At 62.1% G+C, this 115,343-nt stretch carries 90 protein-coding genes and 2 tRNA genes (2 of these 92 cut by a window edge); 49 read left to right on the top strand and 43 right to left on the bottom strand.

Translation table 11 applies throughout. From position 1 onward, the window contains the following. The 4 genes from D1Y84_RS01705 to D1Y84_RS01690 form a co-directional block, all read left to right on the top strand. Window positions 1-744: the 3' portion of a VWA domain-containing protein gene (locus D1Y84_RS01705; protein ID WP_158615261.1), read on the top strand. The gene continues 264 nt to the left of window position 1, outside the view; the window shows 744 of its 1,008 coding nt (coding positions 265-1,008); its start codon lies beyond the left edge, outside the window; the stop codon is at window positions 742-744. Between the two features lie 103 nt (window positions 745-847). Beyond that, on the top strand, window positions 848-1,156 hold the full coding sequence (locus D1Y84_RS01700) for an RNA chaperone Hfq (RefSeq protein WP_233580959.1): 309 nt from the start codon (window positions 848-850) through the stop codon (window positions 1,154-1,156). Next, complete coding sequence (locus D1Y84_RS01695; protein WP_233580957.1) at window positions 1,153-2,055, top strand: inositol monophosphatase family protein; 903 nt, start codon at window positions 1,153-1,155, stop codon at window positions 2,053-2,055. The genes D1Y84_RS01700 and D1Y84_RS01695 overlap by 4 nt, the downstream gene beginning before the upstream one ends. 52 nt (window positions 2,056-2,107) lie before the next feature. Next, window positions 2,108-2,368 carry a ferredoxin family protein gene (locus tag D1Y84_RS01690; protein ID WP_124846963.1) on the top strand — a complete coding sequence of 87 codons (261 nt, stop codon included), beginning with the start codon at window positions 2,108-2,110 and terminating at the stop codon, window positions 2,366-2,368. Between the two features lie 665 nt (window positions 2,369-3,033). On the opposite strand, the gene D1Y84_RS01685 is transcribed toward D1Y84_RS01690, so the two are convergent. Then, on the bottom strand, window positions 3,034-4,464 hold the full coding sequence (locus D1Y84_RS01685) for a glutamine synthetase family protein (RefSeq protein WP_124846962.1): 1,431 nt from the start codon (window positions 4,462-4,464) through the stop codon (window positions 3,034-3,036). 274 nt (window positions 4,465-4,738) lie between these two features. Here D1Y84_RS01685 and D1Y84_RS01680 point away from each other — a divergent pair, with 274 nt between their 5' ends. The 4 genes from D1Y84_RS01680 to recO all read left to right on the top strand — a co-directional run bounded on the left by D1Y84_RS01680 (window position 4,739) and on the right by recO (window position 8,529). Then, entirely contained in the window at window positions 4,739-5,119 is a 381-nt protein-coding gene (locus tag D1Y84_RS01680; RefSeq protein WP_124846961.1) for an RNA-binding S4 domain-containing protein, read from the top strand. A gap of 318 nt (window positions 5,120-5,437) precedes the next feature. Beyond that, window positions 5,438-6,286 carry a glycosyltransferase family 2 protein gene (locus D1Y84_RS01675; protein ID WP_124846960.1) on the top strand — a complete coding sequence of 283 codons (849 nt, stop codon included), beginning with the start codon at window positions 5,438-5,440 and terminating at the stop codon, window positions 6,284-6,286. Between the two features lie 692 nt (window positions 6,287-6,978). Next, window positions 6,979-7,548, top strand: a complete 570-nt coding sequence (locus D1Y84_RS01670) for a hypothetical protein (RefSeq protein WP_124846959.1) — start codon at window positions 6,979-6,981, stop codon at window positions 7,546-7,548. A gap of 195 nt (window positions 7,549-7,743) precedes the next feature. Beyond that, entirely contained in the window at window positions 7,744-8,529 is a 786-nt protein-coding gene (gene recO, locus D1Y84_RS01665; RefSeq protein WP_370245686.1) for a DNA repair protein RecO, read from the top strand. A 99-nt stretch (window positions 8,530-8,628) separates the two neighbouring features. Here recO and D1Y84_RS01660 read toward each other — a convergent pair whose 3' ends face one another. Then, window positions 8,629-9,741, bottom strand: a complete 1,113-nt coding sequence (locus tag D1Y84_RS01660; RefSeq protein WP_124846958.1) for a hypothetical protein — start codon at window positions 9,739-9,741, stop codon at window positions 8,629-8,631. 33 nt (window positions 9,742-9,774) lie between these two features. Next, window positions 9,775-12,522, bottom strand: coding sequence for a TonB-dependent receptor (locus tag D1Y84_RS01655; RefSeq protein WP_124846957.1), 2,748 nt, complete (start codon window positions 12,520-12,522; stop codon window positions 9,775-9,777). Window positions 12,523-12,744: 222 nt separating this feature from the next. On the opposite strand from D1Y84_RS01655, the gene D1Y84_RS01650 reads away from it, so the two are divergent. The 3 genes from D1Y84_RS01650 to D1Y84_RS01640 are packed head-to-tail and all read left to right on the top strand — an operon-like array spanning window position 12,745 to window position 16,983. Further along, the gene (locus tag D1Y84_RS01650; protein ID WP_233580955.1) at window positions 12,745-13,785 is read left to right on the top strand and encodes a glycine--tRNA ligase subunit alpha; all 1,041 of its coding nucleotides are present in this window, start codon (window positions 12,745-12,747) and stop codon (window positions 13,783-13,785) included. A 4-nt stretch (window positions 13,786-13,789) separates the two neighbouring features. Continuing rightward, a complete protein-coding gene (gene glyS, locus D1Y84_RS01645; RefSeq protein ID WP_124846956.1) occupies window positions 13,790-15,946 on the top strand; it encodes a glycine--tRNA ligase subunit beta in 2,157 nt (718 codons plus the stop codon). After that, window positions 15,943-16,983: an alpha/beta fold hydrolase gene (locus D1Y84_RS01640; RefSeq protein WP_124846955.1), complete on the top strand. Its 1,041-nt coding sequence runs from the start codon at window positions 15,943-15,945 to the stop codon at window positions 16,981-16,983. Before glyS ends, D1Y84_RS01640 begins: the two co-directional genes overlap by 4 nt. A gap of 22 nt (window positions 16,984-17,005) precedes the next feature. On the opposite strand, the gene D1Y84_RS01635 is transcribed toward D1Y84_RS01640, so the two are convergent. Next, a complete protein-coding gene (locus D1Y84_RS01635; RefSeq protein ID WP_233580953.1) occupies window positions 17,006-17,701 on the bottom strand; it encodes a class IV adenylate cyclase in 696 nt (231 codons plus the stop codon). On the opposite strand from D1Y84_RS01635, the gene D1Y84_RS01630 reads away from it, so the two are divergent. Further along, the gene (locus D1Y84_RS01630) at window positions 17,700-18,785 is read left to right on the top strand and encodes an L-threonylcarbamoyladenylate synthase (RefSeq protein WP_124846954.1); all 1,086 of its coding nucleotides are present in this window, start codon (window positions 17,700-17,702) and stop codon (window positions 18,783-18,785) included. The two genes, D1Y84_RS01635 and D1Y84_RS01630, sit on opposite strands and share 2 nt — an antisense overlap. Window positions 18,786-18,876: 91 nt before the next feature. Here D1Y84_RS01630 and D1Y84_RS01625 read toward each other — a convergent pair whose 3' ends face one another. The 11 genes from D1Y84_RS01625 to ileS all read right to left on the bottom strand — a co-directional run bounded on the left by D1Y84_RS01625 (window position 18,877) and on the right by ileS (window position 34,106). Beyond that, entirely contained in the window at window positions 18,877-19,368 is a 492-nt protein-coding gene (locus D1Y84_RS01625; protein WP_158615260.1) for an RNA chaperone Hfq, read from the bottom strand. A 208-nt stretch (window positions 19,369-19,576) separates the two neighbouring features. Continuing rightward, window positions 19,577-20,695, bottom strand: a complete 1,119-nt coding sequence (locus tag D1Y84_RS01620; protein WP_124846952.1) for a DNA polymerase III subunit delta' — start codon at window positions 20,693-20,695, stop codon at window positions 19,577-19,579. A gap of 59 nt (window positions 20,696-20,754) precedes the next feature. After that, a complete protein-coding gene (locus D1Y84_RS01615; protein WP_124846951.1) occupies window positions 20,755-21,753 on the bottom strand; it encodes a transglutaminase family protein in 999 nt (332 codons plus the stop codon). 33 nt (window positions 21,754-21,786) lie between these two features. Beyond that, on the bottom strand, window positions 21,787-22,746 hold the full coding sequence (locus tag D1Y84_RS01610) for an alpha-E domain-containing protein (protein ID WP_124846950.1): 960 nt from the start codon (window positions 22,744-22,746) through the stop codon (window positions 21,787-21,789). A 51-nt stretch (window positions 22,747-22,797) separates the two neighbouring features. Then, on the bottom strand, window positions 22,798-24,204 hold the full coding sequence (locus tag D1Y84_RS01605; RefSeq protein WP_370245798.1) for a circularly permuted type 2 ATP-grasp protein: 1,407 nt from the start codon (window positions 24,202-24,204) through the stop codon (window positions 22,798-22,800). 68 nt (window positions 24,205-24,272) lie between these two features. Further along, window positions 24,273-25,109, bottom strand: coding sequence for a transglutaminase family protein (locus D1Y84_RS01600; protein WP_124846948.1), 837 nt, complete (start codon window positions 25,107-25,109; stop codon window positions 24,273-24,275). A 523-nt stretch (window positions 25,110-25,632) separates the two neighbouring features. After that, window positions 25,633-26,082 carry a hypothetical protein gene (locus D1Y84_RS01595; protein WP_124846947.1) on the bottom strand — a complete coding sequence of 150 codons (450 nt, stop codon included), beginning with the start codon at window positions 26,080-26,082 and terminating at the stop codon, window positions 25,633-25,635. A 32-nt stretch (window positions 26,083-26,114) separates the two neighbouring features. Further along, window positions 26,115-27,461, bottom strand: a complete 1,347-nt coding sequence (locus tag D1Y84_RS01590) for a tetratricopeptide repeat protein (RefSeq protein WP_124846946.1) — start codon at window positions 27,459-27,461, stop codon at window positions 26,115-26,117. Then, window positions 27,462-30,548, bottom strand: coding sequence for an excinuclease ABC subunit UvrA (uvrA, locus tag D1Y84_RS01585; protein ID WP_233580951.1), 3,087 nt, complete (start codon window positions 30,546-30,548; stop codon window positions 27,462-27,464). It abuts the gene before it with no gap. Between the two features lie 118 nt (window positions 30,549-30,666). Next, window positions 30,667-31,230: a signal peptidase II gene (lspA, locus tag D1Y84_RS01580; RefSeq protein WP_124846945.1), complete on the bottom strand. Its 564-nt coding sequence runs from the start codon at window positions 31,228-31,230 to the stop codon at window positions 30,667-30,669. Beyond that, complete coding sequence (ileS, locus tag D1Y84_RS01575; protein ID WP_124846944.1) at window positions 31,227-34,106, bottom strand: isoleucine--tRNA ligase; 2,880 nt, start codon at window positions 34,104-34,106, stop codon at window positions 31,227-31,229. Before ileS ends, lspA begins: the two co-directional genes overlap by 4 nt. Before the next feature lie 224 nt (window positions 34,107-34,330). Here ileS and D1Y84_RS01570 point away from each other — a divergent pair, with 224 nt between their 5' ends. After that, window positions 34,331-35,314 (top strand): energy transducer TonB, encoded by a 984-nt coding sequence (locus D1Y84_RS01570; RefSeq protein WP_124846943.1) that lies wholly within the window; start codon window positions 34,331-34,333, stop codon window positions 35,312-35,314. A 71-nt stretch (window positions 35,315-35,385) separates the two neighbouring features. Here the strand turns inward: D1Y84_RS01570 and D1Y84_RS01565 are convergent, their stop codons facing one another. Continuing rightward, window positions 35,386-37,689 carry a xanthine dehydrogenase family protein molybdopterin-binding subunit gene (locus D1Y84_RS01565; RefSeq protein ID WP_124846942.1) on the bottom strand — a complete coding sequence of 768 codons (2,304 nt, stop codon included), beginning with the start codon at window positions 37,687-37,689 and terminating at the stop codon, window positions 35,386-35,388. 112 nt (window positions 37,690-37,801) lie between these two features. On the opposite strand from D1Y84_RS01565, the gene rpsO reads away from it, so the two are divergent. From rpsO to D1Y84_RS01545, 4 genes are all read left to right on the top strand, one after another. Beyond that, window positions 37,802-38,068 carry a 30S ribosomal protein S15 gene (rpsO, locus tag D1Y84_RS01560; RefSeq protein WP_124846941.1) on the top strand — a complete coding sequence of 89 codons (267 nt, stop codon included), beginning with the start codon at window positions 37,802-37,804 and terminating at the stop codon, window positions 38,066-38,068. A 272-nt stretch (window positions 38,069-38,340) separates the two neighbouring features. Then, window positions 38,341-40,794 carry a polyribonucleotide nucleotidyltransferase gene (gene pnp, locus D1Y84_RS01555; protein WP_124846940.1) on the top strand — a complete coding sequence of 818 codons (2,454 nt, stop codon included), beginning with the start codon at window positions 38,341-38,343 and terminating at the stop codon, window positions 40,792-40,794. Window positions 40,795-41,038: 244 nt separating this feature from the next. After that, entirely contained in the window at window positions 41,039-42,457 is a 1,419-nt protein-coding gene (locus D1Y84_RS01550) for a TonB-dependent receptor (RefSeq protein ID WP_124846939.1), read from the top strand. Window positions 42,458-42,804: 347 nt separating this feature from the next. Further along, window positions 42,805-44,478 (top strand): alpha-N-arabinofuranosidase, encoded by a 1,674-nt coding sequence (locus D1Y84_RS01545; protein WP_124846938.1) that lies wholly within the window; start codon window positions 42,805-42,807, stop codon window positions 44,476-44,478. Window positions 44,479-44,568: 90 nt separating this feature from the next. Here D1Y84_RS01545 and D1Y84_RS01540 read toward each other — a convergent pair whose 3' ends face one another. Further along, entirely contained in the window at window positions 44,569-45,678 is a 1,110-nt protein-coding gene (locus tag D1Y84_RS01540) for an aldose epimerase family protein (RefSeq protein ID WP_124846937.1), read from the bottom strand. 241 nt (window positions 45,679-45,919) lie between these two features. Between D1Y84_RS01540 and D1Y84_RS01535 the strand changes: the two genes are divergently transcribed. The 8 genes from D1Y84_RS01535 to D1Y84_RS01500 all read left to right on the top strand — a co-directional run bounded on the left by D1Y84_RS01535 (window position 45,920) and on the right by D1Y84_RS01500 (window position 58,198). Continuing rightward, window positions 45,920-46,969: a LacI family DNA-binding transcriptional regulator gene (locus tag D1Y84_RS01535; RefSeq protein WP_124846936.1), complete on the top strand. Its 1,050-nt coding sequence runs from the start codon at window positions 45,920-45,922 to the stop codon at window positions 46,967-46,969. A 343-nt stretch (window positions 46,970-47,312) separates the two neighbouring features. Next, window positions 47,313-50,135: a hybrid sensor histidine kinase/response regulator gene (locus D1Y84_RS01530; protein WP_158615259.1), complete on the top strand. Its 2,823-nt coding sequence runs from the start codon at window positions 47,313-47,315 to the stop codon at window positions 50,133-50,135. Further along, window positions 50,119-50,589 (top strand): chemotaxis protein CheW, encoded by a 471-nt coding sequence (locus D1Y84_RS01525; protein ID WP_124846934.1) that lies wholly within the window; start codon window positions 50,119-50,121, stop codon window positions 50,587-50,589. The genes D1Y84_RS01530 and D1Y84_RS01525 overlap by 17 nt, the downstream gene beginning before the upstream one ends. 12 nt (window positions 50,590-50,601) lie before the next feature. Then, window positions 50,602-52,437 (top strand): methyl-accepting chemotaxis protein, encoded by a 1,836-nt coding sequence (locus D1Y84_RS01520; protein ID WP_124846933.1) that lies wholly within the window; start codon window positions 50,602-50,604, stop codon window positions 52,435-52,437. 93 nt (window positions 52,438-52,530) lie between these two features. Further along, entirely contained in the window at window positions 52,531-53,664 is a 1,134-nt protein-coding gene (locus tag D1Y84_RS01515; protein ID WP_199726339.1) for a chemotaxis response regulator protein-glutamate methylesterase, read from the top strand. Continuing rightward, window positions 53,661-54,512, top strand: a complete 852-nt coding sequence (locus tag D1Y84_RS01510; protein WP_124846932.1) for a protein-glutamate O-methyltransferase CheR — start codon at window positions 53,661-53,663, stop codon at window positions 54,510-54,512. Before D1Y84_RS01515 ends, D1Y84_RS01510 begins: the two co-directional genes overlap by 4 nt. A gap of 198 nt (window positions 54,513-54,710) precedes the next feature. After that, window positions 54,711-56,798 carry a S9 family peptidase gene (locus D1Y84_RS01505; RefSeq protein WP_124846931.1) on the top strand — a complete coding sequence of 696 codons (2,088 nt, stop codon included), beginning with the start codon at window positions 54,711-54,713 and terminating at the stop codon, window positions 56,796-56,798. Between the two features lie 197 nt (window positions 56,799-56,995). Next, the gene (locus D1Y84_RS01500) at window positions 56,996-58,198 is read left to right on the top strand and encodes a triacylglycerol lipase (RefSeq protein ID WP_124846930.1); all 1,203 of its coding nucleotides are present in this window, start codon (window positions 56,996-56,998) and stop codon (window positions 58,196-58,198) included. Window positions 58,199-58,214: 16 nt separating this feature from the next. Here D1Y84_RS01500 and D1Y84_RS01495 read toward each other — a convergent pair whose 3' ends face one another. Both D1Y84_RS01495 and D1Y84_RS18070 read right to left on the bottom strand, forming a co-directional pair. After that, window positions 58,215-59,099, bottom strand: a complete 885-nt coding sequence (locus D1Y84_RS01495; protein ID WP_233580949.1) for a ThuA domain-containing protein — start codon at window positions 59,097-59,099, stop codon at window positions 58,215-58,217. Window positions 59,100-59,179: 80 nt separating this feature from the next. Continuing rightward, entirely contained in the window at window positions 59,180-59,980 is an 801-nt protein-coding gene (locus tag D1Y84_RS18070) for a biopolymer transporter Tol (RefSeq protein WP_199726338.1), read from the bottom strand. A 385-nt stretch (window positions 59,981-60,365) separates the two neighbouring features. Here D1Y84_RS18070 and D1Y84_RS01485 point away from each other — a divergent pair, with 385 nt between their 5' ends. Next, window positions 60,366-60,839, top strand: a complete 474-nt coding sequence (locus D1Y84_RS01485; RefSeq protein WP_124846929.1) for a hypothetical protein — start codon at window positions 60,366-60,368, stop codon at window positions 60,837-60,839. A 145-nt stretch (window positions 60,840-60,984) separates the two neighbouring features. Here the strand turns inward: D1Y84_RS01485 and D1Y84_RS01480 are convergent, their stop codons facing one another. From D1Y84_RS01480 to D1Y84_RS01460, 5 genes are all read right to left on the bottom strand, one after another. Next, window positions 60,985-62,190, bottom strand: a complete 1,206-nt coding sequence (locus D1Y84_RS01480; RefSeq protein WP_124846928.1) for a hypothetical protein — start codon at window positions 62,188-62,190, stop codon at window positions 60,985-60,987. Next, window positions 62,187-63,359: a hypothetical protein gene (locus D1Y84_RS01475; RefSeq protein ID WP_124846927.1), complete on the bottom strand. Its 1,173-nt coding sequence runs from the start codon at window positions 63,357-63,359 to the stop codon at window positions 62,187-62,189. The genes D1Y84_RS01480 and D1Y84_RS01475 overlap by 4 nt, the downstream gene beginning before the upstream one ends. 180 nt (window positions 63,360-63,539) lie before the next feature. Continuing rightward, a complete protein-coding gene (locus D1Y84_RS01470; protein ID WP_124846926.1) occupies window positions 63,540-67,076 on the bottom strand; it encodes a TonB-dependent receptor in 3,537 nt (1,178 codons plus the stop codon). 343 nt (window positions 67,077-67,419) lie between these two features. Next, window positions 67,420-68,430 carry a LacI family DNA-binding transcriptional regulator gene (locus D1Y84_RS01465; protein WP_124846925.1) on the bottom strand — a complete coding sequence of 337 codons (1,011 nt, stop codon included), beginning with the start codon at window positions 68,428-68,430 and terminating at the stop codon, window positions 67,420-67,422. A 293-nt stretch (window positions 68,431-68,723) separates the two neighbouring features. Continuing rightward, window positions 68,724-70,322, bottom strand: coding sequence for a DUF5597 domain-containing protein (locus tag D1Y84_RS01460; RefSeq protein WP_233580947.1), 1,599 nt, complete (start codon window positions 70,320-70,322; stop codon window positions 68,724-68,726). Window positions 70,323-70,708: 386 nt separating this feature from the next. On the opposite strand from D1Y84_RS01460, the gene D1Y84_RS01455 reads away from it, so the two are divergent. The 3 genes from D1Y84_RS01455 (at window position 70,709) to D1Y84_RS01445 (ending at window position 74,930) form a co-directional block, all read left to right on the top strand. Continuing rightward, the gene (locus D1Y84_RS01455; protein ID WP_124846923.1) at window positions 70,709-73,768 is read left to right on the top strand and encodes a sensor histidine kinase; all 3,060 of its coding nucleotides are present in this window, start codon (window positions 70,709-70,711) and stop codon (window positions 73,766-73,768) included. Beyond that, complete coding sequence (locus D1Y84_RS01450; RefSeq protein ID WP_124846922.1) at window positions 73,765-74,400, top strand: response regulator transcription factor; 636 nt, start codon at window positions 73,765-73,767, stop codon at window positions 74,398-74,400. Before D1Y84_RS01455 ends, D1Y84_RS01450 begins: the two co-directional genes overlap by 4 nt. A 173-nt stretch (window positions 74,401-74,573) precedes the next feature. Next, the gene (locus tag D1Y84_RS01445) at window positions 74,574-74,930 is read left to right on the top strand and encodes a hypothetical protein (protein ID WP_233580945.1); all 357 of its coding nucleotides are present in this window, start codon (window positions 74,574-74,576) and stop codon (window positions 74,928-74,930) included. An 80-nt stretch (window positions 74,931-75,010) separates the two neighbouring features. Here D1Y84_RS01445 and D1Y84_RS01440 read toward each other — a convergent pair whose 3' ends face one another. Then, window positions 75,011-75,571 (bottom strand): TlpA disulfide reductase family protein, encoded by a 561-nt coding sequence (locus D1Y84_RS01440; protein ID WP_158615257.1) that lies wholly within the window; start codon window positions 75,569-75,571, stop codon window positions 75,011-75,013. A gap of 49 nt (window positions 75,572-75,620) precedes the next feature. Then, window positions 75,621-76,673 (bottom strand): hypothetical protein, encoded by a 1,053-nt coding sequence (locus D1Y84_RS17810; protein WP_158615256.1) that lies wholly within the window; start codon window positions 76,671-76,673, stop codon window positions 75,621-75,623. Between the two features lie 324 nt (window positions 76,674-76,997). Between D1Y84_RS17810 and D1Y84_RS01435 the strand changes: the two genes are divergently transcribed. Beyond that, window positions 76,998-78,449, top strand: a complete 1,452-nt coding sequence (locus tag D1Y84_RS01435; protein WP_199726337.1) for an alpha-L-fucosidase — start codon at window positions 76,998-77,000, stop codon at window positions 78,447-78,449. Between the two features lie 577 nt (window positions 78,450-79,026). On the opposite strand, the gene D1Y84_RS01430 is transcribed toward D1Y84_RS01435, so the two are convergent. From D1Y84_RS01430 to D1Y84_RS01420, 3 genes are all read right to left on the bottom strand, one after another. Then, window positions 79,027-79,103, bottom strand: a tRNA-Arg gene (locus tag D1Y84_RS01430). A 130-nt stretch (window positions 79,104-79,233) separates the two neighbouring features. Further along, on the bottom strand, window positions 79,234-79,515 hold the full coding sequence (locus D1Y84_RS01425; protein WP_124846919.1) for a hypothetical protein: 282 nt from the start codon (window positions 79,513-79,515) through the stop codon (window positions 79,234-79,236). A 20-nt stretch (window positions 79,516-79,535) separates the two neighbouring features. Further along, the gene (locus D1Y84_RS01420; protein WP_124846918.1) at window positions 79,536-80,036 is read right to left on the bottom strand and encodes a TlpA disulfide reductase family protein; all 501 of its coding nucleotides are present in this window, start codon (window positions 80,034-80,036) and stop codon (window positions 79,536-79,538) included. Window positions 80,037-80,166: 130 nt separating this feature from the next. Between D1Y84_RS01420 and D1Y84_RS01415 the strand changes: the two genes are divergently transcribed. Genes D1Y84_RS01415 through truB form a run of 6 tightly spaced genes read left to right on the top strand, consistent with a single transcriptional unit; the run spans window position 80,167 to window position 83,720 of the window. After that, entirely contained in the window at window positions 80,167-81,279 is a 1,113-nt protein-coding gene (locus D1Y84_RS01415) for a glycosyltransferase family 2 protein (protein ID WP_233580943.1), read from the top strand. A 46-nt stretch (window positions 81,280-81,325) separates the two neighbouring features. Then, a complete protein-coding gene (locus tag D1Y84_RS01410; protein ID WP_124846917.1) occupies window positions 81,326-81,739 on the top strand; it encodes a 6-carboxytetrahydropterin synthase in 414 nt (137 codons plus the stop codon). Between the two features lie 7 nt (window positions 81,740-81,746). Beyond that, entirely contained in the window at window positions 81,747-82,190 is a 444-nt protein-coding gene (locus D1Y84_RS01405) for a 6-carboxytetrahydropterin synthase (RefSeq protein ID WP_124846916.1), read from the top strand. Further along, the gene (locus tag D1Y84_RS18800; RefSeq protein ID WP_370245685.1) at window positions 82,187-82,387 is read left to right on the top strand and encodes a hypothetical protein; all 201 of its coding nucleotides are present in this window, start codon (window positions 82,187-82,189) and stop codon (window positions 82,385-82,387) included. Before D1Y84_RS01405 ends, D1Y84_RS18800 begins: the two co-directional genes overlap by 4 nt. Further along, window positions 82,375-82,833, top strand: a complete 459-nt coding sequence (folE, locus tag D1Y84_RS01400) for a GTP cyclohydrolase I FolE (RefSeq protein ID WP_370245684.1) — start codon at window positions 82,375-82,377, stop codon at window positions 82,831-82,833. The genes D1Y84_RS18800 and folE overlap by 13 nt, the downstream gene beginning before the upstream one ends. Continuing rightward, the gene (truB, locus tag D1Y84_RS01395; protein WP_124846915.1) at window positions 82,830-83,720 is read left to right on the top strand and encodes a tRNA pseudouridine(55) synthase TruB; all 891 of its coding nucleotides are present in this window, start codon (window positions 82,830-82,832) and stop codon (window positions 83,718-83,720) included. The genes folE and truB overlap by 4 nt, the downstream gene beginning before the upstream one ends. 4 nt (window positions 83,721-83,724) lie before the next feature. Here truB and D1Y84_RS01390 read toward each other — a convergent pair whose 3' ends face one another. Then, a complete protein-coding gene (locus tag D1Y84_RS01390; RefSeq protein ID WP_124846914.1) occupies window positions 83,725-84,390 on the bottom strand; it encodes an arylesterase in 666 nt (221 codons plus the stop codon). A 125-nt stretch (window positions 84,391-84,515) separates the two neighbouring features. Here D1Y84_RS01390 and D1Y84_RS01385 point away from each other — a divergent pair, with 125 nt between their 5' ends. From D1Y84_RS01385 to D1Y84_RS01365, 5 genes are all read left to right on the top strand, one after another. Then, window positions 84,516-85,289 carry an ABC transporter ATP-binding protein gene (locus D1Y84_RS01385; protein WP_124846913.1) on the top strand — a complete coding sequence of 258 codons (774 nt, stop codon included), beginning with the start codon at window positions 84,516-84,518 and terminating at the stop codon, window positions 85,287-85,289. Then, window positions 85,290-87,944, top strand: coding sequence for an ABC transporter permease (locus D1Y84_RS01380; RefSeq protein ID WP_124846912.1), 2,655 nt, complete (start codon window positions 85,290-85,292; stop codon window positions 87,942-87,944). It abuts the gene before it with no gap. Between the two features lie 447 nt (window positions 87,945-88,391). After that, a complete protein-coding gene (locus D1Y84_RS01375) occupies window positions 88,392-89,597 on the top strand; it encodes a DUF1624 domain-containing protein (protein ID WP_124846911.1) in 1,206 nt (401 codons plus the stop codon). A 228-nt stretch (window positions 89,598-89,825) separates the two neighbouring features. Next, window positions 89,826-90,089, top strand: coding sequence for a DUF1330 domain-containing protein (locus D1Y84_RS18795; protein WP_124846910.1), 264 nt, complete (start codon window positions 89,826-89,828; stop codon window positions 90,087-90,089). Between the two features lie 295 nt (window positions 90,090-90,384). After that, window positions 90,385-91,158, top strand: a complete 774-nt coding sequence (locus tag D1Y84_RS01365) for an IclR family transcriptional regulator (RefSeq protein ID WP_370245797.1) — start codon at window positions 90,385-90,387, stop codon at window positions 91,156-91,158. On the opposite strand, the gene fucP is transcribed toward D1Y84_RS01365, so the two are convergent. Genes fucP through D1Y84_RS01345 form a run of 4 tightly spaced genes read right to left on the bottom strand, consistent with a single transcriptional unit; the run spans window position 91,155 to window position 95,531 of the window. Continuing rightward, window positions 91,155-92,465: an L-fucose:H+ symporter permease gene (fucP, locus tag D1Y84_RS01360; protein WP_233581536.1), complete on the bottom strand. Its 1,311-nt coding sequence runs from the start codon at window positions 92,463-92,465 to the stop codon at window positions 91,155-91,157. The two genes, D1Y84_RS01365 and fucP, sit on opposite strands and share 4 nt — an antisense overlap. Before the next feature lie 5 nt (window positions 92,466-92,470). Next, window positions 92,471-93,361 carry an amidohydrolase gene (locus tag D1Y84_RS01355; protein WP_233581535.1) on the bottom strand — a complete coding sequence of 297 codons (891 nt, stop codon included), beginning with the start codon at window positions 93,359-93,361 and terminating at the stop codon, window positions 92,471-92,473. A 36-nt stretch (window positions 93,362-93,397) separates the two neighbouring features. Beyond that, the gene (locus tag D1Y84_RS01350; RefSeq protein WP_124846907.1) at window positions 93,398-94,228 is read right to left on the bottom strand and encodes a fumarylacetoacetate hydrolase family protein; all 831 of its coding nucleotides are present in this window, start codon (window positions 94,226-94,228) and stop codon (window positions 93,398-93,400) included. Beyond that, the gene (locus tag D1Y84_RS01345) at window positions 94,203-95,531 is read right to left on the bottom strand and encodes an enolase C-terminal domain-like protein (RefSeq protein ID WP_124846906.1); all 1,329 of its coding nucleotides are present in this window, start codon (window positions 95,529-95,531) and stop codon (window positions 94,203-94,205) included. Before D1Y84_RS01345 ends, D1Y84_RS01350 begins: the two co-directional genes overlap by 26 nt. 67 nt (window positions 95,532-95,598) lie before the next feature. Between D1Y84_RS01345 and D1Y84_RS01340 the strand changes: the two genes are divergently transcribed. The 5 genes from D1Y84_RS01340 (at window position 95,599) to D1Y84_RS01325 (ending at window position 104,484) form a co-directional block, all read left to right on the top strand. After that, complete coding sequence (locus tag D1Y84_RS01340) at window positions 95,599-96,492, top strand: SDR family NAD(P)-dependent oxidoreductase (RefSeq protein ID WP_370245683.1); 894 nt, start codon at window positions 95,599-95,601, stop codon at window positions 96,490-96,492. A gap of 19 nt (window positions 96,493-96,511) precedes the next feature. Further along, window positions 96,512-97,156, top strand: coding sequence for an SDR family NAD(P)-dependent oxidoreductase (locus D1Y84_RS01335; protein WP_255424331.1), 645 nt, complete (start codon window positions 96,512-96,514; stop codon window positions 97,154-97,156). Window positions 97,157-97,164: 8 nt separating this feature from the next. Next, window positions 97,165-97,293: an SDR family oxidoreductase gene (locus D1Y84_RS18600; protein ID WP_255424330.1), complete on the top strand. Its 129-nt coding sequence runs from the start codon at window positions 97,165-97,167 to the stop codon at window positions 97,291-97,293. 1,214 nt (window positions 97,294-98,507) lie between these two features. Then, window positions 98,508-101,795, top strand: coding sequence for a TonB-dependent receptor (locus tag D1Y84_RS01330; RefSeq protein WP_158615255.1), 3,288 nt, complete (start codon window positions 98,508-98,510; stop codon window positions 101,793-101,795). 277 nt (window positions 101,796-102,072) lie between these two features. After that, window positions 102,073-104,484, top strand: a complete 2,412-nt coding sequence (locus tag D1Y84_RS01325; protein WP_124846904.1) for a DUF5703 domain-containing protein — start codon at window positions 102,073-102,075, stop codon at window positions 104,482-104,484. 97 nt (window positions 104,485-104,581) lie between these two features. Here the strand turns inward: D1Y84_RS01325 and D1Y84_RS01320 are convergent, their stop codons facing one another. After that, the gene (locus tag D1Y84_RS01320; RefSeq protein WP_124846903.1) at window positions 104,582-104,890 is read right to left on the bottom strand and encodes a glyoxalase/bleomycin resistance/extradiol dioxygenase family protein; all 309 of its coding nucleotides are present in this window, start codon (window positions 104,888-104,890) and stop codon (window positions 104,582-104,584) included. A 228-nt stretch (window positions 104,891-105,118) separates the two neighbouring features. Here D1Y84_RS01320 and D1Y84_RS01315 point away from each other — a divergent pair, with 228 nt between their 5' ends. Then, window positions 105,119-107,128: a glycosyltransferase family 39 protein gene (locus D1Y84_RS01315; RefSeq protein WP_233580939.1), complete on the top strand. Its 2,010-nt coding sequence runs from the start codon at window positions 105,119-105,121 to the stop codon at window positions 107,126-107,128. 126 nt (window positions 107,129-107,254) lie between these two features. On the opposite strand, the gene D1Y84_RS01310 is transcribed toward D1Y84_RS01315, so the two are convergent. Next, window positions 107,255-107,327, bottom strand: a tRNA-Gln gene (locus D1Y84_RS01310). Between the two features lie 201 nt (window positions 107,328-107,528). Here D1Y84_RS01310 and mdh point away from each other — a divergent pair. Next, a complete protein-coding gene (gene mdh / locus D1Y84_RS01305; RefSeq protein WP_124846901.1) occupies window positions 107,529-108,455 on the top strand; it encodes a malate dehydrogenase in 927 nt (308 codons plus the stop codon). 70 nt (window positions 108,456-108,525) lie between these two features. Here the strand turns inward: mdh and D1Y84_RS01300 are convergent, their stop codons facing one another. Further along, window positions 108,526-109,050 (bottom strand): peptidylprolyl isomerase, encoded by a 525-nt coding sequence (locus D1Y84_RS01300; RefSeq protein WP_124846900.1) that lies wholly within the window; start codon window positions 109,048-109,050, stop codon window positions 108,526-108,528. A gap of 96 nt (window positions 109,051-109,146) precedes the next feature. Next, entirely contained in the window at window positions 109,147-109,926 is a 780-nt protein-coding gene (locus D1Y84_RS01295) for a peptidylprolyl isomerase (RefSeq protein ID WP_124846899.1), read from the bottom strand. Window positions 109,927-109,975: 49 nt separating this feature from the next. Between D1Y84_RS01295 and D1Y84_RS01290 the strand changes: the two genes are divergently transcribed. Further along, window positions 109,976-110,611: a TMEM175 family protein gene (locus D1Y84_RS01290; protein ID WP_124846898.1), complete on the top strand. Its 636-nt coding sequence runs from the start codon at window positions 109,976-109,978 to the stop codon at window positions 110,609-110,611. A 60-nt stretch (window positions 110,612-110,671) separates the two neighbouring features. Here D1Y84_RS01290 and sdhB read toward each other — a convergent pair whose 3' ends face one another. The 5 genes from sdhB to D1Y84_RS01265 all read right to left on the bottom strand — a co-directional run. Then, window positions 110,672-111,475, bottom strand: coding sequence for a succinate dehydrogenase iron-sulfur subunit (gene sdhB / locus D1Y84_RS01285; protein WP_124846897.1), 804 nt, complete (start codon window positions 111,473-111,475; stop codon window positions 110,672-110,674). 52 nt (window positions 111,476-111,527) lie between these two features. Beyond that, window positions 111,528-111,809, bottom strand: coding sequence for a hypothetical protein (locus D1Y84_RS01280; protein WP_124846896.1), 282 nt, complete (start codon window positions 111,807-111,809; stop codon window positions 111,528-111,530). Window positions 111,810-111,828: 19 nt separating this feature from the next. After that, a complete protein-coding gene (gene sdhA / locus D1Y84_RS01275; protein WP_124846895.1) occupies window positions 111,829-113,610 on the bottom strand; it encodes a succinate dehydrogenase flavoprotein subunit in 1,782 nt (593 codons plus the stop codon). Window positions 113,611-113,619: 9 nt separating this feature from the next. Continuing rightward, window positions 113,620-114,420 carry a succinate dehydrogenase gene (locus D1Y84_RS01270; RefSeq protein WP_124846894.1) on the bottom strand — a complete coding sequence of 267 codons (801 nt, stop codon included), beginning with the start codon at window positions 114,418-114,420 and terminating at the stop codon, window positions 113,620-113,622. Window positions 114,421-114,616: 196 nt separating this feature from the next. Continuing rightward, window positions 114,617-115,343 carry the 3' portion of a glycosyl hydrolase gene (locus D1Y84_RS01265; protein ID WP_124846893.1) on the bottom strand. 677 nt of this gene lie beyond the right edge of the window, so the window shows 727 of its 1,404 coding nt (coding positions 678-1,404); the start codon falls outside the window, past its right edge — the gene reads right to left on this strand; its stop codon occupies window positions 114,617-114,619.

The following is a 115,343-nucleotide window of genomic DNA, read 5'->3' as shown; positions in this document are numbered from 1 at the left end:
ATCGACACCAGCGGGTCGACCCGCAAGGATCTGGGCGCTGAACAGCAGGCCGCGCATGATTTTGCCCAGGCGCTGGTAGCCCCGCCGAACGCCGCCCAGGCGTTGCCCCAGCCCGGTATGAGCGGCGGTGCTGCTGCCCCGGGAAAAGACCAGTTGGCGCTGTTCGAGTTCAACTCCGACGTGCGTGAGGTGGTGCCTTTCACCAGCAGCGTGCGCGCGATCGATGGAGGCATCGGCCGGCTTTCGCATGGACCCGCAACCGCTTTCTACTCGGCCGTGCTGCTTGCGTCGGAAGCGCTCGCAAACCGTCCCGGGCGCAAGGTGCTGATCCTGGTCTCCGACGGCAGCAACACGGTCTCGGGTACCACCTACGACGAGGCGCTCGCCGCGGCCCAGCGCTCCGACACCATCCTGTACAGCCTGATCGACGTGCCGATCGCTGCGGACGCCGGGCGCGACACCGCCGGCGAGCACGCCATGATTACCCTGAGCCAGGAGACTGGAGGCCGCTACTTCTACGTGGACCAGGGCGGCCTGGCGGCAGCGCTGCGCAAGGTCAGCGACGATCTGCGGACGCAGTACCTGCTCGCCTACTACCCGCAGCGCGGTGCGAAGCCTGCGGACCCGCTGGCCGGGCCGAGCGGCTTTCACACGCTGCATGTGAACCTGCAGGGCATTGCCCCAGCCTCGGGAGCGACGGCGCATTATCGGAGCGGCTACTATCGCGCCGCGGCCGATCGTTAAGCAGCCAAAAGCAGCCGCTGCCCTCTACAATGTCGCTATGACTGGGAATGGCAAGCCGCATGGCTCCGCTCGGAACGCGCCCGCTCTGCGACGATCGAAATCCATGCCCCCTGGCGACAGCGGGCAGGAGGCCCTGTACCTGCGCTTCCTGAGCGAGAAACAGGTGCCCGTCAACGTCAAGCTCCGCGATGGCGAGGTCGTCACCGGCTGGATCGAGTACTTCGACGAACGCATGATCCGGTTGACGCGCGAGGCGCAGCCAAACCTCTTTATCTACAAAGAGCAGATCCGCACCATCAGCGAGCATCCCCGCCGCGAAGAAGCGCGCCAGCGTGCCTTTGCGCGCAAGGCTTCGGCGGGCACGGCGGCAGGCACAGCAGCATCAGCAACAGAAGGAGAAACAACCAGGTGAGTGCTTTGCCGCAAGGCGTTGCGTGGAGTTGGATCGGGCAGGCAGCCCCGATTGCCCAGGAAGCCGGTGCCCTGTTGCGCGAGTTCTACGCGCGTGGTGTGGCCACCGAGTACAAGACCGATGTGGACCTGGTGACCGAGGCCGACCGCGCCAGCGAGAAGCTGCTGCTCGAGCGCCTCACGGCCGCTTTCCCGGAGCACGGCATCTTCGGCGAAGAGGGCACGCGGACCCGGCTCGACGCCGAGTATCGCTGGTACGTGGATCCCCTGGATGGCACTACCAACTTCGCGCATGGTTTTCCGGCCTTTTGCGTCTCGCTCGGCCTGGAGCACCGGCCCCCCGGGCTGCCGGAAGGACAGGACGGGACGCTGGTTGCCGGGGTGATCTACGATCCGCTGCGCGATGAGCTCTTTGTGGCGGAGCAGGGCAAGGGCGCGTATCTGAACGGGCGGTCCATGTATGGCTCCAAGGTGCCGTACCTGGGCGAGGCATTGCTGGCCACCGGTTTCCCGAGCCGCTCGCGCCATGCCAATCCGAACGCGCACTTCTATCACGAGCTCACCATGCGCACGCACGGGCTGCGCCGGGCGGGTTCGGCGGCCCTGGACCTGGCCTATGTCGCGGCAGGCCGCATCGATGCCTACTGGGAGTTCAACCTGAACCCGTGGGACACGGCGGCCGGGACGCTGCTCGTGCTGGAAGCCGGGGGAACGGTGACGCAGTTCGACGGCAAACCCTTCCTGCTGGATAGCCGCGAGGTGCTCGCCACCAACGGCAGGCTCCTGCCCGAGGTGCTCACGGTATTCGCCGACATGTTCGCAGGACGCAACCTGGCGCCGCTTCTAAGCCCCGCTGAGTTTGCCGCACAACGCAAGAGCCGTGTTGAGAGTGCTGAATAAGGGCTGTCGCCTGCTACAATTTTCGCTATACACCGTATCGGAGACGCTTTAGATGGCCTACGTAATCGCTGAACCCTGCATCGGCACCAAAGATTCCGCCTGCGTTGACGCTTGCCCGGTCGACTGCATTCACCCCAAGAAAGACGAAGGCGATCATGGCGCAGTCGATCAGCTGTTCATTGATCCTGTCGAGTGCATCGACTGTGGCGCCTGCGTACCCGTCTGCCCTGTTTCCGCCATCTTTGCCGGCGACGACCTGCCGGAAAAGTGGGCCCACTTCGCAGAAAAGAACTCGACGCATTTCGGTCGCTAGACCGCTGCACGCACCAAAAGGCCGCGCACCAGGTGCGCGGCCTTTTTACGTCTGAATGGACCGGAAGCGCGCTAGCGGCGGCCGTGATGAGGCGAGGTCGCGTGGAGCAGCGCCGCGGCAAAGCGGGTCCAGGCCGAGGCTGCTGACGGCTCAAGGTGCGTGGAGCGGTGCGCCGTGGCTGCAGTACCCGGACGGAGCCATTCTGAACCGATGGTGAGGTCCGGAAAGGCATCGGCCTGCGCCGGATGATGCGCACATCCACAGCCTTGGCAGGCAACTGCCTGCTGGACGCAGCGCGCTTCGCAGCAGCAGTCACAAGCGGTTTCCAGTTGCTCCGCCGCTACCATCTGGTGGCAGCCCGGGCAGGGAACGGGCGAGGCATCAAGGGTTCCCGCGGGGGAGAACGTCTGCTGGCGAGTGTCCCGGTGCGGCGTCGCGTTGCGAAGGAAGTCCATAACGTCAAGTTAGTCTTGACCTTCCTCCGCGCGGGTAAGTGCGTAACATAACGACTAACTAAAGTAAGCGGCAGCTTATATCTTCCGGGCTCCTACCACTTAGGTTGCAGGGTGCGCCGGAAGCCCGCGAGGGGGTTGATGAAGCGCAAAAAGGAGCGCGCCGATAACGCGGCGCGCTCCTTTCCTGGTGCCTGTTTGGGCAGCAGCAGTCTAGAACTCGCTCCAAAGGAACTGGTTGTAGACCTCGTGGTGAAACTGCACCTCGCCATTCTTTACAAAGGTGCCGAGCAACCGGGGACAGCGATCGGCGGAACCCTGCTTCAGGTCGGCGAAGCGCTGCTTGACGTCCGCCCCCAGCAGTTCCGTGGTCCACTCCGCTGCGCGGAAGTCGTCGATGGCGGTGTAGATGTTGTCGGGCAGGTAGCGCTCTGCCTGGCGCAGATTGTCGATGTCCGCCTTCTTGCCATGCAGCCCGGACTTGAAGATCGAGAACAGGACCAGGTACGGGTTTGCATCCGGGCCGACCGAGCGGACCTCGACGCGCGCGCTCTTTTCGTTGCCAATCGGCACACGCACCATGGAACCGCGATCCGTGGCAGAAGCCTTGATCTGGTTGGGCGCCTCGAAGTGGGGGTCGAGACGGCGATAGGCGTTGACGCTGGAGTTAAGCAGCAGGCAGATGTCGTTCCCGTGGGTCAGGATGCGATCGATGAAGTCCCAGCCCGCGGCGGACAGCTTCTCCACGCCCTGTGCATCCCAGAAGATGTTCTTGCCGCCCTTGGTGATGGAGACGTTGGTGTGCATGCCGCTGCCATTGACGCCTACTACCGGCTTGGGCAGGAACGAGGCCGTCATGCCCATCTGCTGGGCGATCTGGCGGCAGATCAGCTTGTAGAGCTGGATCTGGTCGGCAGCGGTGACCACCTCGGTGTAGCTGTAGTTGATCTCGAACTGCGAAGGCGCGACTTCCGGGTGGTCCTTTTCGTTCTCGAAGCCCATGGCGCGCTGTACTTCGGCGGCGCGGTCAATGAACTCGCGCAGCGGGTCGCCCGGCAGCGAGTGGTAGTAGCCGCCGTGGTTTACATACTCAAAGCGGCAGTTCTTGTGGAAGTTGCGCTCTGCGTCCTGGCCCTGGAAAAGGAAGCCCTCGATCTCATTAGCCGCGTTGAGGGTCATGCCCTCCTTCTCGAACAGGCCCTGTGCGTAGCCCTTGAGCACGCCACGCAGATCGCCGGCATAGGGCTTGCCTTCCTTGTCAATCACTTCGCCGAATACCAGCACCTTGCCCGCGCCAAAGACATCGGCCGGTGCCCAGTAGAACGCGGCCCAGTCGATTCCCAGGCGCAGATCGCTCTCGCGCTGTGCGGTGAAACCGCGAATCGACGAGCCGTCGAAGGTGAGGTTGTCATAGCTGCTGACCAGGAAGCGCTTGTCGTAATCGAGCATGTGCAGACGGCCTTCGAGGTCGCTGAATAGTACGGTCACTGCCTTGATTCCATCCTCTCCCCGGAGATACGAGAGGCGTTTATCGCGAATGGCATCGGGCGAGACTCGGTTGCGGCGATCTTCCTTTGCCTCAAGGTTCAGCTTTTCGAGTTCAGAGTAGGGAAGGGATAGAAAGTTGCGCAGATCGTTCAACATGGAGCTCCTGTGGACATGATTCCATCGCTCGGGCAGACCACCGAGAGCTCGCGCTCGGTGCAGTCGGAAGCTCCAAACTGCTCACACCGGAACGGATGGATGTTCTGCAAACAAGGGTACAGAGGACTCTTTCCGTTGCCTATTGTGATTAAGAAACGTTATCGGGCGCATAAGGGGCGCTGATGCTGAGCGGTGCCTGCTGCGGAAAGAGCCTTGTCGGGGATGGCACACTCTGCCGGGTCGCCCTGCCCGCGCCCATGTACGAGAATGAGGTATGGACTCTGTGCGGATCGATAAATGGCTTCTGGCGGCCCGGTTTTTCAAAAGCCGCGCACTGGCAACACACGCCTGCGAACTGGGCAGGATCGAGGCCAATGGGCAGCGAAGCAAAGCGTCCCGGGATGTGCGCGTGGGCGACACACTGGAGATCCGCAACGAGGGCGGCACGTTCCAGGTCGAGGTGCTGGGCCTCAGCGACGTGCGCGGCTCTGCTGCCGTGGCCCAGGCGCTGTACCGCGAGACAGCAGCCAGCATGGCAGCGCGTGAAAAAGTAGAGGCCGAGCGCAAGGCCATGCATGCGCTTGGCCTTGCGCCCGAAGGCAGACCCTCCAAGCGGGATCGTCAGCAACTCGACCGGGTGCGGGGACGCGGCTGAAGAGTCCAGCTCACAAGGCGCTGGCGAGCCTGTAACAGGGCGTGTTTGCCGCCCATTCCTTGACCAGGTGAAAGGCCCGGGGGGCCGGCGTGTGTGCGGTGGTGCGCCACACTGGTTTCACCACCAGATTGTGACCCCGGCGGCTGCCCCGCATGTTAGTTTTCGAGGTGCGAAGCAGGCTTGCCGGCTAAGCAGGGCAACACAAGCCATCCCGGAGCGGTGATCAAGGATGTGCCAAGCGAGCATGGTCCAGCAGGTTCCACTCTGGGGCGGTGAGCTGCGCAGCCTGAGACTTTGAATGGCAGAGGGCAATGCTGGATGAAACTTTCACTCGTGGTGGCCACTCTTGGACGGACCCTCGAGCTGCATGACTTGCTGGCGGGATTTGCCGCGCAGCCGTTTCACGACTTCGATGTAGTGATCGTGGACCAGAATGGGGATAGCCGCCTGGACGGCATCGTTGCCGAGTTCGAGCACCGGTTCCCGATCCTGCACCTGCGTTCCGACGTGAAGAATGTATCCCATGCCCGCAATGTCGGGCTGGCAGCGGCCACGGGCGAGATTGTCGGGTTTCCGGACGATGACTGTCAGTTTCAACGCAACACCATGATGCTCGCCATGCGCCACTTCGAGCAGGATCCCCAGCTTGCGCTGCTGGCCGGGAACTACATCAATCCCCAGGGCAAGCGGGTCAACGGCCGTTGGACCGCCCGGTCCTGCGAAGTGAACGACAAGACCGTGTGGACCACGGTGCAGGCCTCGTCTCTGTGGGTGCGTACGCATGCCGCGCGTGAGGTGGGCGGTTTCGACACCGCCATCGGGCCCGGGACTCCGTGGGGCTCGGGCGAAGAGCCTGACTTCGTGATTCGCGTGCTGCGCCGCGGCTATCGCGGCTACTACGATGTGACGCTCGGGGTACTGCACCCGGACAAGAGCCTGAACCCGGTGGCCGGCGAGCGCGCCTTCAAGTATGGCGCCGGCATGGGGCGCGTGCTGCGCAAGCACGGCATCGCCCTGCGGATCACACTGCCGTACTTCTACCGCCCCATCGGGGGCGTGCTCTGGAGCCTGCTGCGTGTCCGGATGAACTTCGCCAGCTACTACTGGGGCACCTTCCGCGGACGCGTCTTTGGCTACATGGCCACACCCGCACGCTCGTCACCCTAGAAGAGACGCCACCCGCATAAGGATGAGCATGACAGCTGGCGGCCGCCCGTGCTCGCCTGGCAGCAGTACGCAGGCGGCTGCTTTTCCGCGTGTTCCAGAGTTCACCGACGAGGCCAAAACGAGGGTGGCGACGCCGCGCCACGCGTGCATTTTGCGGAGTAGTCCTGATTACCTTGGAGTGGTGATCCGGTGCTTTCCGCCCGACCTACACCTTCGGGGTAGGTCAGATCCGGCCGTGCCCCGCCCTGCTTGAAGTTGCGCTCGGTTGTGAAAGCGAAGCCAGGATGCGTCTCCCCTGAAGGGTGCAGAAAACTCACGCAAAGTGTGTAGATATTTCTTAGCTACAGCGAAGTTACAGCGCAAAACTAAGTAGAAGTTACGCTTGTAATGAGTTCGGCCTATCGACAAACCTAGCCGAAGTCTCTTATCTAGAAGCTGACACGAGGGCTTCTTCGAGAGCTTGCTGGATGTTCGGAGATCCATCCTTGTATCTGACGTTAGAGCAGAATGTCCAGGAGATATCGATGTCTAACCAGCTGTATACAACTTTCGGGGCAGATGTAAGAGCTCGTTCCACTTTCGCTCCTCTGCACTCGGCTAAGAATGGGCCGCTGGGTGTTTCCCGACTCGCGCGACTAAGAACTCCTGAAGCCCATGCGGCTGCTTCCGCGGACAATGTGCAGCTTTCCGGCTTGAAGAAGCTTGCAAGCGCCGCGTCCTACCTGTCGTTCCATTCCAAGTCCGAGATGTCGGCCTGCTTTGAGGCTATTCAAATTTTGCACGACTGTTCGCAGGACGTGCTGGAGGAAAACATGAAAGCAGGCGGAGACCTGGTTGGATCTGAAGACGCAATCTGGCAGCGCGCGGAAGCGCGGTGGGAGCCGCTTGACCCCAAACTCACAACACTGACCAGCCGCCAGGCGCACCACGCTGCGGCCCACGAGCGTTCTGCCGCGGTCGTGGTGGCGAGGCCGTTGTCGCACGGCATCCGTGCAACGGGCCTGTCCATGAGCGATGGCGGTTCCATCGATTGCGCGGAGTGCAAGCACCACACGATGACCCGCGTGGTTCGGCACTCGTTTATGGCGCGGTACGTGTATGCGACATTGGGCTACTACCCCTGGGAGTGCGGCTTCTGCCTGCACAAGGTCAACCTGCGGCAGCGCTCCAGCGCTGAAGCCTCGGCCGCCAAAAGCAAGAGCATGGGCGTCGAGCGAGAGCGTCACTCCATTACGGCCATGAGCTATCCATTGCCGCGATAAGCGCTCGCGGGCAGGCAAGTAGCTGTAGTTGTCGGGCCGACCCTTTGGGGTCGGCCCTTGCTGTTGGAGTCGCGAAGGTTTTGCGGGCGTCGCTTTGCGGTGCTGAACATCCTCTGTTGCGCGCGCGTAGCGGCCCGGCGAGCGACACGCAGTGATCCGGTATTCTCAGGGGGAGCGTCGCCTGGGCGATCGCTGGTGCAGGGAGGGCCACTGGTTTCACCCTGGAGAGGAGCTCTCACGGAGCACAGCTACGAAGCCGTTGTTTTACGCACCTGGCCGATCCGTGAGGCTGACCTGATCGTCTCTTTTTTCACCAGGGAAGCCGGCAAGGTGAAGGGCGTTGCAAAGTCAGCAGCCAAGTCGCGGCGCCGATTCGGCGGCGCACTTGAGCCAATGACCCACGTGCGCGCGCACTACACCACGCGTCCCCGGCAGGAACTGGTTCGTCTGGATTCGTTCGAGATCCTGCACTCGCCCCTGCGGGAGCCTGCGGATTATGGACGGGCCGCGGCCCTGGCCTTTTTCACCGAGGTCCTGGATGAAATGCTGCCCGACCACGACCCGCAGGATGCCACATTCCGTTTGCTGCTGCATGTGCTCGAGCAGACGAGGGTGGACCGCATCTGGATGCCGGTCACGTACTTTGCGCTCTGGATGGTGCGCCTGATGGGCTGGATGCCGGACCTGCGGCAGTGCACGGTATGCGGCAGGCCGTTTGAGGCGCAGGGGCCGGCATACTGGCACCCTGATGGCGATGGATTGCTGTGCGCGGAGCACCGCAAGCTAGGGTCGATGACCATGTCGCCTGCCTCGCGCCTGCTGGCCGAGCAGTTGTTTCACGCGCCTGCGGAGCGTTTTGCTGCGGCCCCGTGGCCACGCAGCCGGGCCGCCGACCTTCGACGGTTTGCGATGCAGTCGCTGGAGCGGCATGGCGAGCAGCGTTTGCAGAGCGTGGGGGCGCTGGCGCGCCTGGGCGGCTGAAGGGTATCGCCCGGACCGCATAGCGCGCTGCGCTTGCCGGACAGGGCATGCTCGGAAGCAAGTCCGGATTGTTCTGTCGCGCGCTCTGCAGGGTGTGCGCTAGGGCTGTGTGCTGTTGGTGGCAGCCGCAGTTTTGCCCCTGGCCCAGTCGGGCGAGTCCAGCGTCCATGTTTCCGTGGTTGCACCGGTTGGGCCTACCCGTGCCTGCACGAAACCGGAAGCAAGTTTTCCCTTGCGCCCGGCCGTGATGTCGAAGTGGGCCTCGCTGCCGCTGGTAAGGGCTGGTGTGAACTGGATCGACACCGTGTGTTCCGGCCTGGCATGGATGGGTCCGAGCCGCACCCGGTCGGTGGCCCAGCCCTGCGGCGTTGCTGCTGCTTCGATTGTGATGGCCGTGGCTTTGGCCGCGTCAGAAAGCGTCAGCACGGTGCTGCTTGCCGAGGCGTGGTCGAGATGCGCGGAGTAGGTAGTGCCCGCAGCCGAGTTCAGCTTCCAGTCTGCCCCGTCGGCCATCACGGCTGGTTGGTCGTCGGTCCACGTGTTGCTCACCGGCGCCAGCGAGAGGATGTGTACATCCTGGGAGACAGCGCCGTGGTAGGGCACGAAGTAGGGTGGCTGCGCATACTCCTTCCACACGTCGGCTGTGCTGGTGATCCCGCCGACCCGGAGGGCGGTGCCCTCGCCGGCGAGCGCGCCCTGTTCGCGGTAGAGCAGTACTGGCGTTGGACCCTCGAAAGGCGTCAGCCCCTTGCCCTGCTCGCTCATGTCGGTCCCCTGCACAAACTGCCACTGCACGGGCACCCCTTTTTCCGTGTTGAAGCGCAGCAGGTACTGAGCGCCCTTGGCTGGCGCGTCCGGATGATCAAGCTGCATCGGCACGGCAAATGCGTCGTCACCCTTTCGCTTTGCTTCGGCGAGCAGCGCCGGGGTATTGACGTAGTGGATGCGCCGGCCGCTCGCGCGCTCGGTCAGCGTGACATCGTAGGCAGGTTCCTTGGCGCGATCGTCCACGTCGAGAACGATCATGCTGTAAGGCAGCTCTGCGCCGACGAACTGCACCACCTGGAGCGGCCAGTAGCGGTAGTACAGGCCGGCAGGCGGAAGCAGGGGCGGTACTGTCGGCGGGACAACGGGTGCTGTTTGCGCGGCCAGCGACAGGGCTGCGGCAATGGCCATGCAGGGAAGAGCGAAGATCAGTCTCAAACTCGGCATACGAAGCCCTCGTTTAAAGCGGAGCCATGGTGGTTAGAAGGCGAAGCGTGCGCCGAGCTCGATGCGGCGTGCTGCCTCGGCGGAGAGGGATTGCGAGAAGGTGGGGGACGAAATGATTGTGCTGACTCCGGTGACATTTGTGTGATTGAGCAGGTTGGCGCTGCGTGCATTGAGCGCAAGGGTGCGAGGTGATTCTGTCTTTTTGCGGCTGAGCTTGAAGGTGCGCGCGATGTTGAGGTCGAGGTGCACGGTGGCCGGCATGGTGCCGAGATTGCGCGGGACGTTGCCGTTGATGGTGTCAGTGCTTAAAAGACCGAACTTGGTCGGGTATACACCGGTTCCCGCCGCGGTGGCGTAGGTCGGGCGGTCGTTGAACTGGCCGTCGCCGTTGGCGTCGGTACCTGTGGTGACGTTGTAGGGCGGCCCGGACGACGCGTTGAACTGCGTGGAGAGCTGGACCTTGTACGGCAGGTTGAGGTTGCCGAAGGCGAAGAACTGGTGCCGTTGCTCCCAGTCGGCGCGGGACTTCTCGCCGGCATCGCTGTACGAGGACTGAGGAAAGACCGTGCCATTGCCGACGTCGGTGTCAAAGTGCATGTTGAGGTAGCCGGCGAAGAAGCCGAAGCGTTTGTATGAGTGCTGGTCAAGACCAAGGAACAGGATCTTGCCGGTGAGATGACCCGAGGCTTGGTACTGGAGGATGTTCAGGTTGGGCGCAATGGGTCGGGGGGCCAGCAGGGCTGCGGTGGGGTCTGGCGCGACGCCATACTCATCTGCTACGAGAGGGGCATTGATGTTGCGGGCGCGGTTGGCCTGCGCGCCGGAAACGTAGAAGAAGCTGCTCTGCGCGTGCCAGTGGTGCGGGAAGTCGTGCTCTGCGCCTACCTGTGTCTGGACGATAGGATCCTGCGGGAAGTGTGGGGGAAATTGCCAGATGGTGCCGACCTGGATGGATCCAGCGACCGGCGTCAACGGCGAGGTAAACGAGGGCGAGTACACGAGCGCATCGCTTTGACGGACGCCATTGAGACGGTAGACATCGGTGGCGGCGCTCTGTGCGCGCACATTGTCGAAGATGCCGAAGCGCGCGTTCAGCACGGTGTGCGACTTCTTGTCCGGCGACCAGGCAAGCCCGATGCGGGGCGCGGCATTGGCGTAGCTGCCAGGCGAGGTCTGCAACTGGTAGCGCACGCCGGCCGACATGGTGAGGCGGGGCTGCAGCTTGAAGGTGTCCTGCGCGTACACGGCAACGCGCCACTGGGTGAATGCCACCAGCGGCGTGCCAGAACCCTGCTCGTAGGTAGTGGGCGTACCGCCGGCCGTGCCTGCCAGCGCAGCCTGGTACTGCGCCAGCGGGGTGAGGTTTGCGGCGGAACCGTTGCCGATGCCGCCGCCGAAGGTGAAGCTCCCGTTGAAGTTCGCCGGGTCGTCCTCATGCACAAAGATGCCCAGTGACTGCACCCCGATCTTGAGGGAGTGCTTGCCGCGCGTGAGCATCGCGTCGTCGTCAACCTCGAAGTCGCGCTCGCGGTCGTTGAGATTGCCTGCGGCCGAGCCGCCGCCGGTGAAGTAGCCGGAGACCTGGACGGCGGGTGCGCTGGAGTTGGGGCTCTGCGCCGTGTCTTTCCAGGTGAAGCCGATGTGGGTTTCGTGCAGCAGGCTGGGGCTCACGGTCTGCGTGTTGGTGAAGCGCAGGTCGTACTCGGCCACGTGGCTGCCGTATCCGGCTTCAAGCAAGGTGAGGCCGCCCACGCCCTGGTTGCCCAGATCGTTCACGTTCGCCGAGAAGGAGAGTGTTGCGACGTTCTTCGGGGTGACCTGCCAGTCGCCGCGCGTTGAGGCGATCCACAGCCTTTCCGGGGCGGCCACTGTCTGGTGCATGGAGGCCTGGTCGAGGTTGCTGTCGAGCGTCACGGCGTTGACCACGTTGAACTCGTCAATGTCGCGCTTCTCGAGCGCCAACGTGAAGTCGCTGCGATTCCGCAGGATAGGCCCGTTGAGCTCGAAGCCGTAGCGCCGCTTGCCGGCCGGGGTGGCGATGGTGGAGAAGGGGTCGGTCGCGTTGAAGCTGCCATCGCTGTCGGTCAGGAACAGCGCGCCGTGGAAGGTGTCGGCGCCGGGCTTGGTGAAGATCTCGATGCGGCCGCCCTCGTACGGGGGCTGCTCGTACTCGGACGAGAACATGTCGGGGTTGACGCGGATGGACGCGATGGAGGACTTGGGCGGAAGTGAGCTGCCGTTCTGGAAGCCGTCCACCGTGACGGTGGCGCCGCCGGGTACGCCGCCGCTCGTGGCGGCCAGCACCTGCAGCTGCCGGGCGAAGTCGTCCGGATCGTCAGCAAGTTCCTGCACATCCTTGCTGGTGAGCGTGTGCGTGCCAACACCGTGATCCGCATCGATGGTGGTGGCGTCTTCGCCCACGGTGACCGTGGTCTCGACCCGGCCCAGCATCATGGCCACATCGAAGTGCGCAGAGGTACCCGGCTTGCGGTCGGTGGCATCCACCGTGCTCTGTGCAAAACCCTGCGCCTGGATCGCCAGAGTCGCCTTCTCCGCGGGCACGCATGGCAGCAGAAAGTGGCCCGCAGTGTCCGTGGTGACCACCTCGCCGTCGGCCGCTTCTACCTGTGCGTTTGCCACGGCGGAGCCTTTTGGATCGAGCACCGTTCCTTCAAGGCGCACGCCGCCCGTGCAGCTTTGCGCATAAGCCGCCCCTGGTGTCAGCAGGCCTGCCAACGTTGCCAGGGTGAGTCTTCGATGCCTTGTGTTGCTCCGTCCCATACCGTTCCTCGTTCTGCCTGCGGTTACCTGTCTATGCTGCTCGACGGGGCACTGCAGCCCCTAGTGCCTGTTGTCATCGAAGCGCCATGACAATCGTCATGGGCGGCGCAGCAGCGAGGATACGACGAGACGGGTGGTTCCAAGGAGGCAATCGGCGTCACACGCATCACTCCGGTAAACTTCACAGTGTGGCGGACGCTATCTGCCTGGAAAGACACCCGAGTGGCCTCTTCTGCAATCCAGTCCCCGGCGGCGCTCTATCCGCTTACCTTTCAGGAACTTCTTTTTCGCCTCCAGAGCTTCTGGGCTGAGCGCGGCTGCGTACTGCAGCAGCCCTTTGACATGGAGATGGGCGCGGGCACGATGTCGCCCGAGACCTTTCTCAGGGTGCTTGGACCGAAGCCGGTGCGCATTGCCTATGCGCAGCCCTCGCGGCGCCCGGCCGACGGCCGATACGGCGAGAACCCCAACCGCCTGTACAAGCACACACAGTTCCAGGTGATCCTGAAGCCGCCACCGGCCGACGTGCAGGAGCTGTACCTGCGCTCGCTGGAGGCCATCGGCATCGACTTGGCGGAACACGATCTGAAGTTCGAGGAAGACAACTGGGAGTGGCCGGTGGGCGGCGCCTGGGGCGTGGGCTGGCAGGTGATGCTGGACGGCCTGGAGGTGACGCAGTTCACCTACTTCCAGCAGTGCGGCGGCATGGACCTGGACCCGATCTCGGGCGAGATCACCTACGGGCTGGAGCGCATTGCGGCGTTTCTGCAAGGGGTGGACTCGATCTACGACATCGTGTGGGCGCGCGACCCGGAAACCGGTGCGGTGGTGACGTATGGCGACATGCGCCTCGAAGAGGAGCTGCAGCTTTCCGTGTACTCCTTCGAGGCGGCCGAGGTGGACAAGCTGTGGGAGCACCTGCGGCTGTACGAGGCGGAGTGCTCGGCGTTGCTGGGGAGCTTTCAGGACGCGTCGAAGCTTGCGGGCGCGCACGCGAAGCAGCATGAGCGCCTGCTGAATGAAGAAACAGCGAAGCCGGCGCAGGAGCTGGATCTGCGGCGCTTCCCGGTGCTGGGCGCCTACGAGCTCTGTTTGAAGTGCTCGCACCTGTTCAACCTCCTGGATGCGCGCGGCGCGATCTCGGTGACCGAGCGGGTCGCCGTGATGGCCAGGATTCGCGCGCTGGTGGTGGGTGTGGCGCGTGCCTATGCCGCACAGGGCGCAGCTACCATGCAGGGCGCGGCCCGGGAAACGAGAAGCTAGGGACATGGCTGATTTTTTGCTTGAAGTTGGTTTGGAAGAAGTGCCGGCGCGGATGCTGGCGGCAGCGCAGGCTGAGCTCGGTACACGCGTCTCGACGCTGCTGGAGCGGGAACGCCTGCTCGCTGCCGGGGCAGTGGTCACCACCTACTCCACGCCGCGACGGCTGGCGGTGCTGGTGCAAGGAGTGGCGGCGCAACAGGCGGACACCGAGGAGCGACTGACGGGACCGGCCTGGGCGATCGCGTTCAAGGGTGGCGTGCCGACGCCGGCAGCCCAGGCGTTTGCGAAGAAGGCCGGCGTTGGGGTCGAGCAGCTTGTGCCGCTGGCCACGCCCAAGGGCGAGTACTGCAGCGCCACGGTGGCGCGGCCCGGGCGCGCGGCGGCGCAGATCCTGCTGGAGCAGCTGCCAAAGGAGCTGGCGGCGCTGAACTGGCCCAAGCCCATGTACTGGCGGCCGGGCAAGCCGGAGCGCTTTGTGCGCCCGGTGAAGTGGCTGGTAGCGCTGCTGGATGAGTCGATCGTGCCGGTGGAGTTTGCCGGTGTCACGGCCGCGAATGTGTCGCGCGGGCACCGTGTGCTGCATGGCGCAGCGCCGGTTGTGCTCGGAAGCCCGACCGGCTACCGCGAGGCGTTGCTGGCGGCCCGGGTGATGGTGGACGTGGAAGCGCGGCGGCACACGATCCGCAAGGCGCTGGATCGCGTATGCCGCACGGTGCCAAACGCACGCTGGCGCGAAGACGTTGCGCTGGTCGACACGGTGTGTCACCTGACGGAGTGGCCTTCGGTGGTGCTTGGCAGCTTTGAGCCACGCTACCTGGCGTTGCCCGAGGAAGTGCTGGTGACCGTGATGCGCGATCACCAGAAATACTTCGCCGTGGAGGATGCAGGGCACACGCTGCTGCCGCACTTTCTCACGGTGCTGAACACCGAAACCGACGAACGTGGTGAGAGCACCATCCGCACCGGCAACGAGCGCGTGCTGCGGGCCCGCTTCAACGACGCGCAGTTCTTCTGGGACTTCGACCAGAAGATACCCATGGTGGAACGCGTCGCCCTGCTGGAGAAGGTGACGTTTCACAAGGACCTCGGCAACTACGCGCAGAAAACCGGGCGGACCGCGGCGATCGCCGATCGGCTTGCCACGCTGGCGGCGCGCCGAGGGGTCGCGGTGGACCAGGCTGCGCTGGCGCTGGCGGTGCGGCTCAGCAAGGTCGACCTCACCACCGAGCTGGTCAAGGAGTTCACCGAGCTGCAGGGCATCGTGGGCGGGCTGTACCTGCGGCACGCGGATGGCTCGAGCACGGGCCGCCTGGCCGCGGAAGCCATTTACTGGCAGTACCTGCCTGCGTCCATGAGCGACCCAGCGCCACCCACTGCGGAAGCGCAGTTGCTGGGGCTTGCGGATCGTGTGGGCACGATCGTGGACATGTTCGCGCTGGGCCTCGCGCCGAGCGGCTCGCGCGACCCATATGCGCTGCGGCGCGCGGCCAACGCGGTGATCAAGATCCTGGCTCACTCGGGCCTGCCGCTCGGGCTTGGCGAGATCCTCCAGGCCGCGCAGACGGATGCGCAGGGCGTGACTGCTGTGCATGGCTTCCTTGTGGAGCGCCTGAGTTACTACCTGCGCGAGACCATCCAGCTACCGGCGGACGTGGTGAGTGCCGTGCTTGCCGCGGAGAGTGAGAGCGTGGCCGACGCGCAGGCGCGCGCCGAGGCGCTGGCGCAGGTGCGCGGCACCGAGGATCTCGCTGCCATCGCGGCGGCATGGAAGCGGTCCAAAAACATCCTTCGGCAGGCCGCGGAGAAGCAGCTTGCCCTGGCGGATGAAGTCACCCGGGAGCACCTGCTGGAAGCGGCCGAGCAGGACCTGTGGCAGGCAGTGGAGACGCTGCTGCCCATAGCGGAGCGCTTTCGCGCGGAGCGCAATTACGGCGGAGCGCTGGAAGCCATCGCGACCCTGCGTGTGCCGGTGGATCGCTTTTTTGAAGAGTGCATGGTGCTGGTGGAGGACGCGGCGCTTCGCGGCAACCGCCTGCGCCTGCTGGATCGCATCGTGCACGAACTGGGCCGCATTGCCGACTTCTCCGAGTTGAGCCCGGCAGCGGAGTCAGCTACTGCGGCAGTTGCAAGTTCGGGCGCGGCGGGCGGAGCCACCGCATGAGGCAGCGGTGCGGCGTGCTCTGGGCGGCGCTGCTGCTTGCAGGCAGCGCCGCGCACGCGCAGCAGATGCCGCCGGTGCAGTACGCCGAGCTGGGCGCGTGCATGCTCGAGAGTGGCGCAACGATCGAAAGCTGCCGCCTTGGCTACCGCACCTTTGGAACTCTGGATGCGGCGCGCGATAATGCCGTGCTGTTTCCCATGTGGTTTACGGGGCGCAGCGGCGACGTGGGCGCGCTGGTTGCGCCGGGCCCGGGGCATTTCGTCGACACCAGCAAGTTCTTTGTGATCGTGGTGGATCCATTTGGCAACGGGGTGTCGTCCTCGCCTTCCAACAGTAAGGCGCAGCATGGCACGGCGTTTCCTGTGTTCACCATACGCGACATGGTGCGTGCGCAACAGCGTCTCGTGCGAGACACGCTGCACCTCGCGCATCTGCGGGCCGTGGTGGGCGAGTCGATGGGCGGCATGCAGTGCTTTGAGTGGGCGGTGGATGCGCCTGCCATGATGGATCGCGCCGTTTCCATCGTTGGCTCGCCGCAGCTTACGTCGTACGACCTGCTGGTGTGGTCCGCGGAGAAGGAAGCACTTGAGAGCGATCGCGCGTACATGAGCGGCCGTTACAAGGCTAACCCGGCGCTGCCGCTTGTTTCGTACCTGCACCAGATGAACCTGTCGTCGCCGGAGTTTCGCGTGGACCATACGACGCGCGAGCAGTTCCCGGAATACCTGCGGCACACGGGAACAGAGATGCACACCGGCACCGATGCGAATGACTACCTGCGGCAGTTACAGGCCGTGCTCTCGCAGGACATCGCGCATGGAGGCGATATCTTCGGCGTGGCCCGACTGGTGCAGGCGAAAATGCTGATCATCAATGCGCAGCAGGACCACATGGTGAATCCGATCCCGGCGCTCAGCTTTGCGAAGCTCATCCATGCGCAGACGGTAGTGCTGCAGTCGGACTGCGGTCACATGGCGCCAGGCTGCGAGATCAACACGATCTCGCCGGTGATCGATCAGTTCCTGGCGCAGAAATAAGCGCGCATAGAAGCGGCGGTGGCTAGCCCGCGCTGGTCCCGCACTCGGCAAACGTAAGCTGTGCGGCGGCGCTGCCTGTTTCTTCCTTCCATGCTTCAAACAGGCGGCCATAGCTCAGCGTCAGAAGGTCATGCGGTGCGAGTCTCAGGGCTGAACATTGCCGGTCGATCCACGATTCGGAGCCTTCGAGTTCGGCAAAAAGGCCGATCGGGGTTTCGTCGATCACGCAGTGGCCTGTCCCGTCGGTCCACTCCGTGCGGTACTTTTCGTATTCAAACGTAGCCACGTAGCCAAGCCGCTCGAACACTGTGGCCAGCGCCATGCCATCCTCAATCACGGTTTCTGTTTCGAGGCGGTGCTTGAGACGTTCGGCGGGGTCGAAGTCGGGCGGCAGGCACTTGTGCGTCAGCACCCAGCGGTCGCCGTAGCGGCGGATGCGCAGGATGGAGCGCGTGCCCCGCAGCGAGTGATCGGGCGTGTCAAACAGCAGGTTGTGTTCAAAGGTGCGCGGCGTTTGTTGCTGAAAACCGAGCGCCGTGAGGCGTTGCTGCAGAGTGTTCACGTCCGCGACCCGGAACTTGACCTCGATCTCGACCGGGCTCTTGTGCTCACCCTGCGGTGCGTCGGGCTGGTTGCTTTGCCGCGTATGCTCCATGCACCAAGTATACGAAGAGCGCACGCGGACCCGGCGTGGCTGGGCGCGGCATAATGGGGGCATGGCTTTGTTGACGGCGCGGCTTTTTGCGGACCCGGCCGACCCCTGGGGGTCGGCCAGCAGCCGTGCTGCGATTGCGGAGGCGGCCGCCCTGTTGCGTGCCGGCGCCACTGTGGCCTTTGCAACCGAGACCGTGTACGGGCTGGGTGCGAACGCGTGGGATGTGGCCGCCTTGGAAAAGATCTTCGCTGCCAAGCAGCGGCCCACGTGGGACCCGTTGATCGTGCATGTGGCGGATATGGAGATGCTCTACAGCGTCGTGGCGGAGGTGCCGGAGCCCGCACGGCTGTGGATCGAGCGGTTCTGGCCTGGACCCCTGACGCTGCTGCTGCCGCGAAGCGCCGCGGTGCCGGACCTGGTCACCGCAGGGCGCGCTCGTGTGGGTGTTCGCATGCCGCGACACCCCGTGGCGCAGGCACTGTTGCGTGCTGCCGGCTGCCCCGTTGCGGCGCCCAGTGCCAACCTGTTCGGGCATACCAGTCCAACGTCGGCTGCGCACGTGCTTGCTGACCTGGATGGCCGGATCGATGCGGTGCTGGATGGCGGTGCTTCCGAGCATGGTTTGGAATCGACGGTTGTGGACGCCTGTGAGGACCCCTGCCTCGTGTACCGCCCGGGGGCCGTCACGCTGGAGCAGCTCGCGGCCGTGTGGCCGAGGGTGCGCATGCACCAGGCTGTTCCGGGGACAGAGCTTGTAAAGCCACAAGCGTTGCCGTCGCCCGGCGTAGGGCTGCGGCACTACGCACCGCGTGCGCGGGTGGTGCTGGTGGACTATGACGCCGAGCAATCGGCGCAGGCGTGGGAGATTGTGCGGGAGGTGCGCGCGCTCATGCCGGGCCGCGTCGGGCTGATGCTTCCCGAGGGCCTGCTCACAGCGGAGCAGCAAGCGCAGCTGCCATCGGCGTTGGTGCGATTTCCGTGGGGCAGATGGCAGGAACTACCGGAGCTTGCGCAGAGTCTTTTCGCGGGGCTGCGATGGCTCGATGACGCCGGGGTCGATCACATTGTGTGTGCTTTGCCAGCGGCAGAAGGCCTCGGATCGGCTTTGTGCGACCGGCTGCGCAAGGCTGCCATGCCCAAGGCATAGAGCATTTCCACGATGGTTCCCATTCGTCCGGGCATGGCTTTGCAGTGGCTTCGGAGGCGCAGGAAGGCGTAGGTTGCCGCCTTCCTGCTGGCTAGGAGTCTTCGCCGGCTTTGTACAGGTACTTGATGGTCCGTTTAAAAATCAGGGTACGAGTGTGGTTACGGATCTTGATGGAGTGCTGATCGAACCACTCCACCACGCCCTGGATCTGTTCTCCGTCCTCGAGCACAAACACCATCCTGGTCTGCGCCTGGATCTGTTTCTGGAAGTACAGTGCCTCGGCGTGACTGGCGGCGGCTGCCGAGGGACGCGCCGGGCTGGCCGATGCGGCGTGGCGAACAAGAGGCGACGGCCCGCGGAGCCGGCGTGGCGGCACCACAAGCATGGTGTTTTCCGGCAGGCGCGGACGCACCAGCTTGCGTGGGCCGGCATCGATCGGCTGGAGCTCCGCGGCTGGCGGGGGAGCCGCAACGGGGCTCAACGGTGCAGCCGACAGCGGACCGCCTCCTGTGGAAGAACGGACAAATACTGGGCGCTTCGCTGCTGCCGCAGACACATCGAAAAGCTTTGGCGCTTGCGCCATCGGCATACGTCCTTTCGCGGAGGCCTCGTCCGGGATGCGGAGGATGGCTGTTGCTCATCCGCGTTCAGGTCAGAGATCAGTTGGGAAAACTTGCCTCATCCTAGCTGAGGTTCTTGCGTGCAGGCAAAGTCAAAGCCTCTGCTCACGCGGGGGATCGATTACGCGAGTAACAGTCTCGCCGTGCCGCGCACGGCGGCTGCAGCTCCTATCAGGAAGGAGTTGACTGCGCCAGCGCGCCTGCCATCGCGTCGAGCGACAGGGAGCGCAGCAGGTTGCGGCGCATGCCAGTCTCCACTTCATCCACGCTGCGCACCGCCCGTTCGAGCCACGGGAAGGTGATCGCTTCGGCAAGCGTGGTGAGCTCGCGGGCGATATCAAGATTGCGCAACAAGGCACTTTGCCCGGCATGGATGAGCATGAGGTCACGCAGGAGGCTGCGCAACGCGCGCAGGAGCGCACTGGTTTTCTGCTGGCCTTCGGCGCCCGCGCGAAAGGCTTCCGTCATCCGGAACAGCGCGCTGTAATCTGTCTCCCGCAAGGCGCCACGAACAACCAGCAATGCGGCAGTGCGGCTTTCCTCGTACGCCGGCAGGTTGAACGCGAGTGCCGCTCCGGGAGCGCCCTCGCTGAGCCGGGCTACCAGGGCACGCTGCGCGGGCTTCCACTCCGGCCTGCGCGCGGCCAGAAGCGCCTCCACGGTTTCCGCGGGAAGCGCCCCCAGCGTGAACGCGGCGGTGCGCGAGCGGATCGTCGGTAACAGCTCCATGGGGTTGTCGGAGAGCAGCATGATCGTGGCGTGAGCCGGCGGTTCTTCGAGCACCTTGAGCAGCGAGTTGGCGGCCTCCTTCATGAATGAGGAGCTGGTGAAGATGAAGAAGGAGCGGCGCGCCTCGGCGGGGATCCGATAGATCTCGCGGATGACCGTGCGCACCTGGCCAAGCTTGATGAGCAGTTGCGGCGGGTCAGGCGGCACAACGATCACGTCCGGGTGGGTCTGCACCAGGATGCGGGTTTCTTTCTTGTCCGCATCGCGCAGCTCCTCACGTGCAGCCACGGCTTCTTCCACGCGGTCGCGCAGGGGCGCAGCCGCCGCGATCCGCACGCAGTTGGTGCAGGTCCCGCAGAAGTCAGGAAGGCCATTCGGGTCTGCTTCGACGGCGGGCGGCGTGAGGCAGTTCGCAGCCTGCGCCACCATCAGGGCCAGTGTGTACTTGCCCACGCCACGCGGGCCGCCGAGCAGGATTGCGTGGGGCAGACGTCCGGCCGCGAGGCTTTCGCGCAGCAGGCGCACCGTTGGCTCGTTGCCCAGGTAATCGTGAAAGCTCATAGAACAAGGGTAGACCGGCCGTGGCCCAGGCGGCGCAGAGACGCCCGGGCTGAAGCGATTTACTGCTGTTGCTGCTGCATCTGCTGAATTTCAAGCAGTGGCGATGCCTGTGGCGGCGGCTCCTGTGCCTTCTCGACCATGATGGACCAGTCGTGAGGGATGGGCATTTCGCGATCGAGGGCAGGCGGTTCGTCGAACGCGTCTACCTGCACGGCGACGTAGAGTTCGCTGGCAGTGCGCCCGCGATACACGCCATGCGTGGGGGGAACGTCTGCGTAGTCCCGGCCGAGCGCCGTGCGAATGTGCCGCTCGTGCGCGAGGAGGTTGTTGGTCGGGTCGAATCCCACCCAGCCAAGATGCGGCAGGAACGCCTCAACCCAGGCGTGCGTGGCGTCGGGCAGCGAGCGGTCATGTCCCGGAGCGATGTCGGACGCATTCTGGTGCAGGTAGCCGCTGACGTAGCGGCAGGGGATGCCGAGTGTGCGTACCAGCGCGATCATGGTATGTGCGAAGTCCTGGCACACACCCTCGCGCGAGTTGATGGCTTCATCGATGGGCGAGTCCACGCGTGTGGAGCGGGGTACGTAGTTGAAGTACTCGTACAGGCGCGTGTTGATGTCCCGCACCACCATCAAGGGATCATCGCGGCGACACACGTCGAGCGTCCTGGCGAGCTTTTGCAGTGCGTCGGTGGGTGCTGCAAACTCGCTCGGCAGCAGCATCTCCCAGTAGTCGCCGACGCTGACCAGCGTGTCGAGCTCCTGCCACGCATCGGGTGCGAGGAAGTGCGGCACCAGCGCGAGCTGCTGCTGCTCCACCAGCGACTCGGCAATGATGACGAGCTGGGAGTGCTCGCCGGGGATGTTGAAGTGCTGCACCTGGTTGCCGAGGTGATCGCGATAGGAAAAGACGCGGCAGCGCGGACTGACGGACAACGAAAAGGTAAGACAGCGCTGGTTGGAGTCAGAGCGCGGGTGCATGCGCGTCTCCATGACGCTCTCGCTGACCGGGCTCTGGTAGATAAACTTCGTCAGGTGGCGAACGGAATAGAACTTCAACGGCGGCTCCTGAGCACGAGGTGGGTAGGGCGCTTACATGGCAAGGGCGGTCTGCACGGAGTAGTGAATATAGTCGCGGTAGATGAGCGAGTGAATGCGCCGGCTCTCGTGCAGCACCATGGCGAGGTACTCGCCAACGCCACCCTGCAACACGTCGGATATCTCGACGAAGCTGAGTGCTGACTGCAGGCGCCCGGCCACGCGCAACAATTCCTGCGGAGACAGACGACCACTTTCCTGTTGCAGGGCGAGCAGTGCATCGCGCAACCGATCAATCGAGTAACGCACGGAGTGGGGAAAGTCCTTGTTCAACAGCAGGAACTCGAGGATCTGCGATTCTGTGAGGTCAGCCGTGTAGACGTTGCAGTACGCCTCGAACGCCGTACAGGAGCGAAGGAGGCCGATCCACTCGAGAAAGTGATGGCTGCCTACAGGCTCGGACTGCCCAAGCCCGGAGACTCCCATCTCGTAGACGGTGAGCAGCGAAGCGATGGATGAGGCGCGCTCGATGGAGCGGCCCACCTGGATAAAATGCCAGCCTTCTCCGTGGCTCATGGTGGTGTCGGTCACACCCTGAAAAAGATGAAGGCCGTCGAGTACCACGGCGAGGAACTCATCCGGGGGCGTGGCGCGCGCGGACTGCGGATTCTCCGTGACGAGGTGGTACATGCGGTTCAGCTGCAGCCACTGTTCGGATGAGATCTCTTCGCGGACCTGGCGGGCATTTTCGCGCGCGGCCGCGATGCACGATTTGATCGACGCGTCGTGAGCGTCGTCATGCGTGAGCTTCTGCACCAGGGCGTGTGAGTCGCCGTTCCAGTCCTCGTCGGAGGAACCGAGCGCAAGCAGCAGGCGGCGCCAGCGCACGTCCTCGCTGGTGCTGGATGGATCGAGCGTCATGGCGAAGTTTACGTCGAGCATGCGCACGGTGTGCTCGGCGCGCTCCAGGTAGCGGCTCATCCAGTACAGGCTGTCGGCTACGCGGGATAGCATGGGAAACCTCCAGGCAGGGGCATGGTGGAGAAGCTGGAAGCGGAGAGGTGTCTAGTCATCGAGTACCCAGGTGTCTTTGCTGCCGCCGCCCTGCGAGGAGTTGACGACGAGTGAGCCCTTGCGCAGCGCCACGCGCGTGAGGCCGCCGGGCACCACTGTAACCTTGTCGCCGTAGAGGATGTACGGGCGCAGGTCGACGTGACGCGGCTCGATGGACGTGCCGGTATTGTCGGCGTTGATCAGGCATGGCGCTCGGGAGAACTCAAGTGTAGGCTGCGCGATGTAGTTGCGGGGATTGGCCTCGATGCGGCGCGCAAAATCTTCGCGGTCTGCGCGGGAGGCGTGCGGCCCGATCAGCATGCCGTAGCCGCCGGACTCGCCCACGGCCTTGACCACGAGCTTGTCGAGATTGGCCAGCGCATACTGTCGCTGTTTCTTGTCCGTCATCAGAAACGTCTCCACATTGTCGAGGATCGGCTCCTCGCCCATGTAGTAGCGGATGATGGCGGGCACGTAGGCGTACAGCGCCTTGTCGTCGGCCAGACCGGTGCCGAAGGCATTGGCGAGCGTGACGTTGCCGGCGCGATACGCGTTGAACAGCCCGGCCACGCCGAGGATCGAATCGCCACGGAAGGCGAGCGGATCGATGAAGTCGTCATCGACGCGGCGGTAGATCACGTCGACACGGCGAAGCCCGGCGGTGGTGCGCATGTACACGACGTTGTTATGCGTGACCAGATCGCGGCCTTCAACGAGCTCGATGCCCATCTGCCGCGCGAGATAGGTGTGCTCAAAGTAGGCGGAGTTGTACACGCCGGGGGTGAGCAGCACGATGGTCGGTTCGGGCCGGCCTTCGGGCGCGAGCGAGCGCAACGATGCGAGCAGGGCCTGCGGGTAGTGCTCGATCGGTCGCACGCCGTACTCGCGGAAGATCTTGGGAAAGGTGCGCTTCATGACGCGGCGGCTCGAGAGCATGTACGACACGCCGCTCGGTACGCGCAGGTTGTCTTCAAGCACAACGAAACGGCCGTCGTTGAGGCGGATGAGGTCAGTGCCGGTGACGGCGATATAGACGTTGCGCGGAACCTGCAGGCCGCGCATCTCGCGGCGGAAGTGCGGGCACGAGTAGACGATCTCGCGGGGCACCGCGCCACTCTGCAGGATCTTGCCTTCGTTGTAGACGTCACCAAGAAAGAGGTTCAGCGCGGTGATGCGCTGGATCAGGCCGCGCTCGATCGTGTCCCACTCGGCGCCCGTGATGATGCGGGGCAGCATGTCATAGGGAAAGATGCGCTCGGTACCTTCCTTCTTGCCATAGACCGTGAAGGTGATGCCCTGGGTAAGAAAGGAAAGGTCAGCAGAGTGCTTGCGCCGCAGGAGTTCCTCCTGCGGCAGCGAACGAAAGGTATCAAGAAGCAGCTTGTACTGCTCACGGATGTCTCCGGACGGTAGAAACATCTCGTCGTAGGCGCCGTCGAGGAAATACTCGCGCAGGAACTCATCTGCGAATCGCGGCGCGGTGGTATTCATGCGCCCGCTCCGGTCTCCCGGCCCGGCTCATCGAGCCAGTCTGAGACAACAGTGAAGTGACGGAGGTTGGCGGTGCCGAACGAGGTGGTGAGGGCAACGTCGGACGCATCGCGGCCCGTTGCCATGAGCACGCGGCCCAGGCGCGGACGATTGTGCCGGGCATCGCAGGTGTACCAGCGGTCGCCGAGATACACCTCGAACCACGCGCTGAAGTCCATGGGCGACGCGCTCGGGGGTACGCCGAAGTCGCCGAGGTAGCCGGTGGCATAACGCGCCGGAATATTGAGGGCGCGACAAAGCGTGATGGCAAGGTGCTGGAAGTCGCGACAGACGCCGGTGCGTTCGGTGTAGACGTCGAGCGCGGTCTTGGTGGAGCGGGCAAAACCATAGCCGAACTGCACGATGCGGTGCACATAAGCAACCACCGCCTGCACACGTGACCAGCCGGGCTTCATGCCGCCGAACAGGTCCAGTGCGACAGCGGAGAGCCGATCCACTTCGCAGTAGCGGCTGTTGAGCAGAAACTGCAGAACTTCGTTCGGCAACTCCTGTACCGGCACTTCCGGAGCGTCGACCTGGGATAGGTCGGAGTCATCGGAGCAGGTAATTTCAGTGGTGTTGAACAGTCGCAGCGAGCCAGCGGGCGCGTACAGACGCGAGCAGCGATTGCCGAAGCTGTCGATGTACTCCTTGACTTCAATACCGGGATCGGTGCGCAGCGTGTCTGGAAGCAAGAGGCGGCTATCGCAGGATGGGTGAACATGCAGCATGGCGACGAGGGCGACGGGGAAAGGGAGTTCAAAGCGGATATCAAAGCCAAGGCGAAGGTGCACTCTACTAAGCCCTCCTGCAGGGGTGTCTGGTTCTGCCACGGCTGGCGCAGGGGTGACTGATTGGGTCCGGCGCGTTTGCTTACGACTGTAACAGCTAGGTGAATCGGGGCAAGAAGCAAAGTGTGTGATGCACGGAGCGGGCATGGCGTAGCTCGACGCTGCGGCTGCCTGGCCATTGCTGGGGAGCATGGGTGCGGTTTCAGGATGCGGTGCGGGGCTTAACCATTCTGCAGGAAACAGGCCGGGAGCAGCCTGAACGCTGCCTCACGGGAGCGCTCAGGCTGCGCTTAGCAGCGCAGGCGCAGTACACGTCGGGAGAGACAGGGCAGTCTTTCCGGTTTGACTTTGCACTGCCGGGATGCACCAACGGACTGCCACGGCCATGAGGAGCGGGCGCAGGCCGCGGTTACTCCGCAGCCCCCATCTGGCAAGGCAGCAAGGCAGCCCGCGCCTGATGGTGCGGCCTCGTACCAGCCGCGTTGCTGCGTGCCCGAAAGTACGCGGGAGCGCAGCTTGCTTCGGCTTAGTGCGCGAACACCGCTCCAAGCACCTTGGCTTCGGACGCATTGATTTTAACCAGTGCCGATGCGAGCGCGGGCCTGTCCTCAAGCGACGAAGCGAGCATGGCGGCTTTGAGGCGGAACGCGCTTTCCCTCAGCAGGATTTCAGCGTCCTTGAGCTTCTTCGCGTCGCCGGCCAATGCCGTATCGAGCATGCCGGTGTAGGCCTCGACCGAACGCAGGGCCAGCGCGCTCGCTTCGCTGTCGCCCTCGGCCAGTTCGCTATCGGCGAGCTCTGTGCCGTTGCGTACCAGTTGGGCATAGAGGAAGCACTGGTCGCGGAGGCTGGCGTGTTCGGCTTTTTCCGCCAGGGCTCGCAGGGTGCTTGAGTCAACCCTGGGTTCGTTGGCAGCGAGGGCAACAGCGGCGCTGGTGAGCGGTAAAAGCAGGACGACAGGCAGGCACTTGCGCATAGGAGACGCTCCCCGGCCACACTGCGTATCAGCTACTTCGCCAGGGCTATGAGGCGGTGTTTTGCCTGCCACGTTTCATCCGGAAAGCCCGAGCCAGCGACCGAGAGGAACTGTCGATACAGCTCCACCGCACGTTTGGTTGCGTGCAGACTATCGCACGCAGTGGCCGCCAGGAAATAGGTAGCAGGCGTCTCGCTCATTACTTTTGAGCGCATAGCAAGTGCGTCCAGGACCAGCTGGGGCTGGCCCGCCTGGCTGGCTGCAAACGCCAGGCCCGACCAGGCGTTGCCGTCCGAGGGATTAAGTCGCGTCGCCTCCTGGAGCACCGGAATAGCCTCCGCGAAGTGCTTGCCGCGGACCAGGGCATCGCCATGCGCCGCCAGCAGCGTGGCGTCATGCGGATGAGTCGCAAGTAGCTGCTGGTACAGGGTATCGGCCTTGTCTAGGTCGCCGGTCTGCGTGTACAGATCCGCAAGCATCGTCGAAATGGCGCTGTCGTCCGGGTGGCCGGCGTGCAGGGTTTCCAGCACCGCGATGCTGTCCTCCGGTTTTCCCTCGGCGCTGAGCACCTCGGCTAGTTCGCTGTTCAACGCGGGGCTTTGTGGATTGGACGCAAGTGCTTTCCTGAGCACCGGCTCCGCCTCGGGGTAGCGCTTTGCGGCAATCAGCAGGTGCGCCAGGCCCGCGGCTGCCTCGGCCTGCGCGGGGCTGCCGGCGGGCGTCGCTGCCAGCACCTTGCCGTAGGCGTCGGCGGCTGCATCGGTGTCCCCGGCGGCCGCTGCCAGTTCTGCCGCCAGCAGCGTGTCCGGCGGCGTTTCGGGAGATTGCTGCAATGCCGCGATCAGCGCGCGTCGCGCGGCTGCAGGGTCAGACGGCTCCAGCAGGCGGGCCAGCGTGCGGTTGCCCTGCGCCTGCGCGGCCGGGTCGGGTGGCGCGGGTGTCAGCAAGGCCGCCGCCTGGAGCGCGGTGACGGCGTCGGTACGCCTGCCCTGGTTAGCCAACAGAAGCCCCAAGGCAGCCTGTGCTTCAAATTGCTTCGGGTCGGCAGCGATGGCCTTGCGGTAGCCTGCTTCCGCCGCAGCCGTGTCGCCTGCGGCGTCCTCGGCGTAGCCCAGGTCAAAGAGTGCGCGCGCGTCGCCGGGGTGCGCAGAGAGGTACGGAAGCAGCACGGCGCGTGCGCCCGCGTAGTCTCTGGCGTCAAGCTTCTCTTCGGCAATGTTCAATGGGCCAGGCTGGGGGCCTGCCTTGGCTGTGGATGTACTGGCGGGGGCGTCCGGCGGCGCGGCCGTGCCCGGGGGCAGAGGTGTGTTCTGTGCGTGCACGATGGCGGCGCAGGGTGCCAGGGCAAGGGTGAGCAGCAGGGCAGTGTGCAGGCGCATCTAGAGCGTCTCCATGGCGGCGTCCGCTTCCAGTGGGCTCTCAGCGGCGTGCCGGGCTCCCACCCGCCGCGGCTGCAGGGCTGCTTCCAGCCAGTGGCCCGTGTGCGAAAGTTCACTGGCTGCGATCTGTTCCGGCGTGCCCACGGCGACGACCTGGCCGCCCTTGGAGCCGCCCTCGGGGCCCATGTCGATGACCCAGTCGGCGGACTTGATCACATCTAAATTGTGCTCGATGACCACCAGCGAGCCGCCGCCGTCGATCAGCTTGCGGAAGGCGAGCAGCAGCTTGCCCACATCGTCGAAGTGCAGCCCGGTTGTGGGTTCGTCGAGGATGTAGAGCACGCGGCTGCCGCCGGTTTTTGCGCGGCTCTGGGGCGAGGTGCGCGCCGCCGCCAGGTGTGACGCCAGCTTGACCCTTTGTGCTTCGCCACCGCTCAACGTGGTTGCAGATTGGCCCAGTCGGACGTAGCCGAGCCCGACCTCGTCCAGCACGGCAAGCTTGTCGACGATCTTGGGGTTGCCCGCGAGAAACCGCAGCGCTTCCTTAACCGTCATGCCCAGCACTTCATGGATGTTCTTGCCCTTGTAGCGGATCTCGAGCACGGCGGATTTGTAACGCGTGCCGTTGCACTCTTCGCAGGGTAGCTCCACGTCGGCAAGGAACTGCATCTCGACCGTGACGGTGCCGTCGCCATCGCACGCGTCGCAGCGGCCACCGGGCACGTTGAACGAGAAGTGCCCCGCGGCATAGCTACGGCGCTCGGCCTCAGGCTGCGAGGCAAAGAGCTCCCGGATCGCGTCGAAGGCCTTGATGTACGTGACCGGGTTTGAGCGCGGGGTGCGGCCAATCGGGTTCTGATCGACCAGCACGATGTTGTTGAGACGATCGGCGTTGCGGAGTTCGCGGAACAGGCGCGATGGATCGCCGCCCTCGGTCTGGCCGAGCTCGTGGGCAACGGCCTTGTACAGCACTTCGTGCACCAGCGTGGATTTGCCCGAGCCGCTGACGCCGGTGATGCAGCACAGCACGTTGAGCGGTATGGAGATGTCCACACCCTTGATGTTGTTGGCGCGCGCGCCGCGCAGGTGCAGCCAGTCCTTGCTGGTCTCTGCCGGGACGGGGCGCCGCTTCTGCGGAACCGGAATGGTCAGCATGCCGTTCAGGTACTTGCCCGTGAGGGAATCAGGGTGGTCGGCGACCTCTTGAACCGTGCCTGCGGCAAGCAGGCGGCCGCCGAACTCGCCAGCGCCGGGGCCCATATCGAGCAGGTAGTCCGCGGCTTCGATGACGTCCGGGTCGTGCTCGACAACGAGGATGGTGTTGCCAAGATCGCGCAGCGCCTTGAGGATGCGGATGAGCTTTTCGGTGTCACGGCTGTGCAGGCCAATCGAAGGCTCATCGAGCACGTAGAGCGCGCCCACAAGCTGCGAGCCAAGCGAGGTTGCGAGCTGGATCCGCTGCGCTTCGCCGCCGGACAAGGTCGATGCCAGGCGATCAAGGGTCAGGTAGTCGAGCCCCACGGCGTCAAGAAAACGTAACCGCTGCTGTATCTCCTTGAGGATCGAGCCGGCAATCTCCTGCTGCATGGGCGTGAGTTCCACCGCATCGAAAAATGCGTGAGCAGCAGTGATCGTGAGAGCCGCGGCTTCGCAGATATTCTTTGCCCCGGCGCCTGCACTCTCCTCGGCGTTTCTGCCTAGGCGTACGGCCCGGGCTTCCGCACGCAGGCGCTGACCTTTGCACTCCGGGCACGAGGCGTAGCCGCGGTATTTCGACAACATGACGCGCACGTGGAGCTTGTACTTCTTGGTCTCCATCTGCTCAAAGAAGCGGTGCACCCCGAGGAACGCGCCCTGTCCTTCCAGGACGAACTGCTGCTGGTCCGGCGTCAGGTCGTACCAGGGAACATTGGTGGGGATGCCGTGCTGCTTGGCGACGCGTCGCAACTCTGTCTGGTACGGCACGTACTTGGGCCGCGTCCAGGGGTCGACCAGACCCTCGTCGATGGACTTGTGCTTGTCCGGCAGGATCAGGTCCAGGTCGAAGTCGATGGTGTTGCCAAAGCCCTGGCAGCGTGGGCATGCGCCGAAAGGGTTGTTGAAGGAGAACAGGCGGGGCTCGGGTTCGGAGTAGATGCGGTGGCAGTTCTTGCACTCGAACGCGCCGGAGAAGCGCAGCCGCTCGGGTGGAACCGATGCTTCATCCTGTCCGGCGCGGCGCACGACCTCGTACAGGATCTCGCCCGACTCGCGGTAGCCGATTTCCGCGGCGTCCACGATGCGGTTGCGGGAGTCTGCGGTGATGGCGATGCGGTCGACCAGGGCATACAGCGGCAGCGACCAGTTAATCTCGAGCAGTGACTCGGGGCTCGAGAATTCGAAGATGGTGCTGTTCTGGTAGAGGCGATTGAAACCGCGATTGCGCAAATCCATGAGGCGCTCGCGCATTGCGGGGGAAAGCTCGCCGGGCTTGACGGCAGCATCCTCGGCGGCCTTTTTGGATGCTGCTTTCTTGAGCCCTGCCTGCGAGCGGGAGCGCTTCTCGAGCATGGGTGAGACCGGCTCGGCTGCAGGCGCGGGGGCCTGCGAGGCCAGCACCGGGAACAGCGCATGCAAACGTGTGCCTTCGCCCAGCGCGAGCACCGCGGCGGCGATCTCGTCGACCGAATCGCGCTTGACGATGCCGTCACAGACCAGGCAGTGCACCACGCCGCAGCGTGCGTACAGCAGTCGCATGTAGTCGAAGATCTCGGTTGCGGTCGCTACCGTTGAGCGCGGATTGCGCGTGGTGTTTTTCTGCTTGATCGCAATTGCCGGCGCCAGGCCATCGATGAGATCGGCGTCAGGCTTTTCGATCCGCTCGAGAAATTGCCGCGCGTAGGCCGAGAGGGATTCCACGTAGCGGCGCTGGCCTTCGGCGTAGATCGTGTCGAAGGCCAGGGAGCTTTTGCCGGAGCCGGAAACACCGGTCACCACGGTGAGCTTGCCGTGCGGAATATTGCAATCGACGTTCTTCAGGTTGTGGACCCGGACGCCGCGCAAAGTGATCTGGTCGTTCGAGATGTGTTCAGTCGGGATGCGCGCCACCTGGCCCCTCAAGATGCATGGCCGCGTCGATGGTGCAATTCGGACGAGGCGGCCAAACCCTGATTATAAAGGGGCGGTAATGGCCTTTGAGGGGCGAGCGGGCCGGCATGGCCCGCTGTCAGGAGGGATCGCTTTGCGCGGGTGAATCAGGAGCGGCCTGCTTGGTGAACAAAGCACCCAGAAACAACAGGATCCCGCCGACTACGATGGCCGAGTCCGCGATGTTGAAGTCGGGCCAGTGATAGCGCACGATTGTGACCTCGAGGAAGTCCGTGACCATCTTGTACTGCAACCGGTCCCAGGCATTGCCGATCGCGCCGCCCAGCACCAGGGCCAGTCCCAGTGCGGTCCAGGTAAAGCGCCGCCCGGCGCGGAGAAGCAGCACCGTGACGATCGTGGCGGCCACTATGGAAAATGCGGTCAGCGCCCACCGGGTGGGGTCGGCAGGCGCATCGTTGAACAGGGAAAAAGCCGCGCCTTCGTTGAGCACATGCGACAGGCGGAAGACGCCGGGGATGACCGAGATGCCGCCGCCTTCGTAGATGTGCTTCTGTACCCAGAGCTTGGTGATGCGATCAAGCGCGATTACCAGGAGGGCGACGAGGAAGAACAGGATGCGCCAGTCCCGCTGTCTGGGGGGCCGACGGGTGCGCCGCTCGTAGCGAATGGGAAATGCGCTCATGCCCGCACTCCGGTCTCGCGCGAGTAGCCCATGGCGGCGAGTGCGTCTGCGCAACGACCGCATACGTCCGCCCAGGGGCCATAGTCGCCGGTGTCGGTGCGGTAGTTCCAGCAGCGGCCGCACTTGGTTCCATCGGCCAGCAGCGTTTCTACGGAGGTGGTTGTTCCCGGGATCACGGTGACCTGCGACACGTTGAACAGCTCCTTGAGTGAGGTGGCATACCGGGCCAGCACAGGCTGCTCGGCCTCTGGCACGGTGATGCGCAGGTGCGCTTCCAGGCCTTTGCCGATGCGCTTGTTTTTGCGGGCCTCTTCCAGGCTGCGCATCGCGTCTTCGCGGATGCGGAAGATGGTCGCCCAGGCTTCGGGCTCGGCGAGGGTTGTGCCGGGCACCGCAAACTGCGCCAGGTGCACGCTAGACTCCCGGCCCGGGACCGGGGGCAGATAGCCCCACACTTCCTCTGCCGTGAAGCTCAGCACAGGCGCCACCAGGCGGACCAGCGTCTCGGCGATATGCCAGAGCGCGGTCTGCGCGGAGCGGCGTTCGAGGCTTGCGGGGGCCAGGGTATACATGCGGTCCTTGAGCACGTCGAGGTACAGGGAGCTCAGGTCGACGATGCAGAATTCATTGATGGCATGGTAGACCCGGTGGAACTCCATGGAGTCGTACCAGGCCCCAACTTTTTCCGCCAGTTCGCGGGTGCGGGCGAGCATGTAGCTGTCCAGCGGCAGCAGCTCCGCCGGGTCAACGGCATGCTGCGAAGGATCAAAGCCCTGCAGGTTGCCGAGCAGAAAGCGGAAGGTGTTGCGCAGCTTCCGGTAGGTGTCGGCGACACGCTGCATCAGGTTTTCGCTGGCGGCCACGTCCTCGCGGAAGTCCACCGAGGCGACCCACAGGCGCACGATCTCAGCGCCCATGCGATTGGCCACGTCGACCGGGTCGACCCCGTTTCCGAGCGACTTGGACATGGCGCGGCCCTGCTCATCCAGCGTCCAGCCGCTAGTGGCTACCTTGCGGTAGGGCGACTCGCCTGATGCGCTGGTGCCGACGGCGGTCAGCAGCGAGGTGTGAAACCAGCCGCGGTACTGATCGCCGCCTTCAAAATAGAGGTCGGCGGGGACACCGAGAGCGGGGTCCTCGGCGAGCACCGCGCTCCAGCTCGAGCCGGAGTCGAACCACACGTCCAGGATGTCCTGTTCCTTGGTCCACTGGTCTACGGCGCCACACCGCGGGCAGGTGCGCCCCGGGCCCAGCAGCTGTTCGACCGAGTGCGTGTGCCATGCCCCGGCGCCGTGCTCGCGGACCAGCCCGACGACGTGCTGGTTGACGCGGGAGTCGCGCAGCGGCTCGTGGCAGGCGCCGCACAGGAACACCGCGATCGGCACACCCCACACGCGCTGGCGCGAGATGCACCAGTCGGGGCGCGTGGCGATCATGTTGGCGATGCGCTCTTCGCCCCACTTGGGGTCCCAGGTGATGGCCTGGTGGATCTGCTGCAGTGCGCGCTCGCGGAACGTGGCATCGCCCGCGTCGTCCTCCTCGTCGTCGAAGGAGCGGGCGTTGCTCGAGTAGGGCATCGGTGTTTCCATGCCGATAAACCACTGCTCGGTGGCGCGGAAGATCACGGGCTTGTGACACCGCCAGCAGTGCGGGTAGGAGTGATAGACGTCGGCGCTGCCCAGCAGCGCACCGCATGCGCGCAGCTTTTCGATGATCAGCGGGTTGGCCTGGAAGACCGTTTTGCCTTCCCAGCCTTCGCCTGCCTCGCCGCCGTTGCGCAGGCGCCCGGCGTTGTCCACGTTGCAGGCCGCGGAAAGGCCGTAGCGCACGCCGGTGTAGAAGTCGTCGGCGCCATGAGCCGGGGCCGTGTGGACGGCGCCGGTGCCCTGGTCGACCGTGACGTAGTCGGCGTTGACGCCCAGGATTTCGCGCTCAAGAAATGGATGCTGGAAGATGGCGCGGTCGAGCTTGGCGCCGGGAAAGCGGGCGAGTTCGGTTACCTCGCCGAGTGCGCAGGCTTCGCGAACGCTGGCGGCGAGCTGCGCCGCGACCACGTAGACGTCGCCTGCCGCGGTTTCGAGCGCGACGTACTCGATCTCCGGGTGGAAGGCGATCGCAAGCGATGCCGGAAGGGTCCAGGGCGTGGTGGTCCAGATGATGGCCCAGACGGATTTGCCGGCGAATGCGGGCGACACCGTTGCAGCGTCGCTGCGCAGTGCGTACCGCACGTACACGCTCGGCGAGGTGTGCATCTCGTATTCGATCTCGGCGTCGGCCAGCGCGGTGCGATCGTTCAGACACCAGTAGACGGGCTTAAGCCCCTTGTAGACGAAACCCTTTTCGAAGAACCGGTAAAAGGTCGCGAGCGTCTGCGCCTCGTAGGGCCGGGACATGGTCAGGTAAGGCTTGTCCCAGGAGCCGAACACCCCGAGGCGCTCGAACTGGGAGCGCTGCAGGTCCACGTACTTCTGCGCGTAGGTGCGGCAGGCCTCGAGGAAGTCCTCAGCCGGCATCTCGAGCTTTTTGCGGCCGAGCTGCTCGTCGACCTTGATTTCAATGGGCAGACCGTGGCAGTCCCAACCCGGCACGTACGGCGCGTCGAAGCCGGCCATGGTTTTTGACTTCACCACAAAATCTTTCAGGCACTTGTTGAGCGCATGGCCCAGGTGGATGGGGCCATTGGCATAGGGTGGCCCATCGTGCAGCACGTACTTCTTCGCCCCCTGGCGCGCTTCGCGAATCCGCTGGTAGAGACCGTTTTCTGCCCATTCCGCCAGCCGCGCGGGCTCATTCTGGGGGAGGTTGGCTTTCATCGGGAATGCAGTCTCGGGCAGGGTGAGCGTCTTCTTCAGCTCAGGCGCTTGTGCTTCAGTCATTTGGTTCCGGGCTTCCTTTGTGTGCAACACGGCGGTGCGGGCTGTACAACTGTGCGGGTTTCGTGAAAGTAGATTGTATCGCCCGGTAACTTCAGCCGTTCTGGCGCGTCAAGATGGCAGGCCTGTGGAGACACCGGCAGGTCTGCGAGTGATAATGAAAGCGTGGCAGGTGTTGACGCCACCGGCCCGCAAGGCGACCCTCTCGAGTGCGAGACAACGAAACGATGAGCCCAGAACTGTTGACCCCCACTGAAGAAGCCGAAACCCGCACGGGGCGGCTCGATCACACGGAGCTGATGCCTGCCGGCACCGAGGGCAGCGTGTGGGAGTCGCTCGTCTCGAACCTGAGGGACGTGTTCCGCCCGGAGAAGCTGCCGCCGCTGGTACTTACCTCGACGCCGGTCGAGGTCAAGGACCCATTCGCCGAGAAGCGCTCGCCGCTCTCGAGTGGCCTGGCGATCCTGATCTACGCATTGCTGCTGTTGATCCTGTTTTTCCTGCCCAAGAAACACGTGGTGCAGGTCAAGGAAGCCACTGTTATCCCGATGGACATCTCGGCGTTTCTGCCGAAGACGCCCGTGCCGACGCGCCCCGCAGGCGGTGGCGGCGGTGGAGGCGCGCACGAGATTACGCCGCCCACCAAGGGCAAGCTGCCTGACTTCTCCAAAACGCAGATCACGCCCCCGCAGATCCTCAAGATTGATCATCCCAAGCTGCCGGTACCGGCCACTGTGGTCATGCCGCAGATGAAGATGCCGGACACCAACCTGCCCAACGTGGGCCTGCCGCAGGCTTCGGCCGTAACGCTGTCGGCCGGCAGCGGGTCTGGCTCGGGCATCGGACAGGGGTCGGGCGGCGGCCTCGGCATCGGTCATGGCAATGGCATTGGGCCCGGCTCGGATGGTGGCACCGGCGGTGGTGCGTACCACGTTGGCGGCGGCATCTCGTCGCCCAAGGTGATCTACGCGGTCGATCCGGAGTTCTCGGATGAGGCTCGTCGCCAGAAGTACCAGGGCGTGGTGACGCTGACGCTGATCGTGGATGCGCAGGGAAGCCCGCAGCGTGTACGCGTCGCCCGCGCGCTGGGCATGGGGCTAGACGAGAAGGCAATTGAAGCAGTGCGCCAGTACAAGTTCCGTCCTGCAATGAAGGACGGGAAGCCTGTGCCAGTCGAGATCAACATCGAGGTCAACTTCCAGTTGTTCTAGCGCTGGGCCAACACTGAAAGCGCCTGCCTGGCCAAACCCGGCAGGCGCGTTTCTATGTTTGTTGTCGAGGATCACAGCCCTGCTGCCAGCAGCTTGTCCACCGTGAGTGGCAGTTCGCGGAGCCGCAGCCCGGTTGCGTGGTACACGGCGTTGGCAAGCGCCGCGGGAGCCCCAGTAATGCCGATTTCGCCGATGCCACGAACGCCAAGCGGGTTCAGGCGAAAGTCCGGGTGCTCGATGAAGTCGACGGTGAAGTCTGGGATATCGCGGCAGGTTGGCAGGTGGTACTCGGCCAGGTTGTCGTTCAACGGGGCGCCTGTGGCCGGGTCGTAGATCGTTTTCTCGAGCAGTGCCATGCCGAGCCCGAAGAGGATGCCACCCTGGATCTGCGAGCGGGAGGTAGCAGGGTTGAGGACGCGGCCGCAGTCCATTACCGACACCCATCGAGTCACCCGGAGCTGCATGGTGGCTGGCTCCCAGGTGACCTCGGCAAAGTGCGCCCCAAAGGAATGGAAGGTGTAATCCGTTTTGGCGCGCGGACCGCTTTGTGCACGCGACCGGCAGTGAAGCTGCCTACCCGGCAAACGAGCCAGAACATCCGTGGCTGATTCCCGCGCGGCCGAGCCGGACCCAAGCGAAAGCACGCCATCCCGGAGCTGCACCTGCCCGCCAGGGCTGCCGAAAAGCGGCGAGGCGAGATCGCGGGCTGCGGCAGCGATGATGGCGCGTCGGAGTTGTTGCGCTGCCGCGTCAACGGCAGGGCTGACGGTGGCGACGGTCATGGACGCGCCTGCCACCGGGGCTTCCGGGTAGCTTGAGTCGCCGAGCAGGAATCGGACCCGGTCGGCGGGCCAGCCGAGGGCATCAGCGGCCACCTGTTGCATGACCGTGGCAGTGCCGCAGCCGATCTCGTGTGTGGCAGCGCGGAACACGGCCCATCCGTCGGCGGTGACCGTGGCTTCCACTGTGGCGGGTGAGCGCCGGGCCGGGTAGGCAGCCGAAGCCACGCCCCAGCCCACCAGCTTGCCGTCGCGGCGCATGGACCGAGGAGCAGGGGAGCGCTGTTTCCACCCGAACAGTGCTGCTCCCCGCTCGAGGCACTCCCCCAGGTGACGGCTTGAGAATGGCCGCTCCTCCGAGTGATCGGTCAGTGTGTCGTTCCGGAGCCGGATGAGCACGGGGTCCAGGTTGAGCGTCTCGGCCAGTTCATCCACTGCTGTTTCGAGCGCAAACATCCCGGACGACTCACCCGGCGCCCGCATGAAACACGGAGTAGCCCGGTGGATCGGGGCAACGGTGTGACCGATGCGGGCGAACGGCGTTCTATATAGGTTGCGTGTGGTCATCCCGCAGGGTTCCACGAAGTGCCCGACGGGCGAGGTGTCGCAGAGGGTGTGGTGTTCCGTGCCGCACAGGGAGCCGTCGGCCGAGGCGGAGAGGACCACGTCCTGGATCGTCTCGGGCCGGTGCCCGGTGGAGGTAAACATCTGCGCACGCGTCAGCAGGAGCTTAACCGGCCGACCCAGCACCCGGGCTGCGTGGGCGGCAAGCGCGCTGTGTTGCCAGAGGAACCCCTTGGAGCCGAAGGCGCCGCCCACAAAGGGAGACACCACGTGCACCTTTTCCGGGGCGACACTGAGCATGTGCGCAATGATCCGCTGGCTGCCCTGGACCCACCGCGTGGATTCGTGCAGGGTAAGCGCGTCGCCAGCCCAGGACGCGACGGTGGCGGATGGCTCCAGCGGGTTGTGGTGGACCACCGGGGTGCGGTACTGCCGGGCTACCTGGGCGTAGGGGGCGACGGGCGGAGTGCCGCGGCTGCTGGTGAGCTTCTCTTCCGAGTTGGTTGCGAACTGTTGCGGCTGGTAGGCGCCGGGAAGTGCGGGCTCGAGGGTGAGCGTGGCCTGGAGGGGCTGGTAGTCCACCTGGACCAGCGCGGCTGCCGCCTGTGCTTCCAGCAGTGTTCGGGCAACCACCAGCGCGACGTGTTGTCCGTAGTAGTGCACCTCGGCATCCGCAAATGGGGCCCGGCGCTCGGCGGGAAAGTTGGCCGTGAAGGCTTCGGGCGGGGGCTGAATGGCTGACCATTGCTGGCCGTCCCTGGCGCTGAAACTGGCCGGGCTGGTGAGTGTAGCGCCTGTGAACACAGCTGCGACGCCGGGAGCTGATCGCGCCAGCCCTGCATGGATGGCCTGGATATGTGCGTGGGCGGTGGTGGCCTGGACCAGCACGGCATGGAGCATGCCCGGCAGGGCGACATCCCCTGCGTACCGGGCTGCCCCGGTCACCTTGTCCCGCCCGTCGACGCGCTGGTGGTGTTTGCCACGGATAGCGGGGAAATCATTTGCTGGTGAAGTGAGGGACCGGACTGGCATGCCTGGTTCGATGCGGAAGCACACAGGCGGGGTCTGGACCCAGCATGGTATCCTCTCCTCATACACTTTGGAAGTGGATCAACTTAAAGAGCCATAGGAGTAACGCACAACCGTGCTGGCACCCGCAAAGAAAACAGACATCATCTCGCGCTTTCGTACCCACGAAGGTGACACCGGCAGCCCTGAAGTGCAGATCGCGATTTTGAGCGAGCGCATCGGCGAGCTCACGCAACACTTCAACACGCACGCCAAGGATCATGCTTCGCGTCGCGGCCTGCTCATGCTCGTCTCCAAGCGCCGTCGCCTGCTGGATTACCTCAAGGGTACCGACACCGACCGCTATCGGGACGTGATCGGCAAGCTTGGAATCCGCAAGTAACCCGTAATCAAAGCAGACACATTGCACGATACGCAGACGCGACAAGAAAGCTGGAGTCCGTTTCAACGGCTCGCGGCAGGACGGTTCCCACTGGGAGCCGCGTCCTGCCCACTGCTTCTTGTCGCTACGCTCCCGCACTTTCCCGTTGCGGTTCGAGCCCAGGCGCCACCACCAGTCAGCAGCTTCCGCTTCGCGGGCGTTCTCTCCGAATGCACAAGGTGCAGACCTGGCAGGCACTTCCGTCCCCGCACCCACTCTGAAATGAGGAATTCATGAAACAGGAAGTCATCGTAGAGCTTGCTGGCGGCAAGCGACTTCATTTTGAAACAGGCCGCATGGCCAAGCAGGCGCCTGGCGCCGCACTCGTCACACAAGGCGACTCCGTTGTACTGGCGACTGCCGTAGCTTCGCCCGAGCCCAAGGAAGGCATCGACTTCTTCCCCCTGACCGTGGATTATCGCGAGTATGCCTATGCCGGCGGCCGCATCCCGGGCGGGTTCATCAAGCGCGAAGGCCGTCCCTCCGAGAAGGAGATCCTGACCTCGCGCCAGATCGATCGTCCCATCCGTCCCCTGTTCCCGGAGACCTTCCGCAACGAGACCCAGGTCATCGCCCTGGTGTTCTCGGCAGACAAGGAAAATGATCCTGACATCATCGGTATCAACGCTGCTTCGGCCGCGCTGGCACTGTCGGACATTCCGTTCAACGGTCCCGTTGGTGCGGTCCGCGTGGGCTACCTGGGTGGCGAGTACCTGATCAACCCCACCTATGCTGAGCGCAAGGAAAGCTCCATCAACATCACCGTGGTCGGCACCGCCGATGGCATCGTGATGATCGAGTCCGGCGCCGATGGCGTCTCCGAGGACATCGTCCTGGGCGCGATCGACTTCGCGCATACCGAGATCAAGAAGATCGTCGAGAAGATCAACGAGCTGGTTTCGCTCGCAGGCAAGCCCAAGCGCCAGGTTTCGGCCGTGGAGCATGACGAGACGTACTTCGAAACGCTCAAGAGCAAGGTCTCGGATCGTCTGAAGGACGCGCTCGACACGCACAAGCACGCCAAGATCGAAAGCTATTCGCTGGTGAAGCAGATCAAGGACGAGCTTTCGGCCGAGATCAAGACGCTGCCGGAGAACGAGCAGGGCGCGGCCAAGAAGAAGCTGTCGAAGTACTACGAATTGCTGCGCGAGGAGATCTTCCGCCAGCAGGTGACGAAGGACCGGATCCGTCCCGATCGTCGCGCATTCGACCAGATTCGCGAAATCTCGATCGAGACCTCGGTGCTTCCGCGCACCCATGGTTCGGCCCTGTTTACGCGTGGCGAAACGCAGGCGCTTGTCACCTGCACGCTGGGCACGGGCGATGACGCACAGCGTCTCGAGACGTTTGAAGGCGAGCAGAAGAAGAAGTTCATGCTGCACTACAACTTCCCGCCGTTCTCGGTTGGGGAGACAGGCCGCATGACCGGTACAGGCCGTCGCGAGATTGGCCACGGCGCGCTTGCCGAGCGGGCGATCTCTGCCGTGCTGCCGAACGAAGCGGACAGTCCGTATGCGTACCGCATCGTGTCCGACATCCTGGAGTCGAACGGTTCGTCCTCGATGGCCTCGGTGTGCGGCGCGAGCCTCGCACTGATGGACGCTGGCATCGCGCTCAAGGGCTCGGTTGCCGGTATCGCCATGGGCCTGGTGAAGGAAGGCGATGACTACGCCATCCTGACCGACATTGCCGGTGCGGAAGACCACTACGGCGACATGGATTTCAAGGTAGCCGGTACCCGTGAGGGCATCACCGCTCTGCAGATGGACATCAAGATCGGCGGCATCACCTCGGGCATCATGCGTGAGGCGATGGAGCAGGCACGTCGTGGCCGGCTTTACCTGCTGGACATCATGGATGCGCATCTGGATCACGCACGCGAGATCAAATCCAAGCACGCGCCGCAGATCCGGACTTTGCAGATCCCGACCGACAAGATTCGTGACCTGATCGGACCGGGCGGCAAGGTGATTCGTGGAATCATCGAGCAGACCGGCGTCAAGATCGACGTCGAAGACACGGGTCGTGTTTCGGTTGCGTCGAGCGATGCCGACGGTCTGGCCAAGGCTCTCGAGATCATCAACAACATCACCGCGGTGCCGGAAGTTGGCAAGACTTATCTCGGCAAGGTGGTTCGCCTGGCAGAGTTCGGCGCATTCGTCGAAATCTTCCCCGGCACCGATGGCCTGCTGCACGTCTCCGAGATCGCAGAGCATCGCGTCAAGGACGTCAAGGACGAGCTGAAGGAAGGCGACCAGGTCATGGTCAAGGTCCTCGGGCTCGAAGGCAACCGCATCAAGCTGAGCCGCAAGGCATTGCTCAAGGAACAGCGTGAAAAGCTGGGCCTGCCGCTGCAGCAGCCGGCCGAGGGTGGTCGTGACGGGGGGCGAAGTGAGCGCGTCGAGTCAGCGGCGCCTCCCCGGAGCGAGCAGTCCCAGCCAGCCAGCAATGGCAGCAGCATCACCATTGAAGGTGGAGACGAGTTCGACGAGTTCGACGGAGCCGATGAAGGAGAAGAAGGCGATGAGCCCAACTTCAACATCGATCCCGCCGCAGCCGCAACGCCTGCCGGAGCCGCAGCAGCAGCCGGTGCCGCGCAGCGTCGTCGTCGCGGCCGTGGGCGCGGCGGTCGCCCTGGCGGCGGTGGCGGTCGTGGTCCTGGCGCAGGTGGCCCGGGCCGCTCGTAAGCAGTTGCTGTAAAGCAAACAAGGGCCGCGCTCAGCGCGGCCCTTGTTGCGTCTGCAGAACCACGATTGATTGGCGTAGAGTCTGCGCTCTGACCGACACTGTGCTTTCGCCAGTGAATAGCTGCCTGGCGGAGGTGCCTGAATATTGATTCGGCATGGAGAACGCATGGGGTATAACGGGTGCGACTGGCGAGCGTGGTTCCACGGGAAACGCGCCCGCGCAAGACTCCATGGCAGGTGCTGGATGACGCAAGAAGTGAAGATCACGACCCGCGAGAAAGCATTCCAGATCAACCTTGATCACCGTCGTTACGGCACCTTCGCCGAGATCGGCGCAGGCCAGGAGGTGGCGCGCTGGTTCTTTCGGGTGGGCGGCGCGGCGTCCACAATTGCCAAGTCAATCTCGGCCTACGACATGGCCGTGAGCGACGCGATCTATGGTCGTGCCAAGCGCTATGTTTCACGCGAACGCCTGCAGAACATGCTGGATCACGAGCACTCCCTGAACCTTGAGCGTCTGCGCGATACCAAGGAGAACGTGACTTCGTTTTTCGCCTTCGCCGATACCGTCACGGCGAGAAGTTACAAAGGCAACAACGAGTGTCACGGATGGATGGGCGTGAAGTTCCAGGCACGGCCACGCGATGAAGACTCCCAACTAATTCTGCATGTGCGCATGCTGGACCAGGAGAACGGCCTGCAGCAGGAAGCGCTGGGCATCATCGGCGTGAATTTGCTGTATGCCTGCTTTTACCTTTCGCACGACCCGGAAAAGATGCTGGAGTCGTTGCTGGACAACCTGACCACGCACCGGATCGAAGTGGACATGGCCGTGTTCTCAGGCATCGAGTTCCGGCAGGTGGATAACCGCGTGGCGAGCCTGAAGCTGGTGCAACTGGGACTGAGTGGCGCGGCCATGTTTGATCCGTCGGGCAAGGTACTGCAGCCGGCGGAGATCCTGCGCAAGCGGCCGGTGTTGATTGAGCGGGGCAGCTTCCGCCCGGTGACCCGCGTCAATGTGGACATGCTGCAAAGCGCGCATCGTCGCTTCGCGGCGGATCTGCAGTGCGGTGAAGAGACCATCGTGGAACTGATGGAGCTCAACATGCGCAACCTGCTCGCCACCGGCGCGCTCGATCTGGATGACTTTCTGGCGCGGGCCGACCTGATCGCGGCCACGGGCAAGATTGTGCTGATCTCGGACTACTTCGACTATCACCGCCTGGCCTCGTGGATCGCGCTGTTTACCACCGAACCAGTCGCGCTAGTGATGGGCGTGCCCAGTGTGCGTGAACTGTTCGTGGAGAAGCTGTACAGCGGCTTGGAAGGAGGCATCCTGGAGGGCTTTGGCCGGCTCTTCACCGCGGACCTGCGCATCTATGTGTACCCGTGGCTCGACCCGGTCAGCGGCAAGGTACACAAGGTCGACACACTCGACCTGCAGTCGCCGATGCAGAATCTTTATCGCCATGTAGTGGAAGGCGGCAAGATCCAGCAACTGGATGAGTACGACGAGAGCGCGCTTCCCATTCTTTCGCGCGACGTGCTGCAGCGAATCAAGAACAAGGACGCGAGCTGGACGTCCATGGTGCCGCCCGAGATCGCCGAGATTGTGAAGCGGCGTCATTTCTTTGGCTATCGCGATGGAGCGAGTGAGGATTAGCCCCGGTCCCAACGCGAACCGCCCACTGCGGCGTGTGCCGTTGCCATCGAGGTAACGGTGCAACTTCCTTGACACGTGCTTCTTCCCGGGAGTATTTCTCCCGGGAGCCGAAAAAGGGTAGGCTATGCTGGAAAACGTTTCCCCGTGCCGAGATGGTGGTCCGCGGCTGAACCAGGGCGTGTTCCGGCTTTGTGCGCCCCGGGCTCTGAGAAGAAGCACTGCTGGCCTTGTGCCCGCGGTGAGTCGTGCTGGCAATGTGCGGCCTGGTAGCTGACCAGGCTGCGTGTCCATGGCCCCATGATCCAAGAGCAAGACGCCAATTCGGGCGCACAGGATTCCAGGAATTTATGCAGAGACGTGACTTCATCAAAGCCGGGGCATTCGCAGGTGCAGCCTTTCTGATACAGCCGAAGGCACACGCAGCCAGCGCAGACGCACACATCGAAGTATTGCTCGACACCCCGCTGGGCACGATCTCCCCGTTCATCTATAGCCATTTCACAGAAGAGCTGGGCGCCGTGATCTACGACGGTGTGTGGGTCGGCGAGAAATCCAAGATTGCCAACACGCAGGGGATCCGCACGGCGCTTATCGATAAATTGCGCCAGATTAAGGCGCCTGCTGTGCGCTGGCCGGGCGGGTGTTTCGCGGACAGCTACGACTGGAGAGATGGCGTGGGCCCGCGCGACAAGCGGCCGAAGCGCACGGACTTCTGGGTGGATGATCGCGACTCCAAGGGCACCGCGCCGCTCGGCCCCGGCAACTTCGACCCCAACCAGTTTGGCACCGACGAGTTTGTGCGCTTCTGCAAGCTGTCTGGCGCAGAGCCGTACCTTGCGGCAAACGTGCGCAGTTTGCCGGCGTACGTGTTTGACCAGTGGGTGGAGTACTGTAACTCGCCCGCAGGCAGCAGCACGTACGCGGATGTGCGCGCGGCAGGCGGAACCCGCGAGCCGTACAACGTGAAGTACTGGGGCGTTGGCAACGAGAGCTGGGGCTGCGGCGGCACGTTCACTCCCGATGAGTATGCGTCAGAGTACCGGCGATACACGGCCTGGGTGCCGCGCTACGGGGTGGATTTGAACCTCATTGCATCGGGCCCGAACCAGGACGACGTGGAGTGGACCCAGGGCTTCTTCGAGAACGTGTTCGGCAAGCGCAAGATCAAGGCGCCGTTCGGCTGGTCGCTGCACTATTACACCGATCTGCCGGAGGCGCTGGCCTTCAAGGCGGGCGATGTGTACCCGGGCTACTCGCTGGCTGATCGCATGGAAAAGATCATGAACGACCACTGGACCGCGATGGGCGTTCACGATCGCGAGCACCAAGTCAAGCTGATCGTGGACGAGTACGGTCCCTGGTACCGGTTCAGCGATACCAAGGTGGACCCTTCGCATGTGCTGGGGCAGCAGCTTACCGTGCGCGATGGGGTGATGACCGCGTTGACGCTGGATATCTTCAACCGCAACCCGGAGAAGGTCGCAATGGCGGCATGCGCGCAGCTGATCAACTGCATCGACTCGTTGTTCCTGTCGCACGAGGACCAGTTCATCACCACGCCGGTCTTCAATGTCTTCGACATGTACAAGGACCACATGGGTGGCCAGGGAGTGCGGGTGGAGTTCTCAGCGCCGGCGATTCACTATCCAAGAACCGCGATCAAGCGGACGCTGAGCCCCGTGGGGGACGAAGCCGTTGCGCCGGAAAGCGAGGGCAGGGATGCGCAGCTCTGGGGCCTGAACGGGTCTGCCTCGCGGCAGGGGAATACGCTGACGCTCACCGTGGTCAACCCGCACCTGACCGACGCGCTGGATACACAGATCCTGCTGCGTGGAGGGGCCACCGCAAGCGCCGCCACGGCGCAGGTGCTGGGCGGAGGCGCGGACGTGCACACGCACAATACTTTCGCCGAGCCCAACAACGTGCAAACCCGGACAGCGGAGGTGAAGGTGAGCGGATCGACGTTGAGCTTTGTGTTTCCACCCTCGTCGGTGGTGAAGCTGAGCGTGCAGCTTACCTAGTCGATCGCTTCACGGCAACAGAAAGGCGGGTGCCTCGGGCACCGGCCTTTCTGTTGCTTCACTGAGGAGCGAGCAGGGTGCGGCAGGCGGCTACGTGCCGGCGTCGACCCCGAACGTAAAGATCGTGCTGGAGTGGAAGGTCTGTCCGGGGAGGACGGTTGTCGTCGGGAAAGCGGGGTGGTTCGGAGAGTCCGGAAAATGCTGGGTTTCCAGGCAGAACCCGGCATGCTTCTGGTACTTCACTCCCGAGATCCCGGTGGTTGCGCCTGCAAGGAAGTTGCCGGAATAAAACTGCACGCCGGGCTGCGTGGTGCTCACGGTCAGTGTGCGTCCGCTTGATGGATCCACCACTTTTGCAGCGAGATGAGGCTGCGCGCTGCTGCCGCCGCTGAGGACGAAGTTATGGTCGTAGCCGCCGGCTCGCTTCAACTGCTCATTGGCCACATCAATACGCGCGCCGATGGCGGTGAGCTTGCTGAAGTCGAACGGCGTGCCGGCTACTGCCTGCAGCGTTCCCGTCGGAATCAGGCCGGCATCGACGGGTGTGACACTCTTTGCCTGAATCATGATCTGCTGCCCGAGGATGGTCCCGCTGCCCTCGCCCGCGAGGTTGAAGTAGGAGTGGTTCGTCAGGTTCAGAACAGTAGGTGCGCTGGCGGTCGCGCTGTAATCGATGTGCAGCGCATGGCCAGCCAGCGTGTAGCGCACATGCGCGGTCAACTGGCCGGGGAACCCCATGTCGCCATCGGGCGAGACAAGCGTCAGCTCCACCCCGTCTGCCAGCGGCTTGGCCTGCCACACTTTCTTATCAAAGCCCACGGAGCCGCCATGCAGGGCATTGGCGCCATCGTTAACCGGCACATGGTACTGCTTGCCGTTGAGCGAAAACGTTCCGTGTGCGATGCGGTTGCCGTAACGCCCCACGACCGCTCCGAAGTAGGTCTTTTTATCGGCTTCATAATCGCTCAGGTTCTTGTAGCCAAGCACCACATCTGCCTTGTTCCCGTGCCGGTCAGGAGCGGCAATGCTCACGATGCGCGCGCCATAGTTGGTGATGCGCACGGTGAGGTCCGCATCGCTGAGCGTGTACAGGGTGACGGGCGCTCCGCTGCTCGCGGTTCCCCAGCTTTCTTGATGGACGGAAGCCTGCGCCGCTGTGCTCGCAATGAGCAAAACAGCCGTACCTAGTAAGCGTTTCATTGCACCTCCATGTGTTTCGGTCGATTGGGGAAAGCTCGTTAGCAACCCAGGGGAACAGGCGTGCGCCCCTGGCACGTGTTCCACAATACAGGCGTCCTGCATGCGCGCGCTCGCGATTGCGCATACGCAGGGGAAGCCCGGTGCGAAAAGTTGGTATGGTCATCTTCAAGCATGTGTGTTCTGCATGGGAACGTAGCGCAGCGCGCAGTGTCGCGTGGAAAGCCTGGGTAAAGGTCGCAAGATGGTACGTATCGCCAAAAGCGCGGGAACCAAGAGATTTGATATACACGCGGTTGCCGCCCTCGCCGGGGTGTCGATTGCAACTGTTTCCCGCACGCTCAACGGCGTCACCACAGTCGACAAGGACATGGCAGCGCGCGTCTGGAAGGCTGCCAAGAAGCTCAAGTATGTGCCCAATACGCAGGCTCGCGCCCTAGTCTCCGGGCGGAGCCGCATCCTCGGGTTGATCGTTTCCGAGATCACCAACCCGTTCTTCCCGGAGCTGATCCAGGAGTTCGAGCGCAAGGCCGTGGAGCGTGGCTACGAACTGCTGATTGCTTCCACCAGCTATGACCGTACGAAGATGACGCAATGCGTTCGACGGATGCTCGAGCGCAAGGTGGAGGGCGTCGCCATCATGACGTTCGGCATTGACGAAGGCGCTTTGGAAGCCTTTGCTGCGAACAACGTTCCTTCTGTCTTCGTGGACCTGGCGCCATCCTACGCGCGCACCTCCACGATCGAGGTGGATTATCGGAAGGGAATCCGCGAAGCCGTACAGCACCTGGCAGAGCTGGGCCACGAAGCCATTGCCTTTATCAGCGGACCGGCACGGCTTCACTCGGCCGGGGAGCGCCGCCGCGCCTTCCAGGAGAGCCTGCGTGCGGCAAAGCTGCCATGTCGCAAGGAATGGATGATTCGGGGTGACCACACGCTGAGTGGGGGACGCTCGGCGATTAACAGCATCCTGGAGCTGAAGGATCAGCCCACCGCCATCATCTGCTCGAACGACATGACAGCCATTGGCGTGCAGCATGGATTGTTCGAGTCAGGGCGCCAGGTGCCCCGGGACTTTTCTCTCGTGGGATTCGATGACATCTATCTTGCTGCTTATACGATCCCGCCGCTGACCACGATCCGGATGGCCTGCCAGGACCTGGCGCATGCCGCGGTGGTCAACCTGGTGCAACATATTCGACCCGGGGAAACGGCTGCGGTGAAAACCGCGAGCGTTCCCACAACGCTGGTTGTGCGGCAGACAACCGGTCCGAGGCCGGGAGTTCGCGCCTGATTGGTTCCACCTTCGCCTGCTGACGCTTCGCCCGGAGCGTGCCTTCCACGTGTTTGGGAGGCCGCATGTTCTGTGCTCATTTGCGCGGGACCCGCGCTCACAGAGTGAGCGGCATGATCTTTCGACGTACTGTACGCATCGGATTGCAGCGGGAAAGTCGAACCCGCAACCTTAGCGTGGAGTCCAGCGCCGCGCCAGTTTAGAAGTAAAGAACGGGTTACCAAAATCATCTGTTCGCAATTCAGCTCCAGGCCGATAAACCTGTGAGCAAGCAACCTGCGCAGCCTGGATGGAGCGACAGGAAAGTCCCTCGCAAAGGGAGGCTTCGCGAGCGGAGAACCCTGTGCAATTCGACGAAGAGATTCGCGAGTTCCTGATCGAGAGCAACGAGAACCTCACGTTGCTTGATCAGGACATCGTGCATCTCGAGAAAGCGCCCGACGATCCAGAGCTTGTGTCGAGCGCGTTCCGCACGATCCACACCATCAAGGGAACCTGCGGCTTCTTCGGGTATGACAATCTTGGGGCCGTTACGCACGTGATCGAGAACATCCTGGGGCAGGTGCGCGAGGGCAAACGCACCCTTTCTCCCGCTTTGATCACGCTCGTGCTTGAAGGCGTGGATGAGGTCAAGGCTCTGATCCGCTCCATCGAGCAGACCGGCAGGGACACAGCCGGGTTGAACCCTTCGATCAAGGAGCGACTCGAACGGGAGTTCCATGAGCCGGGAGCCGGCAGCAACAGGAGCGACGCGGGGGCCCGGCAGGATCAGAATGGTTTTGTGCGTGGCCTAGCGGAGGCTGGTCAAAGCAGGCAGCCTGCGTCGAACCAGCAGCCGGATCAGGATTCACTCCGGCAGCCGGTCGAGCCCAGCCTGGAGTTTGGCCACGACAGCGCGACGGAGCCGGGAGCGGGAACACCCACGGAGTGGAGTGCGGCTGCTGGCAGCTCCGGAGTGAGAGCAGACGATGCAGACAACAGGCACTCTGTAGAGATCGAGGTCGGTGCAAAACCTCTCAATGTCTCCAAGGAAGCAGCCTCATCAAAAGATGGCACGCGCGATGCACTCCTGGCGGAATCAACCATCCGGGTGGATGTAGCGCTGCTGAATCGGCTGATCAACCTGGTAGGCGAGCTTGTGCTTGCGCGGAACCAGCTCCTGCAGGATGCGAATCTTCAAAGCCCGGTTCTGCAGCAGACATGCCAGCGTTTGAACCTGATCACGAGTGAACTGCAGGAAGGCGTCATGAAGACGCGCATGCAGCCGATCGGCGTGGTCTGGAACAAGTTGCCGCGCGTTGTGCGCGACCTGGCATCGCAGTGCGGAAAACAGATCCATCTTGAGATGGAAGGTGCCAATACCGAGCTCGACAAAACGATCATAGAAGCGATCAAGGACCCGCTCACACATATCGTGAGGAACTCGTGTGACCACGGGATTGAACCCATGGCCACGCGCATGGCGAAGGGAAAAGCGCCGAGAGGCAGCCTGCTGCTGCGGGCTTACCACGAGGGCGGCGTCGTCAACATTGAAATCAGCGACGATGGGGCTGGTATCGACCCCGGGCGGGTGAAAGAGAAAGCGATAGAAAAAGGCCTGATCCGCCCGGAGCAGGCTGCCGGACTCTCCGAGAGAGAAGCGATCCATCTCATCTTTCAGCCAGGTTTCTCGACCGCCAGCCAGGTGACCAGCATCTCCGGCCGGGGTGTCGGAATGGATGTTGTGAAGACCAACATCGAGAAGATCGGTGGCAGCGTGGACGTGCAGAATCGGGGCGAGGGTGGCACCACGGTCCGCATAAAAATTCCTCTTACGCTTGCCATCATTCCGGGTCTGATCGTGACGCTGAAAGGGGGTGCAGAGTCGCGGGAGGGGCACAGCGCCTGGACCTCTGAGGAGCGCTTCGTCATCCCGCAGGCAAACCTGCTGGAACTCGTTCGGGTGGAGGCCCAGGATGTCGCAAAAAGAATCAATCACGTGCACGGTACCCCTGTGCTTCACCACCGGGATGAACTGCTGCCGCTCGTGTACCTCGACCAGATACTCAACAAGCCGGATCGTTGCGGAGACAGCGAGGGCGTGAACATCGTTGTTCTGCAGGCAGAGAATCGCAGGCTGGGCGTGGTGGTGGATGCCATCTGCGACACCCAGGAGATCGTGGTAAAACCGCTCGGGCGCCAGTTAAAGAGTCTTACCTGCTACGTCGGCGCCACCATCATGGGCGACGGACGCCCCGCGCTCATTCTGGATGTGGGTGGCCTGGCCAGGCTCGCAGGCCTAAGTTCCCAAGGGCGGCCGGCCATAGCTGAAGTCGCGAAAAAAACCGCAGGGTCCGGCACTCCACAGACCCTGCTCCTGTTCAGCGCCGGTGCTTACCCACGCATCGCCGTGCCCCTGTCGTTTGTGGACCGGTTGGAAGAGGTGGCTTGCTCGCAGATAGAAAAAGCGGGCGGAATGCCAGCCGTGTATTACCGCGAAGGCATCCTCCCCCTGATTGCTTTCCCCGGTACGCATACCCGGGGTCTGGAGGTCGACAAGACGACAACTCTTCAGGTCATCGTGTTCAGCAGTGGTGCCAGGCGGCTGGGTTTGGTGGTGGACCAGATCATCGATATTGTCACCGACCCCGTCACGATGGTGCGTCCATCGGCGGCTTCCTGGATACTTGGCTCCGGAATACTTGCGGACGGCATCGTGGATCTTCTCGATCTTGAAGCGGTTCTAGAGGCAGCGGACGATCACTGGTTGGCACAGGACGAAAGGGTTTCCCGGCCGACGCCAACCATCCTGCTTGTCGAGAGACCGGGGCTGGCACGCGAATTGACGCAGAGCTATCTCGCGGTGGCTGGATATCGCATCCTGTCTGCATCCACCCTAGACGAATTGCAGGCACACCTGGAGCACACCGAGCCAAGCGCGATCCTCGCTGCGTACGACCTGCTGGATACTTCCCGCGACCCCGAATGCGGTGCGCTGCTGGAGGCCCTGCAGCTTGAAACAGCTCCCATCATCGTCCTGTCAGGTGCTGCAAACCCGGATCTTGCGCTCCGCGGCATCGACAAACACGTCGAGCGGGGAGACCGAGCCGGCCTGCTGGAAGCGATCGCGTCAGCGCCTAAACGCTCACTGCAGCAGCAAGGAGGTCAGCATGTTTGCACGCGATAACTCTGAAGGCAAACAGTTCTCTACGTTTCGAGTGGGTACACTGCTGCTCGGCATCGAAGTGGTGACCGTGCAGGAAGTGCTTCGCTACCAGGAGATGACCGTCGTGCCGCTGGCTCCGTATGCGGTCGAAGGCTTGATCAATCTGCGTGGGCAGATCGTGATCGCTCTCGATATGCGAAAAAGCCTAGGTCTTCCCAGACGCCCCGTTGGCACGCGACCGATGAACGTTGTTATTCAATCCCAGGATGCCTCCGTCAGTCTCCTGGTAGATGACATCGGGGATGTTATCGAGACTTCCGCGGCGGTATTTGGCTTACCCCCTGACAATCTGCCTGCAAACCAGAAGGAGCTTGTCGCCGGTATCTATACGCTGCCGCACGAACTGCTCCTGATTCTCAACACCGAACGCCTGTTGCTGAATGCCTGCAACCCCATCTCCCAGATCAGCGCCTAGGAAAGGTCGTCCATGCCTGCTACCACGATGCCTGCTGTACCTGTTGCTGTTGCACAACCCCGTATGAAATCAAAGAAGCCTGCTGCCCGAAATGCGGCCAAGACGAAAGAACAGGCTGTGCGCAGCGACCCTTCCACGTTGCTGGCAGCTATCGGTCGCGCACAGGCTCTGATCGAGTTCTCACTGGACGGGATAGTGCTTGCGGCGAATGAGAACTTTCTCCAGGTGACTGGCTATGCCCTCGGCGAGATCAAGGGCCAGCATCATGGAATATTTGTCGATCCGCACTACCGGGCTTCGCAGGAATATCGCGACTTCTGGGCTCGCCTGAACGGTGGCGAGTTCCTTTCGGGGATCTACCGTCGGGTAAGCAAGCGAGGCGAGCCCCTTTGGCTGCAGGCCAGCTATATCCCTGTCTTCACAGCAGAAGGTCGCCCGCACAAAGTTGTCAAAGTAGCTATCGACATTACGCGGCAGCAGCAGCAGGATGCGGATTATCAAAGCCAGCTCAGCGCGATCGATAGGTCCCAGGCGGTTATCGAGTTCGCTCTCGATGGGACCATCGTTCGCGCGAATGGTAACTTCCTGAGCGTGCTCGGGTACACGCTGGAAGAGGTGAGAGGGCAGCATCATCGCATGTTCGTCGAGGAGAGCTACGGGAAGTCCCAGGCGTACGAGGATTTTTGGGAAAAGCTTCGACGCGGCGAATTTCATTCGGACGAGTTCAAGCGCGTCGGCAAGCACGGGAGAGAAGTCTGGATCCAAGCCACCTACAACCCCATTCGCGATCTGGAAGGAAACGTCTGCAAGGTTGTGAAGTTCGCGACAGATTCCACAGCCCAAGTGGCCGCGCGCGTTGATCGGCAAAATGCAGACCTGCGCGAAAAAGAGGCCGCGGCGACTCTGCAGGCCAAGGTGTCACACCTCCTCAAAGTGGTGGCCGCAGCCGCGCAAGGGGATCTTACGCAGCAGATCACCGTGCAGGGTGACGACGCTGCGGGTCAGATGGCAGCCGGGCTCGAGCGACTCCTCGCAGACATGAAAGACAGCGTGAGTAGTATTCGCCAGACAGCTATGGGTGTGGCTTCCTCCTCGGAGGAGCTGTCCGCGATCAGCCAGCAGCTGGCAAACAGCTCGCAGGCAGCTGCACAGCAGGCTCATGGTGTTTCTTCGAGCAGCGAACAGGTATCCACAAATGTCAGCATCGTCGCGGCCAGCTCGGAGGAGATGCTGGCTTCTATCAAAGAGATCTCCAAGAGTGCCACGGAGGCATCGCGTGTAGCAAAGGCTGCGGTCACCATGGCCGACGAAACCAATTACACGATCAGCAAGCTCGGCGCATCCAGCCAGGAGATTGGAAAAGTTATCAAGGTCATCACCTCGATCGCTCAACAAACCAACCTTCTCGCGCTGAACGCAACGATTGAAGCCGCCCGCGCGGGAGAAGCTGGCAAGGGATTCGCCGTGGTTGCCAACGAGGTCAAGGAGCTGGCCAAGGAAACGGCAAGGGCAACGGAGGAAATCGGCCAGAAGATTGAAGCGATCCAGGCCGATACAAAAGCTGCCGTGAAGGCCATTGCGGATGTAAGTGAAATCATCACGCAGGTCAATGACATATCCAGCACGATTGCGTCCGCGGTCGAGCAACAAACCGCAACCACCAACGAGATTGGTCGAAACGTGTCGGACGCGGCTCGCGGCACCAGTGAGATTGCGCAGAGTATCGGACACGTGGCACGGGCAACGGAGCAAGCCACGGACGGAGCAAGGGACACGCAGACTGCGGCGAGCGCCCTTACGGCAATGGCTTCACAGCTGCAACTCCTGGTGAATCGATTCACCATTTAAGTCAATGCGGCGGCTTGCGGATGCCGTGCAGCGGGCGAACCTGGAACAGTTAATAAGGGCTTCAGAAAGTGAAGCCCGGAATGGAGATGCAGCTTGACACACGAAATGAGCACAAGGCGCGTCAGCTGTGTCGATGGAACCGCTCGTGAACCCGATGCGCTTCGTGTTCTGGTGGTCGATGACTCCGTGGTGATGAGACAGCTTATCTCTCGTATCCTGTCCGACCATCCATTGTGCGAAGTGGCCGGCTCGGCCCGAAACGGCGCAGAGGCTCTTGATAAGGTCGCTATTCTCAAGCCTGACATCGTGACGCTCGATATAGAAATGCCAGTGCTTGGAGGGCTGGAAGCACTCCGCTTGATCAAGGAGAGACATCCCGAGGTGCGGGTGATCATGTGCAGCAGTCTCACCGCGCAGGGTGCTTCGATCACGATCGACGCTCTCCTGAGTGGGGCGGATGACTACGTCACAAAGCAGCATAGCGGCGAGATGAACGCACACGCTTATGACAGTTTGAAAGACAGCCTGTTCGCGAAAGTCAAGGCAATCGCTACGAAGCGCGCCGGCAAGAAGCCAGGCAGCGCGAATCCTGCGGAGCGACAAACCGTATACGTGGCGCAAGGTACCTCGCAGAGCACGTATCGCGAACTTTCTCTTGATCGGCCGCGGGTGCTGACGATTGGGGTTTCTACAGGTGGACCGGTCGCGCTGGCAGATTTGCTGCCGCGCATACCGGCAGGCTTCCGTCTGCCCATTCTAATCGTTCAGCATATGCCGCCGTTGTTTACGCAAATGCTCGCTGAGCGCTTGTCAAAGCTGAGTCAGATCCCAGTAAAGGAGGGCGTGGACGGCATGGAGGTTGTTCCAGGATGCGCCATCATAGCGCCAGGTAACTACCATATGCGGGTGGTCTCACGTGCCGGGGTACCCGCCGTTGCCTTAAGCCAGGATCCGCATGAGAACTCCTGTCGCCCGGCTGTGGATGTGCTGTTCCGATCCGTAGCCGAGGTCTATGGCGGCGCAACGCTAGCGGTGGTGTTGACGGGCATGGGTCAGGACGGGCTTGAAGGAGCCAGGGCGCTCAAAGGGCGAGGGGCGAGGGTGTTCGCGCAGGACCAGCGAACCAGTGTCGTCTGGGGCATGCCGGGAGCGGTTGTCGCGGCGCAACTCGCGGATGCGGTGGTGCCTTTACAGGAGATGTGTCCTGCCATCATGAGGCACATATGAACATACCTTATGGTGATCAATCCTCTGCGACCAGGCTTTCACCGCAGAACTACGCCTTCCTGCAAAGGTATATCCATGCCGAGTCCGGGATCGTGATCGAGGAGGACAAGCGGTACCTGTTAGAGGCAAGGCTTGTGCCTGTTCTCCGAGAGCACAAGATCGAATCCCTCGATGCGCTCACCGCCCTTCTTGCAGCGAACGAATCCCGGGTCCTGTCCAAGCTAGTCATTGATGCGATGACAACTAATGAGACGTTGTTTTTCCGCGATGTTCCTATGTTTGATGCTCTGCGCCAGACCATCCTGCCAGCCCTGCTTTCGGCAGCCTCCGCAGGGCGGCGGATAAGAATTTGGTCGGCTGCGGCGTCCACGGGTCAGGAAGCCTACAGCATCGCAATGGTGCTGCGGGATCTCGGAGCCACCCAGCACGATGTAGAGATCGTGGGAACTGATCTGTCGGCTCATGCTCTGGAACGGGCCCGCAAGGGCAGGTATCTCCCGTTCGAAGTGAAGCGGGGTTTGCCTGCGCAGTTCCTTTCCAGGTACTTCATCCCAGACGGTGTGGAGTGGCAGATCCGGAATGAAATTCGTGACCTGGTTCGCTTTGAAGAGTTTGATCTCCGAAACGACGCCAGGCATCTCGGCCTGTTCGACTTGATCTTTTGTCGGAACGTTCTGATCTATTTCGATGCAGACACGAAGGCGCTCATTTTGCGCAAGCTGCGACGGGCGCTCTCAGCGAACGCGATGCTGGCGCTCGGATGTGCAGAGACGCTTGCCGGGAATCAGATGGCACTTCAGCGCACGGTGATCGGCGGTGCCACATTCTATGCGGGTGAAGTAAGGTGACTTGGGGCCGTGCTTGCCGTGAGCGGAGGCTGACGCCGTCGACGCTGCAGAAAGAAGCTTGGTCGGGCGGTCCCATGGAACAGGTGTGGCCGAAGCAGTTCGGGCTGAGTTTCAGCCTTGAGTGGAGACGCAGCTGAACCACTATCCATCGACGCCGACTGTGCGGCGATAAGTGGAAACGGCAGGTACATTGTGAGTATGCGCTTTGGAATCGTGGGTCTTGTCTGTATTGCATGGCTGACGCATGCTCCCTTGTCGGTGGCACAGCAGCCTTCTCCGAGATATCCGGACAATGAGCAACTGCGGCACTACCGGACCATGAGCGAGCCGAAGCTCTCGCCCGATGGCAGGCAGGTGCTGTTCTCTGTGCGCGAGGCGACGGCCGACGGCGGCAAAGAACATGTGTGGGTGGTTGCGACTGAGGGCGATGGCGAGGCGCGGCAGCTGACCTTCTCTCCCGACAGCGATCACAATGGGGAACATGGCGGTGAGTGGATGCCGGACGGACAAAGCATCCTGTTTCTTGCGCACCGAGGTGAGCAGAGTGCGCTGTATCGCCTCCCAATGAATGGTGGCGAGGCAAAGGTGTTCGATCTCAAGACAGCGCCCACCGTCGATGCGTCCAGGCGAACCGATGCCGTTCCGCCGGCGAAGCCGGGTGCGCCAACTCCCGCAGACAGCGCAACGCCGGAGGAACGCCCGCTCGGAGTGAACAGCTTCGCGGTGGCACCGGACGGCAGGATGATCGCCATCGTGGCGCATGATCCCCAGACGGTCGGCGAGAAGAAAGAGGAAGATGCGAAGGCGGATGCGCATTGGGTCGACCATGATGCGCATGGTGATCGGCTGTACCTGCTGGACGTGGCAAGCGGGAAGCTCGCGAAAACAGGTGTGCTGCCCGATGTCAAGGACGTGGCCTGGCGGAAGGACGGCAAGGAACTCCTGGTGCTGGCAGACGAGCCGAACGAGCAGGGAGACCTGAAGCCCTCGATATCGGCGTGGCGGCTGGCGATGACAGATCTCGATCGCCCGATGGCCGTGCGGGACCTGCCCCCTACGATTCACGAGGCAACGTGGAGCGCAGATGGGCAGCGGATCCTGTACCTGGCGCAGGCGAAGCAGGATGCGCCGCCGGGGTTCGCCTCGGTTTTCGAGTACACGCTGGCAACGAAGCAGACGCGCGAACTCGCAGACGAGACCAGGGGAACGATAGGCAGCCAGGGCCCGATCGCGCTGCGTGGTGCCCGCACGGTTCAGCTTGCTGAAAACGGCTTCGACACAACATTGCTGCACTTCGCCGCCGACGGCGCGCCCGAGTCGGTGAAACTGCCGACTCCGACGGTGAACTCCGCAGTGACCAATGCCGAGGAGACCGGCTGGGTGTTGCTGGGCGCCGGCGGCGGGCGTGGGCCCACGCTGTTCTACGCCTCATCCCTTGCAGCGAAGATGCAGGTGCTGAAGACGCCGAAGATGATGCCGGACGGCGTGAAGATGGCGCCAGCTCCCAAGCGTCTGACGTGGACCAACGAGAAGCTCACAATCCAGGGTTTGCTCTATCTGCCCCTTGAGGCTGAGCATGGCAAGGTGCCGTTAGTGGTCGAGGTACACGGCGGCCCGCTGGGTGCCTACGCGGACAACTTTTCGCCCTTTGTCGACTTCATGCTGGGGCAGGGCTGGGCCGTACTCGAGACGAATCCTCGTGGAAGCACCGGCTTGGGCGCGCAGTTTGCAGCAGCCAACCACAATGACCTGGGCGGGGCGGACTATCGGGACATCATGGCAGGCGTGGATGCCGTGCTGAAGGCCGAACCTATCGATCCGGACCGCATGGCGCTGCTGGGTTACAGCTACGGCGGCGAAATGGCCGCATTTGTCGAGGGCAAGACGACGCGCTTCAAGGCCATCGTGAGTGCCGCGCCCGTGATCGATCAGCAGAGCGAATATGGGACAGAAAGCGGCAGCTGGTACGACCGCTGGTACTACGGGAAGCCATGGGAGCACCCGGAAGACGCATGGCGGCAGAGTCCGCTCTCGGGTGCTGCACACGCAAAGACGCCCTTCCTGTTGTTGCAGGGCGAAGCCGATACAACGGACCCGCTTGGGCAGGCGCAGGAGATGTACCGAGCACTGCGGCAGGAGGGCGTACCGGTGGACCTGGTGACGTACCCGCGCGAGAACCACGGACCACTCAGCGTCGGAATCTACGGGATGCCATCCACCGAACCCTGGCATGGCTATGACGCGCGGCAACGGATCATTGCGTTCTTCAGGAAGTACTTGAAGTAGCCGGGAAGCCTGTGCAGGCTCCACAGGCGAGCAGGTAAGCCGCCGATCCGGTGATCAGCGCATTGCGCAGCCTATCCTCGGGCATGTCAGCATCCTGATCAGCGCGCGGGGGCCGCCAGGCATTACCAGACCGTGCCGGGTGAGGCTGCACCAGAGCCAGGGGCGACGCCCCGCCTGCGATACTGGCAGAAGCGACCATGCGCCCTTTCCTCCTCCACCGACTCCTCCTCTTCTGTTGCCTGGTCGGGCTTTCCGCGCAAGCCGCGGTCGCCGCGAGTGCTCCACAAGGCGTGTTGCCGCTGCAGGTCGCTGCGCAGCAGAGCGTCGCGCCGCCAGTCGGACATCCGCGCGTGATCGTGTTTGTGCATGGTCTGCACGGCAACCGTGACTCCTGGCGGGCATCCACCGGCGCCTACTGGCCTGACCTGATCAGGACTGATCCGCATTTCGCGTACTCGGACACAGTGGTGGCCGAGTACCCGTCACCCTCGTCCAATGGCAAAATGTCCAGCGTGCAGCTGGCCGACGCCCTCTGGCAGACGCTCCGGAAGAACCATGTCTGGGACCATCGAGAGGTGGTCTTTATCGCCCACAGCCTGGGCGGCATCCTGGTTGAAGAAATGTTGCTGCGTCACCCTGCCGATGCTGCCAGGGTGCGCTTTATCGTCTCGTACGGCACTCCGCACGAGGGCTCCACCGTGGCCCGCGTCGCCGCGCTTTACGACAAGGACCCGTTGCTGAACGACCTGAGCGACGCTGCCGATAACGCGTTTCTTACGCAGTTAGAGAACCGCTGGCGAAGCAGCGTCACCGTCAACAGCATTCATCGCTTCTGCGCGTACGAGGCGCAGGACACGGCTCCCGAGAATGGCATCATTCGCTACCTGAAGCCGCACACGCGCGTTGTCGGCTACTTCAGCGCAACCTATGGTTGTGACGTCACCACCCCGCCGCAAGAGATACCGGCCGATCACATCCACATGATCAAGCCTCTTGATCGCAATGCCGCCGCTTATGACTTCTTTCGCCGCGTGTATCACGACAATCCTGTTTTCGATGACCAGATCGTGACCCGGGAGAACGTCGTCAAGGGCCTGGAAGCAGGCTGCAACCAGCGCAACGCCAACCCTGACGTGCAGGTCCCGATCTGGCTCGACAGCACGCTCCACGAGCGGGTGATCTCCGCGACCGCCTCCCTCAGCGATACTTCCAACGTGCGCAACGTTTTTCCCGATCCGCCTATGGTCTTCAAGGTGGATCCGAACGGGGTTGCGCACGTCAATTACAGCTTTGAAGGGCCGGGGAAAAAGCTCCTGGTGTGCCTTGCCGGTGCCCATGCGTCTTTGCAGGTCGAGTTCTTGATCGATCGCCAGGTTCCTCTTCGCGAGCCCGTTCACTAACGGACGGGGGACACAATTATCTTGGCTGTGGGTGCGTCTGCGTGCTGCCGTCCGTAAGTCCGAGTGCCCACTTGATGGCTTCGTAGTACATGGTGCGTATATCCGGGTCCTGCCAGGACTCTTCTGTATGACCCAGCGTGGAATAAAAGACGCGTCCCTTGCCGTACATCTTGCACCAGGCCACTGCAAAGTCGTGATCGTCGCGATGGATGCGCGGGTTGTCGGCGAAGTCAAGGCGCGAAGCGTCAAGGCTGAGCAGCACGTTGACATTGGCGCGCGCCCAAGTTTTGGGCTGGTAGATCTCGTCGTACTTCACGAACTCTTTTGGAAGATGGCGCACGGCGGGGAAGGCAGGATCTTCGTTCACGATGGGTGCGTCGAAGGTTCCCCATGGGTGCTGGTCGAACCACCCGCCGATCATCTCGCCGTACTCCGGCCAGGTGTAGTTGGTGTCGAGCGCGGCATGGATGCCGACGAATCCCTTGCCATCGTCCCTGATGAAGGCGAGCATGTCCTGCTTCTGGCTGGCGTCCATGTCCAGCTCGCCGGTGGTGCTGGCAAAGACCAGGACGTCAAAGTAGTTGAGATTCCTGGCGTTCCGGCCAAGATCTTTCCGGGTGAGCAGCTCGGCATCGGTGCGCATAGTGGTGTCCCACAAGCCGCTGTCTTTGCCCATGGTGTAAACGGCGTCCATGGTGGCGGATACGGAATCGTGCTCCCACCCTTTGGTCTCCCCGATCACAAGCACATGCTTGAGGTGTGTGGGCTTGGCGTGGAAGGGCGACGGCAACGCATCATGAGAGGGTAACTGGGTCTGCCCCCACGCGCTGCAGGCCGCAAGCAGCACGGCGAAAATGCCGAGAAGCAAGGGTGCGATGGTAGAGCGGAATCGAGAGCGCAAGCAGGTCTCCTAACGTGCATGAACGTGGTGAACCGAATGAGCAGGGATCGGCGTTGCCGGTAGACCCGCTGCGCCGGACGTTAGAACTTCCCAGCAGCATTGTCGAGTGCAACGTTGGAAAAGACAGCGGTGTCTACCTTCGCTGGCAGGTGCGAACAGAAGCCGATGCCGACGTAAAAAGGCTCCTGGAAGTGCAGGGTAATGGGCGGGCCGTAGGGATGCATCGGTTCGCCCTGTAGCGAGATCAGGATCGCAATGGCATCACCGCGTTTCTCGATGCCGATGCGCCTGGCCTTGACGTTGGCGAGGGTGCCACCGAAGCGGAACTGTGCGTCTTTCATCGTGCCGCCCTGCGTGTCCCGCTCCGCCAGGTGGATCATGCCGGTGCCATGCTCGCCGACCACGGCTTCCATGGCGTCGTCGTCCAGGCTTTGGCGGATCACGAGCACGGCCTTGCGGTCGTTGTAGCCCTCCGGGTCGGGGAACGACGCATCGGCTGCAAGGGAGACGTCGCCTGACATCTTCGTCCAGAGGAAGCGGAACTCGTCGCGGGTGTACCAGATGTTGTAGCCGGCGGAGTGAATGGTGTACTGCCGGCTTGCTGGGTCGAAGCCAGCGCTGCCTGGAACGACGGCGGTTCCCACGTCTGTTTGTCCCTGGAAGATGCCGATAGGCGCGTGGATGGTGAGGGCCGGGCGATGAAAGCCGGGCGGAGGCGGCACCTGGGTATGCGTGGACGAGCCGGGCAGCGCCCACTCCGGCACTGCCGGGGGAGTGGTGGACTGCGCGTGCGCCGCGTGTGCGCCCACGCCGAGCACGAGGGCAAACAGGGCAGCTGAGAGTGTACGTCGGGTAGGGGGATCGATGGGGGGAGCGATCATCGCGCGGACCTCAAGGAAGTTAGGGTATCTGAGCACAAAATTCTAAGGTGAGGATCGCGTGCGCTGCCGGTCAGCGTTGCCTGCTGAATGAAGGTGCGCTCGCCTGTCCAAGGTAAGGCCCGACCCATAACATGCGCAAAGCGTATCGGGGCGGGTTCAGAACTTTATTGCGTGGCTCATGCAGCGAAAAGCCAGTTGTTACTCGCTGCGGCTTTCTCGATTGAAGTGTCTTTGCGCGTGGCCCCTTCGATTCCGGCGTGCCCTCCCGTTTTCAAGGGGCAGACGCAGCGGGCGGATCGCCCTCACGCAGGCGGTGAATCTTTCACAGGATGCGAACAACTGCAGGCAACGTTCTGGGTTCTTACTACTGGACTGAGGAGAATCAATGTCAAATTGGAAAAATGCCGCACTTTCTGTTCTTGCTGCCGGGCTTTTAAGTAGCGCGTCCGTATCGCCCGCTCAGATCTCGATCAACATCGGCGCGGCACCGGCATGCCCGTATGGCTATTTTGACTACGCGCCCTACAATTGCGCGCCTTATGGGTACTACGGGCCGGATTGGTTTGCCGGTGGCGTGTTTATTGGAGCCGGTCCCTGGTTCCACGGAAATCACGGTTTCTACGGGCACGTTGATAATCGCTTTGATCCGCATCACGGGTACGGCGGCCCGCTGCCAGGACGCGGTGAGGCTGCATTCGGTGGCTTCCGCGGCAATGAGGCCCGCGATGGGCAGGGTCATATCGGCAATGCCGGTCATGCGCCTAACAACGAGCATAGCGCTGGTTTCGCCGGCCATGGTGGACCCGGCGGCGGCGGGGATCACGGCGGTGGCGATCACGGTGGCGGTGGCCACCGGTAAAACTGCAACCGCAAACAAGCTGCAAAGTATAGAAGGCTCACCTTAGCGGTGGGCCTTCTGTGCTTGGTGCGACCAGCGGATGCACGTTCCAAGACAACATCGCCAGCAGGTTCTCAAGCCAGATCTCGTCTTTTCAGCCCGCTCGTCAGGCAAAAAGCAGAAGAGCTTTTTCCAGGGTAAGCGGGGTCGATGAAACGGTACCTTGTGGAGCATTCTTCCCGGCGATCACTGCGGTCCCGGTGCCCTCCCGCCAGGCCACAAAGGTGCTGTTACCCTGCGCGGAGATACGGTTCATCTCGAGCCATGTGTAGTAGGCACCCATCTCCGCGTCGATCAGTGAGCCCTCAGGGTCGAGCGCTGTGGCTTCCTTGCCGGCAAGCAGGTCATTGAACGCACGATTTCGCTGCCGTGGTGCATACCGCAGCAACAGTGTGCGGGGCTGTGCCCGGCGCAGGAGTTCTCTGCCTGTCCACTGCACAAAGCTGGTGCTGAACAGTTGCGGTCCGGAGCTCAGGGTGAAGAGTTCGGTATAGAACCGCTGCAGCACGGGGTCCGGGGTGAGTTCATCCGCGCGCAGATCAGCGGGCGTGATGCCGCCCATGTTTGCCCGCATTTTCTCAGCGCCGGCGTTTCCTTCACTGATAGTGGCTTCCATGTTGGCCAGCATGCGCGTGCGCAGCGGGGCTAGCTCCGGGTAACTTACAGCGACCGTGGCCGGCAGTTTTTCAAGGCCCTGTGTCCAGGGTTCGCCGCCGTCTACATACCAATGCGCATAGTGGCTGGCAAGCGTTGCAGCGTGTTCGCGAAACGCGTTGCAAAGCTGTTGCGGGAGCGTTTCCGGTTGCAGGCTGGTGAGCAGGACGCCGTGCTTACGAAGCCGGGCGAATGGACGAGTGGGCGGGCTGGCTACGCCGCGACCCACCACCACTACCACGAGCCGATGCGGCGGCGTTTCGCGCTGAGCAATGGCGGCAAACAGCGCATGAGACGCGGTTCTGAACTCGTCGACCTGCCCGCTCGACCACAGCCATGCCGAGAAAGCTGCCATAAAGGTGTCCGGATCTTTCAGCCAGTCCATGTTGGTGAGCTCTGAAGAAAGACGCAGCTGCTCGAATGGGAGCAGCAAGGGATTGAGCGTTTCCGCTGGCATGGCTGCAAGCTGGTCGCACTGACTTTGCAGGGAGGCGACCTCCGCCGGAAAGCTCGTGTTGAGAACATGCATCTGCTTGGCAAACGACGGACACAGCGCAAGCGGCAGCCGGCGCAGCAGCGAGAGCCTGTCGGTTGCGAAAGTGCGCGACACAGCGGGCCACGCGTCAAACATCGAGGGTTGTAACTCTGCGGGCTTCACAAAAGCTCCTGAATACAACGACCCTGCGCCAGCGGGGTCGGAAACCCCATGTGGCAGCCAACAGTGGGCACGAGATCGATGGAGGCGATCGGGCGATCCACGGTCACATTCTGACGAATGTGTGGACCCAGGGCCAGAAGCCACGTCGTTCGAGCCAGTGCACCCCCGGTGCGATGATGTTGAAAACCATTGCCAGCCGGATCATCATCGGCATCCCGACCGAAGTCGGGCATGATGTACAGCGTGGTCCGGTCTTTGTACTCGGGATCTGACTGAATCATCTGCCACAGCTCCGCGCACAGTCGATCCGCCCGCTGAATGGCATCCACATACAGCGAGTAGGCCCCGGAGTGCGCGATGTCCATGTCATGCAGGGTCAGAAGCAGCAGGGAAGGCGACTGCTGGCGCATCAGCTGACGCGCGATGAAGATGGACAGCTCATCCGCACTGTCCGAGGCGCGGGCACGGGCCAGGAAGTCCGCCACGGAAAGTCTGAGTGTCGAGTCCAGTCGATCGAGGTGCAGTTCATCGTCGTGCGCAGCGGCAGCCGACTGGTAGAGCGGCATCTCGTAGTTGTCCTGCAGCAGGTGGGACAGCCGGTCCGTGTCGGCGCCGGAGCCTTGCTTCAGCGCAGCACTCAGCAGGCGCTTTGGGAGAATGACGCCGGCTTCGAACGCCGGACCGAATGCCGAGTCGCTGCTGCCGCCGATTCTCTGAAATCCATTGCTGGGCGCAATTACCCAGGTGTCCGTTGCCGGCCGGCGCAGTGCCTTGCGGTAGTACTCGAACAGGGTGGGATTTGGCGGAGGCTGCGCGATGAAGTTATTGAACCGCTCGTATGCGCCGGTGACGATGCTTGCGGTCGCGACATAATGCCCGAGGATGCCGGCGTTGACTACCTGGGTGAAGAACGTTCCTTGCGGGAGCAGTTCCTGGAGCAGGTGGGGGATATTCTGCTGGCCCTCTTCCGCGAAGGTTTCCTCGTCGCGCGCGCCGCCGCCGAATGTCACGATCACTGTTTTCTGGGCGGGTCGCAACGCGTCCGGAGCAAACGAGGCGAGGGCTCCACGGACAGAAGCAGCTGACAGCATCCCGAAAGAGCTTCGCAGGAAGCCGCGCCGATTCATCGATATGGACGAGGCTGTCAGGCCGCCATCAGGCAGATGCATGCCGATAGTATCGCCTATGCGCAGGGGTGAAAAGAAGGGCAGATGGGCCGCGCGATGCATGGAGGGGCATGTGGCGGTTGCAGTGGCGGAATAGTTCACGCTACGCAAGAGGTACTGCAAACAATCGCGCCGCAGGAAGTGAAGAAGCGAGGCTGCGGGGTGCGCAGCCTCGCTTCCGGGTTAGAAGTAGTACTTGGCGGCAAGCTGGAAGAAGCGCGAGTTCGGAGTGAAGCTTCCAAGCGAACGGGTGCTCGAGATGACGCCACCATTCGTATTGTCCGTTCCGCTCGGCTGTCCAAAAGCCGGGGTGTTAAAGAGGTTGAAGATATCAGCGCGCAACTGGAGGTACTGTCCTTCAATTGTGTCGAAGTTCTTGAAGGCGCTCATGTTGATGCGCTGATACCCAGGGCCGTAGATCTGGTTGCGTGCACCGCCGAAGAAGGCTGCGGCAGCACCGGGTGAGGTGATCGGGGTTCCCTGCGGGTTAGCCGCGGTCTGCGTGTTGGGAATCAGGCTGCCCGACAGCGGGTTGGCGAAGGCGCAAGGATTGAACCAGGACTGGATGTTGCGGGTCGAGGTTGCGCACGATGTGGAAGCATTGCTCGCGTCCGGCGTCCCACCGGCGGCATACGGGTCGCCGACCAGGATGGCTCGACGTGTATTGGCCCCGTTCGCGCCCGTATTGTTCGGCGTGACGGTGAAGGGATTGCCGGTGAGCGCGTAGAACACCAGGTCCGTGGACCATCCGCCCGCAATCTCGTTCAGGAGACCGCCGTGGTTCAGGAACTGGCGTCCCTTGCCGAATGGCAGCGCGTAATCACCCGTGAAGGTGAAGCGATGCCGCACGTCCCAGTCGGAGTTGGTGTACTCGATACCGATGGGATAAAGGTTGGCGTTGCGATACACGTTGGTGCCGCCGTCGAGCGGGGTACCGGTATCATCGAGCGCGTGGCTGTAGGTATAGGTGGCCAGGAAGTAGAGCCCGTTTGAAGTCTGCTTCTCAAGCGTGGTCTGCAGCGAGTTGTAGCTGCCTACGCCTTCATACAGGTCGTACTGTGCGCCGCCGAAGTTGTTGAAGGGGCGGATGGTCTGGGAGTTATCCGACGGACCTACGAGGCCAACCGGTGCGTTCTGGTCCGTGATCGCCTGCAGGTGACGCGACACGTTGCCGACGTATCCCGTGGTGAGACTCAGCGTACGCGAAAACGCGTACTGGAACGACGCGTTGTACTGCTCGGTATAAGGAGTCTTGGTCTGCAGTTGTCCGCCGACCAGCCCAGGGGTGGACAGGAAGTTCTGGATACCCGCGGCGATGGCAGCCGAGTAACCATTTGCAAGCGTGATGCCGTCCGTGGGGCAAGTGGCCCCGGTGCAGCTCGGCGCCGTAAAGTTGGAGCTGAACGCGTACGGATAGTTATAGGAGGGGTTCGGCGAGCCACCGGCGCTCTCCAGGCCACCGAAGAAGATGCCGTAGCCCAAGCGGGCGACGCTCTTCGGCGTGATCTGGTAAGCGAGGCCAAGCCTCGGGCTGAAGTTGGTGAACTGTGACTTGGCGAGCGAACGGTTGGCACTGTAAGCGATGTTGATGTTGTTGCCGGCGGTCAGCGTCTGAAAGCTTTGCGCGAGGGCCACGTTAGCCTGGCTCTTCGGCAGCAGGTAGGTTCCGGTTCCGGAGCCTGGCCCGTTGATGGAGTTGATGGTGAAGTAGGCTTGGTGGTCGTGCTGTTCTTCGGCAGGCTGGTACCAGTCGTAGCGCAGTCCCAGGTTCATCGTGAGATTATGCGAGACCTTCCAGTCGTCCTGGAGGTAGCCCGCGTCGTACCAGCGCACATCCTCAATCCCGAAGTAGTTAGAAAGGCTTGCTGACCGCATGGAATCTGCCAGGAAGTCAGCCACGCCGTAGCCGGTAAAGCTGAGGTTCGGGTTGGAGGTGTAGAAGCCGTTGTAGTTGTAAGCGCCGTGCGGCTGGATAGGCTGCGTTACAAAGACGCGAACGCTCTCCAGGCTCACCCCGGCGCGGAAGGTGTTGTTGCCAATCACCTTGGTGACGTTGTCGAGGATCTGGAAGACGTTCTCGTACTCGATCGACGGGTAGTAGCCCGGCGAGCCGAAGCTGGTGATGCCGCTGACCGAGGTGCTGGGAAGTCCGCCGTTGTTGGCCTGGAACGGAATGCCGCCGAGGCCGACCTCCGACGCGACATCGGTGTTCGCGCTCTGCTGCAGGAACTGCGCATGCGCCCAGTTGTAGCCGAAGCGGAACTCGTTTGCCAGCGTAGGGGTAAAGATGTGGGTTTCGCTGAGCGCATAGTTCTGCCCCGCGTTCACTGTGGGTCCATCGGAACCGTAGCCGCCGCCGTCAAGCACGGGACCGAACGCTGCCGGGTAGTTGCCGCGCGTGTTCAGGTAGCTCATGCGGAAGAACGCCTGATCATGCTGCGAGGCATTCCAGTCGATACGGCCGTCCCAGTCCACGGTGTTGTTGAGGTCGTTGATGTTGGTGATGTAGTTGTTGTACGTGTTGCGGCCATTCGCGTTGGGCGCAGGGTACAGGTTCAGGATGCGCTGCGCGATGGGGTTGATCTGGGCGGCGCAGAAGACGTTCTGCTGACCGTTGCAGGCCAGGAGGGCAGTGCCGTTCGAGCCGGGCTGGTAGAGCACCGTGGGCGCGCTGGAACCGGTGAGACTGGTGTTGAGCAGTTCGCTGAAGTCACCCTGGCGCATCAGCGCAGTGGGCACCGAGTACGTGCCGACCGAACCAAAAACAATTCGGTTGGCTTCCACATCGCCAAAGAAGAAGAGCTTGTTCTTGAGGATGGGTCCGCCGATGGTCCCGCCGAACTGATTCTGCCGGTACTCGGGCTTGGACTGCGCAAAATAATCGAGCGCGTCGAGCGCGTCATTGCGCCAGTACTCCCATAGGTTGCCGTGGAACTGGTTGGTGCCGGCCTTGATGGAGGCATTGAGCACCGCGCCTGCCGAGTGGCCGAGCTCGGCCGTGTAATCGCTGGTCTGTACCTTGAACTCGGCAAGCGCGTCTGGCGGAGGCCGCACAACATAGGTCGCGCCGTTCAAAAAGTCGATGAGGTTGGAGTTGTTGTCAATGCCGTCGAGGATGAAGTTGTTCTGTTCCGCGCGCAGACCGTTGGCGCTGAAATCGCCGTTGCCTTCACCACGGGAACCGTTGGACTGCGTGACGCCGGCGGCAAGCTGCGCCACGAAGACGAAGTTGCGGCCATTCAGCGGGGTGTCGTTGATGACCTGCGCGCTGACGACCTGCCCGGTCGAGGCCTGCTCGGTTTGCAGTGCCTGTTCCGCACCGCCCTGCACGGTGACCGTCTGGGACACGTCGCCTGTGTGCAGCTCGACATTGGCTTCGAGCCGCTGGCTGACGTTGACCATCAAACCGGACAGCATGGCCTTGTCGAAGTTCGGAGCAGTCACCGTGACGTTGTAGTGGCCGATCTTGACCGGGGAAAAGGTGTAGACACCGCTCGAGTCTGTCTTGCCATTGAGCACAAGGCCGGTTTCGACGCTGGTGATGGTGACCGCGGCTCCCGGCACAACGGCGCCGCTCGGATCTTCCACCGTACCCGAGATGGTGCCCTGGTCAACCTGGGCGTGGAGCGAAAGTGGAAGGGCGCAAGTGGTCAGCAGTGCCAGGAAAAGCGGGCGGCTTCTGGCATACCTCGATGGCCTGGATCGGAATGGATATAACACTTGGTCTCCTCAATGTGGTACAGGTATCGCTTGCTGTGGTGCAGAGCATGCTTCATGCCATGCACCCGCTTGCCCTCTCGGCGTGAAGAACATACCCGGTGCGTGTGCAGTGTGCACCGGCTTCCGAAATCTCTTCACGTGTCCGTGACTGGGGCAATGTATACGCATACATCGGGCAAACAGTAAGAGCAGCCAGTAAGGGTTGTCAAGCACATCCTATATGCTTCTGTCTATTCGTAACTACGTTTGGACTTCTCTATCGTTGATGAGACGGCACGGCTAGTAGCCGGGCGTGGCAATCCCTGCACTAAAAGCCGGAAGCGGCCAGGTCGCAGGGCGTGTCTCAGAGGTGGCGGTCGCGCGGTCTTGCGGTTGTTTCGCGCACCAGCAGGAGCGTGCCGATGCGGATGTGCCTTCCACGCCCGTCCAGGTGTTCCTTGGTGTACTCCAAGGCCTCAACGCAGGCGGCGGCCATCTCACGGCGGCTGACATGGATGGTCGTGAGCGGAGGCTGCAGGATGTCGCTCAGCAGCACATCGTCGGCGCCCACGACGGACATGGAGTGGGGTACCGTCACCCCCGCGCGATGCAGTCCACGCATCACCCCGAAAGCGGTGAGATCGTTGGCCGTCATCACGGCGGTGGGCGGGTCGCTGGTCTGCAGCAGGGCGTGGATGGCGGCTTCTCCGCCATCCACGCGATAGTTCCCGGCGTGGAGCAACTCCGGGTACAGGGTCAATCCACTGCGCGCGAGCCCTTGCTGAAAAGCCTCTAGACGAACCCTGGAGGTGCGCAGTCCTTCAGATCCTCCCACAAACGCAATGCGCCGGTGACCGAGCTGGAAAAGATGCGCGACCGCCTGCGCGAAGCCATCTTCGAAGTCGATCGAAACATCGCTGGTGCCAATGCCGGCGCGGCGACGGTCGATCGTCACAAGCGGTACCTTGCGGGCGAGCAGGGGTTCGACCACCTTGGTATCAAACTCAGAGGCCATCAGCACGACCCCGTCGACCTGCCGCAGCAGCATGCGTCGAATGGAGTGCACCAGCGCTTCGGGGCTTGAGCGGACGTTGGCGAGCAGGACCTCGTGGTCCATGCCGACCAGGATCTCCTCGAAATCGCGCAGAAACTCAGGGTAGAACGGGTTGGTGATGTCCGGAATGATCAGCCCGTAGGTGCGGCTGCGGCCATACTTCAGCGTGGTGGCGAGCGGGTTGGGAATGAAGTTCAGCCCCGCGATGATGCGGCGCACGTGCTCGGCAGTTTCCGGCTTTACCAGCGGCGAGCCATTGATCACGCGGGAAACGGTGGCACTGGATACCCCGGCCCGAAGCGCGACGAACTTCATGTTCATGACTTGCCTGCGTTCTGTGCGCGAGGGTGGGTTGCCGGAGCATGCCTGGTGCGCCCCACCGTAGCCAGTCCTGCCGGTGGGCGTCAAGATGCTTGCGGCGTGAGCTGGTCGCCGGGCCGATCCAGCGGCTTGCGTGCAGCAGGCGAGCGCGTGCTGCTGCAACCCGTCACCGAGGTGCCAGGCGGAGAAGCGCAAGCTCCACTCGGTCCTGATCGCGCGCGGATCTGATCGCGCCCGGATCTTGGATTGTAAAGCGAACTCGATCAAACGCCACGCGCCGGCGGAACGCCCGCCTACTTGGGGTGGGTGTATGTTGCGATTTTCTGCAGCCGGACGCGCACGGCATAGTGGTTGTCAGCCCGGAACTGAAGACCGCGATCCGTCTGATCACCGTTCCAGATACGCGTCATCTGCCATTGATCGCCGGAGTACGTGCCTTGCTCCGCCTGCAGAATCTCCACTTCTTCCTTGGCTGTATCGCTGGGCTCAAACGTCACGCTGGCATCGAAGCCCGTCACCAGAAACTCGAGCGGACCGAGCTGAGCGACAACCACGCGACCCGTGCCCTCGGTCGTTCCCGGCGGCACTTCGCCGTCATGCTGAGGGAAGCCAAAGGCGACCACTGCATCGACCCCGCCGAAATGCAGATGCGCAACCGGCTCTCCCTTGAGCTCGACCGCGGTCTGCAGCTTGCCCTGGTAATTGAGTTGCGCAAGCTGTCCATCGAGCGGGCCGAGCACTGCGTAGTTCAACGCGATCGCATCAGGGATCTTGTTGTCCCGGATCGTCCAGTTGGTGTAGTCCACGCCAAAGGGCGAGAACCCGATGCCACCGTGACCGAGCACATAGAAAAGGTTCGCGCCAAAATCATGCGACATGTGCGTCTCGGGGATGAAGAGTGGATTGTCGGGGCGCCCGTACGCGGACACGACGTCGCGGAACAACTGGCGATCGTTGGAGTAGAAATCAGGACCCAGCATGTCGATCGACGGAGCAGTCTGCTTCCATATGTCGATGTTGGCCTGCTGTGGTCCGCCGCTGGGGTATTCCTGCCCCGCGCTCGGATGGTTCCGGGTGGAAAGCGCGTGCACCGGATACGTGATCCACACGTTGCAGTACATCGGGAGGGGGTACTCGGCTTTGCCTGCTTCGGCCACAGCGTTGATGTAGTGAGCCGTTGCATACGCGGCGAAGCGCTCGTCCGCATCCGCGCCGTACACCTCGGACCAGGAGCCTTTGCGGGTGTGCAGGGCCGCAGGTACCTGGCCGGCGAACTCGCGGTTCGCGTCCGGCGAGTAGTCGCGGATCGCACCGACGGAACCGGACTCGTTCTCGACCTGCATCATGATGACCGTGTGTTCGGTACTGTCGATCTCGCGCACATGGTGCATAAGGGCGGCGAACGCGTGCTTGTCGGCGTCGAGGTTTGACTGCGCAAGCGGAGACATGACATCGAGCGTCTTGCCGTACGCATCCTGTTCGCGCGGATACTTCGCCGGGTCGGATTTGACCCACTCCGGCACATAGTGGTTCTGGCCGTTCTTCCAGGTGCCGAACCAGAGCAGCACGAGGTGCAGGTGATGTTCACGTGCGCCGCGAATCAGAAGGTCAACGTTGCTGAAGTCGAACTGTCCCGGCTGCCGTTCCATCAGCTCCCAGTACACGGGCGCCTCGATGGTATTGGCATGGAGGTCGGCAAATGCCGGCCAGACGTCGGGAAGCGTGGCGGCCCATGAGCTGGAGTTATTGATCTGCGCACCGAGCATGAAGTACGGCTTGCCGTCCACGATCAGCGCGGAGCGCCCATTCGCCTTCTCGATGCGCGGCATGTCGCCTGCAGGGGCCTGCGCGCCGGCTGCCAGGGCAGAGGCGAGCAGCAGGCTCGCGACCATCCAACTCCTGCTGCGACTCGCCCGCGAAGGGGCGCGCTTGCGCCGTGCCTGTGCAGCGGAGTGGGACGGTGCGGTCCGAAGTGTTCGGAAGAACTCGATCATGGGGTGACATCCTCTCGTGGGCAGCAGGCGTACAGGGCGAGCGAAAGCTCGAATGTAACCGTATACAATTTCCGGGTAGAACAGTAGAAGCCCGCGTGCGCAGGTGTCAAGGACTGGGCAGGTGTCGGCTGCTGGTGCAGCCCGTGACTGCCTGGGACATCCGCCTGTTGCTCCTGCCGCGGCAGCACCCACGCAGCGCCGACGATTTTGTTTCATGCGGTTTCCGCTTGGCTTCCCTCTGGATCGTGCTTCACAATCGGTGCGACCGCCGAGGACAGCCGCTCGTGATTGCAGCAGATTCGCGCCTCCCCCGGCGCAACCCAGTGGTCGGCTCTTTATGGTTCGGCCATTTGGAGCAGTTGACGTGCCACAAAGTCGTCGACGACGGCCAGGCTCTGAAGCAACTGGCTCGTGGCCTGCGTTGCCGCCTGGTTGCGTGCGGGCTGCTCCTGTTCGCGAGCGGCCCGCTGCTCCATGCCCGTGACCGGCCGATGCCGTTTTACTTTCATCACCAGGCATGGTCGACCGAGGATGGACTGCCCCAGGCAAGCGTGCATGCCCTGCTGCAAAGCGGCGACGGATCGCTCTGGGTGGGCACAGAAGCAGGGCTCGCACGCTTTGACGGTCAGAGCTTTCGCGTGCTCAACCACGACGGGGTGCCTGCGCTGGCCAGCGATGACATCAGCAGCCTGGCGGAAGATGCCGCCGGGGATCTCTGGTTCGGCACCGTGGATGGGCTCGTGCGCAAGCGTGGCGAAGCGTACCGCCTGTTCCGCACCCAGGATGGGCTGCCCTCCAACGAGATCGTCTCCGTTGCCAGCCGGGCTCGTGAGTTGCTCGTGCTGACCACAGGCGGACTCGCAGCAGAGCGCGGCGATCACTTCGAGTGGGTCCGGACCAGCGCCCGCATCGTCAGCGTCAGCAACGCCGCTGACGGACTCGTTGCCGTCGACAGTCGTGGGACGCCCTACCGCTGGCGAAGCGGGCGCCTGGTGGCACAGCAGGCGCCGCAGCCGGAGGCGCTGCCGGTGCTGGGTGCCGTGGTGAATGATCGCAGGCAGGAAGTCTGGACGTATGGTTCGGACTTTGTGCACGTGGTATCGCCCTCGCAGACCCGGACTTGGCACACAGGAACAGAGCTGCCCGGAAGCCGGGTCCAGGCGCTGTATGCGGACGGGCAGGGCAGGATGTGGATTGGAACAAACCGCGGGCTTGTTTCCGCAGCGCCTGCAGCAGGCTTTCGCTTCGAGCCATGGGACGCATTGCGCGGCGAATCTGTTCTCTCCATCGATCAGGACCGCGAAGGGGACCTGTGGATCGGCACCGAGGGCTCGGGCTTGCATGCGTTGCAGCCGCGCAAGTTCGCCATGGACCTAGGCTCCGGCTCAGAGACCATCACGGCCATTGTGCGGAACAGCAGTGGACGTATGGACTGGGGCACCCGCGACGATGGCGTTTTTCAAAGCGGAACCACGGCCGTCGCACTGGCGCGCGGCAGGTTGTTGAGCCCGGTGGTGCTCTCGCTTGCCGCGGGCCGGCAGGGGGATGTGTGGGTGGGAACACCCGACGGGCTTAACCACATCGCAGGCGCGAAGGTGCAGCGCTGGACCGTTTCCGAAGGGCTTCCGGATGACTTCGTCCGGAGCGTGCTGGTGGATGCGGACGACACGGTGTGGGCAGGCACGCGGTTTGGACTGGCGCATATCGATAAGAACACCGTGCACACGTTCACCCTCGCCGATGGGCTCGGCAGTAACTCCATTGGACCCATGCTTGGGCTTCCAGCAGGCACCGGGACCGGGGGTGTCCTCTATGTCGGGACTTCGAATGGATTGTGCGTTCGCAGCGGCCGTGCCTTCCGCTGTGTGTCTTCTGGTGCGCAGCAGGGTGGGAGCATTATCACCGCGCTCGGCGCAGATCACCAGGGAAGGGTGTGGGCGGCGGTGCATGAAGCTGGACTTGCGCTTGCAGGTGAGAACGCGCTGCTCCCGGTACACAGCGCCGCTCTGCCGCGAGAGATACTGGGCATCCTGGCCGACCAGGACGGTTATCTGTGGCTTCGTTCCACGCGGGGCTTGTACCGGACCAGGGTGAACGAGCTGCGAGCCTGCCTTGCCGGCACCCTCGACGGCCGCAACCTCCAGGTGGATGCGTATGGACGAAGCGACGGCATGCCCAGTGAGGAAGCAGTAGGGGCTGGCAGCCCCACTGTTGCCGAGGGTGAGGACGGGGAGTTATGGTTTGCCACCCGGCGCGGCATCGCTGTTACCGACCCCGAGCATCTACGCGGCGTGCATGTGCCACCGGGCATCGTGCTCACACAGGTGTTTGTCGACGGGGCGAGCTTTGCGATGGACGCGCCGGCAGAGATCGGCCCCGGACATCAACAATTTAGTTTCGAATACGCAGGTCTCAGCTTGAACAACGCTGCGCGCATCCACTATCGGTATCAACTCAACGGCTTCGACCAGCACTGGGTGGATGCCGGAACGCGACGCACCGCTTACTACACCAACCTCCCGCCAGGTCAATATGCATTTCACGTCATTGCGGCAAATGGCGATGGCGTATGGAGCAGGGATGAGGCTGTGCTTCGCTTTCGTGTGCGCGCTCCGTGGTATCGCAAGCTGTGGGTATACCTGCTCGCCGGGTGTGTTGCGATCGTTGGTGTGCTGGGATTGGTGCAGGTGCGGTTGCGCGCAGAAGCACGTCGTTTTGCCCTGGTGCTGCAGGAGCGCACGCGCGTCGCCCGCGAGATGCATGACACCCTTGCACAGGACCTGGTGAGCGTATCGCTGCAGGTAGAGATCGCCACGCAACATGCAAAAGCGGGGCGCCTGAGCGATGTGCTGGAGCCGCTGGCACAAACGCGCTCGCTCGTGCGGCAGGCGCTCGAGTCTGCGCGGCAGAGCATCTGGAACCTTCGTGTGCACCTGTCGGACGCGAGCCTTCCTGCCCGCTTGACGGCTCGCGTCAAGAGCTTCCAGGATGCGGCAACCGTGACGCAGCTTCGGATTGGTGGTGAATATCGCAGCGCCGCTCCGGAAGTAGAGAATGAGGTAATGCGGATCGCGAGCGAAGCCATCTCAAACGTAGAGCAGCATGCAGGTGCGACCGAGATGTTGGTGAGCCTGGAGTATGGTTCACAGAACCTTCGGCTGCGGGTGCGGGACAATGGCTGCGGGTTTCACTATGCAGCGTCGCGCGCGCTGCCCGGCCACTACGGCATTCGGGGCCTGGAGGAGCGCGCTGCTGAGCTGCGGGCAGAGCTGCAGGTCGAAAGTGCTCTGGGACATGGAACCACGGTGACGCTTACAGTGCCGCTGCCGGAAGAGGACGCATGATGGTCACGAGTGAAAACATCCGGGTCTTTGTGGTCGAAGATCACGCGGTCGTGCGGCAGGGTCTCGTTGCGCTGCTGTCGTCGGTGCAGGGAATCGAAGTGGTGGGGTGTGCAAAGGACGGGCAGGAGGCCCTCAGTCTTTATGCATCGCTCGCGCCCGATGTCACGCTGATGGACCTGCAGATGCCGCAGATGCGCGGCGTGGATGCTATCCAGGCGATCCGGCGCATGTGGCCTGCGGCGCGTTTCATTGTGCTTACAACATTTGACGGAGATGAAGACATTTACCGCGCCATGCAGGCCGGGGCGAAAGCGTATCTGCTCAAAGGGATGGAGGTGGACGAGCTGGTGCAGGCGATCCAGGCCGTGCACTCCGGGCGAGCCCGCATGTCTTCGGCCATCGCCGAGAAGCTCGCGCAGCGGGTGAGCAGCCAGGACCTGACCACGCGCGAGATAGCCGTGCTTGAACGCATCGTGGCAGGGCGGGCAAACAAGGAGATCGCAAGCGATCTGCGTATCACTGAGGCCACGGTGAAATCGCACGTCAACAGTCTGCTTGGTAAGATGGGTGCTTCGGATCGAACCCATGCCGCGGTTCTTGCGCTGCAGCGCGGTATCGTGCACCTGAGCTAATTTACGGAGTTGCTATGCGGCGGCTGAGCTTGATCTGTGCATGCTGGTTCCTCGGGATGCAGGCACTGGGACAGAACACTGCGGAGGAGCATTGGAGAGCAGCAACTCCAGCCGAGCTTGAGGCTGCGCTTCCGGCGCGAGCCACTGTGCAACGAGAGCACATCGAGACAGAGATGCGCACCGCAAATGGCCTGATCAACGCGAAGCATCAGGTGATCGCAGTGGTCGTGCTCATCACGGCCGGCTATGCCTCGGATGGAAAGTACTCGCACTACCTTCTGGTTCAGTCACCGATCGAGTTGGAAGACAACCTGACTTTGAAGCCCGGAGCCTATGCCGTGGGCTGGCGTCGCGGCGAGAACACGCTCGAGGTCCACTTCTTCGACAGCCTTACGGGTGCGGAGCGTGGAAGCGAAACTGCCCGCCTCGATCCGGCAAAAGGCCATGTGGAAAGTTTTCACATCTGGCCACCCGCTGATCACAAGGGCATACAGATCGGCCGGTTCTACATGCACTACACGCTGCCTTGAAAGCGTGACCTCGACTCCTGCCACACGCGGTGTTGCACTTACGAACGTCTGGCAGTGTTGCTGGGGCAAGTGTGTCGGGTTTACTTCTGAGACGGTTGTGGCGCGGTCTCCCGGCTTCGGTCCAGTGTTCGCCCCGGTGCGTCGCCGAGGCGCCCGGTGAGCAGCCAATCGATTCGGCTGCGAAGATCGCTTTCGCGTGCTTCTCCCGTGATGCGCGTGATCACCTCACCCGATGCGTCCAGAATCAGAGTGCTGGGCACGACGTCGCCCAGGCCAACCTTGGACATCGTCTCCGTGGTGGCGCCTGCCCAGACCTCGAGCTTTACCTCGTGCCTGGCGAGGCTCGCCGCAAGTTGCTCGCGGCTCTTGCCCTCATCGATAGAGACGGCTACGAAGCGCACCGGTTTGCCGGCGTAGGCATCATGCAAGCGCGAAAGCAGTGGAAGCTCCTCCTGGCACGGACCGCACCAGGTAGCCCAGAAGTTGAGCACGACGATGTTGCCCTTGAGTGCCGAGAGCCGCTGCTTCTGGCCGGAGAGATCTTTCAACGCGATCTCCGGCACTACGTTCGACGACGACGCCGCGGCTGACGCGCAAAGCGCGAGACTGAAGATCAGGGGGAGGTATGTGCCTGTGAGCATGCAATGCCTTTCGCAAAATAAGAAATAGTAAGTGGACTGCGGCCGTGCGTTAGAAATGGTGCGCAAGGCTGGCAATGACGGTGTAGTCCGCGAAGAAGGCATCCCCATTGGTGATGTGATACGCAATCTCCGGCACGCTGGGCGGGCGATCGCGGTATAGCGCCCACGGACCATTGACCGAGAGGGTGTCCCGCTTGTAATTCAGCATCAGTCCAGGGTCGATCGAGATGATGGAGCCGGGACGGCGAAACCCATTGCTGCTGCCCAGCAGGTCGCGCACCGGCACGCCCTCGCCACGGATCCCGAGACTGAGCGCGACTCCACGTACTCTGGGGACGGCCTGCGAGATACCCGCGCGGTAGAGATACTGGTCTGTCACAGACATGACCCCTTGGCCTGGCTGCGTACGGAACGTCGCGACCCCGTTGGTGTCTTCCGGGTTGAAGAGGTAGTTGCCCTGTCCGTAAGCCGATGCCGTATGCCACAGACGCTTGTAGCCTTGCGTGCCGACGCTGAAGCCCCATGCCCCGTCGCCGGGTTGGAGCGACTGGTCTGCCGTTGCCTTGATGGTCTGTCCAAGATTCACGGCTGATCCGGTTGCGTCGTTGATCCCGGTGGGCAGCTTCACCTGGGCATTGATGGCAACGTTGCCGCCGTTTTCTGTGGGTGGCCGGAAGATCCAGGCCTGTGCTCCCAGCGTCACATCGCCCAGGCCGCTGACCTGAAACACGCCCACCGGTGCATAGACCTGGTTGCGGGTGCCGTTGTACACAGGAACGTCAGCAATGAAGCTCCAACGGTGCGAGACGCGGTACTCGATGCCGATGTCGAAGATGTTCTGATGGTTGCGGACTACCGTGGGACGTGCGATCTCATTGCTGCCCTGGAAGTACTTGTTGGAGTTGAAGACCCGATAGCCGATCTCTACGGTGAGGTTGTGTATCGAAAAGTGAGAGTCATCGATCGAGTCGTCAGACCGGACGAGCTCACCAATAAGGCGCTGGTTGCTGTGAGCCGCGACGCAGCCCTGGCCGAGGGCGGCGATGGGTGGCAATACTGCGATGGCCAGTGCGGCCGGCAGAAAGGTGCTTTTCGAGATCACTGTGTCCTCTCCTGAACGGGAACGCGCTCCTGGCAACAGCAGTGAGCGGTGCATTCCAGATGCGCACACCGTAGCGGCCGGGCGCACGCACTGTCTTCCATCATTCGATGGAGACGAGCTTCAACCCGCCAGGCCGATGCGCTTGACGAGGGCGCACCGCCGCGAGCTCATCTCCGCACTTCGGCATGCCCCTGAGTCAGGTCCGGCTCACCATCGCAGTCCTGTGGCCGGATCCGGTCGTCCCCCGGTCGAGATCTCGGCTATGGTTCTGCTTCGGTGAGCACGCTGCGTAAAATCAGTGCATAACCGGAGAACCTTTTAAAGGTGCTCGGAAAAGGACCCATCGTGCAACGGAGAGAGTTTGTCAAGGTACTAGGACTGGGCGCCGCCGCGGCTGCAGTGGATGCCGTCGCAGAGACCGATAAAGACGATGCCTACATCCCTGAGAGCGATCCACTTGTTCTGCGCAAGCTCGACCAATGGCAGGATTGGAAGTTTGGTTTCATGATGCATTGGGGCGCCTATAGTGAGTGGGGCGTGGTCGAGTCATGGTCGATCTGTTCCGAGGACTGGATCAAGCGTCCGGCGGGCACAAGCTATGTTGACTACAAAGCGAAATACCAGGCGCTACCAAAGACCTTCAATCCGGTCGGCTTCAATCCGGACGCATGGGCCAAGGTTGCCAAGGATGCAGGCATGCGATACGCCGTCTTTACCACCAAGCATCACGACGGCTTTTCGATGTTTGACACGAAACAGACCGACTACCGCATCACCGCGCCCGACGTGCCATTTCATACAAATCCCCGCGCCAACATCGCAAACGAAGTTTTCTCAGCCTTTCGCAAGCAGCAGTTTGGCATCGGTGCGTATTTTTCCAAGCCTGACTGGCACCACCCGGACTACTGGGCCGCAGAATGGGCCACGCCTGATCGCAATGTGAACTATGACACGCGCAAATACACCGAGCGTTGGAAGAGCTATGTTTCCTTCGTGCACCATCAGATCGCGGAGCTGACCTCAGACTACGGATCGGTCGATATCCTCTGGCTCGACGGCGGCTGGGTCAATGCAAAAAGCCATCCGGATGCAGTCGTCGGCAGCGGAGAAGTGCCCTGGGCGCAGGATATCGACATGCCCGGCATCACCGCGCTTGCGCGTAAGAACCAGCCCGGCCTCATTGTTGTCGACCGCGCTGTCGGCGGCCCGTATGAAAACTACCGCACGCCGGAGCAGAAGATTCCGGACACGCCTCTGCCGTATCCCTGGGAAACCTGCATGACGCTGGGCGATTCCTGGTCCTACGTACCGAACGACCGCTACAAGTCGGCACGTCAGATCGTCCACCTGCTGGTGGACGTCGTGGCCAAAGGCGGCAACTACCTGCTCAACGTCGGCCCCGATGCGAACGGCGAACTGCCTGCCGCCGCCGTGGCAAGACTCGCCGAAATTGGGGCGTGGATGAAGATCAACGGCGAGGCGATCTATGGAACGCGTCCCGTGGCGCCCTATCGGGACGGCAAAGTATGCTTCACCCGCGCAAAGAGCGGTGCCACCTTTGCGATCTATCTGCTTGATGATGGCGAGCCGGTTCCGGAATCGATCTGGTTGAAGGGGGTTGCCCCAACGGACGGAGCGAGCATCTCCATGATCGGAAGCGACAAAAAGCTCATGTGGCAGCGAGTGGGAGCAGGAACGCGCGTCGCTCTGTCCAAAGTTGACATCGCCGCCCGCCAACTATCCAATCCTTATGCGGTCAGCCTGCGTATCTCATGACCCTTCCGAGGAGGATTAAACAATCACAGAGGCTGCAGCCAGGTTTCAATCGTGTGCATCAGGCACTTTGCGTCTGATCCTCTGATTTGTTTCGCGCGGTGCAGGCATCGGCTACAGGCGATCGCCATAGAGCGGCAAACCCGTTTTCTGGTGTCGGCCCGCGTCCCTGCAGCTAATCCTGCTCCACGCGATGGCGTGGCACATGGATATAGAACCGTGAAGGGAGCCAGTTCACCGGAGAGACCCTTATGCTTGGTATGGCCAAACAGGTTCATCGCTTCGACTGGGCGAAGTACGTTTTTTCGCCGTCGACAGTGGTCGGCATTACCCGACTGTCAGCGGCAGGACAGTGAGTCTGCGGCATGTTGGCGACAGCCGCTACGAACGCATAGCTTTCCCGGGAAGTAGTTCGCGGTCTGCGATCGGCAGCCAAAGAGGGCACGCTTAAAGAGCTCCACCTGGGGTCTCCCAGTCCGCAGCGAAGTCGCTGACGACCGAGCGGCCAGTAGCCAGCAAGAGACAACCAGCGCCACCGCTTGATTCTGGTGCTTCAAAAGACCATTTTTGGAGGTTTGTCTGGTGCGCCCGGAAGGATTCGAACCTCCGGCCTATTGGTTCGTAGCCAATTGCTCTATCCAGCTGAGCTACGGGCGCACATGCTGTTCGCAGGGGGCGAACACTTTTCAAAGATAGCAAGAGAGAGCCGAGGTGTCCAGCCCGCTGCTGGCTGGAGTCCAGTTATGCCTGTGCAAAGGGCGTGCGTAAACCTGTCCGACTGAACCAGCTAGCGGACGGCGGGCTGCTCAGGCTGAGTGTCTGTCTTCGGCGCAGGCTGCGGAGGAATCAGCGAGATTTCGCCGGTGATATCGAGGCCGGTGCGGCGGAGCAGCTGCTGCACGATGACGCGGGTCAGGCGGGTCGCGTCGAACTCGACGCGTACCTGGCGAGCCGACTCGTCCACGCGCACAGCGCGGATGCCGTATACCTCGGAAAGATTGTTGATGGCGAGCATGCAGCGTTCGGTGGGGTGTTCCGCATAGCCGAACAGGACGTCCAGAGGCATCATAGTGCCCTGATAATAGCAGCCTACTGAAGCGCCCGGAGGTAGCTTTCTATCTCCGGATCGGTCCAGCCGTTTGCGGGCGCGCCGATGAACTTGCGCCGCACAACGCCATCGCGATCGATGATGAACGTCTCCGGCGGCATGGTCGTGCCATACGCCTGGTTGGAGCGGCCCGAGCTGTCCAGTGCGGTGCGCAGCGCCACGTGGTGCACCTGCAGGAAGCGGGCGTACGCGTCGGGGTTGCGGTCAAAAGAGACGGCCAGGACGGTGACGGCGGGCATCTGCTGCTGCAGTTGTGTCAGCGAAGGCAGCTCCGCCAGGCAGGGCGGGCACCACGAAGCCCAGAAGTTAAGCACCACGACGCGCCCGCGCAGCGCCGCCAAAGGCTGACCCGGCAGTGCAAGTGCCGGTGCGGGCTTGCCGATGAGGCCAAGCGAGGCATTGCCCGTATCGCAGCCGGAAAGCAGCGGGATCAGCAGAAACGCGACAGTGGTGAGCAGGGAGCGACGCACAGCTTCTATCATAGGAGATTGCGGGCAGGCCCCCTGCCGCCTGCTGCCGCAGACAGGGTGCTGCTCTGGTCCCTGGTCCCTGGTTGCTCGAGTTGCGGGGCAGCGGCCGGGCATTTACAGGAAAGGCGATCGAGGATCAGCAATGACAGGCGAGTTGGAACAGCACAGGGAGCCATCGGACGAGGCAACAGCCGAGATGCACGCGAGCCCGGGAACCACGTTGCTGAGCGTGATCGTGGCCGCCCGCGATGAAGCGGACCGGCTGGCAGAGTGCCTGGCTTCGCTGCTGCAACAGAGCGAGCCCGGCTGGTTGCTGGGCGAGCACTGGGAGTTGCTGGTTGTGGATGATGGCTCGTCGGATCGGACGGCCGCCATCGCGGCGGGCTTTGCCGGGGTGCGAGTGCTCACGGCTCCGCTGCCGCTGCCTCAGGGCTGGACGGGCAAGAACAATGCCTGCCAGGCCGGCGCGCAGGCGGCGCAGGGCCAGTGGCTGCTGTTTACCGATGCCGACACCGTGCACCCGGTGGCTACCGGCGGCCGGTCCACCAGCCGCTCTGTGGTGGAGGCCGAAAGATACAAAGTTGACCTGTTGTCGTATGCGCCCCGCCAGGTTGCACGCGGGCTGCTGCAGCGCGCCCTGCTGCCGCTCATCTACTCCGAACTCGCAAGCGCTTACCCTGAAAAGTCGGTGAACGACCCGGCCCGGCGTATCGCCGTGGCGAATGGCCAGTTCCTGCTGTGCCGCGCCGACACATACCGGTCCCTTGGCGGACATGCCGCGGTGGCTGGCTCGCTGATAGGGGAGGTGGATTTTGCATTTTTGGCCAAGCGCGGCAAGGTGCCGCTGCGTTATCGCTACGAGCCGGAAGCTGTTGAAGCTTACTCGCCGGAGGACCCAACCCTCCTCTGGCGCGGCTGGACCAAAAACCTTGCGCTGCTCATCCACAACGTGCTGCCACTGGCATTGTGGCGGCTGTTGGATGTGGCTCTCCTGTGGGGCCTTGTGCTGCTCGCGCTGTTGTACCCCACGCCGTACCTCTGGGTGCGCGCGGCGTTCTGGCTGTTCTGGCTGCGCACCCTGGTGCGCGTTTACCGGCGGGCTGCGCGCTCGCACTTTCCCACGCTGGACGTGCTGGTGAGCATTGCCCTGGGCCTGCCGGTCTTTGCAGCGCTGCTGTATGCCAGTTGGTACCGCGTACGGATGCTGCGACGGGTGCTGTGGAAGGGCAGAGAAGTGCTGGTGGCGCGCACATGAGGATTGGCCAACACGAAACAAGAATCACCGAAGAAAGGCCAAAACGATGATCCTGCTCACACGGCGGGCCGAGTGGAGCGCTTCGCACTACTACTGGGTAGACAGTTGGAGCGAAGCGCAGAACCGGGAGCGGTTCGGCAAGTGCGCCAACCGTAACGGACATGGTCACAATTATGTTCTGGACGTGACGGTGCGCGGCAACGTGGATCCGCAGACCGGGTTCGTGGTCGATCTGAAGTGGTTGAAGGACGTGCTGGAGCGCGAGGTCATTGCCGTTTTTGACCATCGCCATCTTAATCTTGAAGTGCCGGAGTTTCGCACGTTGATGCCCACCACCGAGAATATTGCCATTGCGATATGGCGCCGGCTGGCGGATAAGGTGAGCCCCGCGGCGACGCTGCATCAGGTGCGCGTGTACGAGACTCCGGACCTGTTTGCCGACTACTACGGTGAGGCCTAGGACCTGCATGCACGCGTACCTCGGCAGGCGATATTGTTTCTCGGCGTCGCACCGGCTTTTCTGTCCGGAGTGGGATGAGGTGCGCAACCAGGAGCACTTTGGCAAGTGTGCCAACCCGCATGGACACGGGCACAATTACATGGCAGAGGTATTGGTGGGAGGGCAAGTCGAAGGTGTGACCGGGATGGTACTGGACCTGGTGGAACTCGACGCACTGGTTGCGCGCGAGGTGCTTGAGCCGTTCGGTCACAGTAACCTCAATCTCCACCCCGCCTTTGCCGGTCGCGTGCCAACCAGCGAGCACGTGTGCATGGAAATCTTCAACCGTATCGACGCGGCGCTCCCACCCGGTATGCTGCGGCAGGTCCGTCTGGAAGAGACGCAGAACAACTTTTTTATCTATCGCGGCAGCGCACCAGCGCCGGGAAGCAAGGGCTTTGTGAAGCAATGAGCAAGAACAACGATGCAGGAAGTGAAACCAACGAGCAGGAGGCGCAGGCAGCCAATGCGACGCTGCCAGCAAGCCGACTTGGGGATGTCACCACGGAAGAGCTCTACCGTGAGCTGATCTATCGCTTTGACCGGGACCCATCGCGTGACGGACTGTTGCGCACCCCGAGCGCGCCGCCAAGGCCATGCAGTTCCTGACCAGCGGCCTGGACCAGGACCCCGCCGATATCCTGCGCTCGGCCCTGTTTGAGGTGGACTACGACGAGATGGTGATCGTGCGCGACATCGAGATGTATTCGCTGTGCGAACACCACATGCTGCCGTTTTTCGGCAAGGTGCACATTGCCTACATTCCCCAAGGCAAGGTGGTAGGGCTGAGCAAGCTGCCGCGCCTGGTGAACGTATTCGCGCGCCGCCTGCAGGTGCAGGAGCGCATGACCCGGCAGATCGCCGAAGCCGTGGAGGAGGCGATCGGGCCGATGGGTGTGGGCGTGGTGATCGAGGCGCAGCACCTGTGCATGATGATGCGCGGCGTTGAAAAGCAGGCCTCGCAAACTGTGACCTCCGCGATGCTGGGTGTGTTTCAGAAGCAGCGCACGCGCGCGGAGTTTCTCTCGCTCGTACGCGCAGGAGCCCGTTCTTGAACGCGCTGCTGCTGGTAGACAAGCCCGGAGGAATGACCTCGCACGACGTTGTGGCAAGGGTGCGCCGTGCCACCGGCGAAAAGTCGGTCGGGCACCTCGGCACGCTGGATCCGATGGCGACGGGCCTGCTGCCCCTCCTTCTGGGAAAATGGACCCGCCTTGCGAAGTTCTACGGGGCGCTCGCGAAGACCTACACCGGGGTGATTCGCTTCGGCTTCGCGACCGACACTTTCGATGCCGAGGGACAGCCCGCGGGCACCCTGGTTGCGCCGTCGGTGACGCTCGCAAGCATGCGCGCCATGGCCGCGACGTTTCTGGGAGAGAGCGAGCAGATGCCGCCGGCTTACTCCGCCAAGAAGATCGGTGGGAAGCCCGCGTATGCCATTGCCCGCGCCGGCGAAACGCCCGCGCTGCGCCCTGCCAGGATCACCGTGGACGAGTTCGTGATCGAGAGTGTGGAGCCGCTGCCGGACGGCACGGTGGATGCGATTTTTCTGCTGCGCATCTCGGCCGGTGGCTATGTGCGCTCGGTGGCGCACGCCATGGGACAGCAGGCAGGCTGCGGGGCGCATCTTGCGGCTTTGCGGCGGGTTACGGCCGGGCCGTTGCGGCTTGAGGACGCCTTCACTCTGGCCGAGATCGAAGCCCGGGCAGCGGCTGGCACGCTCGAGCTGAAGCTCTGCCATCCTCGACTGCTGCTGCCGCAGATCCCGAATGTCACAGCGGACGCGAGCACCCTGGAGCGCATCCGCCATGGCAATGCCGTGGCGCTGCCCGAGTTCTCAGATGCACCGGTGGTGAAGGTGTTTGCCGGCCAGCAGCAGCTGGCTGCGGTCGTGGACAGGGTGGCGGGCGTGTTGTTTCAGCCGTCCATCGTGCTGCTGTAAGCCGCTACTTTTCGAGCAGCGGCTCCACAAACGGCAGCACGTTGCGCGCGACCTGCGCATAGCCCGCGCCGTTCGGATGCATGGAGTCGGCGCTCATCAACTCGTCGTGTCCATACACATCCTTGAGCAGGAACGGTACAAGCCGCAGCTTGTACCGCGCTGCCAGCGCCGGGTACATCGCGTCGAAAGGCTTGACGTAGTCAGGCCCGAGATTGGGCGGTAGCTGCATACCCAGCAGCAGCACCTTGATATGCGCGTGCTGCAGAGCCTCAATCATGGTGACGAGGTTGCGCTGGATACCGTCCACGGGCTGCCCGCGCAGGCCGTCGTTGGCTCCAAACTCAAGCAGAACCAGCGATGGATGCTCGGCGATGATGTTTGCGACCCGGCTTACGCCATCCTTGGTGGTGTTGCCGCTTATGCCCTGGTTCAGGATGGTCGCGTGGTAGCTGGCGGCTTCCAGCGCCTTGCGCAGAAAGTCAGGGTAGCTGGTGCCGGGTGCCGCACCATAACCGGCGGTCAGGCTGTCGCCAAAGCAGACCACTGTCTGGGTGCGGGGTGCAGATGGCTTGTGCTGTGCAGACGCGGGCAGCGTCGAACAGCCTGCCAGAAGAGCTGCGAGGATGCCGGCCTTGGACCGGATGAAAATAGCTGGGACGTGGCGTCGCATTGTTGCTCCAGTTTAGTGGAGCCGTACCGAGCGCTCATGCTCGAATGGGATTGGAGCGCGTGTGCGTCTGTTTTGCACACCGCCTGCGTCAAACAAGGACGGTTATTGGAAGTGGAGCAAGCGCAATGGTAGAGGCACGCGGAGTTTGGAAGCGAATGCGGAACGGCAGCACCACGGTTGAAATCCTGAAAGGGATCGACCTCCTTGTGCCGCGCGGCCAGTTTGTCGCCATCATGGGCTCGTCCGGGTCAGGCAAGAGCACGCTGCTGGGCCTCCTGGCGGGGCTTGACTCGCCCAGCGAAGGCCAGGTGCTTGTGGATGGGGTGGACATCAGCCACATGGCCGAGGATCGTCTCGCGCAGGTGCGCGGGCAGCGCATCGGCTTTGTGTTTCAGAGCTACCAGCTCATTCCCACACTGACCGCCTTTGAGAATGTTCTGCTGCCGTTTGAGCTGAATGCGCGCGGGGACGGCAAGGCACGCGCGCGTGCGTTGCTCGAGAGTGTAGGGCTGGGCAGCCGGTTGCACCACTATCCTGTGCAGTTGTCGGGCGGCGAGCAGCAGCGGGTCGCGCTGGCTCGCGCCTTTGTGCTGGAACCCCCGATCGTGCTGGCCGACGAGCCCACCGGCAATCTCGACACCGCGAATGGACAGCACGTGCTCGAGCTGCTGACGACCCGCCAGCGCGAGGCAGGTACAACGCTGGTCATGGTCACGCACGATCCGCAGATCGCGGCGCGTGCCGACCGCCGCATCATTCTGCGCGACGGTATGATCGTCAAGGACGAGATGGTGCACGGGACGGCAGCGGAAGGCACCGACAGCGAGGGCATTGCGTGGCTGCCAATCGGTCTCGGGAACGCCTCCGACGATGCGCACCCGGATGCGGGGTCGCGGTAAATGGCGCTGACCCCGGAATGGATTCCTGATCTGTCCGACGCGCCACCTTCGCCTCGGCCTCTCCCTGCTCAGTCCATCGCCTCCTCCGGCACCAAGCCTGCGTTGCCCTGGCGCACTGCGCTGCGTATCGCCGCGCGGGAGCTGCTCTTTGCCCGGGTTAAGTTTGTGTTCGTGATTCTGTCTGTCGCGATCGGCGTCGGCGCGCTCACCGGCGTGCGGGGGTTTGCCGACTCCTTCTCCACAACGCTGCTCGGGCAGGCCCGCTCGATCCTTGCCGCAGACCTGTCCGCGCGCATGAGCCGTGCGCTGCGCCCGGACGAAGCAACGCGTCTCGCCCACTTTGCAGATCGCACCGGCGCGCAGATGACGCAGGTGACCGAGATGGCCTCCATGGCCGGCGTGGTCGGCGATCCCGTGCCCCTGCTGGTCTCCCTCAAGGTCGTCGATCCAGCGGTGTACCCGTTCTACGGCACGTTGAAGCTTCAGCCGTCGCTGCCGTTTGCCCAGGCCATCGGGGACCATTCGGTAGTGGTCGACGAGAGCCTGCTGGTGCGCCTCCACACTCAGGTTGGCGCCATGCTGCGAATCGGCGGCCAGCCGTTCAAGATCACGGCGCTGATTGCGAAAGAGCCAGATCGTCTCACCGCAGGCGTCGGCATCGGGCCCCGCGTCATGATGACCCGGCACGCAGTGGAGGCGATCGGCCTGCTGCAGCCCGGCAGCCGCTCGACGGAGCGCTTCCTCTTCAAGCTGCCTCTGCAGTCATCGATCCAGAAGGATCGCCAGTATCTCGAACACGCGCTGCCTGAGGCACAGGTGGCCGACTTTCGCGAAGGCTCGCCCGAGTTGACCGAGGGGCTCGACGAAGCACGCGGCCTGCTGAGCCTGATCTGCCTGGTAGCCATGGTCCTGGGCGCCATCGGCGTTGCCATGGCGATGCGCGCGCACCTGCAGCAGCGCATCGATGGCATCGCCATTATGAAGTCCATGGGCGCGCGCTCGGCCGACATTCTGCGCATTTACATTTTGCAGACGCTGCTGCTCGGCTGCGCCGGTGCGTTGCTGGGCGTGGTGTTTGGCGTCGCTGTTGAGTGGGTGCTGCCCAGTGTGCTCGGGTCGCTGCTGCCCATTCGTCCGCCGCTGCGCCTGCCGTGGCTCCCCGTGCTGGGTGCGTTTGCCACGGGCATCCTCACGACCATGCTCTTTGCTTTGCCGCCTTTGCTTGAGGTGCGCGACATTCGCCCGAGCGTGGTGCTTCGCCGACTGGTGGAGGCGCCGGAAGAAGGGCAGCGGGTGCGCTCCTTTTTTCGCCGGCTGCGCGGCGCCTGGGTGCAACTGGTGGCCTGCAGCGTCATCGTGCTGGCACTCGCTGCCATCGCGGCGCTGCTTTCAGATTCATGGAAGGGCGGGGGCTGGTTCGCGGGTTCACTCGCAGCCTCACTGCTGATCCTGCTGCTGCTCGCCTCAACGTTGTTGCGTGTGCTTCGCGCGGCACTCGACCGGACGCGACTGGCGCTTCCATCGATCCTGCGCCATGGCCTGGCTAACCTGTACCGGCCCGGCAACCAGTCCGCTGCAGTGCTTGCAGCACTGGGCGTCGGGGTCATGCTCATCCTCAGCGTGTTCCTGATGCAACGCTCCATCGTGGAGCGGATGCACACCGCAATGGCCTCCAACACGCCCAACGTTTTCCTGATCGACATCGCGTCGAACGAACTGGAAGGGGTGCGGCAGCTGGTCACATCCCAGACCGGCGCCGAGAAGAACTTCGAAGCTTTGCCCATCCTCACGGGCAGCCTGGACTCACTCGAGGGCACCCCGGTCCAGAAGCTCGATCGCAAGCAGTACCCCATGCGCCTGCGCCGCACCCTGTCGTTTACCTGGAGCGACCAGCCGCCAGCCGGGATTACCGTGGAGCAGGGAACATGGTGGGCCAGCAACGATGCGCACTCGGTTGCAGTGATCGACCGCGTGGCTAAGCGCATGCACCTGCACGTCGGATCGCAGGTTGGCTTCTCGTCGGACGGACAGCACTTCAACTCCACGGTCAGTGCGATCTACAAGGTGGACGGCCAGCATATCTCGAGCCGGAGCGAGTTCATCTTTGCCCCGGCGCAGCTCAGCGGCATGCCGGTTGTCTGGTACGCAGCCGTGCACATGCAGCCCAAGAGCATTGGCGAGTTGCAGCGCGTGCTGTTTGCGCACTACCCCACCGTGACCGCGATCAACATCGCCGACATCCTCGACACCATCCAGCAGGTCGTCGGACAGATCACGATTGTGATCCGCTTCCTTGCAGGCTTCTCGATTCTGTCCGGCATGGTCATCCTCGCGTCCAGTATCGCCAGCACGCGTTTTCGCAGGGTGCGCGAGGTGGTTGTGCTCAAGACGCTGGGCGCGACGCGGGCCCGGATCGCCGGCGTTTTCTCGGTGGAGTTCCTGGTGCTCGGTTTGCTTTCCGGCTGTTCGGGCGCTATCTTCGCAAACGGACTTTCCCGCGTGCTGCTGCACCTGGCGGACGTGCCGTTTATATCCGACCCGGTGGCAGAGATCTCGGGTGTGCTGCTCACAGCGGTGCTTGCAATCCTCACCGGCTGGCTGGCAAGCTGGCGCATTCTTGGGCAAAAGCCTTTGGAAGTATTGCGGGAAGAGTAAGGCTGCACGGCGATGCTGTGGTTTGCTGCGACGGCGAGGGTACGCTTATCGCCAGGGGAGGGGTGCCTCCTCCGTCTGGAATGGGAGCGCCGTCCGGCCCAAAGCACAGACTGGTGAGAAGAGTCAGCCCTGTAACTACATCTCCAATCGCCTTTCCTGTTCAGTCGCACCACCTTGCCATGCCCACGCGGGTTCCACTCGCGGCAGAGAACTCCAGCGCAGAGAGCAAACGGTGGGATCCAAACTCGATTTTGGCAACTCTCGTGAAGCCGGGGACGCAGTCATTTTCAAGAGAGCCCACGGTGATCCCAGGCGTTGTCAACTACCCACACGGCGACCCTAGCTGAAGCGCCAACACGTCTACCACTTGATCGCCGGTACGTTGTTCTGGATGCTTGCGAGCCGTAGTCGTTCCCCCACAAACCGGATCGCGAGTATGCTGCCCTCATGAGTACCAGCAGCGTGACTTCACCAGAGCCGCGGCTTCAATCGGTCGACGCTGTTCGTGGCATTGCCATGCTCTTGATGGCTATAGATCACGTTCGCGACTTTATCGATCACCGCGCCATGCTCTTCTCGCCCACTGACCTGGCTCGCACCAGCATCCCTCTTTTTCTGACACGCTGGATCACGCATATGTGCGCGCCTGTATTTATCCTGACGGCCGGTATCAGTGCGTACCTGTGGATGTCGCGCGGCCATCGTTCGAGGTCGGAACTCTCGCTCTACCTGTTTACTCGTGGGCTCGTCCTCATCGTGCTTGAGCTCACAGTACTGCGCCTCATCATGTTCTCCTCATGGCCGTTTACAGGTTCTCCTGTCCTGCTCATCATCCTGTGGGCAATCGGCGTGAGCATGATTGCTCTAGCAGCGCTGGTGTATCTACCGGTGCGCGTCCTGGCCATTGCCAGCGTGGCCATTATCGCTGGGCACAACCTTCTCGACGGTATCGAAGCTTCGCGCTTTGGTGCCGTCGCATGGTTGTGGAACGTGCTCCATCAACCAGGCGCATTCAGGGTGGCCCATGTCACTTTCATCAGCGCGTACCCGGTGCTGCCGTGGATCGCTGTTATGTCGTCTGGGTTCTGTTTAGGACACGCCTACCGATGGACGCCCGCGCGGAGAGCGCGCTGGCTGACGATGACCGGGTTCGGAGTAACGGCCTGCTTCGTATTGCTGCGTTTGTACAACAGCTACGGCGATCCATCTGCTTGGTCGAAGCAAGCGTCTTTCTCGTTCTCTGTGCTTTCATTTCTGAACGTGACCAAGTACCCGCCATCACTCGACTTCCTGCTGATGACACTCGGTCCGGCTTTGTTTGCACTCGCGGCGCTTGAGCAGCGGAAGCTTTCCGAAGGCAACCCGCTGATTGTTTTTGGCCGCGTGCCCTTGTTCTACTACGTAGCCCACCTCTTCCTGGCCCACACGCTCGCGATTCTCCTGAACCTGGTTCGGTATGGATGGAAGACGTTTGTTTTTATTGCTCCGCCCTCAATGGGAAGCCCGCCTGCGATGTTCCCTGTAGATTACGGCTTTCCTCTAGCAGTCTCATATCTGGTATGGGTAGCGATTGTTGCCATGCTCTACCCCACCTGCCGGTGGTACGCCGGGCTAAAGCGTCGCCATCGCAACGGGTGGCTCACGTATGTATGACCACAGAACATTGGCCATCGACATGCATGTGATCGTGGGAAGCCATAGCGGAAAGCGCCGCTTTATCCTTGCTGCCGGGCTGATTTGCCTGGAGCGATAAGCGAGTCTCCGCGACATCCTCTCGGGATAGATGCCATGCCGAACCGCTCAAAGCAGAAGGAGACAACATGCCCGCGTATCTCAAGCAGCGTGTAGACGCCTTGCTGATCGCAAGCGCCTCGAACAGTAGTGGACCAACGTTGCAGCAGCGTTTCGAGAGGTCGAAGCGAAGCCAGTGGTGGCTTACGCGCCGTTGGAATCTTTGAGGGCGATGCCGGTGTGCGGGGAGTCGTCCTCTTTGAATTTCCGTCGATGCAAAAAGCACGGCATTGGTCAACCAGTTCTGCCTATCAGGAAGTGAAGAGACTTCGCGAAAGGGCAGCAGGCTCCGATCTGACTCTCGTCAGAGGCGGCATCGTGCCGGTAGCAGAGCGAATGCCGATTTCGAAGTGATGACCTGATGCGGGAGTGTACAACACGAACAGCCCTGCTGATACTGAGTGAGGAACCGTGAGGCGTTGGAAAAAGTGATGAAAAGAGAACCTGATTCATCGGATACGCATCATCGCCCAGCGTGCACATGGCCACGACTCGACTGGACCAAACGGAAAGCCCAGCACCTTCAACGCTTGCTCTGAACCATTCAATCATGACCACCGAGCATCATGGTTTCGGATAATCTGAAACTACTCCAATGGTGAACAGTAGAAAGATCGCGATGTCCAAAGTCTCCGCGTTGGAAACGAGGGTGCGTGCATTGTCTGAGAATGACAGCTATGCGGTCCCAGCGCTCGAAAAGGGGCTGGATGTTCTGGAGCTTCTGGCTTCTGCTCCAGACGGTCTTACAAAGTCGCAGATCGCGCGAGCCCTGAATCGGACGGCCTCAGAGATCTTCAGGATGCTCATCTGCCTTGAGCGGCGTGGATACATCGCACAGGTGGAAGGTGAGAGAGTGTCGTTGACGCTCAAGATGTTCAAAATGGTTCAGCAGCACCCGCCGACTGAGAGGCTGATTGCCACAGCCCTTCCTGTCATGTATCACCTGGCACACGACATCCTTCAGTCCTGTCATCTGGCGGTGCTCGAAGGTGGTCGCCTGGTCATCTTGTCGCAGGTCAATGCGCCGACCCCGATTGGCTTCTTTGTGAAACCTGGTTCCACAGTGGATATCATGGAGGCGGCAAGCGGCTACGTGCTGCTAGCCCACATGAGTGACGCCCAGCGGGAACGAACGCTGCGGGATTGGAAGCGAGAAGCCGGTCGTGCCATGCCGCGTGGCTTGAACTCGCACCTGAAACGTATCGCCCAAGCAGGCTTCGAGCGGCAGGGGAGTTACTTAGTTAAGGGTGTCACTAACCTGAGCTGTCCCATTCTCGACGGGAGGCAGTCTGCAGTGGCAGCCCTTACGGTCCCGTTCATAGAGCTTTCAGGGAGCAAGGTGAAGGAGCCGGAGGTGTTGAAGGCACTCCGCGAGGCGGCGGGGGAGATCTCAACAGCCATAGGCGGTACTTCGCCAGGCTAGACCGGGCATTCCCTCGGTGGATGGCTTGCCTCGATCCGCAATTGAAGCAACCCGTATGCGAGCACGACAACGTAGCACACCTCCACACACAGGTAGCCAAGGGAGTAGCTCGCGGTGTGTTTCGCAACCAGACCGAGCAGTGGCGGTACCGTCGCTCCACCAATAACCGACATGACAAGCAGGGAACTCGCAAGTTCAGTGTGTTTGCCCATCCCATGGATCCCAAGTGCGAAGATCGTGGGGAACATGACTGACATGCAGAAGCTGCTTGCAATAAGGGCCATGGCTCCTCCAAGGCCCGGCCGCATGATTGCTGCAGCAAGCAAACAAAGGTTGATGCCGCTGTAGAGCGTGAGCAGTGCCAAGGGGCGAAACCACCGCATCAGCAGGGTAGAGACAAAGCGCCCGCAAGCGAAAGCAAGCAGATTGGCGGACAATAGAAGACCGGCGCTCCGATCAGTAGCTGCAGCGTATTGCTTCAGATACGGAATGAAGGCGGACCAGGTGCTCACCTGCGCGCCGATGCAGCAGAACTGCGCGATCATTGCGATCAGCAGTTGGGAGCGACGCAGAAGGGGCAAGAGTTCGGATAGCAGCCCTTCCGTGGGTGCGCTCGCAGGCGACCGTTGCTGCACATCAGGAAAGCGGACCATGGCAATTACGCACGCAAGGCCAAGCACTATGCAGCCCAGGCCGACGTAAGTCGGAACGACACGCAGAAGTTCACGATGGAGGTAGTCTGCATACGCGCCGTTTGCCCGCAGCACAGCCACTCGGGCCGGCGATAGCTCGATGCCGGAGAAGATGAAGTACGTACCAAGCAACACGCCCGCGATGGTACCCGGAGGATTCATCGCCTGCGCGAAATTTAGTCGACGCTCAGCAGTGGATGAAGGACCAGCCTGGGCAACGTATGGATTGGCTGTAGTCTCCAGCGTTGCCGATCCACACCCGATGAGAAACAGAGCCAGCAACATCGGGGCATAACGGCCGAGATGCGCCGCGGGCCAGAAAAGGAGAAGGCCTCCTCCAAACAGGCACAGGCCGCAGAGTATGCCGGCCTTGTAGCCGAGCCTGCGCGCGAGCAGCGCTGCCGGGATGGCCATGCAGAAGTAGCCCAGAAAGACTGCCGTTTGCACGAGCTGAGCCTGCAGGGGAGAAAGTTCAAAGGACTTGCGGAACTGCTGAACAAGGATATCGGTGAGGTTGTTGGAAATGCCCCAGAGAAAGAATAGCGACGCGACCAGGCTGAAAGCCAGTCTCCCCGTCCGGGGAAAGAGTGAGGCCTGACTGCCGAACAGTCGCACCTGCGTCAAGCGCGGCCTGCCAGCGAGCAGAGAGCTGTGCTGCGACTGTAGGCCCGAGCGGCATTGCCGCCAAACATGGCTGCTTGTTCGCCGGGGCTGAACGAGACGAAGTATTCGCGCAGCATGCTCCACCAGTGCTCATAAGTTGTCGCGAGCAGACATACAGGCCAATCCGAACCAGCGAGGAGTCGCTCACAGCCGAAAGCTTGCACACACACGTCCAGATAGGGCCTGAGACTTGAGGAGGTGAAGGGCTGCCGGCAACCCGCTTCCGTTGCGAGGCCTGACAGCTTACACACCACGTTAGGACGCTCTGCTAAGGCCAGCAATTGGGATTTCCATGGCTCAAGCCGTCCCGCGTGGATAGGTGGCTTAGCGGCATGATCGAGCACAAAGCTCTGCCTGGGGTGCCGATCCACGAGCCGAATCGCCTCGGTAAGTTGATGAGCGCGGACAAGGAGGTCAAAGCTGTAATTGAAAGCAGTCAGCACCCGCATGCCGTTGTTCAATGCAGATTGATCAAAGTAGCCGGCCGCTTGATCCTGCGCGATGACACGGAAGCCGGCGAGTGTCTGGCAGTTGTGGAAGGAGTCAAGAAGGTGAGGAAGATCCCGATCGGCGAGTGGAACCCAGCCTACGACCGCACAGATCCGTGGGTGTTCCGATGCGGTCTGCAGTAACCAGCGAGTCTCTTCCAGAGACTCGCGTGCCTGCACAGCGATGGCCGTATCGATCGAAGCCAGGTCCATCGCGTGCAGCAGGTCGCACACGGCAAAGTCCCGACGCAATGCAGAGCTCGCATCATCTATCCAGGCAAACTCTTCCTGCCGGTAGCACCAGAGATGATGGTGAGCGTCGATGTGCGGGATTCTCCCGCTTGCTGCCTGCTTGGGCATCATAGCTGCATCTTCCTGCGCGCCTTGCGCCGCACTTCAATCGGTCGCTCTGGTCCTGTTTCTAAGCAGACCAACGCCTTGTACAGTGATTTCCATCGTTTCTCGGGCGCGAAGCCACCGCGGAGGCGTTCGACCCAGCCCTACACCAGGAGGCGTGCCGGTGCTGATGACATCTCCCGGCTGGAGTGGCACCAGTGCCGAGATATAGGCAATCAGGTCGGGAATGCGAAAGATAAGATCCCGCGTATTGGCACGTTGCATCACTTCGCCATCGATCGTCAACTCGATATCGAGTGTGTGCGGGTCGGCGATCTCAGCGCTCGTGACGATGTGCGGTCCCATCGGGGTGAAGGTAGGGAAGCTCTTTCCAAGAGTCCACTGCGATGTTGCCAGTTGCACGCCTCGCGCGCTGATGTCATTCACAATCGTGTATCCGAAAACATGCTGCTTCCAGTCTTCGGCCGCGATCCGATAACCCGCCTTTCCGATCACGACCCCTAACTCGGCTTCGTAGTCAGGCTGCGTTGCTTCTGGTGGAAGCAGCACGTCTGCCTCGTGGCCAATGATCGAGGAAGAAAGCTTGATGAAGACAGTGGGCACACTCTGTACCGCCATCTTCGACTCGGCGGCATGCTCTCGGTAGTTGAGTCCAATGCCGAACACCCTTGGAGGATGGAGGAGAGGCGCGAGGAGCCGAACAGCGGACAGGGGTACCCGCTCACTGCTGAGAGCAGGTTCAGAGCGATTGCTGGCGATAAAGGCGAGCACAGGATCGCGATCCTCTGAGAACCACGGGCGAACCACGTCGCCGTCAAGTACGCCTCCACGCACGGGGCCTCCATTATGCGTGAACGTTATGAGCTTCATTCCGTTGATCCTTCCATGCTTCTCCACCTGGGAAACTGTAGCGCTGGAGTGAGTCCGGCAGAATTTCCGCGCTGTAGCCGGGATCCTGAGGAAGAAGATAGTGCGCCCGCCGGATACGCACCGGGTAGCGGAAGTGTTCGTGGAGATGGTCGACGTACTCGATGACGCGGTTCTCTAAGGAACAGGAGATACCGAGAAAGTCGAAGATTGAAAGGTGCTGCACGTATTCGCAGAGTCCAACGCCGCCCGCATGCGGACATACGGGAACACCAAACTTGGCAGCCATCAGCATGATCGCAAGGTTCTCGTTTACGCTCGCCACGCGGCAGCTGTCAATCTGACAGACGTCGATGGCATTCGCCTGTAGCAATTGTTTGAACATGACGCTGTTATGACAATGCTCTCCAGTCGCAATGCGGATCGGGGCGACCTCCTGGCGGATGCGGGCATGGCCGAGAATGTCATCCGGGTTCGTTGGCTCTTCCATCCACCAAGGCTGCAGGTCGGCGAGTTGCCGGGTTCGGCGGATTGCTTCTTCCACGCCCCATTTCTGATTTGCGTCCACCATCAATCGGTTCGTCCAACCAATCTCTTCGCGCATCACCAAGCCGCGACGAAGATCATTCTCCGCAGTGCCCCCTACTTTCAGTTTGAAGTGAGTCCATCCATCCTCTATGGCTTCACGGCAGAGTTGACGTATGGTCTCGCTACTAAACCCGAACCAGCCAGCCGATGTGGTGTACGCCGGGTAGCCTACGTCCTGTAAATGCTGCAGCCGCTCAGCCTGCCCCTGCTTGCCCGCGCGCAGAATGTTGAGAGCTTCCTCGGGGGTAAGCGCGTCTGCGATGTAGCGGAAGTCAATCACCGATACGATCTGCTCCGGAGACATGTCTGCGAGCACACGCCATACTGGCTTCGCCTCTGCTCGCGCATACAGGTCCCACACCGCGTTGAGGAGGGCGCCGCAGGCGAGATGCATGACACCTTTCTCAGGACCGAGCCAGCGGAGCTGCGTATCTCCTGTTAGTTCAAGGTAGAGCCCGTTCAGATCCCGCGTTAACTCCCCTAGGGTACGACCGACTACGACGCGCCCCAGAAGGGAAAGCGCGCTCACCACCAGCTCGGTTCCCCGACCAAGCGTGAAGGTGAGACCATGACCCTCCAAGCCGGCGGTCGTCCTGAGGACGCAATAGGCAGCTGAATAGTCTGGATCCGTGTTCACAGCGTCGGAGCCTAGCTGGCCTCGCGAGGTGGGAAAGCGCAGGTCAATAACGCGTATGTCTGTGATGATTATTTCAGCCAAGCTTTGTCCTAGTGAAGCGAACGGTAACCTTTGGCGAAGCGCGAGATCGCGAGACGTGGGTCAGTTTATGGATGGACGCCTGGTTTCGTCAATGAACATTATCTGGCACAAGGCCGGACGGCTGTGGCTCTTCTCGTGTACTTTGGTACGGCGTCTTTATGACAGTTCCCGTAGAAAGGTTTCTCGAGGGTGCCTGATGTTCCAGCTCAATCATCGGCGGGCTGTGATTAGCGGTGCAGCAAGCGGAATCGGTTTGGCGATTGCCCGGCGATTCAGCGAGGCAGAGGCGGAGGTGCTTCTTTGCGACCGGGAGCACGACGCCGTGCAGGCGAGAGCCGCTGAAATCGCAGCAGGGACCGGCTCGCCGGTGAAGAGTTTCGCATTCGACGTAAGCGATGAAGCCGCTGTTGGGCAGGCGTTTGCGCAAATCGGTCCCATCGACATCCTTGTAAACTGTGCTGGGGTCGCCCACGTCGGCACTCTTGCTACGACCTGTCCCGCGGATGTAGACAGACTGTTTCAGGTAAATGTCCGTGGAACCTACCTGTGTATGCGAGCCTCGCTGCCTTCTCTGCTGCGTCAGCCAGGCGGCTGCATCCTGAATATGGCATCCATTGCAGCCACCGCGGGTATCCCGGATCGTTTTGCCTACTCGATGACCAAGGGAGCCGTGGTGGCTATGACTTTGTCTGTAGCGCGGGATTACGTTGCGCATGGCTTGCGCTGCAACTGTATTTCGCCTGCTCGCATTCACACGCCCTTTGTGGATGGGTTCGTGGCGAAGAACTACCCCGGGCACGAGCAGGAGAAGCTGAAAGAACTTGCGGCTGCTCAGCCTGTCGGGCGCATGGGCACACCCGAGGAGGTCGCCACGCTCGCTCTCTATCTATGTTCGCCTGAGGCGGGTTTCCTCACAGGCGTTGATTACGCCCTCGATGGCGGATTCTTTAACCTTCGATAAGTACTGCAGCAGGTTTGGTATGGATTTGGGTTTGGAGCAGCGCGTCATCGTAATCACCGGCGGCGCCTCCGGGATAGGTGCTGCCATCTCGTGTGCCTGCCTCGAGGAAAAAGCGCTGGTAGTAGCAGTAGGCCGCCGCACTCAGGAGACCGAGCAGTTCGAAAGGCAGATGCAGTCCGTGGCTGCCTTTCGCTTTGTTGAAGCCGAGTTGTCCGAACCTCAGCTTTGCAAACAGGTCATAGGGTTAGTGGCTGAGAAGTACGGCAGGATGGATGCACTGGTGAACAATGCCGGGACTAACGACAGCATCGGGTTGGAGACCGGAGACCCTTCTCGGTTCTTCGAAAGCCTTCGGACTAATCTGCTGCACTACTATGCCATGGCTCACTATGCGCTGCCGTTGTTGAAGGCGGCGCGCGGCTCGATCGTAAACATCAGTTCCAAGGTAGCGCTTACAGGCCAGGGGAACACCTCGGCCTATGCCGCCGCGAAGGGTGCGCAACTGGCACTGACGCGTGAGTGGGCAGCAGAGCTTGCCGCTGCGGGCGTGCGGGTGAATAGCGTGATACCGGCCGAGGTCGCGACAGGGATGTACAGCGATTGGCTAGCGCAGCAGGGTGACCCGGGGGAGCCCGGGCGCGGATTCAGGCACGAGTTCCCCTAGCGCACCGCATGACGGAACCGCAGGAGATCGCGGCCGCCGTCGCTTTTCTGCTGTCTCCCACGCAGTCCTCGCATACGACCGGGCAGCATGTAGTCGTGGATGGTGGATACACACACCTGGATCGCGCCCTGCCTTAATCGCCGACCTTACTGGCAGCAACTCCCGCCCCGGTGCGTCCCTCGTTTCACCTTGTGGAAGAGTCCGCTGTCTGTGGCACTGAACGCTTGTGGTATCAGGAACGAAGACGGTCAAACAGAGTAGCTCCCATGGAATGAGACATGGAGCAGCACTCCGGCACACCTGGCAGTCTGCTTTCGGTCAGCATGGTCCCATCCAAAGCACGGACTGCCGCAATGCGGGGAGTTTTTACCTCGTTGCACACCGCCAAGTGCTTGTGCGCCCTCACAGATCCCGGGTACTTAAAAGAAATACCGGCTAAACACCACCAGCGACGCATAGCAATGCGTTTACCTGCTGCCGGCTCGTCCTGGCTTGATCCAGTACTTCAAGATGTTCGCTCAAAGGCGACATGTGAACCCATCAGATCGGCTTTTGCCTGCTAATCGCGAGCTTGCTGGATGGCTGTCCGGCTGCCCTCCGCGTGTCTCCCCGTACTTACTCCGTAGGAGTTCGCCGAAGGTCCGCACTACAAAGCACACAATCAAAGGCACGGCTGAAAGCTGGTTGTAGACCCTGGCAGTTAAGGATGCAAATAGCTGGTCACCTCGTGTCAGTGTTCTCGCCTGTGAAAAAGACACATCATTGACAAAAATAGATGAATGCCTTTACATTTGCCCCGGTTCGAGCGACTTGCTTTTGCCAGGCGCACGTGACATCGATTCGCGCTTGTAGGGGAAAAGATCAAGACCACTCGAGGAGGACAGTTATTGATAGCGCCAGGAACTTGCTTTGGCAGAGCAGCCCAAAGCACAAGCCTCTCCCTTCGAGTTGTCTCGTTTCTGTGGCTGCTCCAGGCCTGGGCCGGCTGCCAGCAACTTCGACAGTCTGCTTCAAAGGGAAATTCCTTGACGCCGGCGGGCGGTGCCACCGGAGAAAGCGGCCAACCAGGTCTACGGCTGCAGATCTGCTGCGCTGCTACGGAGCGCCTGCCACTGTGTTCGACGCAGAACCCTCTGCAAGATCGCGGGGGCATGGTGGAACGTTGGATCTCCACTCTTAGGACCTTCAACACCCGTACGGCGGCAGGGAACGCGGAATTCACAGAGGACAGTTCCATCCAGAAAGGAACAATGCGCGCAGCACGATAGAGATCCAGGGGCGAATGGAACGTGGCAGGCACTTCTATTTGGGAGGCAGTATGCAGGTTGATAAAGCAACGAGAACTCATGGCTTGAGAAAGACACACACGCTGGCGGGGAACCTCATGACCGCAATCGCCATCGGAACGTTCGCGTTTGGGTTGCAATCCGCCAAAGCGCAAACGACCTACGGGACCATTGTAGGCAATGTAACGGACACAAACGGGGCATTACTGCCGGACGCAACCGTGGATGTCGTTGAGACCGAGACCAACGAGACGCGCGAGACAACGACCAACGCGCAAGGTGAATACACGCTGTCGACTGTGGCAGCCGGAACGTACAACGTCACGGTCACTAAGCAGGGCTTCGGACCGCTGAAGACTTCGAACATTCATGTCACATTGAACACGGAAGTACGCGTAGATGCATCCCTGAATCCTGGGTCTCTGACGCAGTCTGTTACTGTCTCATCAGAAGCAGCCCAGTTGCAGGCCGACAGCGCAGATGTGCATGCCGAAGTGTCCAGTCAATCACTCGAGGAGCTTCCCCAGCCAACACGTACCTATGAAGGTGTGATTGGACTGATGCCCGGCGTTGCGCCTCCCTCAGCCAGCACAGGTGGGACCAACAACCCGATGCGGTCGATGGAAATCCAGTCGAATGGTACAAGCGCAAGTGGGACCAACGTGAGAATCGATGGTGTCAGCGCCACCAACCCGTGGGTCCAGTTCAACTCGACCGCAGTCCCCTCGACGGACGCGATCCGGACAGTGAACGTCGTCACCGCCAGTTCAGGCGCAGATGAAGGGATGGTCAACGGCGCGGCCGTCAACGTGCAAATCAAAAGCGGCACCAACGCTTTTCATGGCTCTGCTTACGAGTACCACATCGACAACCTGTTGAAGGCTCGACCTTACTTTCTCCCGGCCGGCAACAACCTGCCCAAGCTTATCGACAATGACCTTGGCGGAACCATTGGCGGCCCGCTCCTAAGGAACAGGTTGTTCTTCTTCGGCTCCTACGAGGGAGACTTCTTGCACCAGGGAAATACAAACATCGTAACCGTGCCTACTGCCGCCATTCGCCAAGGCAACATGGCCGGCTCGTCTACCCCCATTTATGACCCGAACAGCGGCAACGCAGACGGTACAGGGCGAACACCGTTTGGCGGAAATGTTATCCCCGCCAACCGAATTAGTCCCATCGCGAACCAGCTGGTTGCACTGATCCCGGAACCGAACCTTCCCGGCATTTCGAACAACTACTACGTCAACACCCCGGTCTACTACAAGCTGCAGAAGATCGACACAAAGCTCGACTGGACGGCAACCAGGAAGCTGAGCATGTTTGCCCGTTTCAGCGACTACCCGTACAACGAGACGCAGGCTACTATCTTCGGCCCGGTGCTGAGCGGTGGGAATGGTGCTTTCCAAAGCGGCAATATTTATGCTACTTCCGTCTCAGCGACTTACGTCGCAACGCCCAACTTTGTCGTAGAAGGCCTCTTTGGACTGACACATTCGTACCAGACACTCAGCCCTCCCGGAACCAACACGCGGTATGGCTTGGATGTTCTTGGTATCCCGGGAACGAACCTGGGTGCGCTGCCGGAAGCAGGCGGGCTGCCGCAGTTCAACGTCAACAGCTATTCCGGGTATGGCTACTCCTATCCGGCGCTTGTTTACAACGATCCAGTATTCGAATACACGGCGAACGCCACCTGGACCAAGGGGAGGCATACGATTCGTTTCGGCTTTGACATCAGCCAGCAGCACATGAACCACATAGAGATTCAGCCGACACAGTTTACCTTCACTGGTGGCGCTACCTCTCTCAATGGGGGCGCCGCTGCAAATCAGTACAACTCCTTCGCGGACTTCCTCCTGGGCTTGCCTAACAATGACACCAACAGTGTCCAAACTGTTCCGCAGGTCACGCTTCGCACCTGGCAGTATGCTCCGTATGTCAGTGACCAGTGGCAGGTGAGCCAGAAGCTTACTTTTGCCGTAGGCACCGGCTGGGAGTACTATCCGGTACCAACCCGCTCTGATCGCGGCATCGAGTACTTCGACCTGGACACCAACCAGTACAAAATATGCGGTGAGGGCTCGGTTCCGAAGAGCTGCGGCATCAACGTGCAGAAGACGCTTTTCTCGCCGCGCATAGGGCTTGCATACCGTCCTATGGCAACGACGGTGGTGCGTGCGGGTTACAGCCTGAACCCCGAGCAGATCAACATGTACCGCGATGGCCTTTACAGCTATCCCATCGACCTCACCGGCAACTACTCGGCGACGAACTCGTACAGCGCCGTCACCACCCTTGCGCAAGGCATCCCCGCGTTGACCCCTCCTGATATCTCGAGTGGCATCCTTCCACTGCCGGCTGGCGTCACCTTCACGACAGACCCTAAAAACTTCATCCGCGGCTACACGCAGTCCTACAACCTGACCGTCGAGCAGGACTTCGGCAAAGGCTGGCTCGCGCAGGTTGGCTACGTGGGCACTCACAGCGTGCACCAGCATACCCGCTACAACATCAACTATGGTCTCCCCGGCAAAGGAGCTGCAAGCCAGCCGTTTTACAACGGGACGCGCGCTACCGGTATCACCGGCGCTGAAGTGGTCATTTACCCGTACGAGAGCATGGTTTACAACTCCTTGCAGAGTACGCTTCGCCATGCTTTCTCAAGCGGCTACCAGTTAGGAGTGTCCTATACGTGGTCTCGCTGGAGAGGAACCTGCTGCGATGAGAATGGTGATGGGGAGCCTGAGATTCCGATCCCCCAGTATTTCCAGCTCAACCGCGCTCTACTTCCCGGCGATCGCACAAACAATGTCCAGATCAGCGGCCTGGCGCAGCTCCCTTTTGGTGCCAACAAGTCGTTCCTCAAGCACGGCATTGCCGCTGCCGTTGCTGGCGGCTGGCAGCTGAATGCGATCGTCAGCTTTTACTCAGGCACTCCTTTTTCCGTCACAGCCGACGGGACCTCACTCAACGCGCCCGGCAGCCAGCAGCGTGCCGACCAGGTGAAGGCGAGTGTGCAGATACTGCACGGGGTAGGGGATAACCCCTACTTCGACCCAACAGCATTCGCACCTGTCAACCAGCCCCGCTTCGGCACGGCATCCTTTGACTCACTACGGGGTCCAGGCTTCGGAAACGCAGACCTGGGCTTGTTCCGCAACTTTGCTCTTCGCGAAGGGATCACCGCGCAGGGCCGGATCGAGGTGCTGAACGCAACGAATACGCCACACTTCTCAAACCCTGATGGCAACATCGCGGACGGCAGCTTCGATACGATTACCTCAACCAGTCCTGGCAGTCGCACCACAGATGAGCGCTATATACGGCTCGGCTTCAAGCTGACGTTCTAGGGGTCGTGAGGCCAGGGGCGTCCAAGCGCATCTCCGCCTCGAAGATTCACTTGGACGCTTCGAAGTCGGCCTGGACTTCACAACGCCGACGTGCGCTTGGGTCGAGGGCTGCGGCACGCAGAAGGAGCCAATGTTGCTCAATAGGTCGAGAGGAAACAATGGGTGATATGCACAACAAAACGGCCGCAGGATGCGGTTGCAATCTGGTGCGTAGCGGCCATGTTGATGTGCGGGTGCAAGGAAAGGCGTGTAATGACAGGGAGGGTGGTGACCATTGATGACCAGGAGCATACGGGCGCTTCTTGTTCTAACGAATGTGCTGTTCTGTGGCGTGGCAGTGCATGCACAGTTGGCGACATCACCATGGAAGGATGGCCACTTTCACCTGGACACAGAGGGTGTCCTTTCGCGTTCGGATATTGTTCTCCTCCGTCCTAATGTCCAGAAGACAGAGGCGATGCCGCTGGGTAACGGGCGGCTGGGTCTGGGAGTCTGGTCGGAAAACGGTTACACCGCACAGCTAAACCGCGAAGACACGTGGCCGTTTCGCCTGTCGCCCGGCCAACTCATTGTTCCAGGTCTCAAAAACATGACAGCGGCGAAGGACTTCAGCGCGCGGCTGGACCTATACGACGGTGAGTTCGTGGAAAAGGGTGGCGGTATGACCGCTGTCACGTACGTGGATGAGAAGTATGACGTGATGGTCGTGGAGGTATCAGGCGCCGATCCACGCCAGGAACAGCAGGTCAGATTAGGCCTATGGCCCGGCAGAAAGGCAGTTGCGGAAGCGAGCAACTCGGTCGGAGTGCTCTCCGAGACGTGGCGTGACACGGAGGAGATGGGAGCGAGCGGCCTGACATTCGGATCGCTGAGTGGGGTGCAGGTAGACGCTCGCGAGGCGCGCGCTTCCGTGGATGGCAATCTTTCTGTGAAGGTGGCGTTTCATCCAAAACCGGACGGCACGTTTCGTGTCTTCGTCGCGTCCCCGGAGTGGCACGGTGGCGACGCGCTTGGCGGTGCATCTGCCCTTCTGGATCCTGCAATGGCGCTTACGTCCGCCGACCATCGCGACTGGTGGCATAAGTTCTGGAGTGACTCAGCTGTGATCGCATTCGCATCCGGTGACCACGTAGCGGAGTACTTTGAAAATCTTCGCGCCATCGATCTGTTTGCGACGGCAGCCGAAAACCGAGATCGCTATCCGGGCAGTCAGGCAGGCATCGGCGATCTGTTCTCTTCTTTTCGGGACGAACACCACTGGGGCCCTTCAGCCTACTGGCACTGGAATCTTCGCATGCAGGTGTCTGCGAATTTCGGAGCGGGGCTTGCAGGCTTGAACGCTCCGTATTTCAATCTGTACAACGACAATATGGACGCCGTTGCCAGGTGGACACGGGAGCATATGGGCGGACGCAAAGGCTTGTGCGTTCCGGAGACGATGCGTTTCAACGGGGCAGGTTTTGAAAACGAAAAGTGGTTAAAGGCTCCCGGAATCAACTGCAGCGAAGATGGCCGGCCCTATTACAACGCCCGGACCATCTCGACCGGCGCAGAGGTGTCCCTGTGGATGTGGCAGCAATACCTCTACACGGATGACAAGAGTTTCCTGGAGGCGAGCTACCCGTTCATGCGTGAGTCGGCTCGCTTCCTCTTGTCCTATGCGCGCCATGATGGCGGCGGCAAGCTCTTCACCTACCCCTCCAATGCTCACGAGTCCAACTGGGATGTCCGCAGCCCGACCACCGATATCTCTGCGATGCAGGCCCTGTTTCCAGTTGTGATTCAGGCCGCAACGGTGCTTGGTATCCAGGCGGAGGATGATGTTGTGCGCATGCTGAACGAGGAGACTCAAAGAGTGCCCGCACTTCCTCTTCGCCACATCGACGCAACAAAGGTGCTCAACAACTTCGATGGCAGCGATCCCACCGTGATCATTGCGAATGCCTATACGGATGATCCCATCCGTCACAACGAAGAGAACATTGGTCTGGAACCCGTATGGCCGTATGGTTTGATTGGTGACGACGGTCCTCTGCACGACCTTGGAGTGCGCACCTTCCAGCACCGGCCCAATATGGCTGCTGCTGACTGGAGCGCCGACCCAGTGCAGGCTGCGCATCTGGGACTGGCTCAGGATTTAAGAGACACCATGATGAAAATTACAGAGCGTTACCAGTACTACCCGAACGGCTTCGCTCAACTCACGGACGCTCCAGAGTTCTACGTGGAGCAAATCGGGGTAGTCGCGGACGCTCTGCAATGCGCGCTGGTACAGGAGTTCGACGGAGTAGTGCGGGTCGCCCCGGCGATGCCTGCCGATTGGGACGCAGATGGGACCGTGGTCGTGCAGCATGGCAACAAGGTGCATCTGCAGGTGAGGCAGGGCAAGGTGATCACTCTGGGCGTTGAGGCTGCTCAGGATGGCGAGTTGAGGCTGCGCAATCCCTGGAGCGGTAAGAAGATCATGGTGAGCACAGCAGGTGTCGCCCCGTCTGAACAACTCTCAGGCACGATCCTGACCCTGCCACTGCACAAGGGCACCACTGCGATGCTTGCGCCTGCAGACGCCCCGAACATGAACAGTCAACTAGCAGCCATCCCTGCCATCAAGGCCAGCATGCCAAAGCATTTTGGTTCGAGAATCATCGGCATGGATCGTCAGGATACTGAGCCTGCTGCTGCGCATTGACAAGTGCAGGTACGGCTCCTGCAATGTGTCCAGCTCGTAAGCTGGACGCGCTTACCTCCTCGCGCAACCGACTGGATGTTAGCTCAGGCGCCGTGGCTCAGTCCGAGAGGGCTGCGCCGCGGAAGAACCATTCGACGCCGAAGCGATCGATCATGCGGCCATAGATGCCGAAAGGCATGGGGCATAGTTCGGTGAGATTGGCAGGATCGGCGCCTTCGCGGAGTTTCTGGAAGACGGGTCGGAGTTCATCGAGGCCGGTGCCAGTGACATAAAGCGCGGCAGTGTTGCCCTGGATCGGGCGGCGGCCGGGGTGCAGCCAGTCGGTGGCCGAGAACTCGACCGTCCCGCTCCGGAGCAGGGCATAGGTGATCTTGTGGTGCTGCTCCGGTGGGTGGTGCGTGTGCATGGGGGTGTCCGCGAGGCGCGTGAGTTGGAGCGTGCCTCAGAAGCAGGACTGGTAGAAGTGCATGGCTTCGGCACAGTTGCCGTCGAACAGCAGAAAGGGAGAGATGCTGAGCATCCGCAGCCTCCGGGAATAGGGAAAGGCGCCGCCGGGGATTGTAGCCCGTGGCAGATACGTCCGGCTATGGGACGGCCGCGCGGTAAGCTGGTGGGCATGCGCGCAGGAACAGGGATGCTGAAGGTGCCGGGCAAGGGAATCGCGGTAGCGGCGGTCGCGATCGTGCTGTGTGTGTTTGCGTTGCAAATGGTGCGGGTGGCTCGGCTGTACTCGGCGAACTGGGATGAGGCGCACCACCTGTACGACGGCTACCTGATCCTGACAGAGCATGATTACCGGGCGAATGCAGAGGTGCCGCCACTGCTCAAGATCGCGGCGGCGCTGCCACTGCTCGGTATGCACCTGCAGCTGCCGGCACCAACGGGGACCTCGCAACAGGAAAACGCGTTCCTGGCAGGACGCGCGTTTGTGTTCGGCAATGGTGGAGACCGGTTACTGTTTCCGGCGCGAATGATGTGCATGCTTTTTTCGCTCGCAACGGCACTGGTGGTGTACGCAGCGGGGCGGCGATACTTCGGGGCACTCGCGGGGATGTGCGCGCTGGTGCTGTTTGTCTCGGACCCCAACGTGCTGGCGCATGGGACGCTGGTCTCCACGGACATGGGGAGTGCTCTGTTTCTTGCGGCCGCAGTGTTTGCGTTCTACCGCTACGCGGAACGGCCCACGGTGAAGCTGCTGGCAGCGACAGGGGTGTTGGCGGGTCTGGCGCTGGTCGTGAAGTTCACGGGCATCCTGGTGGCGCCGATGCTGTTGCTGCTCGCGGTGGCGGAAGGGATACGGCAGCGCAGCGCGAACGTGGCGGCGCGGCTGGTGGGCTCGGCACTGGCGGCTCTTGGGTGTGCGTGGGTGGTGCTGTGGGCGTTTTACGGCTTCCGGTATGCGCCTGCTCCGCATGGGCTGGCGCTTGCGCCGGCACTGGGGCCGTATCTGGCCTCGATGCCGAACCCGGCTGATGGCGTGAAGCTGGCGTGGGTGGCCCGGCTGCACCTGTTGCCGGAAGCATACGTGTGGGGGCTGGCGAACACGAAGCACACGGAGTGGGAGTACTCCTCCTATTTTTGGGGGCGGGTGTACCGGCATGGGCCGTGGCAGTACTTTCCGGCGGCGTTTCTGATCAAGTCGACGTTGCCGCTCTTGCTGCTGCTGGTGCTGTCACCGGTGGTGTGGCTGCGGGGTTGTCGCAGTAGCCGAAGGCATCGCGACGGGCGGCGGTTGCTGTTTCTGCTGGTGCCGGTGGCGGTGTACAGCGCAGTGGTAGTGACGTCGCACTTCGACATCGGCGCGCGGCACCTGATGCCCATCTATCCGTTTCTGTATGTCGTGGCGGGCGCGGTGGCGGCGCGACTGCTTGGGATGGGTCGCGGTTGGGCGGTGTTGGCGATCGCACTGCTGGTATGGCAGGTGGTGACGACGGAGCGGGTCGCGCCCAACTACATGGCTTACGGCAACGAGGCGTGGGGTGGTCCGCTGGCGGTGCGGCGGTACCTGAGCGATGCCAACGTGGACTGGGGCCAGCAGTTGAAGACAGTTCGTGAGTACCTGGACCGGCACCACGATCCCGAGTGCTGGTTCGCATACTTTCCGGATGGAGCGGTGCAGCCGCAGGACTACGGCATCTCCTGCCACCGGTTGCCAACGCCGAGCGGCCTGTGGTGGTTCGGTTTGCCGATGCAGGTGCCGGCGACGATCCACGGCACGGTGCTGATCAGCGAGAGCGTGCTGGATGGCGTGGAGTCGGGAGATGGAGTGCTGAACCCATACGAGGACTTTCGCGGGCTGAAGCCGGACGCGATCCTGCAGGACGGCGTGTATGTGTATCGGGGCACGTTTGCGGTGCCGCTTGCGGCGGCATGGGTGGACGTGCGGCAGTCGGGATTGCTGGCGCAGCAGGGCCAGCTGCCAGAGGCTTTGCAACGGGCGCAGGAGGCGGCTGCGCTGGCCCCTGCATCTGCGCGTACGCAGTTACAGTTGGCAGAGGTGTTGGCGCAGCAACAGCAGTGGGCTGTGGCGGGGGAGCACTACCGGATGGCGCGGGGGAACCTGCGGGCGCAGAGGCCGGATCTACAGCAGGAGGAGCTTGCACCGCAGATCGAGCGTGGTCTTGCTGGATTGCCGGCGAAGTGAGCAGGTGCTGTTTGCACGTGGATGAAAGGGGATTGGTATGCCCGGAGATGAAGAGCGAGGCCCAGGACCCTGGACATGCCCGCATTGCGGAAGCGCCACACGGTGCACCCCGGCGCGCACAGATGTTGGTTGCCCCCAGGGATTCGAACCCCGATATGCTGAGTCAGAGTCAGCTGTCCTACCATTGAACGAGGGGGCAGTACTTGCCGTCGCGGCGTTGTTGCTGTTCACGCGACTTTTTGATCTTAAGGGGCTTCGGGCCAATCGGTCAACTTTGGCGTGGCTGCGGCCCGCCGCCTGCATGCCCGGGCAGGGGCTACTCGTGAAGTTTCGCCATGCTGGCGCCCGGTGATAGGCTGGGTCGCTGCATATGCCGGGTGCGCCCGGAGCAGGAGGCGGAATGCGGAACAAGGTCACGATTGTGGGTGCGGGCAACGTGGGTGCCACTGCGGCGCTCTGGCTGGCAAGCAAGGAACTCGCAGACGTCGTGCTACTCGACGTAATCGAAGGGGTGCCACAGGGCAAGGCTCTGGACATCCTGCAGGCCATGCCGATCGAGAAGCATGACTGCGCCATCTTCGGCACCAACGACTACGCGGACTCGGCCAACTCGGACGTGGTGGTGATCACGGCAGGCATCGCCCGCAAGCCCGGCATGAGCCGAGATGACCTGCTCAACACCAACGGCAGGATCATGGCGGACGTGATCGCAAACGTCGTCGCCACCTCGCCGGACGCCATCCTGGTCGTTGTCTCGAACCCGCTTGATGCCATGGCACAGGCTGCGTTTCGCCACTCAGGTTTCCCGCGCGAGCGGGTGATCGGCATGGCGGGAGTGCTGGACTCCGCCCGTTTTCGCTCGTTCATTGCGGAAGAGTGTGACGTTTCGGTGGAGAATGTTTCCGCGTTTGTGCTGGGTGGCCACGGAGACACGATGGTGCCGCTGCCGCGCTACTCCACCGTGGGCGGCATCCCCATCACAGAGCTGCTGAGTGCCGAGGCCGTGGAACGGCTGGTACAGCGCACGCGCAATGGCGGTGCCGAGATTGTGGCGCACCTTAAGACAGGATCGGCGTTCTATGCCCCGGGTGCCGCCGCGATCGAGATGGTGGAGGCAATCCTGAAGGATCGTAAAAAGATCCTCCCCTGCGCCGTGTACCTGCAGGGCGAGTACGGGATTCGCGACCTGTTCGTGGGGGTGCCGTGCAAACTGGGAGCCAGGGGTCTCGAGAAGATCATCGAGATCAAGCTCACGCCCGAGGAGCACACGGCCCTGCAGCGCAGTGCGAATTCAGTCCGGGAGTTGTGCGCGGTGCTGGGCATTTAACTCCGGCGGCCAAAGTAACAGGGCCCGGCTTCTTGCCGGGCCCTGCTGGTCGAGCAACTACTGCAAAAACTTAAACGCGTTCGATCGTTACCGACTCAAGCACCACGGGGGTCTTGGGCTTGTCCTGCGCGCCGCGGGGCACCTTGGTGATGGCGTCCACGATGGACTGGCCTTCCACCACCTCACCGAAGATGGTGTGGTTGCCGGTGAGCCACAGGGTGGGCGCAACCGTGATGAAGAACTGCGAGCCATTCGTGTTGGGGCCGGCGTTCGCCATCGCGAGCTTGCCCGGCTTGTCGAACTTGTGGGGGGAACCCTTGGTCTCGTCCTCGAACTTGTAGCCGGGGCCGCCCATGCCGGTGCCATCCGGGTCGCCGCCCTGCACCATGAAGTCAGGAATGACGCGGTGGAAGACGGTGCCATCGTAAAGCTTGGTGCCGGTCTTCTTTTCGCCGCGATGTGTCCACTCACGCGTGCCTTCCGCGAGGTCGATAAAGTTTTTCACTGTCTTGGGGGCTTGCTCTTCAAACAATTGGCAAACAATCTCGCCCTGCGTGGTGTTGAAGATGGCGTAGGTGCCAGGTGTACGGGCCATGCGTTTGGTTCTCCTTGTCTTCTGTCTTGCGTTTGGCTTACGGCGCGGCTTGTGGAGCCAGCGCCTGTGCGTAAGGCCAAGGTTGAGCCGGTTGCGCTACTGGGGTGTAGATGCGCCGGCTGCGGCGGAGGCGGCCGGCGCAGCCGGTAAAGGCTGGCCAGCCGGCACAATCGTGACCTTGTTCAGGACCACTGGCGTGAGTGGCTTGTCCTGGGCGTCGCGCTCCACGTGCGTAATGGCGGTGACCACGGACACGGCAGACGGATCACACTGGCCGAAGAGGCTGTAATGGCCATCCAGCGTCGGGTAGGCAGCCTCGGTGATGAAAAACTGTGACCCGTTGGTGTCCGGGCCGGAGTTCGCCATGGCCAGTCGCCCGGGACGATCAAAGGACAGGTCCGGGCTGATCTCGTCGGCGAACAGGAAGCCAGGATCGCCCGTTCCGTCGCCGAGCGGGTCGCCGCCCTGGATCATGAAGCCGGGGATGACCCGGTGGAACGTGGTGCCGTCGTAAAGCGGCTTGCCGTGCACTTTCTGGTGGGTGGCCGGGTCAGCCCAGTCTTTTGTACCCTGCGCCAGCCCGATGAAGTTGGCGACGGTGCTGGGTGCCTCCTTGCTGTAGAGGCGGCACACCATGCGGCCCATGGAGCTGTCGAAGACCACGGTCGGGCCGGATGGCTCGGGAGCCGGATGAATTGCGATACCTGGCGAGTCGGGGAGCTGGTCGGCCGGAGTTGGCGCCGCGGGCAGAGCCGGCGTCGTCGCCTGTGGGGGAGGGGCCGAAGGTGTGGGGGTGGTCGGCGTCGACTGCTGGGCAAGCGCGCCAGCGGCAAACAGGAACGGGGCGAACAGGAAGCTGCGGAATGCGACAATCATGCCGTCTTCTAGTGTATTCCCTGTGGCTCGCTCGCATGAAAGGACAGAGATGGCAACGCTTTACAACACGATCGCGAACCAGAGCCTTGAACGTCTTGGCGCCTTGAGCGACGGCGTCTTTGCCTTCGCCATGACGTTTCTGCTGATCGACATCAAGCTCCCCGAAGTGGAACACGTGCGTTCCGAGCACGATCTGCTGGTGGCGCTTGCGGCCGTGGCCCCCCGTTTGCTGGCCGCGATGCTCAGCTTCCTGGCGCTCAGCATCTTCTGGAACGGGCAACAAACCCAGCTCAACTACCTGAAGCAGAGCTCGCGCGACCTGACCTGGCTGCACCTTGCGTTCCTGTTCGGCATTGCGCTCCTGCCGCTCTCGACAGGGCTGCTGGCCGAGTTCTACCTTTTCCGCACTGCGCTGGTCGCCTACTGGCTGAACTTCCTGCTGCTTGGGGCGCTTCTGTACGCGAGCTGGCGCTACGCGAACCATGCCGGGCTCATTCGCGAAGACACGCCGACCGCGATCAACCATGCCATCTGCCGCCGGGTACTAATCGCCCAGTGCTTGTACGCGGTGAGTACCGCCTTATGCGTCTTCGACACCCGCCTCAGCCTGGGCTGCATCTTTCTGGTGCAGTTGAACTATGCCGTGGCGCCACGCTGGCCAGGCAAACAGAACAAGCCCGCGTAGTTCGCGGGCTTGCTTCCGTTTACAGGCGGTTCGCGTATGAGGCGACTTGGTCTTCAGCCACTAGCGCGTGAAGATGTCCTTTGCCGCCTGGATCATCACGTCGCGGCTCACCTCCGAGATGGCGCGCGTGAGCGGCAGCATCTTGGGGCAGGCCGTGACGCAGTTGCCCGAGAAGCCGCACTCATGAATGCCACCGTCGCCCATCAGTGCGTGGAGTCGTTCGGTCTTGAGCACCTTGCCGGTGGGGTGCTCGTTGAACAGCTTGGCCTGCGCGATGGTGGCCGCGCCCACGAAGTTGGTTTCCTCGTTGAACTGCGGGCATACCTCCATGCAGATCGTGCAGGAGATACAGCGGGACAGCGGATAGGCTTCTTCCTGCTGTTGCGGCGTGATGCGCGGTCCGGAGCCAAGATCGTACGACCCGTCGAGCGGCACCCAGGCCTGCACGCGCTTCAGATTCTCGAATAGCACGGAGCGATCCACGGACAGATCGCGAATCACCGGCATCTTGGAGAGCGGCTCTACGCGGACCACGCCATTCTCCTGCACCTTGTCGATCAGCGCGGAGCAAGCCATGCGCGCTTTGCCGTTGATGCGCATGGCACAGGACCCGCAGACCTCCTCGAGACAGTTGGCGTCATAAGCGATTGGTGTCGTGGCGCGTCCATCCGTCGTAACTGGATTCCCGGCGATCTCCATCATTGCCGAGATGACGTTCATGCCCGTACGCTGTGGCAGGTCGAACTTGTCCCAATGCGGTTCGGCATCGGGGCTCGCCTGGCGCTTGATCTCGATCCGGTACGTCTTGCCCGTGGGCTTGCTCAGCGGGATGGCCGCGCCGGTAAGTGTTTCCGCTGCCTGCATCGTTGTCCTCGTTTCAGTTCGGCACCGCGACGGAGCCTGCTTCTGTCTGCAACTAGGTTGTGCTCGTTTCGGGTTGCGCCTTGTGGACGGATTCCAGCGGGTAGTGCTCAATGGTGCACCAGGACTTGGCTGGGTCTTTCTTCATCAACTCTTCCACCGCCGCTTCGTTTTCAACCTCAACCGTAGCGACCCAGTACGCACCTTTCGGATCCTTGACCCTGCCGTACGTGAGCGCAGTGTGCGAGGCAAGCAGCCCGTGCCAGTACTGCTGCTGCTCCTGAGACGGCTCCTGCTGATCGTTCTTCGGGGTGGCTTTAAGGAAAAACAACGGCATACCCGGCTCCTTGTCCTGTCTACTTCACCGCGTCGTAGCGACGCGGCCTCGGCGTAATGTACTGCGTATCCACGGCTTCCCAGCTGAACACCGGCTCGTCTGCATCGGGGGCAAAGGTGGCCTTGGTGGTTTTGAGGAAGCGCTCGTCGTCCCGATCCGGAAAGTCCGGCTTGTAGTGCGCGCCCCGCGATTCATCACGCAGCTTTGCGCCCTGCGTGACCACGCGGCCCAGCTGCAGCATGTTATATAGCTGCCGGGTGAACGCAAAACTCGTATTGGCCCAGGCGCTCTTGTCGCTCAGGTTGATGTTGCGAAAGCGCTCCAGCAACTCCACGATCTTCTCGTCCGTTTCGGCGAGCGCCTTGTTGTAGCGGATCACCGTGACGTTCTTGGTCATCGTCTCGCCCAGTTCGCGCCACAGGCGGAAAGGGTTTTCGGTGCCGGAGGAGGAAAGCAGCCCGGCATTGATCTCTTCCTGCCGTTTGCGCTCGCTCTCGCCATGCCCGTTGGACGCCGCCGCCGGCAGGCTCTTCGCATAGCGCAGGGCGTTTGGCCCGGCCTGGAAGCCGCCGTAAATACAGGACAGCAGCGAGTTTGCCCCGAGGCGGTTCGCGCCATGGTAGTTGTACTCTGCCTCACCCGCGGCAAAGATGCCCGGGATGTTGGTCATCTGGTTGAAGTCCACCCATAGACCGCCCATGGTGTAGTGCATGCCCGGGAAGATCTTCATCGGGACCTTGCGTGGATCGTCGCCGACGAACTTCTCGTAGATCTCGAGAATGCCCTCGAGCTTGCGGTTCAGCGTGGCGGCGTCGATATGCGTCAGGTCCAGGTAAACCATGGGCTGGCCGTCGATGCCCAGCTCATGCTCGTACACCACCTTGTGAATGGCTCGAGTTGCCACATCTCGAGGCACAAGGTTGCCGTACTTGGGGTACCACTCTTCCAGGAAGTACCAGCGGTCGGCCTCGGGAATCGAGACGGGATCGCGTGGGTCGTTGAGCTTTCGCGGCACCCACACGCGGCCGCCCTCGCCGCGTGCCGACTCCGACATCAGCCGCAGCTTGTCTTCGCCCGGGATGCAGGTCGGGTGCACCTGGATGAACTCGCCATTAGCGTAGTAAGCGCCCTGCTGGTAGATCGCGGACTGCGCGGAGCCCGTGCAGACCACGGAGTTGGTGCTCTTGCCGAAGATCGCGCCATTACCGCCGGTGGCCAGGATGATCGCGTCCGCGTCGAAGGTGCGCACGCTCATGTCGCGCAGGTTCATCGCGCAGATGCCGCGGCACACACCCTGCCCGTCGAGAACGGAAGAGAGGAACTCCCACCCTTCGTACTTGGTGACCTTGCCTTCGGATTCGTAGCGTCGCACCTGCTCATCGAGCGCATACAGCAACTGCTGGCCGGTAGTTGCGCCGGCGAAAGCGGTCCGGTGGTACAGGGTTCCGCCGAAGCGGCGAAAATCCAGCAGGCCTTCCGGCGTCCGGTTAAAGGGAACACCCATGCGGTCCAGAAGGTCGATGATCGCCGGGGCCGCATCGCACATGTTCTTGACCGGCGTCTGGTTCGCGAGGAAGTCGCCACCGTAGATCGTGTCATCGAAGTGCGCCGCGGTGGTGTCACCTTCGCCTTTGAGGTTCTTGGCGGCATTGATGCCACCCTGGGCGCAGACGGAATGCGAACGCTTCACCGGTACGATCGAGAACAGGTCAACCTTGCCACCCGCCTCGGCAATCTTGATCACGGAAGAAAGCCCGGCCAGGCCGCCACCAACCACGATAATCCTGGGAACTGCAGCCATTAAGCCCTCTTATCTAGTGTGCGCCTGTCCGATAGGAGCAGGGGCCTGTGTGCCTTCAGTGATTTGCGCAGGAGTTAAATCGGCCGGGGCATTGCGGTACTTGGGGCTCACAAACGCCCACATGCTGGCGAGGCCAATCGTGCACAGCAGGAGACCTGCCACGCCGCATACCCAGCCAAAGCCGCGCCGGGCGCGCTCACCCGAGGTGATGCCCCACTTGGCGCAGAACAGCCAGACGCCGTACGCGAAGTGATAACAGGTGGCGATCATGGCGATCGCGTAAATAGCGAACATCCACGGATGCAGCAGTTCCATCTGCACCTTGTGAAATGCTGCGCCTGGGTGATCGGGCAGATTGACGCCTGAGAATCGCTGCCGCCATACATGCTGAATGATGTAGGCCAGCGCGATGCCGCCCGTCCAGCGCTGCGCGGTGTACAGCCAGTTGCCGGCCCAGGGATAGTAGATGACATTGGACTTGCCACGCAGCCAGATGTACATGCCGTAGCCGGCGTGGTAGATCAGCGGCAGAAAGATGAACGCCCACTCGAGCACGCGCACAAACGGCAGGGCATTGAGGAACTTGACCTGTGCCGCGTACGCCGCGGGCCCTTTGAGCGCTTCAAAGTTGGAGACGATGTGCTCGATCAGGAAGGCGCCGATCGGCACGATGCCTGTGAGCGAGTGCAGGCGGCGCAGCAGGAAAGAGTGCCCCTGTCCGGCGCGAAGCGGCTGCACACCCTTGTGTCGCGTGCCTTTGCGCGCGCCCGTGGGCGGCGCAGACACCGGGGTCGAAACGGTTGTTGCCATGCGTGGAGTGGACTCCTTCAGGCCGGGAAGCTCGCCGCAGGGTATGGTCGGACAGCCCGGCGCGAGAACAACTTACGATTATTCGTGCGGCAGCGGCGTCTCGTCAATGACGATGCTTTACGTGTCCAAATGGAGCAGCCCGCAAACCAGCCACGTTTCGGATCGAACGGAGTGGCCACGTTCGATCCGAATCCGATCAGCGGGTGAACTCGAGGACCACCGGGTGATCCGTCAGGGTCAGGCGCAGGGAAGGGTTGGACGGCGAGGCTGTACCCAGCGTACGTGCCCGGGTGGGCGCCTGCGTCGTGTCGTAAAGCTTTACCTTGCTGATGCCCGGGGCAAGGTGAAGCTGCACCGGGCTCGTGCCATGTACCTGCTCGTTCCATAGCACCAGTTCGAAGGTGCCATCGCTCTTTTCGAGCAGCAGGTCATGCACGGTCGCAGGCTGGTTGGCGAGGGCATATGGCAGGCTGTCATTGCGCGCTGCTGCACCTGCATCCGCGGGCGGGTCTGCGAGGATCGAAGTCAGGTTGTGCAGGTACACGGCTGCCTTCCGGGGCGTGGTGAGGTCGGCCTTGAAAAAGCCCCACGCGCCGTCGGAGTCGTCGGCAAGCTCGTAGATGTACGTATACTTCCACCCCTGCTTGAACTGGCTGAGATAGATGTCGAGGTAGAGCTTGGCCTGCTGCTCCTCGGTCAGATCGCCAGGTCCTGTTTTCCAGCCGGTCTCAGTCGTTACCCTTGGCAGCGTGCGAAGCTCCGGAAGCGAATAGCCGTGGAAGTGCTTGCCCCATGTGGTGTTGTAGTTGTTCACCAGACCGTCCCACGGAGCGTCGGCCAGCACAGGATCGGCTGCTTTCCAGGCCATGTTGTCTTCAAGCGCCTTGTGGCCGGCATACGCCACATAGTTGTGACAGTTCGCC

Origin of the sequence: Acidipila sp. EB88 (assembly GCF_003858395.1) — a bacterium.
Taxonomy (GTDB): domain Bacteria; phylum Acidobacteriota; class Terriglobia; order Terriglobales; family Acidobacteriaceae; genus EB88.
Note: the sequence above shows the minus strand (reverse complement) of the source record. Positions and strands in the feature narration are given on the sequence as shown.

Excerpts from the sequence above, each read along its gene's own strand:
- D1Y84_RS01690 (WP_124846963.1), top strand. The coding sequence starts at position 2,108 with ATGGCCTACGTAATCGCTGAACCCTGCATCGGCACCAAAGATTCCGCC.
- D1Y84_RS01630 (WP_124846954.1), top strand. The coding sequence starts at position 17,700 with ATGGCTTTGTTGACGGCGCGGCTTTTTGCGGACCCGGCCGACCCCTGG.
- D1Y84_RS01510 (WP_124846932.1), top strand. The coding sequence starts at position 53,661 with ATGAACATACCTTATGGTGATCAATCCTCTGCGACCAGGCTTTCACCG.
- D1Y84_RS01280 (WP_124846896.1), bottom strand. The coding sequence starts at position 111,809 with ATGCCGTTGTTTTTCCTTAAAGCCACCCCGAAGAACGATCAGCAGGAG.
- D1Y84_RS01440 (WP_158615257.1), bottom strand. The coding sequence starts at position 75,571 with ATGCTCACAGGCACATACCTCCCCCTGATCTTCAGTCTCGCGCTTTGC.
- D1Y84_RS01380 (WP_124846912.1), top strand. The coding sequence starts at position 85,290 with ATGGCGCTGACCCCGGAATGGATTCCTGATCTGTCCGACGCGCCACCT.
- lspA (WP_124846945.1), bottom strand. The coding sequence starts at position 31,230 with ATGAGCGCATTTCCCATTCGCTACGAGCGGCGCACCCGTCGGCCCCCC.
- glyS (WP_124846956.1), top strand. The coding sequence starts at position 13,790 with ATGGCTGATTTTTTGCTTGAAGTTGGTTTGGAAGAAGTGCCGGCGCGG.
- D1Y84_RS01325 (WP_124846904.1), top strand. The coding sequence starts at position 102,073 with ATGACCAGGAGCATACGGGCGCTTCTTGTTCTAACGAATGTGCTGTTC.
- D1Y84_RS01625 (WP_158615260.1), bottom strand. The coding sequence starts at position 19,368 with ATGGCGCAAGCGCCAAAGCTTTTCGATGTGTCTGCGGCAGCAGCGAAG.
- D1Y84_RS01465 (WP_124846925.1), bottom strand. The coding sequence starts at position 68,430 with ATGAACATGAAGTTCGTCGCGCTTCGGGCCGGGGTATCCAGTGCCACC.
- D1Y84_RS01475 (WP_124846927.1), bottom strand. The coding sequence starts at position 63,359 with ATGCATCTGCCTGATGGCGGCCTGACAGCCTCGTCCATATCGATGAAT.
- folE (WP_370245684.1), top strand. The coding sequence starts at position 82,375 with ATGCAGTTCCTGACCAGCGGCCTGGACCAGGACCCCGCCGATATCCTG.
- sdhB (WP_124846897.1), bottom strand. The coding sequence starts at position 111,475 with ATGCAGGCAGCGGAAACACTTACCGGCGCGGCCATCCCGCTGAGCAAG.
- D1Y84_RS01620 (WP_124846952.1), bottom strand. The coding sequence starts at position 20,695 with ATGAGCTTTCACGATTACCTGGGCAACGAGCCAACGGTGCGCCTGCTG.
- D1Y84_RS01500 (WP_124846930.1), top strand. The coding sequence starts at position 56,996 with ATGCGCCCTTTCCTCCTCCACCGACTCCTCCTCTTCTGTTGCCTGGTC.
- D1Y84_RS01405 (WP_124846916.1), top strand. The coding sequence starts at position 81,747 with ATGCACGCGTACCTCGGCAGGCGATATTGTTTCTCGGCGTCGCACCGG.
- D1Y84_RS01335 (WP_255424331.1), top strand. The coding sequence starts at position 96,512 with ATGGATTTGGGTTTGGAGCAGCGCGTCATCGTAATCACCGGCGGCGCC.
- D1Y84_RS01390 (WP_124846914.1), bottom strand. The coding sequence starts at position 84,390 with ATGCGACGCCACGTCCCAGCTATTTTCATCCGGTCCAAGGCCGGCATC.
- D1Y84_RS01545 (WP_124846938.1), top strand. The coding sequence starts at position 42,805 with ATGCAGAGACGTGACTTCATCAAAGCCGGGGCATTCGCAGGTGCAGCC.
- D1Y84_RS01385 (WP_124846913.1), top strand. The coding sequence starts at position 84,516 with ATGGTAGAGGCACGCGGAGTTTGGAAGCGAATGCGGAACGGCAGCACC.
- D1Y84_RS01610 (WP_124846950.1), bottom strand. The coding sequence starts at position 22,746 with ATGCTATCCCGCGTAGCCGACAGCCTGTACTGGATGAGCCGCTACCTG.
- D1Y84_RS18600 (WP_255424330.1), top strand. The coding sequence starts at position 97,165 with ATGACGGAACCGCAGGAGATCGCGGCCGCCGTCGCTTTTCTGCTGTCT.
- D1Y84_RS01700 (WP_233580959.1), top strand. The coding sequence starts at position 848 with ATGCCCCCTGGCGACAGCGGGCAGGAGGCCCTGTACCTGCGCTTCCTG.
- D1Y84_RS01355 (WP_233581535.1), bottom strand. The coding sequence starts at position 93,361 with ATGCCCAAGCAGGCAGCAAGCGGGAGAATCCCGCACATCGACGCTCAC.
- D1Y84_RS01655 (WP_124846957.1), bottom strand. The coding sequence starts at position 12,522 with ATGGGACGGAGCAACACAAGGCATCGAAGACTCACCCTGGCAACGTTG.
- D1Y84_RS01635 (WP_233580953.1), bottom strand. The coding sequence starts at position 17,701 with ATGCCCCCATTATGCCGCGCCCAGCCACGCCGGGTCCGCGTGCGCTCT.
- D1Y84_RS01315 (WP_233580939.1), top strand. The coding sequence starts at position 105,119 with ATGCTGAAGGTGCCGGGCAAGGGAATCGCGGTAGCGGCGGTCGCGATC.
- D1Y84_RS01320 (WP_124846903.1), bottom strand. The coding sequence starts at position 104,890 with ATGCACACGCACCACCCACCGGAGCAGCACCACAAGATCACCTATGCC.
- D1Y84_RS01680 (WP_124846961.1), top strand. The coding sequence starts at position 4,739 with ATGGACTCTGTGCGGATCGATAAATGGCTTCTGGCGGCCCGGTTTTTC.
- D1Y84_RS01460 (WP_233580947.1), bottom strand. The coding sequence starts at position 70,322 with ATGGTCGCGAGCCTGCTGCTCGCCTCTGCCCTGGCAGCCGGCGCGCAG.
- D1Y84_RS01520 (WP_124846933.1), top strand. The coding sequence starts at position 50,602 with ATGCCTGCTACCACGATGCCTGCTGTACCTGTTGCTGTTGCACAACCC.
- D1Y84_RS01595 (WP_124846947.1), bottom strand. The coding sequence starts at position 26,082 with ATGCGCAAGTGCCTGCCTGTCGTCCTGCTTTTACCGCTCACCAGCGCC.
- D1Y84_RS01300 (WP_124846900.1), bottom strand. The coding sequence starts at position 109,050 with ATGGCCCGTACACCTGGCACCTACGCCATCTTCAACACCACGCAGGGC.
- D1Y84_RS01350 (WP_124846907.1), bottom strand. The coding sequence starts at position 94,228 with ATGAAGCTCATAACGTTCACGCATAATGGAGGCCCCGTGCGTGGAGGC.
- D1Y84_RS01410 (WP_124846917.1), top strand. The coding sequence starts at position 81,326 with ATGATCCTGCTCACACGGCGGGCCGAGTGGAGCGCTTCGCACTACTAC.
- D1Y84_RS01660 (WP_124846958.1), bottom strand. The coding sequence starts at position 9,741 with ATGCCGAGTTTGAGACTGATCTTCGCTCTTCCCTGCATGGCCATTGCC.
- D1Y84_RS18800 (WP_370245685.1), top strand. The coding sequence starts at position 82,187 with ATGAGCAAGAACAACGATGCAGGAAGTGAAACCAACGAGCAGGAGGCG.
- D1Y84_RS18070 (WP_199726338.1), bottom strand. The coding sequence starts at position 59,980 with ATGATCGCTCCCCCCATCGATCCCCCTACCCGACGTACACTCTCAGCT.
- D1Y84_RS01685 (WP_124846962.1), bottom strand. The coding sequence starts at position 4,464 with ATGTTGAACGATCTGCGCAACTTTCTATCCCTTCCCTACTCTGAACTC.
- D1Y84_RS01505 (WP_124846931.1), top strand. The coding sequence starts at position 54,711 with ATGCGCTTTGGAATCGTGGGTCTTGTCTGTATTGCATGGCTGACGCAT.
- sdhA (WP_124846895.1), bottom strand. The coding sequence starts at position 113,610 with ATGGCTGCAGTTCCCAGGATTATCGTGGTTGGTGGCGGCCTGGCCGGG.
- D1Y84_RS01340 (WP_370245683.1), top strand. The coding sequence starts at position 95,599 with ATGGATGGACGCCTGGTTTCGTCAATGAACATTATCTGGCACAAGGCC.
- D1Y84_RS01565 (WP_124846942.1), bottom strand. The coding sequence starts at position 37,689 with ATGCCAGTCCGGTCCCTCACTTCACCAGCAAATGATTTCCCCGCTATC.
- D1Y84_RS01485 (WP_124846929.1), top strand. The coding sequence starts at position 60,366 with ATGTCAAATTGGAAAAATGCCGCACTTTCTGTTCTTGCTGCCGGGCTT.
- D1Y84_RS01290 (WP_124846898.1), top strand. The coding sequence starts at position 109,976 with ATGGCAACGCTTTACAACACGATCGCGAACCAGAGCCTTGAACGTCTT.
- D1Y84_RS01605 (WP_370245798.1), bottom strand. The coding sequence starts at position 24,204 with ATGTTTCTACCGTCCGGAGACATCCGTGAGCAGTACAAGCTGCTTCTT.
- D1Y84_RS01570 (WP_124846943.1), top strand. The coding sequence starts at position 34,331 with ATGAGCCCAGAACTGTTGACCCCCACTGAAGAAGCCGAAACCCGCACG.
- mdh (WP_124846901.1), top strand. The coding sequence starts at position 107,529 with ATGCGGAACAAGGTCACGATTGTGGGTGCGGGCAACGTGGGTGCCACT.
- D1Y84_RS01415 (WP_233580943.1), top strand. The coding sequence starts at position 80,167 with ATGACAGGCGAGTTGGAACAGCACAGGGAGCCATCGGACGAGGCAACA.
- D1Y84_RS01425 (WP_124846919.1), bottom strand. The coding sequence starts at position 79,515 with ATGATGCCTCTGGACGTCCTGTTCGGCTATGCGGAACACCCCACCGAA.
- D1Y84_RS01535 (WP_124846936.1), top strand. The coding sequence starts at position 45,920 with ATGGTACGTATCGCCAAAAGCGCGGGAACCAAGAGATTTGATATACAC.
- D1Y84_RS01675 (WP_124846960.1), top strand. The coding sequence starts at position 5,438 with ATGAAACTTTCACTCGTGGTGGCCACTCTTGGACGGACCCTCGAGCTG.
- D1Y84_RS01420 (WP_124846918.1), bottom strand. The coding sequence starts at position 80,036 with ATGATAGAAGCTGTGCGTCGCTCCCTGCTCACCACTGTCGCGTTTCTG.
- D1Y84_RS01550 (WP_124846939.1), top strand. The coding sequence starts at position 41,039 with ATGACGCAAGAAGTGAAGATCACGACCCGCGAGAAAGCATTCCAGATC.
- D1Y84_RS01445 (WP_233580945.1), top strand. The coding sequence starts at position 74,574 with ATGCGCACCGCAAATGGCCTGATCAACGCGAAGCATCAGGTGATCGCA.
- D1Y84_RS01270 (WP_124846894.1), bottom strand. The coding sequence starts at position 114,420 with ATGGCAACAACCGTTTCGACCCCGGTGTCTGCGCCGCCCACGGGCGCG.
- D1Y84_RS01450 (WP_124846922.1), top strand. The coding sequence starts at position 73,765 with ATGATGGTCACGAGTGAAAACATCCGGGTCTTTGTGGTCGAAGATCAC.
- D1Y84_RS01540 (WP_124846937.1), bottom strand. The coding sequence starts at position 45,678 with ATGAAACGCTTACTAGGTACGGCTGTTTTGCTCATTGCGAGCACAGCG.
- D1Y84_RS01640 (WP_124846955.1), top strand. The coding sequence starts at position 15,943 with ATGAGGCAGCGGTGCGGCGTGCTCTGGGCGGCGCTGCTGCTTGCAGGC.
- D1Y84_RS01295 (WP_124846899.1), bottom strand. The coding sequence starts at position 109,926 with ATGATTGTCGCATTCCGCAGCTTCCTGTTCGCCCCGTTCCTGTTTGCC.
- ileS (WP_124846944.1), bottom strand. The coding sequence starts at position 34,106 with ATGACTGAAGCACAAGCGCCTGAGCTGAAGAAGACGCTCACCCTGCCC.
- D1Y84_RS01375 (WP_124846911.1), top strand. The coding sequence starts at position 88,392 with ATGAGTACCAGCAGCGTGACTTCACCAGAGCCGCGGCTTCAATCGGTC.
- D1Y84_RS01590 (WP_124846946.1), bottom strand. The coding sequence starts at position 27,461 with ATGCGCCTGCACACTGCCCTGCTGCTCACCCTTGCCCTGGCACCCTGC.
- D1Y84_RS01525 (WP_124846934.1), top strand. The coding sequence starts at position 50,119 with ATGTTTGCACGCGATAACTCTGAAGGCAAACAGTTCTCTACGTTTCGA.
- pnp (WP_124846940.1), top strand. The coding sequence starts at position 38,341 with ATGAAACAGGAAGTCATCGTAGAGCTTGCTGGCGGCAAGCGACTTCAT.